Origin of the sequence: Pseudomonas sp. NKUCC02_KPG, from assembly GCF_019345465.1 — a bacterium.
In the GTDB taxonomy this organism is placed as follows: Bacteria; Pseudomonadota; Gammaproteobacteria; order Pseudomonadales; family Pseudomonadaceae; genus Aquipseudomonas.
On record NZ_JAHKRC010000004.1, the window covers coordinates 55,041 to 170,383 of the forward strand.

Sequence of the window (115,343 nt, forward strand, 5' to 3'; positions counted from 1 at the left end):
CTCCGGTGCCAATGCCCCACCCCGCCTGACCCAGGAGTGCGACAGCACCTTAAATTCCTCACTCAATGGATCGTTATACAAAACGACTCCTGCTTATTGAGGTGCTGTTATGTCCCCCGCTGCCGCCCTGGTGCAGAACCTGCGCAATCGACTCAGTAAACCCGCTGCCTACCGACTGTTCGATATCCAGCTCAAACGCCGCATCACCTTGAGCCCGTCACTGACGCGCTTTGTGTTCGGCGGCAACGATGTGGCGCTGATGCGTACCCTGGCACCGGATCAGCGGGTCAAATTGCTGTTCCCCACCGCCAACGGCGAGGCCTCCAACCTGCCCAAACGGGGAGACTGGCGAGCGACCCTGCGTGACTTGAGCCCCGAGCAGGTACCGCCCATGCGCTCTTACACCCTTCGCAACCTGCGCGTGGAGTCAGGCGAACTGGATATCGACTTTGTCCTGCATGGCGTCACCGGCCCCGCCACGCGCTGGGCAACCCAGGCCAAAGCGGGTGATCTCCTGCAAATTGCGGCCCCCAATGGCGCCTACCCGGACGACCCGGGGGGCTATGAGTGGCAACCCCCACAGGGCATGCGAAAAGTACTGCTGATCGGCGACGAAACTGCGCTCCCGGCCATCGCCGGTATCCTGGAAGAGCTGGCACATCACCCCGACACACCCCAGGTACAAGCCTTTATCGAAGTGCCCGAAGAGTCCGACTGCCATGCCCTGGTCTGTGGCCCGAATACCAAAGTCCATTGGCTGCCCCGCGCCAGTCTGGGCAAACAGCATGGTGACGGCATGATCATCGCGGCCCGCGAACTGGCCAGCCTGCCGCCCCGGCGCCTGCAAGCCAAGGCCTGTGCTGTCCTGCAAGAACTTGATCTGGACAACCAGCGGCTCTGGGAGCGGGCCAGCGCCAGGCACAACGAGTTTTATGCCTGGGTGGCCGGGGAATCGATGGCGGTGATGGCGATCAGAAAGTTTTTCGTCCATGAATGCGGCATGGACCGCAAGGCACTGACCTTGATGGGGTACTGGAAGCTGGGGCGGTCATTGGGCTAGCAATAGCGACCGCACCGCCAGGGTACAGAATGTGGGAGCACCCGGACCTGGCCACACCGGAAACATTTTCTTACAAGTCCAGCTTCGGGTTTTGCTCATCTCATTCGTCCTACATGGATAAGCAATCGCTTCTCAATGGCGATTACACACCCGCCCTGCTGCGAGTTTGCCGTTTCCCATGTCCAAAAAGTCCCGTTCCAAACTCTGGTTTCTGGTTCACAGCTGGTTGACCCTGCCTATCTGGTTCTTCGTCCTGATCGTCTGCGTGACCGGCACACTGGCCGTGGTCAGCCAGGAGATCGTATGGCTTGCCACCCCCGAGGCCCGCGCCACTCAGCCGGATGATGATGCACCGCTGCTGACTTACGAACAGGTGCTGACCGCCATTAAAAAGGCCGAACCGAACCTGGCCGTACAGTCGATCAGCCGCCCGGACGAGTCGCATTTTGCCCTGGTGGCCCGTGTGGTCTATCCCGACGGCCGCTCGCCATCGCTCTACATCAACCCGTATTCCGGAGCGATTCAGGGTGAGAGCCCCAGCTTCAACTTCCAGGCCTTTACTCGCGCCCTGCACGGCTGGTGGCTGGTGCCATTTACCAATGGCTATAGCTGGGGCTGGTACCTGGTGTCGTTCCTCGGCCTTCCGCTGCTGGGGTCGCTGATTACCGGGCTGGTGGTCTACAAAAAATTCTGGAAAGGCTTTTTCAAACCCAACCTGCGTTTTAATCACGGAGCGCGCATTTTCTGGGGCGATTTCCACCGCCTGTGCGGCATCTGGTCGATCTGGTTTATTGCCGTGATTTCCATCACCGGCCTGTGGTTCTTGATCGAAGCCTTTATGTTCGATAACCAGATTTCGATTTCAACCACTGGCAACCCGCCCGTTGTGGCGCGCCAGGATGTACCGATCATGCCGGACGGCCAGCCCGCACCGCAGATCAACCTCGACCAGGCAGTAAAAATTGCCGCCGAAAAAATCCCCGGGCTGGACGCGAGTTTTGTCAGCCTGCCAAGCAATGCCTACGGACATATCGAAGTCGGCGGCCCGGGCTGGTACCCGCTGCTGTTCCAGACCGCAGACATCAACCCGTACAACGGCGCGATCGAAGGCTCGCGAATGATTGCCGACCGGTCCGGGCTGGAGCTGGTAACCGAATCCATGCGCCCGCTGCACACCGGCGATTTTGGCGGACTGTGGGTCAAGCTGATCTGGTTCTTCTTCGGCCTGATCCTCAGCATGATGATTCTGAGCGGCCTGCTGATCTGGACCAAACGCACGGCGCTGGCCACCGCCAACGCCCTCAAGCGCAGCGAGAAATCCCAGCGTAAACCTGCCGCAACCCAGACCGTCACGGCGCACAGCCAACAGCCCGAAGAGGCCAATGTATGAGCAAGGCAGTGGCTGCACAGCCCTCGTCCACCCTTGGCCGGTTGTGGCACAAATGGCGCTTTCACATAAACATTCTGCTGCTGTTGGTGCCGCTGGGCTTTATGCCCAAGTACTTCGCCGATGCCTCGCTGTTTCGCGGGGACAGCGGCCTGGGCGAGCGTGAAATCGGCACCGTGCAGGTCGGTCCCTGGAGCCTGAAACTGGCCGAATTGCGCAACGAAGCCCCGCGCCCGGACGGCCCGGCGGGCTACATGAAGAGCTTTAACGCTGCCCTGTGCGACACCTGCATCAATCAGGTCAAGGCTGCCTATCTGCGAATCGGCAAACCTCGCAGCCTGCGGGCCGCCGGGGTGATTTTCTTCGGCACGCCATACCGCATGGGCGCCACCATGCCGATCCCGGATCGCACCAAGCCCGACGCCGAGCTATGGATCACCCTTGAGGGGTGGGACGGCTCCATGCATCAGGTCTCCATTCCCCTGAGTCAGGCCTCACCGGCAACGGTCGCCTGGCTGGCCCAACGAGGAGCCAAATAATGCATTCGCGCCTGTTTAAAAAACCTGCCCTGGCGGCAGGATTGATTGCGTTGCTCGGTGTTTGCAGCCAGGCACTGGCCCACAACCCGATGTGTGAGTGCAAGGCCGTGGAAGACGGACAGATCCGTTGTACCGGCGGGTTTTCCGACGGCAGCGGCGCACCGGGAGTGACCCTGGATGTCATCGGCTACGACGAAACCATCCTGGTGCCCGGCAAGCTGGGCGCGGATTCAACCCTGACGTTCAAGCGCCCCGATTCCGAATTTTATGTGCTGTTCGACGCAGGTCCGGGTCACATCGTCGAAATCGACCAAGCCGATATCGAGGCCCCATGAGTACTCACGTAGTGCGCCCGGCCGGTGCCGGTCATGAAACCCTGTATGTGTTGCTGCTGTGCCTGTTGATTCTGACCGTGGCCGGCTCCGTGGTGGCCTGGCGTCACGAATCCCAGGAAGTGACTTCCGTGGCCGCCCATCAACTGGATGCACGACGGGACCTGAGCGCTGCCGAACAAGGCATCTACGCCGACCTGCGGGTCACGCTGGACGAAATCCAGTTGCTGCGCGAAGCGTCCAGCGCCCTGCCCCAACCCGTCCAACTGGCCGAAGAAGGCTTTGCCCCCTTTGCCAGCGATGCCAGCTCCGTCAGCCGTGGCAACCATGTCTGGCAGCTGCTCGGTGAACAGGCCTACCTGGGCCTGAGCCCCACCCCTGAGGTGGCGGGGTCGTTCTTGATGCGAATCAGCACCCAGCCGGATATATGGCTCAACCGCAATCCCGACGCAAAAGCCCCCGCCGACTTCAGCGATGCCGCCCTTAATCAAAGTGGCTGGCAGCAAGTGATCGCGCAATTCGATGCCGGGGTCACACGCCAGCATCGGCACTGAACCCACCGCTTGACCTGAGAGAAGACTGCTCGCCATGTCGATTTCATCTGTTGTGCGTCGCCGCACCGTGCTGCTGGCCGCCCTGTTTGCCTTTTGTCTGTCACCCCAGGCATTTGCCGATGCCCCGACCCCGCTGGCCAAGCCGCTGCGCATCGGTATCACCCTGCACCCTTACTACAGCTACGTGGCCAATATCGTCGGTGACAAGGCCGAAGTGGTGCCGTTGATTCCCGCAGGCTTTAACCCCCACGCCTATGAGCCCCGCGCTGAAGACATCAAGCGCATCGGTACACTGGATGTAATCGTGCTCAATGGCGTGGGCCATGATGACTTTGCCGACCGCATGATCGAGGCCAGCGAAAAACCCGACATCCCGGTGATCGAGGCCAACCAGAATGTCCCCTTGCTGGCCGCCACCGGCAACGCAGCGCGTGGTGCGGGCAAGGTGGTCAACCCCCACACCTTTCTGTCGATCAGCGCCTCGATTGCCCAGGTCAACAACATTGCCCGTGAACTGGGCAAACTCGATCCGGCCAACGCCAGGACCTACACCGCCAATGCCCGCGCCTATGGCAAGCGCCTGCGTCAAATGCGGGCCGATGCCCTGGCCAGGTTGACCCAGGCTCCGAACGCCGACCTGCGCGTGGCCACGGTGCACGCGGCTTACGACTACCTGCTGCGCGAGTTCGGCCTGGAGGTCACTGCCGTGGTCGAGCCGGCCCACGGCATTGAGCCAAGCCCCAGCCAGTTGAAGAAAACCATCGATCAACTGCGCGAGCTGGATGTGAAGGTGATCTTCTCCGAGATGGACTTCCCGTCCACTTATGTCGAGACCATTCAGCGCGAGTCCGGGGTCAAACTGTACCCGCTCTCCCATATTTCCTATGGCGACTACAGCGCTGACAAGTACGAAAAAGAAATGACCGGCAACCTCAATACCGTGGTCAGGGCCATTCAGGAGGCCGGAGCATGACTGCCGTTGAACACTTGCCGGTAGCGGCCTGCGGGCCGGGAGTGACGTTTGATCAGGTGTCGCTGACCCTGGGTCGAACGCCCATTCTGGATCACGTCAGTTTCAGCATTCGCCCCGGCAGTGTCCATGCGCTGGTGGGGCCAAACGGCGGGGGCAAAAGCTCGCTGATCAAGACGCTGCTGGGGCAAATGCCCCATCAGGGTCGCCTGTGCCTTGACTGGCCCGGTGAACCGGGGTTGATCGGCTATGTTCCCCAGGCACTGGAGTTCGATCGCGGACTGCCCATGACCGTGGATGATTTCATGGCCGCCATGTGCCAGCGCCGCCCGGCGTTTATGGGGTTGTCGCGCAAGGTGGCTCCGGCCATCGGCGACGCGCTGGAGCGTGTGGGCATGCAGGACAAGCGCAAGCGGCGCATGGGTGCGCTGTCCGGCGGTGAACGCCAGCGCGTGTTGCTGGCACAGGGCCTGATCCCCGCACCGCAACTGCTGGTGCTGGATGAACCCATGTCGGCGCTGGACGAGGCCGGTGCCCGAGTGTTTGAGCGCTTGCTGACTGAATGGCGTCAGGCCGGAGTTACCGTGGTGTGGATCGAGCACGATCTGGCCGCCGTGAAACGACTGGCAGAACGGGTGACCGGGCTCAATCGCCAGGTCCTGTTCGACGGCCCGCCTGAACAGACCCTGAGCCCCGAACGCTTGCTCAACCTGTTTTCAACCCATCCCAAGGCTCACGGGAGCGCCCTTTCATGAGTTACGAAGCGTTCCGTCTGATGGTTCAGGGCTGGGCATCTGCAGGCTATTTGCCCGAAGTGCTGGCTTACGGTTTTGTGGTCAATGCATTGCTTGCCGGTTTGCTGATTGGCCCGGTACTCGGCGGCCTGGGCACGCTGGTGGTGGTCAAGCGTTTCGCGTTTTTTTCCGAAGCCGTGGGCCATGCCGCGCTGACCGGCGTGGCCATCGGCATCCTGCTGGGTGAGCCCTACACCGGACCTTATGGCAGCCTGTTCGGCTACTGCCTGTTGTTCGGCATCTCGCTCAATTACCTGCGCTATCGCACCGGGCTGGCACCGGATACCCTGATCGGCGTGTTCCTGTCGGTGTCATTGGCACTGGGCGCCAGCCTGCTGCTGATTCTGGCGGGCAAGATCAACGTGCATATCCTGGAAAACGTGCTGTTCGGTTCAGTGTTGACGGTCAACGGCAATGATCTGCTGGTACTGGCGATTGTCGGCGCGCTGGTGCTGGGCCTCAGCCTGCCGCTGTACAACCGCATCATGCTCGCCAGTTTCAACCCGCAACTGGCCGCTGTACGCGGGGTGGCAGTGAAGTCCCTGGACTATCTGTTTGTGATCCTGGTGACGCTGATTACCGTCGCGGCCGTTAAAGTCATTGGCGCGATTCTGGTGGGCGCCCTGCTGGTGATTCCGGCAGCGGCGGCGCGTTTGCTCAGCCAGTCGCTGAAGGGTTTTTTCTGGATTTCAGTACTGATCGCCACCGTCAGCACCCTGTGCGGCATCCTGCTGCCCATCGTGTTTGACCTGCCGATCCCGTCCGGCGCCGCAATTATTTTGATGGCCGGTATCGCCTTCGCCCTCGCCGCCATCGCCCGGGGCGTGGTGCCCAGCCTGAAAGGGAATATTGGATAAATGTTCACTCTGCGCAAACTCTCACTGGCTCTGGCCATTACCGGCCTGCTCAGCACGCCTCTGCTGGCAGCCGACACAGCGACGCAACCGGTGCGCGTCCTCGCCAGCCTGCCGATCACCTACGGGCTAGGCGAGTTGCTGCTCAAGGACAGTAACGTGACCCTGGAACGGGCCGCAGCGGCCAACCTGCCCGGGAGCCGGCAGAGTGCCTACTTCAGCGGGCGCGGCGCCCCTGCCCTGCACACGCTGGCCACACAGGCCGATGCCGTTATCGGCCTGCGCTCATTGTGGAGCGATGACCCGCTGTATCCGATGGCACGACGCAGCAATATCCGCATTGTTGAAGTTGACGCGGCGCGGCCAGTGGACGGCAGCCTGCCGGGCATAGCCGTACAGCCGGGAGCTCACAGCGATGGCCTGAACAGCCAGCCGTGGCTGACCAGCAACAACATGGGACGCATGGCGGATGTGATCGCGGCCGACCTGGTGCGGTTGGCGCCTGCTGCCAAGCCGAAGATCGAAGCCAACCTGGCGAGTCTGAAACAGCGTTTGCTCAAGCTCAGCGCCGACAGCGAGGCACAGCTGGCCAAGGCCGACAATCTGGCCGTGGTGAGCCTGTCGGATCGGCTGGACTACTTGATTGGCGGGTTGAATCTGGAACGGGTCGAAGTCGATCACAAAGGGGATGAGACCTGGACGCCCGAGTCGCTGCAAGCGCTGACCCACACCCTGAAAGACAATGATGTGGCGCTGGTGCTGGATCACCGCCAGCCTTCGGCTGCAGTCATCGCTGCAATTGCCGAGGGTGGCAGTGAACTGGTGGTGGTGACGGCAGACGGCGCCGATCCTGTGGCCGAGTTGCAGGGCAATATTGACGCCATCGTCAAGGTACTGAGCACCGATTAAGCTTCGTCACCTGACCCATTACGACGCTTTCAATGGGGCCCGCCCGTTCGTGGCAACGGCCGAAGGCTGCGCCCGTGGACGCAGCCTCATTCCTTCGCCAGCGGCTACGGCTCTTGTATCAAACCCCCTTCATCTGCTCATCAGCGTGGTAAGAGGAGCGCACCAGCGGCCCCGACGCGACGTTTTTGAAACCCATGCGCTGCCCCTCCTCTGCAAACCAGGCGAAGGTGTCCGGGTGCACGAAACGCTGCACCGGCAGGTGGCTGCGCGAGGGCTGCAGGTACTGCCCCAGCGTCAGCATGTCGACATCATGCTCGCGCATGCGCTGCATCACCTGGATCACTTCCTCGTCCGCCTCCCCCAAACCCAGCATCAAGCCGGACTTGGTCGGCACATGGGGCACCTTGTGCTTGAAGTTCTGCAGCAAGTCCAGTGACCACTCGAAATCCGATCCGGGGCGCGCCGCCTTGTACAGCCGCGGCACTGTTTCCAGATTGTGGTTGAACACATCAGGCGGCTCTTGCGCTGTGATCGCCAGTGCCACGTCCATGCGACCGCGATAGTCGGGCACCAGGGTTTCCAGCTGTACGCCCGGTGACAGCTTGCGAATTTCGCGCAGGCAGTCGACAAAGTGTCCGGCACCGCCGTCTCGCAAGTCGTCACGGTCCACCGAGGTGATGACCACGTATTTGAGTCGAAGGTCGGCGATGGCAATCGCCAGGTTCTTCGGTTCATCTGCATCCAGCGGCCTCGGGCGGCCGTGTCCCACGTCACAGAACGGGCAGCGACGGGTACAGATATCACCCATGATCATGAACGTCGCGGTACCGCCCGAGAAACACTCGCCCAGATTCGGGCAAGAAGCCTCTTCACACACGCTGTGCAGTTTGTGTTTGCGCAGCAGCGCCTTGACCCGCGCCACCTCCGGCGAGGTGGATATCGGCACGCGGATCCAGTCAGGCTTACGCGGTATATCTTCGGTCGGCAGGATCTTCACCGGGATACGGGCAACCTTGTCGGCTCCACGCAATTTGATCCCCGCCTGCAACGGTTGCGGGCGGGTGGCGACAGACAGGTGTTCACTCATGCTAGTGCTCCTCGCATCGCGGCCTCAGCCCCGGTAGTAACGCTGAGGGACGAAAGGCGTTTTAACCACCCGCATCGGCACCCACTTGCCCCGCACCACGGCGAAGACTTCGCTGTCGAGTGCAGCATGGGCGTTTTGCACATAGCCGATCGCAAGCGGACCGCCGAGGCTGGGACCAAAACCACCGCTGGTGACATGGCCGATCACCTGCTCCTGGGCATTGACGATTGGTGTGCCTTCACGCACCGGCACACGCTCCAGAGGCAACAAGCCAACGCGTTTGCTGGCCACGCCTTCGCGCTGCTGCCCGAGGATGCGCCCGGCTCCGGGGAAGCCACCGGCACGCTCGCCGTCGGTGCGCCGCACCTTTGAAATAGCCCAGCCCAGGCTGGCCTCAACCGGTGTCGTGGTGACGTCCATGTCATGGCCGTACAGGCACAGGCCCGCTTCCAGGCGCAGCGAATCCCGAGCACCCAGACCGACAGGCTTGACCTCGGGCTCGGCCAGAAGCGCACGGGCCAGCCGTATTGCCTGTTCGACCGGAACGGAAATTTCGTAGCCATCTTCGCCGGTGTAACCGGAGCGACTGACGTAACAATCGACACCGAGCAAACGCACGCTGGCAAACTGCATAAAGGTCATGGCCTGTACCTCCGGGGCCAGGCGCCCCAGCACTTGAGCAGCCTTCGGCCCCTGCAGGGCAAGCAAGGCGCGGCTGTCGAACAGCGACTCCACTTCGCAGGCAGCGCCCAGGTGCCGGATCAAATGCGCCAGGTCCTGTTGCTTGCAACCGGCGTTGACCACCAGAAACAAGTACTCCCCGGCATTGGCCACCATCAGGTCGTCGAGGATGCCACCATTCTCATCGGTGAACATGGCATAGCGCTGCATACCCACGGGCAGGTCGATGATGTCCACCGGCACCAGTGCTTCCAGGGCCCTGGCCGCACCCGCACCGTGCAGGCGGATCTGGCCCATGTGCGATACGTCGAACAGGCCCGCCTGTTCGCGGGTGTGCTGATGCTCTTTCATCACGCCCAACGGATATTGCACCGGCATTTCGTAACCGGCAAAAGGCACCAGGCGGGCGCCAAGCTCCAGGTGCAAAACGTGCAACGGGGTTTTCAGCAGTTGTTCGTCAGACATGGGTGAATCCTTGAATGAGTTGAAAAGATGTCAGCATTCGATGATGTTCACGGCCAGGCCACCGCGTGCGGTTTCCTTGTACTTGCTCTTCATGTCGGCGCCTGTCTGACGCATGGTGCGGATCACTTTGTCGAGGGAGACAAAGTGCTTGCCGTCGCCCCTCAAGGCCATGCGCGCAGCATTGATCGCCTTGACCGAGCCCATCGCGTTGCGCTCGATGCAGGGCACTTGCACCAGACCGCCAATCGGGTCGCAGGTCAGGCCCAGATTGTGTTCCATACCGATTTCGGCAGCGTTTTCCACTTGCTCCACCGTGCCGCCCAGCACCTCGCAGAGCGCCCCGGCAGCCATCGAGCAGGCAACACCCACCTCGCCCTGGCAGCCGACTTCGGCACCGGAAATCGAGGCGTTTTCCTTGTACAGAATGCCGATGGCCGCCGCCGTCAACAGAAAGCGCTGCACCCCGTTTTCATCCGCTCCCGGCACAAATCGTACGTAGTAGTGCAATACCGCAGGCACGATCCCCGCCGCGCCATTGGTGGGTGCCGTCACGACCCTGCCACCGCTGGCATTTTCTTCATTGACGGCCAGCGCGTACAGGTTGACCCAGTCGAGCACCGAGAGGCTGTCCTTGAGTGCCGCTTCCGGATTGCTGCTCAACTGGCGGTAGAGCTGCGCCGCACGGCGCCTGACCTTGAGTCCGCCAGGCATGATTCCCTCATTGCGGCATCCGGCGAGCACGCAGTCCTGCATCACTTGCCAGATATGCAGCAACCCCTCGCGAAGCTGCTGCGGGGTGTGCCAGGCCGCCTCGTTCCGGGCCATCAACGCACTGATCGAAAGACCGCTGCGGGTACATTGCTCCAGCAGTTCACGGCCCGACAAAAACGGATAGCGCAACGGGGTTCGATCAGCAACGATGCGATTGACCCCGATGGCTTGCTCATCGACCACAAAGCCGCCACCCACCGAATAATATTCACGGCTGCACATTTGCAATCCGGCCTGGTCGAACGCTCGCAGGATCATGCCGTTGGGGTGGTAAGGCAGGGGCTTGCGAATCATCGCCAGGTGCTCTTTCTCGACGAAGCGGATCGCTTTTTCACCGAGCAACGACAGACTGGCCGAACTGCGAATCGCGCTAACCCGGGCATCCGCCGTGGTGGTGTCCAGGGTATCTGGGTAATCCCCTTCCAGCCCCAGCATGACGGCCTTGTCGCTGCCATGACCCTTGCCGGTAGCACCGAGCGAGCCATACAACTCGGCACGCACACTTTCTGTCTGCTCCAGCAGCCCTTGTGCCTTGAGCCCCAGGGCAAACGCCACGGCAGCTTTCATCGGCCCTACCGTATGCGAACTGGAAGGACCGATCCCCACTTTGAACAGATCAAACACACTTAGCGACATGCTCGCCTCTACTTCGAATACACCGGAAACAAAGCGCACATCTCGCTGACCTGCCGCGCAACCCGGGCCTCGATGGCGGCATCACCCGGATGGTCGAGGATGTCGCAGATCCAGGTCGCCAGCGCACGGCACTCGGGGATCTGCAAACCACGGGTGGTCACCGCGGGTGTACCGATGCGCAAACCCGATGTCACGAACGGCGACTGCGGGTCATTGGGCACGGCGTTTTTGTTGACGGTGATATGGGCCCGGCCCAATGCGGCATCGGCGTCCTTGCCGGTGATGCCCTGGCGGATCAGGCTGACCAGAAACAGGTGGTTATCGGTGCCGTCGGAGACCACGTCATACCCGCGCTGCTTGAAGACTTCTGCCATGGCCTGAGCGTTCTTGATGACCTGGAACTGGTAATCCTTGAAGCCCGGCTCCAGCGCCTCCTTGAAGCACACGGCCTTGGCCGCGATCACATGCATCAGGGGCCCGCCCTGGCCACCCGGAAACACCGCCGAGTTGAGTTTTTTCTCCAGGTCCGCATCGGCCTTGGCCAGAATCAGTCCGCCGCGTGGGCCGCGCAGGGTCTTGTGGGTTGTGGTGGTAACCACATCGGCATACGGCAGCGGGTTGGGGTACAGACCAACGGCAACCAGACCCGCAACATGGGCCATGTCCACAAACAGATAAGCCCCGACCTTGTCGGCAATCGCACGAAAACGCGGGAAGTCCAGGGTCTTGGAGTAAGCCGAAAAACCGGCAACGATCATTTTTGGCCGATGTTCCAGGGCCAGACGCTCGACTTCGTCATAGTCGATCAGGCCATTGCCGTCGATACCGTATTGCACGGCGTTGTACAGCTTGCCCGAGGAACTGACCTTTGCACCGTGGGTCAGGTGGCCGCCGTGGGCCAGGCTCATGCCCAGAATGGTATCGCCCGCCTGCAGCAACGCCAGGTACACCGCCGAGTTGGCCTGGGAGCCCGAGTGCGGCTGCACGTTGGCATACCCGGCGCCAAACAGCTCCTTGGCGCGATCGATTGCCAACTGCTCCACCACATCGACATATTCGCAGCCACCGTAATAGCGCTTGCCCGGGTAGCCCTCGGCGTACTTGTTGGTCAGCTCGGTGCCCTGGGCCTGCATCACTTGCGGGCTGGTGTAGTTCTCGGAAGCAATGAGCTCGATATGGTCTTCCTGACGTTGCGCCTCGCGAGTGATGGCGTCGAACAGAGCTGGGTCGAAATCAGACAGGGTCAGGCTTTTATGGAACATGAGATTTTCCTTTTTATTAGAGATTCACGTTTCAGGCTCTGCCCGGATCGTAATCCGGGCAGAGCGATCAGGCGTCCTGATACAGGGCTATCGGTGGGCAGGCGCAGGCCAGGTTGCGATCGCCGTAGACGTTGTCGACACGTCCCACCGGCGGCCAGTATTTACCGTCACGCAATGACTCCAGCGGGAATACCGCCAGCTCGCGGCTGTAGGGGTGCGTCCACTTGCCAACCAGCTCTGCAGCCGTGTGCGGCGCGTTTTTGAGCGGGTTGTCATCCTTGTCCAGCGTGCCGTTGTGCACGGCGTGGATCTCTTCACGAATGCTGATCATCGCGTCGCAGAAGCGGTCCAGCTCGGCAAGGGACTCACTCTCCGTGGGCTCTACCATCAATGTGCCGGCCACCGGAAAGGACATGGTTGGCGCGTGGAAGCAGTAGTCGATCAGGCGCTTGGCAACGTCATCGACACTGATCCCGCTGGTTTCCTTGAGCGGGCGCAGGTCGAGGATGCATTCGTGGGCCACCAGGCCGTTGTCGCCGGTATAGAGCACCGGGTAGTGCTCTTCCAGACGCCGGGCGATGTAGTTGGCATTCAAAATTGCAAGCTGCGAGGCGCGCTTGAGGCCCTGCCCGCCCATCATGCGCATGTACATCCAGGTGATCGGCAAAATGCTCGCGCTGCCATAGGGCGCCGCACTCACTGCGCCCTGCTTGCGGGCCAGGGTCTGATGCCCCGGCAGGAACGGTGCCAGATGCGCCTTGACCCCGATCGGGCCAACACCGGGGCCGCCGCCGCCGTGGGGAATGCAGAAGGTTTTGTGCAGGTTGAGGTGGGACACGTCGCCACCAAACTTGCCCGGCGCACACAGGCCCACCATTGCATTCATGTTCGCGCCGTCCAGATACACCTGCCCGCCGTGCTCATGGATGATCGAGCAGATTTCGCGGATGCCTTCTTCGAACACGCCATGGGTCGAGGGATAGGTGATCATCAGTGCAGCCAGGCGATCACGGTGCTCGATGGCCTTGGCACGCAGGTCTTCAAGGTCGACGTTGCCCCGCGCATCGCAGGCCGTGACTACCACGCGCATTCCGACCATGTGTGCGGTGGCGGGGTTGGTGCCGTGGGCTGAAGATGGAATCAGGCACACATCGCGACCGGCCTCGCCACGGCTGGCGTGGTAAGCGCGAATCGCCAGCAGACCGGCGTATTCACCCTGGGAACCGGCATTGGGCTGCAACGACATGGCGTCGTAGCCTGTGGCCGCGCAAAGCATGGCTTCCAGCTCCCGGGTCAGTTGCTGATAACCCAGGGTCTGCTCGCTCGGGGCAAAGGGATGCAAGGCGCCGAACTCAGGCCAGGTGATCGGGATCATCTCGCTGGCGGCATTGAGCTTCATGGTGCAGGAGCCCAATGGAATCATGGTGCGGTCCAGCGCCAGATCCTTGTCGGCCAGCTTGCGCAGGTAACGCATCAACTCGGTTTCACTGTGGTAGCGGTTAAACACCGGGTGTTGCAGAATCGGCGTCTCACGCAACAGCGCCAGCGGCAGGCAATCACCCGTCGCTGCCGCCAGTGCGGCGAAGTCCGGCAATGCCTGACCCTGTGTTGCAAACACCGACCACAGGGCTTCGACGCTGGCCTGCTCGCAGGTTTCGTCCAGCGACAGGCCGACACGCAACGGGTCGATCCGGCGCAGGTTGATCTGCGCTGCGGTTGCAGCGTCAATCACGTCTTGAACCGATGTGGCAGGCACCACGCTGACCGTGTCGAAGAAGTGCTGCTGCTCGACCTTGTGCCCGAGCTGTTGCAGCCCTTGAACCACAATAGAGGTCAGGCGATGGACCCGTCGGGCAATGTCCGCAAGGCCCCGAGGGCCGTGGTAGACGGCGAACATGCTGGCGATATTGGCCAGAAGCACCTGTGCCGTGCAGATGTTGCTCGTGGCCTTTTCGCGGCGGATATGTTGCTCGCGGGTCTGCATGGCCAGGCGCATGGCCGGTTTGCCGTGGCGGTCGATTGAAATGCCTACCAGACGCCCCGGCATATCGCGCTTGAATCCGTCGCGGGTTGCAAAATAAGCCGCATGAGGTCCGCCAAAACCCAACGGCACACCAAAGCGCTGGGCACTGCCCAGTACCACGTCGGCACCGAATTCACCGGGCGGCGTCAGCAGGGTCAGTGCCAGCAGGTCCGCCGCCACAGCCACCAGGGCACCGGCCCCGTGGGCGCCCTGCACCAGTGCCCGGTGATCCACGATAGCCCCGGTGCTGGCGGGATATTGCAGCAGCAGGCCGAAATAACCCTCGAAATCTTCCTGCACCAACTCGCACTCATCACCCACCACCACTTCAATTCCCAGCGGCTGGGCACGAGTGCGCAGCACGTCGAGGGTTTGCGGGTGGCAGTGATGGGAGGCAAAAAAGGCCGGGGCCCGGTTTTTTGCCAGGCGTTTGCAGAAGGTCATTGCCTCGGCCGCCGCTGTCGCCTCGTCCAGCAATGAGGCATTGGCGATTTCCATGCCGGTCAGGTCGCTGACCATCGTCTGGAAGTTGAGCAAGGCTTCAAGCCGCCCCTGGGAGATCTCTGGCTGGTAAGGGGTATAGGCGGTGTACCAGGCCGGATTTTCCAGCAGGTTGCGCAAGATGGGAGGCGGTGTATGGCACGGGTAATAGCCCTGGCCGATGTGATTGCGAAACAACAGGTTTTTGCCAGCAATCGTCTTGATTGCAGCCAGCGCCCGGGCTTCGCCCTCACCGGCAGTCAGTTCGAGCACGCTGGTGTCTTTGATGCTGTGCGGCACCACGCTTTCAATCAGCGCTTCAAGAGAGTCGTGGCCAACCCGCGCAAGCATCGCGCGTATGTCATCGTCATCGGGGCCGATGTGGCGGGCAATAAACTCGTTGTCAGTGCTCAGAGGCAAATGTGCTTGGGTCATGGGGATGCTCCGGCTCAGGCGTTTTCTGCCACAAAGGCGTCGTAGGCCTGCTGGTCCAGCAGGTCGTTGAAAGCCGCCATGTTGTCGATGCGAATCCGGAAGAACCAGCCGTCGCCCATGGGCGAAGCGTTGACCTGCTCAGGGTCATCCGCCAACGCCTGGTTCACCTCCACGATCTCCCCCGTCAACGGCATGGTGATATTGCTGGCCGCTTTCACCGACTCCAGCACTGCAACCTCATGACCTGCACTGAACACCCCCAGATCGGGCAACTGCACAAACACCACATCACCCAGCGCTTGCTGGGCAAAATCGGTAATGCCGACGGTCAACTCGCCCGACGCTTCCAGACGCAGCCATTCATGTTCAGGAGTAAAACGCAGAGTGCTCATGGACTTTTCTCTTGTTATCAATGTGTCCTGGTGCAGGACGGACAGGCCACCGCAGGTACGGTGCTACTGACTGAACAAGAGCAAGTGTGATGCCAACTCAATAAAGTACTTTAAAAACAGTTACTTATATTAGTTTAAGCGTATTGCGAACGGGTCTTTGGAGCGATACCGCTCCAGCCGTGACAGGGTGATGGGGGGTTAGTCCTGCACAGGCGGGGTTCAGGCGGGAGCGGAGTGAAATCACTCCGGTGGAGCATTTTCAAACCACTGGCATATTGCCTACCATTGCCGTTGCAGTTGCCAAGGGAACGAGGCAGCTGCAACGGGATCCGCACCGTGGTCAATTGCGCGAGGTTATCCCGTATTTACGCAGCCTTTGCCCAATGGCCGTGTGCGAGGTTTGCAGGCGCGAAGCCAACTGACGGGTAGATGGGTAGGCCACGTAAAAACGTTCCAGCAAGGTTTTTTCGAAACCCTGCATTGCCGCTTCCAGGCTGACGACTTCTTCGGCATCCGCCTTCTGGCTGGTCAGTTCAGTCCCGGCCAGCTCCAGGCTGTCGCAATCAATCACATCGCCCTCGCTGGTCGCTGCAGCGCGGAAGATGACGTTTTGCAATTGGCGCACGTTGCCCGCCCAGCGATTACCCAGCAACAGCGGATGGGTCGCCGCCGCCAGCCGGCAGGGCGGCCGGTGGATCTGCTCGCACGCCTGTCGCAGGAAGTGCTCGGCCAGCAGGAGGATGTCCATGCCACGCTCACGCAACGGCGGCACCAGCAAGTTAAGGACGTTGAGCCGATAGTAGAGATCCTCGCGAAAGGTGCCCTCCCTCACCATGCGTTCCAGGTCGCGGTGGGTTGCACAGAGCACCCGCACGTTGACCCGCACCTCGCGCTCGCCACCGATGCGCCGAAAGCAGCCGTCGCTGAGGAACCGCAGCAGCTTGGCCTGCAGGTACGGTGACATCTCTCCTACCTCATCGAGAAACACCGTGCCACGGTCCGCCAACTCCAGCAGGCCCGGCTTGCCGCCACGCTGGGCGCCGGTGAAGGCACCGGCGGAGTAACCGAACAGCTCGCTCTCGGCCAGGCTCTCGGGCAGCGCTGCGCAGTTGAGGGCCAAAAACGATGCATCACGCCGGGCACTCATGGCATGACAGGCGTGAGCCACCAGTTCCTTGCCGGTGCCGGTTTCGCCCTGGATCAGCAGCGGCGCATCCAGGCTCGCCACTTTGTGCAAGCGCGACTTGAGGTCTTCAAGCACCGCAGACTTGCCCAGCAAGGCCTCCAGCCCTTCAGCCGGGTCGCGCAGCAACGACGCCAATCGCTCACCAATGCGGCTGGGCGGGTAAAGCGTCAGCAGCCCCCCCACCAGCACCTCTGTACCGCCGCTGATGGGCGTGGCATCAAGGAGCAGGTCGCAGCCCTTGAAACTCACTTCACACATGGGCAGGCGAAAGCCTTTATTGATCAGGGTACGGGCCAGATCCGGTGCAGCGAACAGATTCGACAGCGGCTCACCCGTGGGATCGCGACCGTAAAGGTCAGTCAGCCTGGGATTGGCCAGCAGCACGCAACCGTCGGGGTCTACGGCCATCACCGGATCGCTCATGGCGGCGAGCAAGGCTTCCAGCTGCAGGCTCCGACGCTCGCCCGGCAGGATGTCAACCAGCTTCACGGCCTGCACGCCTGCTACCCGCATCAGCGCATGGTCAAGCTCTTCAAGCACGCTTCGGGACAGGGTAGGTGCATCGATATAGACATTCGGCGGGCTCATTTCCACCGCGTCGAGATTGAGGTTACGCGCGCCCAGCAGCATCAGGATTTCCTGGGTGATGCCGACGCGGTCTTTGAACGTGACGTGAATTCGCATGACCAACCGCTCCCTGACAGCAAACAACGAAGGGGCGGCACCTCATGTGCCGCCCCCCGGGCAAAACCTGTGTCGTGAAAACCGCGATTACTCTGCCTGGCAGGCCAGGTTCTCGATCTCCTGTTTATTGCGCCGAACCGAGCGATAACCCAAAGCCAGCAGCACAAACCAGACGGGCACCATGTAGAGCGCCTGGCGGGTGTCGGTTTCCAGAGCCAGCAGTACCAGAATAAACACGAAGAACGTCAGGCAGACCCAAACCATGACCTTGCCACCGGGCATCTTGTATTTCGATGCGCGGTGCAGGTGATCACGTTTTTTGCGATAGGCCAGGTAGGACAGCAGGATCATGGTCCAGACAAACATGAACAGGGTGGCCGATACCGTGGTGATCAGGGTGAACGCCTCCATCAGGTTGGGCACCACATAGATCACCAGCGCCCCCGCCAGCAGGCAGATACAGGAGAAGATCAGGCCGTTGGAAGGCACCGATCGCCGGGACAGGTTCTTGAATTTGCTCGGAGCATCGCCATCCATTGCCAGGCCAAACAGCATGCGACTGGTTGAGAACACGCCGCTGTTGGCCGAAGAGGCCGCAGAGGTCAGAACCACGAAGTTGATGATGCCAGCCGCAGCAGGCAGACCGGCGAGCATGAAGAGTTCAACGAAGGGACTCTTGTTGGCCACGACATCACGCCACGGGGTAACGGCCAGGATCGCGATCAGCGCAAACACGTAGAACATGATGATGCGCAGCGGAATCGAATTGATCGCACGGGGGAGATTGCGCTCCGGATTTTTGGTTTCTGCGGCGGTGGTACCCACCAGCTCGATACCGACAAAGGCAAACACGGCAATCTGGAAACCGGCAAAGAAGCCCATCACGCCGTGGGGGAACATTCCGCCGTCATTCCACAGATTGGTCAGGGATGCGGAGTTGCCCGTCGGCGACTGGAACGCAGTGGTCACCATATAGAGCCCGGTGCAGACCAGCGCGCAAATGGCCACAATCTTGATCATGGCAAACCAGAATTCCAGCTCACCGAACATTTTCACCGTGATCAGATTCAGCGACAGCAGCAGCGCGACGCAGCCGATTGCAGGCAGCCACAGGGGGATGTCCGGGAACCAGAAGTGCGTATAGCCAGAGATCGCGATCACGTCGGCGATGCCGGTCACGATCCAACAGAACCAGTAGGTCCAACCGGTGAAGTAACCCGCCATAGGGCCCAGCAGGTCCGATGCAAAATCGATGAACGACTTGTACTTGAGGTTGGATAACAGCAACTCGCCCATGGCGCGCATCACGAAAAACAGCATGAAGCCGATGATCATGTAGACGAAGATGATCGAGGGGCCTGCGAGGCTGATGGTCTTGCCGGAGCCCATGAACAGGCCGGTACCGATGGCACCGCCGATGGCGATCAGCTGGATATGACGATTGGACAGGCTGCGCTGCAGTTCTGGTTCTTCTGTGGCAGGTCGGTGATTTTGCATGAATCATCCTCTTATTGTTCTTGTACGGGGTCCTCTCACCAGACAAACATCATGTTCACCCGGTGTGGACGAAAGGACATGAGCACGTTCTGTGCCATCCCCGTAGAAGCGGTCAAGCGGGCCGTTTATGCGCCGTGGGGGTCTGTTTATCCGGAATGGAATCACTCCACAAAAATGCCGTCTGTGGGTGGTTCAGTAGAGCGCGGGTACTGTAAACCATGGTCCAACTGAAGTTGTAACGAAATCAGTACATTGGAGCGCATTCGAACCGACATGACCATTGTGGGAACGGACTTGCTCGCGATGGCATCACTGCGGCCGACCTGCTAGACCGCGTCGCCTGCATCGCCTGCATCGCGAGCCAGCCCGCTCCCACCCCCTTAAACAGTGCTTTTCAATGGCATCCGCAATTCAACCCGCAAGCCATCGGACTGGCTGTCGAAAGTCAGTTCGCAACGGCAACGCTCGACAATCGCCTGCACGATCGCCAGGCCCAGCCCGCAACCGTTGCTGTTGCCGTTGCGCCAGAAGCGCTGGGTCATGTGTTGCAGTGTTTCGGGAGCTATGCCGGGGCCGTGGTCACGGACCACGAAGCTGACGTGCGGGCCATCCACGGCAACCGTCAACTCCACCTGAGTGTCTGGCGGGGTATGGCGCAAGGCGTTGTCCAGCAAGTTGCGCAACGCCGCGATGGCCAATACCGAAGGGACTTCAAGTGCCGTGGCCGGGAGGTCTGGCGGCAAATGCAAACGTATGTGCTCACCACCGGCACTGGCGGCATCATGGATCGCCAGGCGCGCCACTTGCTCGGCCGAACAATTGACCCCGTCATCAAACGACAGGCTGCCTTCAACCCGCGCCAGCAGCAGCAATTGCTCAAGGGTGCGGTGCAAGCGGTCGGCACCCGCTTCGGCATGGGCCAGTGACTGTTCACGAGCCTCGCCATCGGTCATGCGCGCCACTTGCAGGTGGGTTTTGATCGCGGTCAGCGGGCTGCGCAGTTCATGGGCAGCATCACCGGTCAGGCGCCGCTCCCGTTCGATGGTCTTGGCAATGCGCGCAAAGAGTTGGTTCTGGGAGTCGAGCAGCGGTTTCAGCTCACTGGGCAATGGCGTGATCTGCAGCGGTTGCAATGAATCGGCATCGCGGCGCATCAAGGCATCGCGCATCCGGTTGAGCGGCGCCAGCCCCTGGCCGATCCCCAGCCATAGCAGCAATAAACAGACCATCAGTGCCATGCCCACCGGCACCGATGCCGCCAGCAGCACCGACAGGTTCAGTGCCTCGCGCTCGACCTGGCGATCAGCCGTGGTGATGCGCAGATCTCCGCGATCCAGGGTAAAGGTGCGCCAGGCGGCGCCGTCGATGACCTGGTCATGAAAACCTGCCGCTTGCGACTGCATCGGCTGGTCCGGATTGTTGTGGCTGCGGGCCAGGATCTCGCCGCGCAACGAGCTGACCTGACAGGCCATGCCGCCTGGAACGGTCAGTTGCTCGGCACTGAAATGGGTGCCCTCGCCTTTTACCGGCAATTGCGGCAACTGCTCCAGCAACCCCGCGACCATACGCGCCGAGGCCACCAGCCGCTGATCGAGGGAAAACATCATTTGCTGACGCAGATCGCTGAGCATCCAGGCCGCTGCCAGGGCCCAGACCAGAACAAACGCCGAACCGATCGTCAGGCTCAAGCGCAGGCGCAGGCTCATCATGCCTGTGACTCTGCGCCATCGGCATGCCCCAGGCGATAGCCCAGGCCGCGTACGGTTTCAACGATACCGTTGCCCAATTTACGCCGCAGGTGATGGATATGAACGTTCAGGGCGTTGCTCTCCAGTTCGTCACCAAAGCCGTAGATGCTGTCCTTGAGTTGCTCACTGGACAGCACACGCCCCCGGTTGTGCAGCAAGGCTTGCAACAACGCCTGTTCACGACGGGACAAGTCCACCGGCTGACCCGCCAGCAAGGTCACGCGACTGCTGGGATCGTAAGTGAGGCTGCCGTGCTCGATCAGGTTGACGCTGCGCCCGGCCACCCGGCGCAGCAACGTATGCAGTCGCGCTGCGAGTTCACGCAGATCGAAGGGTTTGAGCAGGTAATCATCGGCACCGGCCTGCAGGCCGTCGACACGATCGGTCACCGAGTCACGGGCCGTCAGAATCAGCACGGGCAACTCCAGCCCCTGCTGGCGCAACTGTTGCAGTAGCTTGAGACCGTCTTCGTCGGGCAGGCCCAGGTCGAGCACCATCACATCGAACTCGGCAGCCTTCAACATGGCCCGCGCGGCACTGGCCGTGCCGACGTGCTCAACTGTCAGCCCCTGGGCAGTCAGCCCGGCCTTGATGCCGCTGGCGATCAGTTCGTCGTCTTCGCAAACCAGTACATGCATGCTGATACCCGCTTAAATGAGCCGATTAAAAGGTCATGGGATTAAGGGCCGATTATGCCGTGTACACCGCAGTGTGCATCGGTTAATGATCGGTTAATCGCAGGAACACACTGTAGCTGGACTTGAACTTGCCCAAGGCTTTACCCATGCGTTTGCTGCTGTCCTTTCTATTGATGTGTTTGGTCGGTGTGGCCCAGGCCCAGACCGCGAACAATCCGTTTGCACAGCCTGACTTTCTGCCGGTCAACAAGGCCTTTACCTTCAGTGCCGAGCCATTGCCCTCAGGCGAAACCCGCCTGCAGTGGAAAATAGCCGATACGTACTATTTGTATCAAAAGCGCTTCAAGTTCGACGGGCTGGACCCGGCAAAAACCCCGGTACTGCCTCAGGGGCTGGAACACAGCGATGAATTCTTTGGCGCCACCCAGGTGTATCGCGACAGTGTTTCGATACTGATCCCGGCAGGCGCCAGCGGTCAGGTCAAGGTCAGCTGGCAAGGCTGCGCCGATGCAGGCCTGTGCTATCCGCCACAAAGCCAGACGGTCGATCTGGGCGGCGCGCAGCCTGTGACAGCCCAAGGCCAGGCGCAAGACCAGTCACTGGCGGCAAGCTTGCAGCAGCGCTCGCTGGGCTGGAGTTTACTGCTGTTCTTCGGCCTGGGCCTGCTGCTGGCCTTCACTCCGTGCTCACTGCCGATGCTGCCGATTCTGGCCGGTCTGGTCGTGGGCAGTGGTGCCACAGCCGGACGCGGTTTTGCCGTGGCCGGCAGTTATGTGATCAGCATGGCGCTGGTGTATGCCGGACTGGGCGTGCTGGCTGCCCTGCTGGGCGCCAACTTGCAGGCCCTGCTGCAACAGCCGTGGCTGCTGGGCAGCTTTGCCGCGCTGTTCGTGGTGCTGGCGCTGCCCATGTTCGGCTTTTTTGAACTGCAATTGCCTGCCGCCCTGCGGGACCGCCTCGAAACTGCCGGGCGTGGGCGCAAGGGCGGCAGCCTGATCGGCGCAGGTATTCTCGGCGCCCTGTCCGGCTTGCTCGTTGGCCCCTGCATGACCGCCCCCCTGGCCGGTGCCTTGCTGTATATCGCGCAAAGTGGCAATGCCGTCGAAGGTGGCCTGGTGCTGTTTGTGATGGGCCTGGGAATCGGCGTACCGCTGTTGCTGCTGGTGACCGTAGGCAGCCGCTTCCTGCCCAAGCCCGGCGCCTGGATGAACCTGATGAAAGGCCTGTTTGGCTTCCTGTTCCTGGGTATGGCGCTGTTGCTGGTGCGCCCGGTACTCGATGAGTCCCTGTGGGTCGGCCTGTGGGGCGTCCTGCTGGTCATTCTGGCGTGCAGCCTGTGGCAACAGGCCCAGACATTCCTGCGGGCCAAAACGCTGTTCACTCCGTTAAGTCTGCTGGCAGGCCTGTGGGGCAGCCTGTTGCTGGTGGGTGCTGCCGGTGGCGGTACCGATCTGTGGCAACCCTTGCAGGTCTACACCGCCGGGACAGTGGCGGGCGCCAGCTCTGCAAGCACGGCCCACGACGCTTTCATCACCATCAAGGACCCCGCAGGCCTGGATCGAGAACTGGCCAGCGCCAAGGCCGATGGCCAGTGGGTCATGCTCGATTACTACGCCGACTGGTGTGTGTCGTGCAAGGTCATGGAGAAGCAGGTGTTCGGCAAACCCCAGGTCATGGATGCACTGCAAGGGGTACGCCTGTTGCGTCTTGACGTGACCGCCGATAATGTCGCCAGCCGCGAGCTGCTCAGCCGCTACCAGGTACCGGGCCCGCCCAGCTTTGTCTGGATCGGCCCCAACGGAATCGAGCGTCGCGGGCAACGCATCACTGGCGAAGTCAACGCCCAGACCTTCTTGAATAACTGGAACGCCACTCGGGAACTCCTCTAAATGCTCACCCTGACCATCGGTTCGTTTGCGCTGGCCATCAACCATTTGCTGCTGATTCTGGCCCTTGCCCTGGCGACACTGGTGGGGTGGCGGGTGGCCAAGCGCGGTGGCGAAAACCCCGAGTCAGTTCTGTTCAGCCTTTTTTTACTGGGCTTGCTGGTGGCGCGCATCGGTTTTGTCATCAGCTATTGGCGCTACTTCAAGGACGACCCGCTGCAAGTCCTGGACTTGCGCGATGGCGGTTTCTTGCTGTGGCCGGGGCTGATCGCAGTGGTGGCCGGTGCAGTCATCTGGGGCTGGCGCAGGGCCGGCCTGCGGCGGCCACTGGGCTGGGGGCTGGGCAGTGGCCTGGCGTTCTGGCTACTTGCCAGTCTCTCGTCCAGCCTTTACGAACAAGGCACGCGGCTGCCGGAGATGGTGTTGCGCAACGCCAACGGCGAGTCCGTGGAGTTGAGCAGCTATCAGGGTGGCCCTCTGGTGATCAACCTGTGGGCCACCTGGTGCCCGCCGTGCCGACGGGAAATGCCGGTCCTGCAGAACGCCCAGCTTCAGCACCAGAACGTGACGTTCCTTTTCGTCAATCAGGGCGAGAGCATGCAGAGCGTCAGTACCTTCCTTGAAACCCAGGGCCTGAACCTCAGTAACGTGCTGTTCGACAGTGGCGGCCAACTGGCACAAAAAGTCGGTTCAATGGCCCTGCCGACTACGCTGTTCTATAGCGCTGAAGGCAGGCTGCTGGGCAGTCATCTGGGCGAACTGTCCCAAGCCAGTCTGGCCCGGGCCATGGAGCCCTTAAATCTGAACAATTCAATGTCGGCCCAACAGGCCGACCCTGCAAGGAATGAGCAAAAATGTTTAACCGCAAACTGCTGACCCTGAGCATGACCGCCCTGCTGGGCGCTGCACTTTTGCAGTCCCCTGCACTGCAGGCCGAGGAACTGCCGCCAGCGATCAAGAAGATTGAAGCCAAAGGCGCAAAAATCATTGGCAGTTTCGATGCACCCGGCGGTTTGCGTGGCTATGCCGCCCAGTACCAGAACCGTGGCATGGCGCTGTACCTGACCCAGGACGGCAACGTGCTGGTGGGCAATTTGTATGATGCCCAAGGCAATGACTTGAGCCTGGCACCGCTGCAAAAACTGGTTTACGAACCTATGGCCAAGCAAGTCTGGGCCGAGATGGAAAAGAGCAACTGGATCGCCGACGGCAAAAAGGATGCACCGCGGGTTGTTTACCTGTTCAGCGACCCTAACTGCCCGTACTGCAACATGTTCTGGGAACAGGCCCGTCCGTGGGTTGACTCGGGCAAGGTGCAATTGCGCCACATCATGGTGGGTATCATCCGCGAAGACAGCCCTGCCAAATCTGCCGCCTTGCTGGCCGCCAAAAATCCCCAGCAGGCCCTGCACGACCACGAGAAAGCCGGCAAGGCCAGCACGCTCAAGCCTTTGGCCAAAATCCCGGCTGACGTTCAGGCCAAGCTGGATGCCAACGCCCAGCTGATGGAGGAGCTGGATGTGGCTGCAACCCCGGCGATTTTCTATCTGGATGAACAAGGCAACCTGCAACAGCAGCAAGGCGCACCATCGCCGGAAAAACTGGTGCAGATTCTCGGGCCCAAGTAAAAACCGCAGGCTGCGTTCTTGCCCACACAAGATCGCAGCCAGTTGCCGACACCGTCGTGAAGCATGTCTCAGCTCGCCCCCTCAGTCGCTATTAGTTCTATTTCTCAATTGACAATCATTATCATTCAGCCTAGCTTGTGAATAGCTGTGTAGGACGCTTCCCACGAAGAGCGCCTCACTCACACTTTCGCAACAGGTGATCTCCATGACGGAACAAATGTCCACAGGCAAGTGCGACTCACCCTTACTTCAAGCCTTTGTTGATAACCGACTGGTCCTGGTCAAAATCGCAGCACGCATCACCGGTTGTCGATACAGGGCCGAGGATGTTGTGCAGGATGCTTTCTTCCGTTTGCAGTCCGCGCCGCAGATCACCTCTTCATTCAAGGCACAGCTCAGCTACCTGTTCCAGATCGTGCGCAACCTTGCGATTGACCACTACCGCAAGCAGGCGCTGGAGCAAAAATACTCGGGCACCGAAGAGGAAGGCCTGAACGTGGTCATCCACGGCGCCTCCCCCGAAACCTCGCTGATCAATTTCTCGACCCTGGAACACATCGCGCTTGCACTGACCGAACTGCCGAGCCGCACGCGCTATGCGTTCGAGATGTACCGCCTGCACGGCGTGCAGCAAAAAGACATCGCCAAGGAGCTGGGCGTGTCGCCAACGCTGGTCAATTTCATGATTCGCGATGCCCTGATTCACTGCCGCGAGGTCTCGGGAACGCACCCCGATACCTACGCCCGTCGCTAACGTCGTGGCAGTTGCCTCGTTGCTTCGGTAGTTGCTGCAAAGAGTGCCGCTTGACTGACCTTCCCCTACATCTCGACCACGTCAATCTGGTAGGGAGCAAAAATGGCTCTCAACTGCCCATTGTCTCGAAGACGGCTCATCATTTGCGCGAATTGCTGACTCTTGATCGGTGCATCGAGCCGCAGCAACGCGTAGTGCCGATAGATCTGATCGACACGCTCGGACATCATGATCTGTGACTTGACCTTAGGGTCGTAGCGCTGAATGTCGATCAGGTTGGAGCGTGTCATCAATGCAATGTCTGCCCGCCCGCGCAGGACCATCAACAGGTTGCTTTCGTGGGAATAGGTCAGGGTTGCGCTGAAGGTATCGGCAAGGAATTTCGGGGTCGAATTGAACCCGGCAAAGGCGTAGTGATAGCCGCTAAAGAGCGCAAGCCGCTTGCCGCTCAACTCATCAAAATAACGTTGGGCCCGATCAGGTTGGTACCTGGCGACAAATACTTCGGCGTCTTCAAGGCCCATGTCGACGGCCGTATACGAGAACGCCTGCCAACCCCAGGCCGGGTTTTCGAACATCATCATGTCCACCCGCCCCCGCTCAAAATCACGCACGCGCCTTGGGATCGAACTGGGCACCAGGACAAAGCGGTAGTCGCTCTGTAACTGGTTGAGGGCGTTGAGCAATTGTGACAACAGACCGGTGTCGGCACCGCGCTCGGGGCGTACGGTATACGGCGGAAAATGCGCAGCTCCAACCCTGATTTCCTGGGCGGCCGAAACCGGCGTTAGCCAGATCATGGCGAGGGCCAGCAACACACAATGAGCCAACTGTATCGGCGAACACTTCAAAACCATATACATCCCGCGCCGCCCATGGCTGGAACTTATTGATCGACACACGACCTGAGATCGAGCACGCACACCATTAAACCGCCTATAGACTAGCAAGCAAGCGGTCGACTGGCCCACTACAAAATACGTCCCCGGGTCCGTGTTTTAGCTACGCTCCCACTTCAACGCCGATGCTGTTAAAGGAAGCTGCACATGCCTCACTGGCTGGTAATTGACCTGGAAGCCACAACCGATGATGGCGGCTGGCCCCTGGAAGAAATGGAAGTGATTGAAATCGGTGCCAGCGTGGTCACTCGCGCCGGCCGGGAGGTGGATCATTTTCAGCGCTTTATTCGCCCGCAACGTCGTCCCCTCTTGACGCCCTTTTGCCGTCAACTGACTCGCATCACCCAGGCCAACATTGACTCCGGGGCTCCGATGACGGTGGTGTGGGAGCAGTTCGAGCGCTGGCTCGGCCAGCATCTGCCCAAGCTTGAAGGGTGGGCCAGTTGGGGCGACTACGATCGCAAACAGCTGGAGCAGGAATGGCGCCAGAAGCAACTGGACAGTGCCCTGCTGCAATTGCCGCACATGAACCTCAAGCAGCAATTTGCCCAGGCCCGCCAGCTCAAGCGTGCACTTGGACTTAACAGCGCCCTGCAACTGGCCGGAATGCAGTTCAATGGCCAGCAGCATCGTGCCCTGGAAGATGCGCGAAATACTGCACGTTTATTGCCACTGGTACTCAAGGGCTGACGGCCACAAAAGGGCGTGACGGGATAAAACGGCTTCTGCATACTGGCCAGCCTTTTTTAGCCCATTCCGAGGAATCGCCATGTTTAAAGTCAACGAATACTTCGACGGCACCGTCAAGTCGATTGCCTTCGCACAAACCGAAGGCAAGGCCACCATTGGCGTCATGGCTGCGGGCGAATACGAGTTCGGCACGGCCGAGCGTGAAATCATGCACGTGGTCTCGGGTGAACTGAGCGTCAAGCTGCCGGGCAGCAGCGAGTATGAAACCTTCAAGAGCGGCAGCCAGTTCAACGTGCCGGCCAACAGCAAGTTCCAGCTCAAGGTTGCAGTGGACACCGCTTACCTGTGTGAGTACCGCTAAATCCCCCTTTGGCAGCAACTGTCTTGATGCTGCCATGTGGGAGCGGGCTTGCTCGCGATACAGACGACCCGGTCTGTCCGTTGAATCGCGTTGATGCCATCGCGAGCAACCCCGCTCCCACCGCTACACCCCTACGTTGAACTGCAACGCCGCCAACCGCGCATACAGCGGGTTGCTGGCGATCAACTGTGCGTGGGTGCCGATGGCAACCAGCTTGCCCTGATCCATGACCGCAATGCGGTCGGCGTTCTGCACTGTGGCCAGGCGGTGAGCAATCACCAGCGTCGTGCGGCCTTGCATCAGGCTGGGCAGTGCCTGCTGGATCAAGTGTTCGCTCTGGGCATCCAGGGCACTGGTGGCTTCGTCCAGCAACAGGATCGGGGCATCCACCAGCAGCGCCCGGGCGATAGCCAGACGCTGGCGCTGACCGCCGGACAACCCCAGACCGCCGTCGCCCAAGTGGGTTTTGTAGCCCTCGGGCATTTGCAGGATGAAGTCATGGGCATGGGCAATCCGTGCGGCGGCTTCAACTTGCCCATCGCTGGCACCCGCATTGCCGTAGCGGATGTTGTCTTCAATGGTGCCGAAAAACAGTGCCGGGGTTTGCGACACCAGGGCAAAGCAACGGCGCAGGTCTTGCGGGTCAAGTTGGGTGATCGGCTGCCCCTCAAGCAGGATCTGGCCTTGCTGGGGATCGTAAAAGCGCAGCAGCAGGTCAAACAACGTGGACTTGCCTGCCCCCGAAGGCCCCACCAACGCCAGGGTTTCCCCCGCGTTGACCGACAGGCTTAGCCCGTCAATCGCGTAGCTTTCTGGCCGTGACGGGTAGGAAAACCGCAGGTTTTCGAGTTGCAGATTACCGTCCACCCGCTCGGGTAAAACGCGCAGGTCCGTGCTCGGTGGCAAGATCAGGCTTTTTGCCTGCAGCAGCTCGGCAATTCGCTCGGCCGCACCCGCCGCCTGTTGCAGTTCGCCAATGACTTCACTCAGGGTGCCAAACGCGCTGCCCACCACCAGGCTGTAGAACACAAAGGCTGCCAGCTCGCCACCGGTGATGCGCCCCGCGATCACGTCCATGCCACCGACCCACAGCATCACCCCGACGGCGCCCAATACCAGCAAAATCACCAACGTGATCAGCCATGCCCGTTGCAGGATACGTTTGCGTGCGGTGGCAAACGCATGCTCAACGGTGCTGGCGAAGCGCTGCTGGTCTTGCTGTTGATGGTTATAGGCCTGGACCGTCTTGATCTGGCCCAGGGCCTCGGCGACATAGCTGCCGACATCGGCAATCCGGTCCTGACTCTGGCGCGACAGGCTGCGCACCCGGCGACCAAAAAACAGAATGGGCACCAGCACCAGTGGCAAGGCGACCACCACGATACTGGTGAGCTTGGGGTTGGTGACAAACAACAGCACCACGCCGCCGATCACCATGAGGCTGTTGCGCAAGAACAGGGACAGCGAAGAACCGATCACTGATTGCAACAAGGTGGTGTCGGTGGTCAGTCGTGACTGGATTTCCGAACTGCGATTGTTCTCGTAGAACCCCGGGTGCAAATCGATCAGGTGATTGAACACCTGGCGCCGAATGTCCGCGACCACCCGCTCACCGATCCACGACACCAGATAAAAACGCACAAAGGTGCCCACGGACAATCCCAGCACCAGCATCAGAAAAAAACCGATGGACTGGTTAAGCAGGTGCGGGGACTGGGTCATAAAACCCTTGTCCACCAGCAAGCGAATGCCCTGCCCCATCGACAAGGTAATACCCGCTGTCACAATCAGGGCCAACAGTGCGCCACCTGCCTGCCAACGATAGGGCGCAATGAAATGGGTGGCCAGGCGGATGGCACGACGATGACGGGACGAAAGCATGGGAGGGTATCCAGAATGAGGATCAGCGTAAAAAGCCTTACACAGCCTACAACGAAGTTCGGCTTACGCTGGTAAACCTTTCTCACTTGCTTTGATTATGACCCGCAACAACAACCCCTAGGCAGTAATGTTCTAAAGTCGGGCTGGAAGTTTCAGGATATTTCTGTTGGACTGGGCTGGTGGCCAAGTTTGTAACCGCTTGGTCATTAATCGGATCTACAGTAGCGCTACACCCTGATGAGGAGACAGGCCATGGATTTGCAACAGAACGCTCAAGCCGTACCGGTGATTCGCACCCAACCACAGCAATCCCTGGGGTGCGCGTTTATCGACGAGAATGGACAGGAGATCCTGATCACTGAAGCCATGATCCAGGACGCTTGCCACGAACTGGAGCAACGCCTGGTCAAGCCGTCTCGCAAGGACTGATCCTTGCCTGCAAGACCTTGTTCATGATCAAACTGCATTCGCGACACTGACCGGCCCTACTGCGTAGGGCCGGTTTTTTTGTGCCCTGGACTTTTAGACCGGTACCGCACCCAACGCTTTGACCAGTTGGGTCAAGGCGACTGATTCGCCCTCGATATGTACGGGCAAACCTTCGATCTCGCGGCGAATCGGGTAGTGCTTGCGCAAAGCATCAAACGCCAGCTTCTGCTCCTGGACACTGCCGATCAGGCTACGGCGAAAATCCGCATCGTCACGGCGCGGGTCGTACACGCCGCGACAGATCATGGCCATTGCCCAGCCAGGATCGGTGTTGGCACTCAGCTCGACCTTCGCCAGCCAAGGGGCAGGCAACAGATCGGCAAGTTTTACCTGCGGGGTATGGCCCAGGAAATCGCACAACGCCTGATAAATCTGTGCGGTGCCCCGCTGCTTGCCATCCAGGCTGTGACCGGCGATGTGCGGGGTCGCCAGTACGCACAAGTCAGCCAGTTCGACGTCAACTTGCGGCTCGTCCTCCCACACATCCAGTACCGCCTGGAGGTCTTCGCGCCGGGTGAGCACTGTGCGCAATGCGGCATTATCAATCACCGGGCCCCGGCTGGCGTTGATCAACCAGGTGCCCGGCTTCAGTTGCTCCAGACGCTGCTGGTCGAGCAAGTGCCAGGTCGGGTAGTCGCCCGTTTTATCCAGCGGAGTGTGCAAGCTGAGCACATCGCAATGCTCAATGATGTGTTCGAGGCTGACGTAATCGCCACCCTCGACTGCCTGTCGCACCGGATCACACACCAGCACGTTGAGGCCCAGGGCACGCAGCACATTGACCAGACGCCCGCCCACTTCACCGGCGCCAATCACGCCATAGGTGCGTTGCGTCAGATCGACACCCTCGATCTCGGCCAGGGTCAACAAACTGCCGAGCACGTAGTCGACCACGCCCCGGGCATTGCAACCGGGGGCGCTGGACCACTGAATTCCGGCTTGCTGAAAGTAGTCGAGGGCCAGGTGATCGGTGCCGATGGTGCATGTTCCGACAAACCGCACCGCGCTGCCTTCGAGCAGGTCGCGGTCGACTTTCGTCACGGAGCGCACCAGCAGGATATCGGCGTCATGCACGTCGGCACGGCTGATCTGGCGCCCCGGAAAACGGCGTATTTCACCGAAGTCAGCAAAAAATTCTTCGATCAGCGGAATATTTTCGTCAGCAACAATCAACATGGCAGGCTCCTTTCGCGGAGTGGCAGTGTAGGCGTTGTTGCGATGAATGGGCCAGCCGGGTGTGGAAGGTACTCACAGTCACGCTTACAAAGCTCCTACAACTCCATGTTTTCTGACCATTTGGTCAAGGGTACAATCGCCAGCTTTGCGCGTTAAACACTGTGGATGCACGCTTGTGAACTCTGTCACTCATACTCCCCCTTCTACCGCTGTCAGCCGCCCGGCCCGGGTTCGTACAGAAGTGCGCGCACTCCTGGCACTGGCGTTTCCGATCATCATTTCGCAAATCGCCACCACCGCAATGGGGTTTGTCGATGCGGTGATGGCCGGGCGCGTCGGCCCGCGGGATCTGGCGGCCGTGGCGCTGGGCAACTCCATCTGGGTCCCGGTGTTTTTGCTGATGTCGGGCATTTTGTTAGCCACCACACCCAAAGTGGCTCAACGTTTTGGCGCGGATGCCCACAGCGACATCGGCCCGATCGTGCGCCAGGCGCTGTGGCTGGCACTGATTACCGGCCTGTGTGCGGCCCTCATTCTGATCGGTGCCGAACCCCTGCTGCATGGGATGAAGGTCGACCCTGACTTGATCGAGCCGAGCATGGGTTATTTGTACGGGATCGCCAGTGGCATGCCCGCTGTCGGGCTGTATTGCGTATTGCGCAATTTCAGCGATGGCCTGGGCAAAACCCGACCAAGCATGGTGCTGGGGCTGAGTGCCCTGGCACTCAATATTCCGATCAACTACATCTTTATTTATGGTCACTTTGGCGTCCCCGCCATGGGCGGTGTGGGCTGTGGTTGGGCCACGGCCATTGTGATGTGGTTCATGGCCATCGGCATGGTGGTCTGCACCTGGCGAGGGGCTGTCTACCAGTCGAGCAAGGTGTACAGCCATTTTGAATGGCCACAGTGGGCGATCCTCAAGCGCTTGCTCAGCGTGGGCCTGCCAATTGGTATCGCGGTATTTGCCGAGTCGAGCATTTTTGCGGTGATTGCGCTGCTGATCGGCAGTCTCGGTGCAACCGTGGTGGCGGGCCATCAGATCGCCCTCAACTTCAGTTCGCTGGTATTCATGATTCCGTATTCGCTGGGCATGGCCATCACCGTGCGTGTTGGCCAGGCCCTGGGCCGTCAACAGCCTCGCGAAGCGCGATTTGTCGCTGGCGTGGGCATGGGCACAGCGCTGGTATGGGCGGCGATTTCCGCCAGCCTGATCCTCCTGCTGCGTGAGCAGATTGCGACCGTCTACACCGCCGACCCGCTGGTGATCGAGGTGGCAACCATGCTGCTGATGTTTGCTGCGCTGTATCAGTTTTCGGACGTGATCCAGGTCACCGCAGCCGGTGCCCTGCGGGGCTATCAAGACACGCGGGTGACGATGGTTCTGACGCTGTTCGCGTATTGGGGCATTGGTTTGCCGGTGGGCTACGCGCTGGGGCTGACCGACTGGTTTGGCGAGGCCAATGGCCCGAGCGGGCTATGGCAAGGTTTGATCGTCGGCCTGACCTGCGCCGCGCTGATGCTCGGCGTGCGGCTGGCGCGCAGTGCGAAGAAACACATTCGCCGCGCCGCATAACACGTGGTCGCTGCCGAAGGCTGCGGGAAGGACTGCGGGGCCTTCAATATAACGGGTTGCTCCGCAACCCTTCGCAGCCTTCGGCAGCGACTACGGGTCCAGCTCAATCCTGCTTCTTGCGGATCCAGTACAGGTACTTGCCCGCCTCTTCCTGTTGCCCCACCAGTTCATGGTCAAGAAACACGCAGAACTTGGGAATGTCGCGCCGGGTCGAGGGATCGGTGGCAATGACTTTCAACAAGCCACCCGGCGCCAGGTCGCGAATGTGTTGGTGCAGCATCATCACCGGCTCAGGGCAGTTAAGGCCGGTGGCGTCCAGGGTGCCGTCAACCGGCAGGTCAGTAAAACTCATCAGTTACTCCCGAATCAGCGTGATTTAGGTTTTTTAACGTCCAGTCGACGCAAATGACAGGTCACTTCTTCACGGTCGTGATACAGCTGCTTGCAGCCGATTTCGACCTGAATACCCCGCGCCTTGAAGCCATCTGCAATACGGTCCAGCAAGCGGCGCACTTCGGCATAACGCTGCTTCATCGGCAGTTTCAGGTTGACCACCGCTTCACGGCAATGACCTTCGCCGATCCACTCTTCAAGCATCGCGGCATTGCGCGCCGGCTTCTCAACGATGTCACAGACCATCCAGTCCACCGGTTGCTTGGGCTTGAAGGTAAAGCCATCGGCCATCAAGTGCTGGACCAGGCCGGTGTCCATCAGGCTTTCAGCCATCGGCCCGTTGTCGATGGCGGTCACGATCATGCCGCGATTGACCAACTGCCAGGTCCAGCCACCTGGCGCCGCGCCGAGGTCCACACCGGTCATGTCACTGTGCAAGCGCTCATCCCATTGATCACGAGGGATAAAGTGATGCCAGGCCTCTTCCAGCTTGAGTGTTGAGCGGCTCGGCGCTTCACGGGGGAACTTGAGACGCGGAATGCCCATGGGCCACATGGCTGAGTTATCGGCTTCGGCCAACCCGAGAAACACTTCGCGCCCGCTTTTAAAGGTCAGCAGCAGACGCGGCTTGTGGGCATCGTCTTCAACCAGTTTGCCGGCCTTGATCAACGCCTTGCGCAGATGGGCGTCAAACTTTTTGCAGAAGTTGGACAGCTCTTTACCGTCATTGGTGTCGACTATTTCCAGCCACAGGCTGCCGCACACCGGAAAGTCCGCCATGTGCTCAAGAATAACGCTGATCCGGTCGGTTTCCGGGAGATCGACAAAGCCGCCACGGGCCCATTGCCGCGGGAAAATCAGCTCGGCAAAACGCAGACCTTTCATCAGGCGTTCAGCGCCGCCTTCTTCGGTACACACAAATTCGGCGCAGGCAGTGCTCGGCTTGGCCTTGGCATAGCCAGACACATTGAGGCGGGCGGCGTGTTCGGCGATTTCCGAGCAGACTTCGCCTTCAAACCCGGGCCGGCAGTGCATAAAAACGGTGTTCATTGAATTACTCCTGGGCAGCTGGCAGGAATTGGCCAGCTGCGCATCCTTGATTTGGCGCAAGGACTGTCACGAAAAGGTCGGCATGATAGCCGAGTTCGGAACCTTGAACCCCCATAGACAGTCCAGTTATTAGCCAGAGCCCGGAATCAGAGCTAGGTTAGAAGCTCTGTTTGTGCCACGTGATCCGTCTAAAGGAGTCATTTCATGTCCTCCCTCGATAGCCTGAACACCCTAGCCACACTAAAAGTCGACGATAAGACTTATCACTACTTCAGCCTTGAACTCGCCGCCCGATCACTGGGCGACCTGAACAGGCTGCCCATGTCGCTCAAGGTGTTGCTGGAAAACCTGCTGCGCTGGGAGGACGGCAAAACCGTTACCGCGCCTGACCTCAAGGCGCTGGCTGCCTGGCTCAAGGAGCGGCGCAGCGACCGGGAAATCCAGTACCGCCCTGCCCGTGTGCTGATGCAAGACTTTACCGGCGTACCGGCAGTGGTCGATCTGGCCGCCATGCGCGCCGCAATGGCCAAGGCGGGTGGCGATCCGCAGCGAATCAACCCGCTGTCTCCCGTTGACCTGGTGATCGACCACTCGGTGATGGTTGACCGGTTCGCCAGCGCCAGCGCCTTTGAGCAAAACGTCGACATCGAGATGGAACGCAACGGCGAACGGTATGCGTTTTTGCGCTGGGGGCAGAATGCCTTCGATAACTTCAGCGTTGTCCCGCCCGGCACCGGAATTTGCCATCAGGTCAACCTGGAGTATCTGGGTCGTACGGTCTGGACCAAAGACGAAGACGGTCGCACGTATGCCTTCCCGGATACGCTGGTGGGTACCGATTCCCACACAACCATGATCAATGGCCTCGGCGTACTGGGCTGGGGTGTGGGCGGGATCGAAGCCGAAGCCGCCATGCTCGGCCAGCCCGTGTCGATGCTGATCCCGGAAGTGGTGGGGTTCAAGCTCAGCGGCAAACTCAAAGAAGGCATCACCGCGACGGATCTGGTGCTGACAGTTACGCAAATGCTGCGCAGCAAGGGCGTTGTCGGCAAGTTCGTCGAATTTTATGGCGATGGCCTTGCCGATCTGCCTCTGGCCGACCGTGCCACCATTGCCAACATGGCCCCGGAATATGGCGCAACCTGCGGCTTTTTCCCGGTGGATGAAATCACTCTGGACTACTTGCGTTTGTCCGGACGCCCTGCCGCCACCGTCAAACTGGTCGAGGCTTATTGCAAGGCCCAGGGTTTGTGGCGGATAGCGGGCCAGGAACCGGTTTTCACGGAAACCCTGGCACTGGACATGGGCACCGTCGAAGCCAGTCTGGCCGGGCCAAAACGCCCGCAAGACCGGGTGTCGCTGCCCGATGTCGGCCAGGCCTTCGATGAGTTTCTCAGCCTGCAATTCAAACCCACCCCTAAAGAAGTAGGCCGTCTGGAAAGCGAAGGCGGCGGCGGTGTGGCCGTGGGCAATGCTGACTTGATCGGCGAGGCGGATTACAGCGTTGATGGCCATACCTATCGCCTGAAAAACGGCGCCGTGGTGATTGCAGCCATCACCTCATGCACCAACACTTCGAACCCGAGTGTGATGATGGCTGCCGGGCTGGTGGCCAGGAAAGCCGTCGAAAAAGGCCTGAAGAGCCAGCCCTGGGTCAAGACGTCCCTGGCACCAGGCTCCAAGGTCGTGACCGATTACTACAAGGCCGCCGGCCTGACCCACTACCTCGACCAACTGGGTTTCGCCCTGGTGGGCTACGGCTGCACGACCTGCATCGGCAACTCCGGGCCATTGCCTGAGCCGATTGAAAAGGCAATTACCCAATCCGATCTGACCGTGGCCTCGGTACTGTCGGGCAACCGCAACTTTGAAGGGCGCGTCCACCCGCTGGTGAAAACCAACTGGCTGGCCTCACCGCCGCTGGTGGTGGCCTATGCCTTGGCGGGCACCGTGCGGATTGATATCAGCCGTGACCCGCTGGGCACCGGCAAAGACGGCCAACCGGTGTACCTGCGTGATATCTGGCCCAGCCAGAAAGAGATCGCCGACGCCGTGGCCCAGGTCACCACCGGTATGTTCCACAAGGAATACGCCGAAGTGTTTGCCGGTGATGCCCAGTGGCAGGCCATTGAAGTCCCCCAAGCCGCGACTTATGTCTGGCAGGCCGATTCGACCTACATCCAGCACCCGCCGTTTTTCGACAACATCAGCGGGCCGTTGCCGGTGATTGCTGACGTCAAGGCGGCGAATATCCTGGCACTGCTGGGCGATTCGGTCACCACCGACCACATCTCCCCCGCGGGCAACATCAAGGCGGACAGCCCCGCCGGACGCTATCTGCGTGAGAAAGGCGTCGAGCCACGGGATTTCAACTCCTATGGCTCACGACGCGGCAACCACGAAGTCATGATGCGCGGCACCTTTGCCAATATCCGCATTCGCAACGAAATGCTCGGGGGCGAAGAAGGCGGCAATACGATCTACATTCCCACCGGCGAGAAACTGCCGATCTACGATGCAGCCATGGCCTATCAGGCATCCGGTACACCGCTGGTGGTGATTGCCGGTCAGGAATACGGCACCGGCTCAAGCCGTGACTGGGCAGCCAAAGGCACTAACCTGCTGGGGGTCAAAGCGGTCATTGCCGAGAGCTTTGAGCGTATCCACCGCTCGAACCTGGTGGGCATGGGCGTTCTGCCATTGCAGTTCAAGCTCGACCAGAACCGCAAGAGCCTGAACCTCACAGGCAAGGAGACGCTGGATATCCTGGGGCTTACCGGCGCGCAACTACAACCACGGATGAACCTGACGCTGGTGATCACCCGCGAGGATGGCAGCCAGGATAAAGTCGAAGTGCTGTGCAGGATCGATACGCTCAACGAGGTGGAATACTTCAAAGCGGGAGGGATTTTGCACTATGTGTTGCGTCAGCTGATTGCCTCTTAGCCACACCTGAACACTGTGGGAGCGGGCTTGCCCGCATGCTCAGCCTTTTGAGTCGTTATACTGGCGCGCCCCGGACTGGATCCGGGGTGCTTTTTTAACGATTCCAAGGATTTTCATGATTGTTCTGCCATGGCCTTATCTGGCACTTCTGACCCTCGGCTACGGCCTTGCCCTGAGCTTTGGGCAATTGGGTGTTCAAACCCTTATCGCACTTGGCCTGCTGACCCTCAGCGGGCTCGCCGTTCTACAAACCAAAAATCATTACCTGCGCTATGCCGGGCACGCACTGTTTGTTCTGCTGGCTGTCGCGCTGGCCCTGCACTGGCTACCCGGTTTCCACAACGGAAAAGCCATCGGCCCCATGCGACTGACGCCTGATGCAGTGCCGTTTTCGATGTACTTCAATCTGGACAAACCACTGATTGGTTTCTGGCTGCTGTTGGTGTGCCCGTGGATCGCGCCACGCTTTGCCTGGCGCGTGTCTTTGGGCGCCACTTTAATGGGCCTGGCGCTGGCGGCGAGCATGGCGCTGGGCGGTGCGATGCTGCTGGGCATGATTGCATGGGCACCGAAATGGCCGCCCCAGGGCACTCTCTGGCTGCTGAACAACCTGCTGCTGGTAACACTGGTGGAGGAGGCGCTGTTTCGCGGCTACATCCAGGGCGGGCTGAGCCGAAAACTCAAAATGCTGCCTTATGGCCAGACTTTAGCGCTGATCGCGGCCTCGACGCTGTTTGGCCTGGCGCATGCCGCCGCTGGCTGGCAATGGATGTTGCTGGCGGGGCTGGCCGGGGTCGGCTATGGCCTGGCTTACCGCTTTGGCGGGTTGGGCGCAGCAATTGCCACCCACTTTGGGCTCAACGTGCTGCATTTCGTGTTTTTCACCTACCCGATGCTGACCCCCTGACGCGCCGGCGCCTGAAATATAAATTAAACAATTTCTTACTCATGCCGACAGCCTGTCAAAGTCTTGCGGATTGAAACGACATGCGTAACAACCAGCCCATCACTCAACGCGAACGCACATTCCCCGCGCAACAACGGTTGATCTCCACGACCGATGCCAAAGGCGTGATTTCCTATTGCAACGATGACTTTATGGAAATCAGCGGGTTTTCGCGTGAGGAGCTGATACGCGCACCGCACAATCTTGTGCGCCATCCCGACGTGCCGCCTGCCGTGTTCGAGCATATGTGGAGCACCCTGAAAAAGGGTGCGCCGTGGATGGGTATCGTCAAGAACCGCTGCAAAAATGGCGACCATTACTGGGTCAATGCGTATGTCACCCCGATCTTCGAGAACGAACGCGTGGTGGGTTACGAGTCGGTACGGATCAAACCGACCGCCGAACAGATCCGCCGTGCCGAAGGCCTGTACTCTCGCCTCAACCGGGGCAAATCGGCAGTGCCGCAGCGTGACAAGTGGCTACCGGTGCTGCAGGACTGGCTGCCCTTTATTCTGGTCAGTCAATTGAGCTTCACGATTGGTGCCCTGCTCAACTCCAGCTGGGGTTTTGCCCTGGCAGCCCTGCTGTCGATTCCGCTGGGACTGCTGGGCCTGACCTGGCAACAGCGCGGGATCAAGCGACTGCTACGCCTGGCAGAACAAACCACGTCTGACCCGCTGATTGCACAGATGTACACCGACAGCCGCGGCCCGCAAGCACGCCTGGAGATGTCCATCCTGAGCCAGGAAGCACGCCTGAAAACCTGCCTGACACGCCTGCAGGACACCGCCGAGCATCTGAGCGGGCAAGCCCGTCAATCCGACATTCTGGCCCACAAGAGCTCTGTCGGGCTGGAGCGCCAGCGGGTCGAGACTGAACAAGTGGCAACGGCGGTCAATCAGATGGCCGCGACCACACAAGAAGTGGCCAGCCACGTACAACGCACGGCTGACGCCACGCAAGAAGCCAACCGCCTGACCAGTCGCGGCCGCGATATTGCCGGTGAAACCCGCGAAGCCATTCAGCGCCTGTCAGTGGTGGTAGGCGAAACCGGTGCCACCGTCACGCAACTGGCCAAGGACAGTGACGAAATCGGCGGCGTGGTTGACGTGATCAAAGGCATTGCCGACCAGACCAACCTGCTGGCCCTGAACGCAGCCATCGAAGCGGCGCGAGCCGGTGAAATGGGCCGTGGCTTTGCCGTGGTGGCGGACGAAGTGCGCCAACTGGCGCAACGCACCAGCGCTTCCACCGGGCAAATTCACAGCCTGATTGCAAAGCTGCAACAGACCGCAGCCACTGCCGTCCAAACCATGGACGCCGGTCACCGTCAGGCTGAAGAAGGCGTGGCTCGGGTGCTGGAAGCCGACAAGGCGCTGGTGGGCATCAGCGAAGCGGTGGCCAATATCACCGACATGACTGCCCAGATCGCAGCGGCTACCGAGGAGCAAAGTGCGGTAGCTGAAGAAGTCAGCCGTAACATCAGCACCATTGCCGACCTGGCAGACCAGACCTCTGAACAGGCGCAGCATTCAGCGCTGTTGAGCGAAGAACTGAGCCAGACCGTAAACAGCCAGTACTCGCTGGTGGAACGGTTTAACCGCTGACACAAAAAAGCCAGCGAATCACTCGCTGGCTTTTCCTTTCACCCGGCATCAAAACGCGTATCGAAGACCGACGCTCCCACCCCAGGGCTGCTTGATTTTCGTACCGTTCATGTATTCGAAATCCGCATGCAATTGCAGATCCTTGGCCACTGACAGAGACAAGCCTGCACCCAACTCAGCCCGAGTGCCCTGCAGGTCATTCCTGAAGCTGTTGCCATTGACCTTGACTTCATTGTCACGGGCAAACTCGTGAGCCAGTGCCACCTTGACGTAAGGGCTCACCCATTGATTACGATGCTCGACCGTGGCCCCCACTTTACCGAGCAGTGAACGGGTCGTGGCACTGCGCGCCTGCAATCCGCTATCCAGGTTGAGAGACTTGCCCTGCACGGCGACCGCTGAAACCTGAACAAAGGGCTCGACGAACAGGCGCTCTGTCAGTTGAACCTCGCGACCGGCCTCCAGCGAAGCCCCGACACCATAATTGCGATACGTTCCTTTGGCTTTGGTTGAGTTACTCATCACGACGTCAGCGCGGTTCTGAAACTGATTGAGCTTGAGCAATCCGTCGACGTAGTAACCATCACTGCCCATCCAGGTACCGTACCCACCCACATAGAAGCTCTGGACAGTACCCGCAGAACCGCGAGCCTGCGACAGGCCGGACTTGCTGTGCCCCGCCAGCAGGCCGACCATCAGTACCCCGTCGCTACTGTCCAGCGGAGTGTCCGCGCCAAGGGAAAACCCGGCCTGGTTTTGCCTGTATCTCAGCCCATCGCTGCCCGCGACCTGATGCTTGTTACCGTAGCCGAGCATCCAGCCACCGCCCTGCCCACTGCTTCGCACCTCATTCATACGACTGCGCAAGGCGCTCATCTCGCCATACCAGACAGTTGGGGCACTATTGAACAATGCCTGGACGCTTCGGGTTGCAGGGCTCACCTCACGACCGCCGCTGACCAGAAACCAGTCGTCGCCCAGGCGCTCTATACCGTAGGAGTAAGCACCAAGGTCAACACGCTCGCCGACCACATTGAACACGGCGTCACCGCCTTCGGTGTGGACGACTTGCACAGGATCAAAGCTGGCGGGTGGCTCGATGCCGCTGTTATGAATATTCAACCGATGGCGGCCGCTGGCTTGACCGTCCACCGCAAGAAAATCAGCTCGGCGGTTGTTTATATCCAGCTTCAGCCCAAAGTCACCATTGCCCGACAACTCGCCGACGGTTAACTGGTGAAAGCCTTCAAACCCTGCGAAATTAACCGCCCCGCCGCCAAGCACCAGCGACTCGACGTTGCTGTCACCCGTAATGTTCCAGCTGACGCCCGCATCAAGTTGCAGGCTCCGGACATCGACCATTTGACCGGTAAAGCGCGTCCCGTTCTGCAAGCGGACATTGACCAGAGAGCCTTCAGGAATGGTCATGTTGCCGTGTAAAAAACTGCCATCCACTACGAGATCCAGCACACTGCCAAGCTTCACACCGAGCAACTCACCCGTGCCATTGTTGGCCGACAAGGTGGAGCCATTCCTCACCGTCACCAGGGCCTCTGATGCCCCTTCAACCTGTATTACAAGGCCATCGGTGCTGCTCAGGTACGCACCTGCAACATCGACCGTAATGCCTTGGCCTCTGATGTTAATCACCGCCCCATTTTGCGACTGGATTGAACCGCCATTGACTGCCAGGCTACCGCCACTGAGTTGCGCCCCGACAGCCCCGGCGCCATTGGCCTTGACATGAGCATTATTGAGTTCGACCCGGCCGCCGTCTTCAACCTGGATACCCGCCGAACCTTCACCAAAGGTTTCGACATGACTGTCGCTCAGCTTCACCAGACTATTGGCACCGCTGGCGAACGCACCATGGGACTCGGCTCCATACGTGGTGATCGAAGAGCCTGTGTTTAGATCAATCGAGGAGCCACCGCCCGCGAAAACCCCAGCGGATTGGTCCCCGAAAGTGCTGATTGAACTACCGCGCAAGTTTACAGAGGCTTCGGTCAGTGCCCTGACCCCAAAAGCACGATTACCCTCTGTGTTAATGACCAGGTTGGCACCCTTGAACTCGCCTCTCTGCCAGCCCCTGATCCCGATACTGTCATCCCCCCTGGTCGTAATGGAGCCCGAGCCAAGGTTGAGTTGGGCGTTACTGGCGACAAAGAGCCCAAAGGCACTTTCGCCGACAGTTACCACATCGATTTTTTCTACATCAGCCTTGGCGTAATTACCGACCAACAGTCCGGCAGAGTTTTCACCCGACGTGGTAATTGCCAGATCACCCGTGGCGTTGAGTTTGCTGTCGTAACCGTTAATAAAGGCACCGAACGAGAACCCCCCGGAGGTCCCTAGACTCATGTTGTGCGCGTTAACTGTTGCGCCGCTCTCGGCCACAAGGCCATACACGGCATCGCCTGTCGTTTCAATGTCCATATCACTGACACTGACGTGGGTGCCATTTTGAGCAACGACACGATCATCATCGGCTGCCTGTAGCTGCACACTTGAGAACAACAGTGGCTGACTGACAGCCAGCATAAGAAGGGATTGACGGGTTAGAGGAAACTGAGGCATCTGATTGAATTCTCTTGTTGTTGAGCCTTGTACGCAGCCCAACAACAATGCCGAGCCACCTTACGCAATGGCTCCACAGCATGAAAATAATCAGCAATCCGACATATAAGTCTTATCTTTAAAGCCTGTAGGAATTAACGCCATGTTTTTAACCACCGTTGACACCTTACAGTCCGAGCGCCTGCAAGGCATTGGCGTCAATGGGCACTCAACCAATGCGCAATCTTGTCTGCCGCCCCATCCAGATGCTGCTCATGGATAAACCCCGAGGCCTTTAACGGCTTGAGGTCGTGATCTCCCGACACCAGCCACAGCACTTCAATGCCAGGCGCCAGCTTGTAGGCCTCCACCGCCTCTCGATTGCCCAAGGCATCACGCTCACCTTGCACGATCAAGGCGGGCGTCTTGAGCTCAGCCAGGTGTGCCACACGGGGTTTTTCCGGTTTGCCGCTCGCGTAGAACGGATAACCCAGGCACACCAGGCCATCCGCTTGCAATTCATCCGCCAGCATACTGGCCATACGCCCGCCCATTGACTTGCCGCCAATGACCAATGGCCCAGCGACATGCCGTCGCACCTCGCTAAACACTTCACGCCAGCATTCGAGCAATTTGGCCTGCTGATTTGGAGGCCTTTTGCCACCATCGAGACGCCGTTGTGCCATGTATGGGAACTCGAAGCGCAACACGCTCACCCCGCGTGCAGCAAGGCGCTCAGCCATACCGTCCATCCAGATGCTGTCCATCGGCGCACCCGCACCGTGAGCCAGGATCAGGGTCGCGGATGAGGCTCCACAGGCGCCATTCCACAACCAGCCCCGCTGTTCCACGCACTGCAGCCATTGATCCCCGTCAATACCGACCTTGCCTGCTACACCCATGCTTGCCTCGCTTTTAGTCTGCCTATAACTCCAGGCGTGCCTTTGTATTCGCCTGAACCGTGGATGGGGAACCATGAACACTTCTACAAGTACCGCCTACAACTACAAGGTGGTCCGCCAATTTGCCATTATGACGGTGGTTTGGGGCATCGTCGGTATGGGGCTCGGCGTTTTTCTCGCCGCGCAGTTGGTCTGGCCAGAACTCAACTTCAATTTGCCTTGGACCAGTTTCGGGCGCCTGCGCCCTTTGCACACGAACGCCGTCATTTTTGCCTTCGGCGGCTGCGCCTTGTTCGCCGCCTCGTTCTACTCGGTGCAACGCACCTGCCAGGCCACGCTGTTCTCGCCCAAGATTGCGGCGTTTACCTTCTGGGGCTGGCAACTGGTGATTGTGCTCGCGGCCATCAGCCTGCCGCTGGGCTACACCAGTTCCAAGGAATACGCCGAGCTGGAATGGCCGATCGACATTTTGATCACCATCGTCTGGGTCGCATACGCCATCGTGTTCTTCGGCACGATCATGAAGCGCAAGACCAAGCACATTTACGTGGGCAACTGGTTCTTCGGCGCCTTCATCGTGACCGTGGCCATTTTGCACATCGTCAATAACCTGGAAATCCCGGTCAGCTTCACCAAGTCCTACTCGCTCTACGGTGGCGCCACTGACGCCATGGTGCAGTGGTGGTACGGGCATAACGCTGTGGGCTTTTTCCTGACCGCGGGCTTTTTGGGGATGATGTACTACTTCGTGCCAAAACAGGCCGAACGTCCGATCTACTCCTATCGCCTGTCCATCGTGCACTTCTGGGCGCTGATCACCCTGTACATCTGGGCCGGCCCTCACCACTTGCACTACACCGCGCTGCCGGACTGGGCCCAGTCGCTGGGCATGGTGATGTCGCTGATTCTGCTGGCACCGAGCTGGGGCGGCATGATCAACGGCATGATGACCCTCTCGGGCGCCTGGCATAAGTTGCGCAGCGACCCGATCCTGCGCTTCCTCGTTGTGTCACTGGCGTTCTACGGCATGTCGACCTTTGAAGGCCCGATGATGGCGATCAAGACCGTCAACGCCCTCTCCCACTACACCGACTGGACCATCGGCCACGTACACGCCGGTGCGTTGGGCTGGGTAGCGATGATCTCGATCGGCGCGCTGTATCACATGATCCCGAAAATCTTCGGTCGCCCGCAGATGTACAGCATGGGCCTGATCAACGCGCACTTCTGGCTGGCCACTATCGGCACCGTGCTCTACATCGCGTCGATGTGGGTCAACGGCATTGCTCAAGGCCTGATGTGGCGCGCAGTCAACGAAGACGGAACGCTGACCTACTCCTTCGTCGAAACCCTGGTGGCCAGCCATCCGGGCTATGTCGTACGACTGGTCGGTGGTGCGATCTTCTTCAGCGGCATGTTGCTGATGGCTTACAACACTTGGCGCACCGTGCGTAACGCCGAGCCCGCTGAAGTCGTAGCCGCCGCGCAGATGGCCTGAGGAGTTGGCAATGAAACACGAAGTCATTGAAAAAAATATCGGCCTGATGCTGTTGCTGATGATCCTGTGCGTGAGCGTGGGTGGCCTGACGCAAATCGTCCCTTTGTTCTTTGAGGACGTGACCAACACCCCGGTGGAGGGCATGAAGCCTTACACCGCGCTGCAACTGGAAGGTCGCGACATTTATATCCGCGAAGGCTGCGTGCAGTGTCACTCGCAGATGATCCGCCCGTTCCGCGCCGAGACCGAGCGTTACGGTCACTACTCGGTCGCCGGTGAAAGCGTGTGGGATCACCCGTTCCTGTGGGGCTCCAAGCGCACCGGGCCGGACCTGGCCCGTGTCGGCGGCCGTTACTCCGATGACTGGCACCGCGCGCATTTGTACAACCCGCGCAACGTAGTGCCCGAGTCGAAGATGCCAGCGTACCCGTGGCTGGTGGAGGCCCCGGTAGACAGCAGCCACACAGAAAAGAAACTTGAAGTGATGCGCACCCTGGGCGTGCCGTACACCGACGAAGACATCGCCAACGCCAAGCAGTCGGTGCAAGGCAAAACCGAAATGGACGCGTTGGTGGCCTATCTGCAAGTGCTCGGCACTGCCATCAAGAGCAAGAGGTAAGTCATGGTCTTCGAGATGAGTAGTGGAATGATTCGCGGCCTGGGCACCGTGGTGGTGGCCGTGGCGTTTATCGGTCTGGCGTTGTGGGTGTTCAGCCCGCGACGCAAATCGGAGTTTGAAGACGCGACCTTACTGCCATTCAAGGACGATCCAGAGGCGATTCAACACGTCGAGCAAGAACAAGCGTCTAGGAGTAACAAAGCATGACCACCTTCTGGAGTCTTTATATATGCGTGCTGACCATTGGCACGTTGATCGGCCTGACCTGGCTGCTGGTCAGTACGCGCAAGGGCGAAACCAAGAGCGATACCGTCGAGACCATGGGCCACAGCTTCGACGGCATCGAGGAGTATGACAACCCGCTGCCGCAATGGTGGTTCATGTTGTTCGTCGGCACGCTGGTGTTTGCGGTGGGGTACTTGATCCTTTACCCGGGCCTGGGCAACTGGAAAGGCCTGCTGCCCGGTTATGAAAATGGCTGGACCGGCGCCAATGAATGGCAGAAGGAAATGGACAAGGCGGATGCCAGGTTCGGGCCGATCTTCGCCAAATACGCTGCCATGCCGGTGGAGCAAGTCGCGCAGGATCCGGCCGCACTGAAAATGGGGGGACGCCTGTTTGCCTCCAACTGCTCGGTGTGTCACGGCTCGGACGCCAAAGGCGCTTTCGGCTTCCCGAATCTGGCCGACAACACCTGGCGCTGGGGCGGCGATGCCGACACCATCAAGGCCACCATCATGGGCGGACGTATTGCCGCGATGCCGGCCTGGGGTGAAGTATTGGGCGAAGCCGGGGTCAAGAACGTTGCCGCCTACGTGCGTCACGACCTGGCGGGCCTGCCTTTGCCGCAAGACACTTCGGTGGATCTGGCGGCGGGCAAGCAAGCCTATGACACCACTTGCGTGGCTTGCCACGGGGCAAACGGCAAGGGCATGCAGCTGATGGGGGCGCCGGACCTGACCCAACCTGCGGGCTTTATCTACGGCACCAGCCTGGCGCAATTGCAGCAAACCATTCGCCACGGTCGCCAGGGTCACATGCCTGCGCAAAACGAGTTGCTGGGCAACGACAAGGTGCAGTTACTGGCGGCATACGTGTTCAGCTTGTCACATGGTAATCAAGAGGAAAAAACAGCCGAATAATTACCAGACATTTCCTGCCGCATCATTTTGGTGCGGCAGTTCCCGCCTCAAAGCGCGACCAAGTGTCGCACCTCTTTCTAGTCCGTTATTGCTCTCCCGCCATTCAGGACTAAGCTCTTGTCTTGCGTGATCGGGATTTTCCCGGCTCTACGTCAAGTGAAATTAATCGGTAAGTTGAAGGGCACTGTTACGGGCCACACTAGTGGGTTTACAACGGCTGTCGTCCATTGCGAAGTTCGCCATGCTCTCGCCATGCCTTACCCCCACTTGAACCTGCCCGCTTCTCCCCCTTCGGTTTTGCCCTCCGCGCGGCATTTTAGAGAGGTCCGTTTGACCTTACTCCCCGCATGGAAAGGCCGCAGAATAAGCCTTGGAAAGCATTGACCGGGGTCATGCTTCGTTGCAATACCCCTACGCTTTATACATACTTGCGACCGATTTTTATCCTAATAAAACACCTAAACCGTGGAACCTTAGAATGAGCACAGCAATCAGTCCGACTGCTTATAACTATAAGGTAGTCCGCCAGTTCGCCATCATGACGGTGGTCTGGGGGATCCTTGGCATGGGGCTCGGGGTTTTCATCGCGTCACAGCTTGTGTGGCCTGAATTGAACCTTGGCCTTGAATGGACGACCTTCGGCCGTCTTCGCCCCCTGCATACCAACCTTGTGATCTTTGCCTTTGGTGGCTGTGCATTGTTTGGCACCTCTTACTACGTCGTGCAGCGCACCTGCCAAACGCGACTGATCTCCGACACGCTCGCCTCGTTTACCTTCTGGGGTTGGCAGGCAGTGATCATCGGCGCGATCATCACGTTGCCGATGGGTTACACCACGAGCAAAGAATACGCAGAGCTGGAATTGCCTTTGGCAGTCCTGCTGGCGATCGTCTGGGTGGTCTACGCCATTGTGTTCTTCGGAACCATTACCAAGCGTAAAACCAAGCATATCTATGTCGGCAACTGGTTCTACGGCGCCTTCATTCTCGTGACGGCAATGCTGCACATCGTCAACCACGCCTCCCTGCCAGTGAGCTTCTTCAAGTCTTACTCGGCATACGCCGGTGCGACAGACGCCATGATCCAGTGGTGGTATGGCCACAACGCGGTAGGTTTCTTCCTGACGACTGGCTTCCTGGGCATGATGTACTACTTCGTGCCGAAACAGGCCGAGCGCCCGATCTACTCGTATCGCCTGTCCATCGTGCACTTCTGGGCGCTGATCACCCTCTATATCTGGGCAGGTCCGCACCACTTGCACTACACCGCTCTGCCGGACTGGGCCCAGTCGCTGGGCATGGCAATGTCGATCATCCTGCTGGCTCCAAGCTGGGGCGGCATGATCAACGGCATGATGACCCTCTCTGGCGCATGGCATAAGTTGCGCACGGACCCGATCCTGCGCTTCCTCGTTGTGTCCCTGGCCTTCTACGGCATGTCGACCTTCGAAGGCCCGATGATGGCAATCAAGACCGTCAACGCGCTGTCGCACTACACCGACTGGACCATCGGCCACGTACATGCCGGTGCACTGGGCTGGGTTGCGATGATTTCGATCGGCGCCATGTACCACATGATCCCGAAAGTCTATGGCCAAAAGCAGATGTACAGCACCGGCCTGATCAACGTGCACTTCTGGCTGGCAACAATCGGTACCGTGCTTTACATCGCTTCGATGTGGGTCAACGGCATCACACAGGGCCTGATGTGGCGTGCAATCAACGACGACGGGACGCTGACCTACTCGTTCGTGGAAGCACTGCAAGCCAGTCACCCCGGCTTTATCGTTCGCGCCCTGGGCGGTGCCATTTTCGCCAGCGGCATGCTGTTCATGGCCTACAACGTGTTCCGCACCGTGCGTGCCTCGAACCCGGCAGAAGCTGAAGCGGCGAGCAAGATTGCTGTAGTTGGAGCTCACTGATGATCAAGCACGATACAATCGAGAAGAATATTGGCCTGATGGCTTTCTTCATGGTCATCGCCGTGAGCATTGGCGGCCTGACCCAAATCGTTCCGCTGTTCTTCCAGGACGTGACCAACACTCCGGTCGAGGGCATGAAGCCACGCACCGCGCTGGAACTGGAAGGCCGTGATATCTATATCGCCAACGGCTGTGTCGGCTGCCACTCGCAGATGATCCGTCCGTTCCGTGCCGAAACCGAACGTTACGGTCACTACTCGGTTGCCGGTGAAAGCGTCTGGGACCACCCGTTCCTGTGGGGCTCCAAGCGTACCGGTCCGGACCTGGCCCGCGTTGGCGGCCGCTACTCCGATGACTGGCAGCGTGCGCATTTGTACAACCCGCGCAACGTTGTGCCCGAGTCGATCATGCCGGCGTACCCGTTCCTCGTAGAGCGCAAGCTGGACGGCAAGGACACCGCGAAAAAAATGGAAGTCTTGCGCGAGCTCGGCGTTCCTTACACCGACGAAGACATCGCCGGTGCCAAGGATGCTGTGAAGGGCAAAACTGAAATGGACGCACTGGTGGCTTACCTCCAGGGCTTGGGCACCATCATCAAAAGCAAACGGTGATCTGAATGGATATCGGGATGATTCGTGGCCTGGGCACTGTCGTTGTGATGGTGGCTTTTATCGGTTTGGCCTTGTGGGTATTCAGCCCGCGACGCAAGTCAGAATTTGACGACGCTACCTTGCTGCCGTTCAAGGATGATCCCGAAGCCATCAAGCACGTCGAGCAAGAGCAAGCTTCTAGGAGTAACAAAGAATGACTACGTTCTGGAGTCTGTACGTTACAGTCCTCACTCTGGGTACCATCTTCGCCTTGACCTGGCTGTTGCTGGCCACCCGCAAGGGCCAGCGCAGCGAGCAGACCGACGAGAAAGTCGGGCATGCTTACGACGGGATCGAAGAGTACGACAACCCAATGCCTAAATGGTGGTTCATGCTGTTTGTCGGCACCGTCATTTTCGCCCTCGGATACCTCGTTCTGTACCCGGGCCTGGGTAACTGGAAAGGCCTGCTGCCGGGCTACCAGTACCTGGACACCAAAGAGCAAACCCAGTTTGCCAATGGTCAGACCGGCTGGACCGGCGTTCACGAGTGGGAAAAGGAAATGGCCAAATCGGACGCCAAATTTGGCCCGATCTTCGCCAAGTTCGCTGCGATGCCCATTGAAGAAGTCGCCAAGGATCCGCAAGCACTGAAAATGGGCGGCCGTCTGTTCGCGTCCAACTGCTCGGTGTGCCACGGCTCCGACGCCAAGGGCGCCTACGGCTTCCCGAACCTGACCGACGCCGACTGGCGCTGGGGCGGTACGCCTGCCGACATCAAGACCACCATCATGGCCGGCCGTCACGCCGTCATGCCGGGCTGGTCCGAAGTGATTGGCGAGCAAGGCGTCAGCGACGTAGCTGCCTACGTACTGACCAGTCTGGATGGCCGTAAATTGCCGGAAGGTGCGAAAGCCGACCCTGCCAAGGGCAAGGAGCTTTTCGCTACCAACTGTGCGGTGTGCCACGGTCCGGAAGGTAAAGGTAACCCGCTGATGGGTGCACCGAACCTGACTCACCCCGGGGCGTTCATCTACGGTTCGAGCTTCGCTCAACTGCAGCAGACCATCCGTTACGGCCGTCAGGGCCAGATGCCTGCACAGGCTGACCTGCAAGGAAACGACAAGGTTCACTTGCTGGCCGCCTACGTTTACAGCCTGTCCCATGGCGATGAAGCCAAGACAGACGAATAACGCAGACGTCTGAATGCAGCAAAAAATGGCCCCGCCGACGAGAGTTGGCGGGGCCATTTTGTTTCAGGATCCGGCAAGCTGTTGCAGCGCCCGCCCAAAAGGTAGTAACGTTTCTACATTGTATTTTCAGGGGAGCAGCAGCCCATGTCCATCACGACCATTTCAAGCCGCGATTTCAACCAGGACACAAGTGGTGCCAAAAAAGCAGCCCAGAATGGGCCGGTTTACATCACCGATCGTGGTCGTCCCGCCCATGTACTGCTATGCATGGAAGAGTACCAACGACTGACCGGACTGAACGCCAGCATCGTCGACCTGCTCGTCATGCCGGAGCCAGCGGTTGAATTCGAACCCGAACGCGCAATCATCACGCCGCGCCCAGTGGACTTCTAATGTTCCTGCTCGATACCAACGTCATCTCTGAACTGCGCAAACCCCAGGCCAATCCCGGCGTGGTGGCCTGGGCCAGCACTGTCCCGGCCTACAGGCTGTACATCTCGGCGATTAGCCTGCTTGAAATCGAAACCGGCATCCTTCGCCTGGAGCGGCGCGACCCTGCGCAAGCCGTACCGTTGCGCAACTGGCTGGACAACCATGTCATCCCTGCCTTTGCCGGACGCGTTCTGTCAGTGGATGGCAGCGTTGCCCGACGATGTGCCCGCCTCCACGTCCCTGACCGCAGCAATGAGAGTGATGCCCTGATCGCTGCCACGGCATTGGTTCACGACATGACCGTCGTCACCCGCAACACGAAGGATTTCGCCTTCAGCGGTGCCTCCCTGCTCAACCCTTGGGAAATCTGATTCAAGGCTGCGCGCAACTCACCCACTGCCTTAAGTCAATTGATCCATGTCATGACTTGTTACAACTCCTATACCAACTTCTTCTTTTCCGGAACGCGACCAAAGGTCGCACCCTTGAGCTAGAGTCACAGGCGTATCATTACGTTACTGCAACACCTTCTGACCGCGGTCGGCATGTACTGACCGAGGCATTTTCCACTGCCGTGGGACGCACTAATGAGCAATCAGATTCCTGTACACGACGTCACTCCGCCTGGCAAAAAAACCACTGAAAGCACCGATCTGTACGCAGCCCGGGAAAAAATCTACACCCGTGCCTTCACCGGCCTTTTCCGCAACCTGCGCATTGGTGGCGGCGCCCTCCTGTTTCTGCTGTATTTCGGCACGGTGTGGCTCAACTGGGGCGGCCACCAGGCTGTCTGGTGGAACCTTCCCGAGCGTAAATTCTTTATTTTTGGTGCCACTTTCTGGCCACAGGATTTCATCCTCCTGTCCGGACTGCTGATCGTCGCCGCCTTTGGCCTGTTTTTTATTACCGTTTACGCCGGGCGTGTGTGGTGCGGCTACACCTGCCCGCAAAGCGTCTGGACCTGGGTATTCATGTGGTGCGAAAAGGTCACCGAAGGCGACCGTAACCAACGCATCAAGCTCGACAAGGCGCCGATGAGCGCCAACAAGTTCCTGCGCAAGCTGAGCAAGCACAGCCTGTGGCTGTTGATCGGCTTTGTCACCGGCATGACCTTTGTCGGTTACTTCTCGCCGATTCGTGAACTGGTCATCGACTTCTTTACCGGCCAGGCCGATGGCTGGGCGTACTTCTGGGTCGGCTTCTTCACCCTCGCAACCTACGGAAACGCGGGCTGGCTGCGTGAGCAGGTGTGCATTTACATGTGCCCGTACGCTCGCTTCCAGAGCGTGATGTTTGATAAAGACACCCTGATCGTTTCATACGACCCCCGTCGCGGCGAACTCCGCGGGCCACGCAAAAAAGATGCGGACTACAAGGCTCAAGGCCTGGGCGATTGCATTGACTGCACCATGTGCGTGCAGGTATGCCCCACCGGGATTGATATACGGGACGGCCTGCAGATCGAGTGCATCGGCTGCGCCGCGTGTATCGACGCCTGCGACAGCATCATGGACAAAATGAACTACCCCCGCGGCCTGATCAGCTACACCACCGAACACAACCTTTCAGGCCAGAAAACCCAGAAGCTGCGCCCGCGTCTGATTGGTTACGCCCTGGTATTGCTGACCATGATGGGGTTGCTGGCAGCCGCCTTCTTTACCCGCACACTGGTCGGTTTCGACGTCAGCAAAGACCGCGTGCTCTACCGCGAAAACGCTGAAGGCCGCATCGAAAACGTCTACAGCCTCAAGATCATGAACAAGGATCAGCAAGACCATACCTACGTGCTGGACGCCACCGGCCTGCCCGACCTCAAGCTGCAAGGCAAACGCGAAATCAAGGTCGCGGCCGGCGATATCGTCAGCCTGCCGGTCGAACTGTCGATTGCCCCCGAGAAGCTGCCATCCAGTACCAACGAGGTGTTCTTCATCCTCAAGGATGCCGACAACAACGACATCAACGTTAAAGCCAAGAGCCGATTCATCGGCCCACAAATCAGATAAGAGAATTCGACATGCCCGCAGCAAAAGCCTCCAGCCCCTGGTACAAGCATATTTGGCCCTGGATCATCATTGCCATCCTCGCCTGTTCGGTGACCCTGACCCTGTCGATGGTCACCATTGCCGTGAACAACCCGGACCACCTGGTTAACGACAATTACTACGAGGCCGGCAAAGGCATCAACCGCTCCCTTGACCGTGAATTGCTGGGCCAGACCCTGCAACTCAAAGCCAGGCTGCGTCTGGACGAGATGACCGGCGAAGTGGTGCTGCTGCTGGAAGGCAACAGCAAGCCCCAGGTTCTGGAACTGAACCTGATCTCCCCGACCCAGCCCGAAAAAGACCGCAAAATCAGCCTGAGCCAGAGCGCTTCGGAGCCAGGGCGCTACATCGGCCAACTGGATGACAAGATCGAAGGTCGCCGCTTCGTCGAGTTGATGGGCGTTGAAGACGGCCATACGTGGCGCCTGTTTGAAGAAGAACTGGTCGGCCACGACAAGGACCTGCTGCTGGGCGACGAGCCGCTGCAAGGCGCTGAAGACCACAACAAGAAGTAACCTCTTCGCGATCAAGCCCGCCGCCACCGCTATGGCAGTGGACTTGATCGCGACGACGTATTTCCCGGCGACACCATATCGCGATAGACCGCCATGACCTCTCCCGTACCCTGCTATCACTGCGCCCTGCCCGTTCCGCCGGGCAGCCGGTTTACCGCCGTTGTCCTGGGCGAAGTTCGCGAGTTCTGCTGCCCGGGCTGCCAGGCGGTGGCTGAGGCCATCGTGGCGGGCGGCCTCGAAAGCTACTACCAGCACCGCAGCGAAGCGTCAGCCAACCCTGACGCCCTGCCCGTGCAACTGGTAGAAGAACTGGCACTGTATGACCGCCCCGACGTGCAAGAACCCTTTGTGCGGCACGAGGGTGAGCAGGCCCAAACCACCCTGCTGATCGAAGGCATCAGCTGCGCTGCCTGTGGCTGGCTGATTGAGAAACACCTGCGAAGCCTGCCTGCCGTGAGCGAAGCCCGGCTCAATCTGTCCAACCATCGACTGCATGTAAGCTGGGACACGGACCAACTGGAGCTGAGCGCCATCCTGAGCGAACTGCGTCATATCGGTTATGCCGCACACCCTTACCAGGCCGATCGCGCCACTGAACAACTGGCCCGCGAAAACCGCCTGGCCCTGCGCCAACTGGGTGTCGCCGGGCTGCTGTGGTTTCAGGCAATGATGGCAACGATGGCCACCTGGCCCGAATTCAATATCGACCTCAGCCCCGAGATGCACACCATCCTGCGCTGGGTTGCGCTGTTTCTGACCACCCCCATTGTGTTCTACAGCTGTGCCCCCTTCTTCAAAGGTGCCATGCGCGACCTGCGCACCCGCCATCTGACCATGGATGTGTCGGTATCCCTGGCCATCGGCGGGGCCTACATCGCCGGAATCTGGACCGCCATCACCGGCGTCGGCGAGCTGTATTTCGACGCGGTCGGCATGTTTGCCCTGTTCTTGCTGGCCGGGCGCTACCTCGAGCGCCGTGCACGCGAGCGCACTGCTGCCGCCACCGCACAACTGGTCAACCTGCTACCCGCCTCCTGCCTGCGCCTGACTGACGACGGCCAAAGCGAGCGCATCCTGCTGACCGAGCTTAAAGTCGGCGACAAGGTACTGGTCCACCCCGGCGCGATCCTTCCGGCAGACGGCAAAATTCTTGATGGCCAATCAAGCATCGATGAATCCCTGCTGACCGGCGAGTATCTGCCTCAACCCCGCTGTATCGGCGACGCCGTGACGGCGGGCACCCTGAATGTCGAAGGCGCCCTGACCATTGAAGTCATGGCCCTCGGCCAGGACACCCGCCTGTCCGCCATCGTGCGGTTGCTGGATCGCGCTCAAAGCGAAAAACCGCGCCTGGCCGAAATTGCCGACAGGGCCGCGCAATGGTTCTTGCTGTTCTCGTTGATCGCAGCGGCCGGTATCGGCTTGCTGTGGTGGCAACTGGATCCATCGCGGGCCTTCTGGATTGTCCTGGCGATGTTGGTGGCTACCTGCCCTTGCGCTCTGTCCCTCGCAACCCCCACTGCACTCACTGCCGCAACCGGCACGCTGCACAAACTGGGTCTACTGCTGACCCGCGGCCATGTGATCGAGGGACTCAACCAGATCGACACCGTGATTTTCGACAAGACCGGCACACTGACGGAAGGTCGCCTGGCGCTGCGGGCCATTCGCCCCTTGAGCGACCTGGACAGCGATCAGTGCCTGGCCCTCGCGGCAGCCCTCGAAAACCGCTCCGAACACCCCATTGCCCGCGCTTTTGGCCGTGCCCCGCAAGCCGCAGAGGAAGTCCACAGCACTCCGGGCCTGGGCCTTGAAGGACGGGTTGGGGAACAGCATTTACGCATCGGTCAGCCGGGTTTTGTCTGCGAGCTGAGCCAGTGCCAGGTCCCGACCATGCCGGATGAACCCGGGCAATGGCTATTGCTGGGTAATGCCGAGGGCGCTCTGGCCTGGTTTGTTCTGGATGACCGCCTGCGCGAGGATGCCCCCGCGTTGCTGGCCGCGTGCAAGGCACGAGGCTGGCGGACGCTGCTGCTCTCGGGAGACAGCTCGCCGATGGTCGCCAGCGTAGCCGCCGAACTGGGTATCGACGAAGCCCGGGGCGGATTGCGCCCGGACGACAAGCTGCAAATATTGCAACAGCTGCATGCGAAGGGGCGCAAGGTGCTGATGCTGGGTGACGGGGTCAACGATGTCCCGGTACTCGCCGCTGCCGATATCAGCGTGGCAATGGGGTCGGCCACGGACCTGGCCAAGACCAGTGCCGATGCAGTACTGCTCTCCAATCGCCTGGGCGCCCTGGTACAAGCCTTCAGCCTGGCAGGACGCACTCGCCGCGTGATCATCGAGAACCTGTTGTGGGCTGGCCTGTACAATGGGCTTATGCTGCCATTTGCCGCACTGGGCTGGATCACGCCGATCTGGGCCGCCATCGGCATGTCGGTCAGCTCGTTGACCGTGGTGCTCAATGCCTTGCGCCTGACGCGCACGCCTGGCGTCGCACCTGCCTGTGCCACGCCACACACCCGCCCGCTTCCGGCCTGACCGGTTGCCTGGAGCCTATATGCCAGCGCTATACGTCATGATTCCTGCGGCCTTGCTGATTGTCGCCATCGCCATCTACATCTTTTTCTGGGCCGTGGACAGCGGCCAGTACGACGATCTGGACAGCCCGGCCCACAGCATCCTGTTCGACGACCAGGACCCGCAACACACCGCAGCGGTCGAAGAAGCCAGGAACCAGCATCCGGAGTCGATCACCGACACCGACAAAAAAACGCCCCCCCATGCTTGAGTTGGCGCCACTGCTGGTCTCGGCCGTCATTTTGGGCCTGCTCGGCGGCGGGCATTGCCTGGGCATGTGTGGCGGCCTGATGGGTGCGCTGACCCTTGCCATCCCCAAAGAGCAGCGCAGCCGACGCTTCAGGTTGTTGCTGGCCTACAACCTTGGGCGAATTCTCAGCTATGCCACGGCTGGACTGCTGCTGGGGATGGCAGGCTGGGCAGTGGCCAACAGCCCCGCAGCCATGTTCATGCGCATCCTGGCCGGGCTACTGCTGATTTGCATGGGCCTGTACCTGGCTGGCTGGTGGAGCGGACTGACCCGGATTGAGAGCCTGGGGCGCGGCCTGTGGCGGCATATCCAGCCCGTGGCCACCCGCTTGTTACCCGTCTCGAGCCTGCCGCGGGCATTGCTGCTGGGTGCGCTCTGGGGCTGGCTACCCTGCGGATTGGTGTACAGCACATTGATCTGGTCAGCCAGCCAGGGCAGCGCGATCGACAGTGCATTGCTGATGCTTGCGTTTGGCCTGGGCACCTGGCCCGTACTGCTGGCCACCGGCCTGGCTGCCGAGCGGGTGACTGCATTGCTGCGTAAACGCAGCGTGCGCATGACCGGAGGGCTGCTGGTCATCCTGTTCGGCATCTGGACCCTGCCCGGCCCGCATCAGCATTGGTTGATGGGGCATTAAATCAAGCACCTTGTAGTCGCTGCCGCAGGCTGCGATGGACTGCGTAGCAGGCCTGGTTTTTGAAGGCCCTGCTGTCCTTATCGCAGCCTGCGGCAGCGACTACAGGGAATAAGCCAAATCACAGCCCTTGATGCAAATCAAGATGCAACATCGACTCACCGCCTAGACTCCTGTGCATTGCCAGCCATCCCAGGGGAATGCCCGCATGCTCGACGCCATTCGTTGGGACCCAGATTTGATCCGCCGCTACGATCTGGCGGGTCCGCGCTACACCTCGTATCCGACAGCGATGCAGTTCAACAATCAGGTCAGCCCGTTCGACCTGCTGCACGCCCTGCGCGAAAGCCGCAAGGCACTGCGCCCGCTGTCGCTGTATGTACACGTGCCGTTCTGCGCCAACATTTGCTATTACTGCGCCTGCAACAAGGTCATCACCAAAGACCGTGGCCGGGCACAGCCCTACCTGCAAAGGCTTGAGCAAGAAATCCAGATGATTGCCTGTCACCTCGACCCAAAACAAAAGGTCGAGCAACTGCACTTTGGTGGCGGCACGCCTACTTTCCTCAGTCACGACGAATTACGCCATTTGATGGCCACGCTGCGTCAGCACTTCAATCTGCTGGACGACGACTCAGGTGATTACGGCATTGAAATCGACCCGCGGGAAGCCGACTGGTCGACCATGGGCCTGTTGCGTGAACTGGGCTTCAACCGGGTCAGTATCGGCCTGCAAGACCTCGATCCAGACGTACAGCGTGCCGTCAATCGCCTGCAAAGCCTGGAAGAAACACGGGCAGTGATCGATGCAGCACGCACCCTGCAGTTTCGCTCGATCAATATCGACCTGATCTACGGTTTGCCCAAGCAAACCCCCGAGGCCTTTGCGCGAACCGTTGACGAAGTGATCAGCTTGCAGCCGGATCGCCTGTCAGTGTTCAACTATGCCCACTTGCCTGAACGTTTCATGCCTCAGCGCCGGATCAATACTAACGACCTGCCCTCGCCTGCCGCGAAACTGCAGATGCTGGAGCGCACCATCGAGCAACTGACGGGCGCCGGATATCGCTACATCGGCATGGATCACTTCGCGCTGCCGGACGATGAACTGGCAATTGCCCAGGAAGAGTCAACTCTGCAGCGCAACTTTCAGGGCTACACCACCCACGGTCATTGCGACCTGATCGGGCTTGGCGTCTCGGCCATCAGCCAGATTGGTGATCTTTATTGCCAGAACGACAGCGACCTGGCGAGCTATCAGCACACCCTGGCCAGCGACCAGCTCGCCACCCACCGTGGCCTGCTGTGCAATCAGGACGATCGCATCCGCCGGGCAGTCATCCAGCAGATCATCTGCAATTTGCACCTGCCATTCGCAGACATCGAGCAGGCGTTCAATATCGACTTCCGTGGATATTTCGCACCTCAATGGCCGACGCTCAAAACCATGGCGGCTGACGGGCTGATTGCTCTGGACGAGCGGCAATTGACCGTATTGCCTGCCGGACGGTTACTGGTGCGCTCAGTGTGCATGGTGTTCGATGCCTACCTGGAACAGCAAACCCGCCAGCGATATTCGCGGGTGATTTAAGGTCGCGAACACGACCTCTACAGCATGAGATGAATGCACCGGTGTGGTGCGGCTGGCCTAGCCTCCCGCACTGGGGTACCCTTGCATCTTATGTGTGTTTTCCTACAAGGATTTAAGAAATGCCCGAGCCAGTAAAAGTGCGCGCTCATAACCAGGCCCACTGCAAGGACTGCAGCCTGGCACCTCTCTGCCTGCCACTTTCGTTGGACCTGGAAGACATGGACGCGCTGGAAGAAATCGTCAAGCGCGGGCGTCCACTGAAAAAAGGCGAGTTTTTGTTTCGCCAAGGCGACACGTTTGGCTCGGTCTACGCCGTCCGTTCTGGCGCATTGAAAACATTCAGCCTGAGCGACAACGGTGAGGAGCAAATTACCGGCTTCCACCTGCCAAGCGAACTGGTCGGCCTTTCCGGGATGGACACGGAAACCTACCCTGTATCGGCTCAAGCGCTGGAAACCACTCCCGTGTGCGAAATCCCGTTCGAGCGCCTGGACGAACTTTCCGTGCAACTGCCCCAGCTTCGCCGCCAGCTGATGCGTGTGATGAGCCGCGAAATTCGCGACGATCAGCAAATGATGCTGTTGCTGTCGAAAAAGACGGCCGACGAACGTATCGCCACCTTTCTGGTCAACCTGTCAGCCCGCTTCCGCGCCCGTGGTTTCTCGGCCAATCAATACCGCCTGAGCATGTCGCGCAACGAAATCGGCAACTACCTGGGCCTGGCTGTAGAGACCGTGTCCCGCGTATTCACACGCCTGCAGGAAAATCAGCTGATCACGGCCGAAGGTAAAGAAGTGCATATCCTTGATCCGATCAAGTTGTGCGCCCTGGCGGGTGGTTCACTGGAAGTCTAAAACGGCTTGAAAGGTTATACTGGCGCGCTTAACGCACGCCAGGACACCTGATATGGTCTTCGACGACTTTTGCCTCAAATCCCTGATCCGCCCGGTAATTGATTTCCCCAAGCCGGGCGTCATCTTTCGCGACATCACCCCGCTCTACCAATCGCCCCGCGCCATGCGCGAAATCGCCGACCGCTTTATCGAGCGCTACGTCGAGGCTGACTTCAGCCACATCGGCGCCATGGATGCCCGCGGCTTTCTGATTGGCTCGGTACTGGCTCACCAGCTCAACAAACCGCTGATCCTGTTTCGCAAACAAGGCAAATTGCCCGCTGACGTATTGGCCGAAGGCTATCAGACGGAATATGGCGAAGCGTTTCTGGAGGTTCACGCCGACAGCTTGTGCGAAGGCGACTCGTTGCTGATCGTCGATGACTTGATCGCCACTGGCGGCACCCTGATCGCCGCGGCCAACCTGGTTCGCCGCATGGGCGCCCAGGTATTCGAAGCGGCAGCGATCATTGACCTGCCTGAGCTGGGTGGCTCGCAGCGCCTGCAGGATCTGGGTATACCGACATTCTGCCTGACCGAATTTTCGTTGACCGAGTAATACCGACACTTCACCCGTGGGAGCAGGCTGGCTCCCACAGGCGTCACCCCCCGGCAATCCCAGTCAGAGCGTAATCGGTCGACGCCCCGAGAACGAATGAGCCAGGGTGCCGCCATCGACCAGCTCAAGCTCGCCTCCCAACGGCACACCATGAGCGATACGCGAAGCGATCAGGCCTTTATTGCTGAGCAGTTGAGCAATGTAATGTGCAGTAGCTTCCCCTTCGACCGTGGGATTGGTCGCCAGGATCACTTCTGCAAAGGTGCCCTGCTCAGCAATGCGGGTCATTAATTGCGGAATGCCAATGGCCTCTGGCCCCAGGCCATCCAGCGGTGACAAGTGGCCCTTGAGCACGAAGTAACGTCCGCGATAGCCGGTCTGCTCCACGGCATACACGTCCATCGGGCCCTCGACCACACACAGCAAGGTGTCATCACGGCGCACGTCGGCACACTGGGGGCACAGATCGTCTTCGGTGAGGGTTCTGCACAGACGGCAATGCCCCACGCCTTCCATCGCCTGGGTCAAGGCCAGCGCCAGACGCGAGCCGCCGCTGCGATCACGCTCAAGCAATTGCAGAGCCATGCGCTGCGCGGTCTTTTGACCTACACCCGGCAAGGTACGCAAGGCATCGATCAGTTGGCGAATCAGGGGGCTGAAGCTCATAGGGAAAGGTCCGACAAAACAACGAGACGCGGTTTATACCCGCGGTGCGGGATGACGTCAAATGCCCGTAAAAAAGGCAAAAAAATGCCAGGCTCAGGGCCTGGCATTCAGGAGCGCTTTAGAACGGCAGCTTCATGCCCGGCGGCAGTTGCATGCCAGCGGTCACGCCAGACATTTTGTCCTGGCTGTTGGCTTCGATCTTGCGCACGGCGTCGTTGACCGCAGCGGCGAACAGATCCTCCAGCACTTCACGGTCGTCTTCGCTGACGCCTTCAAGCAGGGCCGGATCAATGCTGACACGCTTGATGTCGTGACGACCGGTCATGACCACAGTCACCATATCGCCGCCGGCCTTGCCGGTGACTTCTGCATTGGCCAGTTCTTCCTGCATCTTGGCCATTTTTTCCTGCATCTGCTGCGCCTGCTTCATCAGGCCGGCCATGCCACCTTTCATCATGGGAATCACCTCAAACGTTATTTGGACAATGCTCCCGCAATCAAAACGACTGCGGGCTGTGAGTTTTTACCCTGGCGTTACTAAGCCTGGGCCTGCGCAACATCGACAGGTTGAATCGTATCTTCCCTCACTGCCGCACCGAACTGTTCGATCATTTGCTGGATCAGCGGATCCGCATAGATCGACTCCTCTGCCAGTCGCTGACGCTCTGCACGAAAACGCGAAGCAGCCTGGGCCGGGGTTTCCTGTTCCGGCTTGACCAGTTCGATAGTCACTTTGAGCGTGCGTTGAGTGTACTGGTTCAACGCCTCGTTGAGTCGGCGCTGCTGGGTCAAGTTAAACAGCGCACTGTGAGCCGGATCCAGATGCAACAACCAGTCATCCCCGTCAACGGCGATCAAGGTGCAATTGGCGCCAATGCTGGCGGTCATGCCCGATACCGGTAATTTGGGGAACATGTTCAGCCATTCAAGGGCCAGCCCGGTGGCAGGCATGGCCGCAGGTAACGGCTCGGGCTCCGGAGATGGCTCGGCCGCATGCTCGCTGGCCAGTTCGTCAAGGTAGCTGTAGGCCGCCGAATCCATGTCCGGCTCGATATAGTCTTCGTCCAGCGGCGGCTCATCGTCGCGATCCATACCCGACAGTGCCGCATCAACCTGTTCCGGAGTCGGCTCGGGGATGGACTCCTCGCTCCACTGCGGCGCATCCGGCACAACGCTGTCTGGCGTAGGCAGGGGCATCGGCGGCAACTCGGGCGGCTCACCGACGGTGTCCAGCACCGACTCAGGCGCAGCCTCGACCTCGATCACCGGTACTGACGGCTCGTTCCAGGGCAAGTCCTTTTCTGGCACGGCAGGCGCCTTGGGAGGCTCCACAGTCGCAGGAGCGATCACGGGCTCTGCAACCTCGACAACCGGCGTGGGCGCAACAGCAGGCGCAATGACTACTGGCGCAACAGGTGTTGCAGCCGCTAGGGTTTGGGCGGAATCAACTGTGGCCTGGCTGATCCCCACTGGCTTTAGCGGCTGACTCGGCGCATTGCCGGTATCTGCCGGGCGGAAGGCCAGCATTCGCAGCATGACCATTTCAAAGCCACCACGCGGGTCTGGCGCCAGCGGCAAATCACGCCGGCCAATCAGGCCCATCTGGTAATAAAACTGGACGTCTTCGGCCGGCAGCGCCTTGGCCAGGGCCAGCACGCGATCGCGGTCGCCGTGACCATTGTCGACGCCATCGGGTAACGCCTGGGCAATGGCAACCCGGTGAAATACGTTAAGAATTTCGGACAGCACGCCATTCCAGTCCGGACCCTGCTCGGCCAGATGACGCACAGCCTCAAGCAGCGCCCGGGCATCGCCTTCGATCAAGGCGTGCAGCAAGTCAAAAACCTGGCCGTGGTCGAGGGTACCGAGCATGGCGCGCACATCGCCAGCCAGGACCTTGCCTTCACCAAATGCAATGGCCTGATCGGTCAGGCTCATGGCATCGCGCATCGAACCATCGGCTGCACGACCCAACAGCCACAGCGCGTCGTCTTCAAATGGCACGTTTTCAGCACTGAGCACGTGGGTCAAATGCTCGACCACACGCTCGGGCGTCATGTTTTTCAGGGAAAACTGCAGGCAGCGCGACAGGATCGTGGCCGGCAATTTTTGCGGATCAGTGGTCGCCAGAATGAATTTTACGTAGGGCGGCGGTTCTTCAAGGGTCTTGAGCAGCGCATTGAACGAATGGCTGGAAAGCATGTGCACTTCGTCGATCAGGTAGACCTTGAAGCGCCCACGGCTTGGTGCGTACTGCACGTTGTCGAGCAGTTCACGGGTGTCCTCCACCTTGGTACGGCTGGCGGCGTCGATTTCGATCAGGTCGACAAAACGCCCTTCATCGATTTCGCGACACACCGAGCACTCGCCGCAGGGAGTCGACGTAATACCTGTTTCACAGTTCAGGCATTTGGCGATGATCCGCGCGATGGTGGTCTTGCCGACGCCACGGGTACCGGTAAACAGGTAGGCATGGTGCAGGCGCTGACTGTCCAGGGCATTGATCAGAGCCTTGAGCACATGGGTCTGGCCGACCATTTCGCGGAACGAGCGCGGACGCCATTTACGTGCAAGAACCTGATAACTCATTGATAACCGTCGCGTCTGAAAAGCGGAAGGGGCTAATGCTAGCGGAGCAAGGGCAAAATTGCATCCGATGAGCACTTTTAACTGCTCGCAGTCTCTGCGCAACAGGTTTTACCCACACACGGCAACGCGCCGACAATTCAGCAGAAGGCCTGAAGACAGGATCACACGATTTGGATTTTGACTAAAACCCTGCAGAACTGAGGATTTTTAAAATGGAGGCAACCCCACCAGCCACACCCCGGCACACAATGTTCCCGCTGTGGCTGCTTCCTTCCGGATCTGACCAGGTTCACGGGTAATCGTTGCGGGGGGACCGATAGGGTCACCATAACAACATCCGCCTAGCAGCGAACGGCGCCATTGTACCTGTCTGAGAAAAACTTACAACCGCTGCTGCAATAATAAAAAAATGAATGGGTTCAAGTACTTGGATTCGGGTTGAAACACAGCCTCTCCCCCGGGGCCGATCGTTTTGCGGGAGCGGGCTTGCTCGCTCCCACAACACCCCATACCCAACTACTGGATCGAAATCCCCTTCCCGGCCAGAAACGCCACAAAGGCTTCTTCATCCAGCACCTTGAGCCCAAGTTCATTGGCCTTGACCAGCTTGGAGCCCGCTCCCGGACCCGCAACCACGCAATGGGTCTTGCCGGAAACCGAACCCGAGACCTTGGCCCCAAGGCTTTCCAGCTTGTCCTTGGCAATGTCCCGGCTCATCAATTCCAGCGAGCCGGTCAGCACCCAGGTCTGACCCGCCAGCGGCAAGCCTTCCACGGCCTTTTTCTCGCTTTGCCAGTGCATGCCGAAATCCCGCAGCTGCGCTTCGACTTCGAGGGCCAGACGGGCATTTTCAGGGTGATCGAAAAACTCACGCACGGCCTTGGCTTGCTTTTCAGGTAATGCCTGACGCATATCGAGCCAGTCCGCATTGATCACGCCTTCGAGCGAGCCAAACTTCTCGGCCAGCTTTTGCGCCCCGCCCGGCCCAACCGAAGGAATGTGCAGCTTGTCGATCAGACCACCCAGCGTCGCACTGGCCGCGAACTCGGCACCCAGGTCGCCCTGATCCTGCAATTCCAGACCACGCTCCAGCAATTGAGCAATCACCTGCTGGTTATGCGCATCGCTGAAGAAGCTGTGGATTTCGTGCGCCACTTCCAGCCCGACATCAGGCAAATAGGTGAGCACTTGCGGCAGGGCACGCTGTACCCGCTCCAGAGAGGCCAGGGAGCGCGCCAGCACCTTGGCAGTTTCTTCACCCACATCAGGAATACCCAGCGCGTAGATAAAGCGAGCCAATGTCGGACGCTTGCTGTCGGCGATGGCCTGCAGCAGGTTCTTGCTCGACAACTCGGCAAAGCCTTCAAGATCGACTATCTGCTCGAAAGCCAGGGTGTAAAGATCGGCAGGCGAACTCACCAGCCCCTCGTCCACCAACTGCTCGACGCTTTTTTCGCCCAGGCCTTCTATGTCCATCGCACGTCGCGAGACAAAATGAATGATCGCCTGCTTGAGCTGAGCACCGCAGGCCAGACGTCCCACACAACGATAAACCGCGCCTTCGGTGATGGTTTCACGGCCTTTGCTGCGCTTGATCAGCTGCGTGCGCTCGACATGGGAGCCACACACCGGGCAGCTTTCAGGAATATGCACCGCACGGGCATCTTCAGGACGACGCTCCAGCACAACTTGCACCACTTGGGGAATCACATCCCCTGCACGACGAATAATCACCGTGTCGCCAATCATCAGCCCCAGACGGGCCACTTCATCCATGTTGTGCAGGGTTGCATTGGATACGGTCACACCGGCCACCTTGACCGGCTTGAGGCGTGCCACGGGCGTTACCGCACCGGTGCGCCCGACCTGAAACTCCACATCCAGCAACTCGGTCAGCTCTTCCATTGCCGGGAACTTGTGGGCGATGGCCCAACGCGGCTCGCGCGCCCTGAAGCCCAACTCACGTTGTGACGCCAGGTTGTTGACCTTGAACACCACCCCGTCGATCTCGTAAGGCAGCGCAGCTCGACGCTCGCCAATATCACGGTAGTAATCCAGGCACTCGGCAATCCCGCGGGCCAGTTTCAACTCGTGACTGATGGGCATGCCCCATTGCTGCAACTGCTTGAGATTGCCGATATGGGTGTCAGAGAACTCCTCGGATACCTGCCCCAGGCCGTAGCAGCAAAATTCCAGCGGCCGGCTGGCGGTGATCTTGGAATCCAGCTGACGCAAGCTACCCGCCGCCGCATTGCGCGGATTGGCGAAGGTCTTGCCGCCAGCGGCGAGCTGAGTCTCATTGAGACGCTCAAAGCCGGCCTTGGACATAAACACTTCGCCGCGCACTTCCAACACTGCGGGCCAGCCGCTGCCATGCAGCTTTAAAGGAATATTGCGCACGGTGCGCACATTGACACTGATATCTTCACCCGTGGTGCCATCACCTCGGGTAGCGCCGCGCACCAGATTGCCATCCTGGTACAGCAAGCTCACCGCCAGCCCGTCGAGCTTTGGCTCGCAGCTGTATTCAACTTCGGCGCCACCGCCAAACAGATCCCCGGCGGGCAAATCCAGACCTTCGCTGACACGACGATCAAACTCGCGCATATCGGTTTCATCGAAAGCGTTACCCAAACTCAGCATGGGCACTTCGTGACGCACCTGAGTAAAGGCGGACAGCGCCGCACTCCCCACGCGTTGGGTCGGCGAGTCGGCGGTAACCAGCTCTGGATGTTCGGCCTCCAGGGCTTTCAACTCACGAAACAGGCGATCGTACTCGGCGTCCGGAATGCTCGGTTCGTCCAGTACATGGTAACGGTAGTTATGCTGATCCAGTTCAGCGCGCAGCTCTAGAATGCGGGTATTGGCGGCGGTCATGGGGTGTTCTCTCACAAAGCAAAAGAGCAGCCGAAGCTGCTCCTTGTAGTATTCATTCTGCATGTGCGCGGGAGCAGGCAAGCCCGCCCCTGCATGTTCAGCGTTTTTGAGTCAGGGCGCGACGCTCGAATTCAACGATGCGTTGGCGGTAGTGCTCAATGGTTTGAGCCGTCAACACACTGCGCTGATCGTCTTTGAGCTCGCCATTGAGCTCCTGGGACAGCTTGCGTGCTGCCGCAACCATCACGTCGAAAGCCTGCTTGGGATGACGCGGACCCGGCAAGCCAAGGAAGAAACTCACCGCAGGCGTGCTGAACAGATCAATATCATCCAGATCGAATACGCCCGGCTTTACCGCGTTGGCCATGGAGAACAGGACTTCGCCATTGCCGGCCATGCTTTCGTGACGGTGGAAGATATCCATTTCGCCAAACCGCAAACCGCTTTCAAGAATGTTCTGCAACAGTGCAGGACCCTTGAACCCGGCAGGGTCACGGCTGATCACGCTGATCACCAGGACTTCTTCAGCCGCCTGCTGCGGTTGCTGCTCTTTGACTTCAACAGCCGACACGCCTGGAGCCGAACGACCACGGGGCTTGGCTTCTTGCGCAAAGTCATCATCGCGGGCGCTGATGCTCGGGCCGTCATCCAGGTCAAGATTGAGGTTCAGGTCACCCTGACTCGGCTCACCGCCACGCTTGCCACGCTTGGTGCCTTTATCTCGCGCCGGCATGCTTACGGATGGCAGGTCGTGCTCGTCAAGCAGCGGCTCTTTATGATTGGGGGTATCCAGAACCCGTGAAGGACCCAGGAGCTCGGGGCTGCTTTCGTCGTCAGGGGCGTTTGAAAAGCTGCGGTCAAGACGAAATTTGAGCTTTCCCTTGCCGCCACGCATACGGCGCCAGCCATCAAAAAGAATACCGGCGATAACCACTATGCCGATGACTATCAGCCACTCGCGCAGACCGATTTCCATGTAATCCCGTGCCCCTAAAAAATGATTCTATGAAGAAGAGCCTAAAGCCCTTTAAAACGTGGCGCCAACTCTATGTTCTGACTGGCGTTTTACCCACGTACAAAATAATTAGACGTTAAATTAACACGACCAAAGATAACTTTACACCGTCTGTCGTACTGAGCTAGGCCCATATAGCCCCCGACTTGTAAGTCATATCGGTCAAATAGTTGATATTTCTCTTACAAGAAGAAAAAAATCGTCCTACATGCTTATAGCTCAAGCGTCGACCATTGCCATCGCCTCCTCGACATCTACCGCTACAAGACGTGAGCAACCAGGCTCATGCATCGTCACACCCATCAGCTGATCCGCCATCTCCATGGCGATTTTGTTGTGGGTGATGTAGATGAATTGCACTGTCTGCGACATCTCTTTCACCAACCGTGCATAGCGGCCTACGTTGGCGTCATCAAGCGGTGCATCGACCTCGTCGAGCATGCAAAACGGCGCCGGATTGAGCTTGAAAATGGCAAACACCAATGCCAATGCCGTCAGGGCCTTCTCGCCACCGGACAGCAAATGAATGGTGCTGTTCTTCTTGCCCGGCGGGCGCGCCATGATGGTCACCCCTGTATCGAGTAAATCTTCGCCCGTCAGTTCCAAATAAGCGCTGCCACCACCGAAAACTTTTGGGAAAAGCGCCTGCAATCCACCATTTATCTGATCAAAGGTGTCTTTAAAGCGGCTCCGGGTCTCTTTGTCGATTTTGCGGATTACGTTTTCCAGCGTATCGAGCGCCTCGACCAGATCGGCATCCTGGGCATCCAGATAGCGCTTGCGCTCCGATTGCTGCTGGTACTCATCGATGGCCGCCAGGTTGATCGCGCCCAAGCGCTGGATTCGCCCCGCAATGCGCTCCAACTCTTCTTCGGCCTGCTGCTCATTGACCTCGCTGTTCAGGGTGGCAAGCACCCCATGCAAATCATAGCCGTCTGCCAGTAACTGATCCTGCAACGCCGTACGCCGCACGCTCAGGGCTTGCCACTCCATGCGCTGCTGCTCCAGCTGGCCACGAATCAGCTGCGATTGTTGCTCAGCCTGATTTCGGCGCTTTTCAGCATCCCGCAATTCGCGATCTGCATCTTCAAGTGCGGTCTGGGCAATCTTGAGTTCTTCATCCACGCTCAAGCGCTTGTCGAGCAACTCTTCGAGTTTCAGACGCAACTCTTCAAGCGGCGCTTCGCCCTCCTCCAGATTGAGGCTGAGCTGCTCGCGCTTTTCAGCCAGGCGCTCGGCCTGCAGCTCCAGTCGCTCAAGGGCCTGGCGAGTCGAATCGTGCTGCGCTTTCAGCGAGCCCAGACGAACCGCCAACTGATGCGCGTGATCCTTGTGCTGCCGGGCATCCTGCCGCACCCGATCAAGACGCTCGCGCAGGCTGTCGCGCTGGGCCAGCAGCAGCTCGCGCTGCTCAGTGTCGGTGGCCATCGCATCCAGTGCATCCTGCAAGAGCAGGCGCGCCTCGCCCACCTGCTCATGTTCAAGTGCGCGCTGCTCACCCAGCTCGGCCAGCTCTTCATCCAGACGACGACGGCGCAGGGTCAATTGTTCGACCTTGGCTTTGCTGGCGGACAGCCTGGCCTTGATCTCGCCCTGCTGACGCGCCTCGTCCTGCATGCGACGACGAACCTGCTCGCGCGCGTCTTCCTGGGTGAGTTGCTGCTCTCTCAGACGCTGGAGCTGTTCTTCCAGAGTCACAAGCGTCGCTTCGCGCTCTTCGCGCTCAAGCCCCAGACGCTGGATTTCCTGCCCACGCGCCAAGACACCACTTTCGGCCTCACTGGCACGGCGCACCCGCAAAAAGTTGCGTCCAACCCAGTAGCCGTCACGGCTGATCAGGCTTTGGCCGTCAACCAATTGCGCACGCAATGCCAGGGCCTGCTCAAGGGTCTCGACCGGTTTTACCTGCCCCAACCAGGGCGCCAGATCAAAGTCGGCCTCGACCTTTTCCAGCAAACTGCCCGCCAAATGAGAGGCCTGGGCCCTGCCACTGAACAAGCGCAAATCACCCTGGGCAAAACCGGCCAGATCCAGCCGTGCGAAGTCGTCGACCAACACGGCCTGCAAATCGGCACCCAGCACGGTTTCGACCGCCAGCTCCCACCCTGCTTCAACCCGCAAGCCCTCGGCCAGGCGCGGCTGTTCAGCCAGTTGTTGCTGACGCAGCCATTCACCTGCGCCAGTGCCCGGATCAAGCGCTGCCTGTTGCAGGGCTTCAAGGGAAGCCAGGCGACCGTTGAGTCGCTGCAGCTCGCCCTGAGCCTGCTGTTGATTCTGTGTCGCCTGGTGCAAGTCGTGGCGCACTTGCTCCAGACGCTCGACCAGTTGTTCTTCGCTGGCGTGTAATGTTTCCTGGGACAACTCGCTGATGGCCAGTTGCTCACTTAACTCAAGGATCGCCGCATCTTCAGGGTCTGCCGCCAGCAAGGCCCGCTCTTCAGCCAACCGGCGCTGACGCTCGGCCACACGCTCCATGCTGGTTTCCAGCTGCTGGATGCGAGCCTGCAAGACTTCGGACTGGCGCTGGGGCTCGGCTGAGCGCTGATTGAAGCTGTCCCACTGCTCCTGCCAACCGTGCATGGTGTGCTCGGACACCTCCAGCGCAGCAGCGGCCTCTTCGGCGGCAGCGCTGGTCAGCTCTTGCTCGGGCTCCAGCATGTGCAGCTCTTCACCCAGGGTCGCAAGCATCGTGCGGTCGTGACCCAAATGGGATTCGGTTTCCAGGCGCGAGCGCTCGGCTTCGCGCAGGTCATCCTGCAATTGGCGCAAACGCTGCTGCCCATGCTGAATGCTCTGCTCGACACGGGCGATGTCCCCCCCTACCGAATAGAAGCGCCCTTGCACCAGATTGAAGCGCTCTGACAGATCGTGGTGCCCGTCACGCAGGCGTTCGATGCTGGCATCCGCATTGCGTTGCTCGGCCACCAGGGCTTCAAAGCTGACTTCCTGATTGCCGATGATCGCTTCGCGCTGCCCCACCTGCTCGTTCAGCGCCTGCCAACGCAAGGCCGACAGCTGTGCCTTGAGCTGACGCTCCTCGGCTTTGTACTCCTGATACTTTTCAGCCGCCTGGGCCTGACGATGCAGGCGCTCAAGCTGACGACCCAACTCGTCTCGCAGGTCGGTCAGACGGGCGAGGTTTTCGTGGGTGCGGCGAATACGGTTTTCGGTCTCGCGGCGACGCTCCTTGTACTTGGAGATGCCGGCCGCTTCCTCGATGAAGTTGCGCAGATCTTCAGGCTTGGACTCGATCAGCTTGGAGATCATGCCCTGCTCGATAATCGAGTAGCTGCGCGGCCCCAGGCCCGTTCCGAGGAAGATGTCGGTGATGTCACGACGACGGCACTTGGTGCCGTTGAGGTAATAGGTCGTCTGGCTGTCACGGGTGACTTTGCGCCGAATGGAAATTTCGGCGTAGGCCGCATACTCACCCAGCAGCGTGCCGTCGGAGTTGTCAAAAACCAGCTCGATGCTGGCCTGACTCACCGGTTTGCGAGTGGTGGAACCGTTGAAGATGACATCCGTCATCGACTCGCCACGCAGGTTCTTGGCCGAACTTTCGCCCATGACCCAGCGTACGGCATCGATGATGTTCGACTTTCCGCAGCCGTTGGGACCTACAACCGCAGCCATGTTGCTGGGAAAGGTCACCGTTGTCGGATCAACGAAAGACTTGAAGCCCGCCAGCTTGATACACGTCAGGCGCACGCTCAGGCATCCGTCAAGGCAGACAGCACCAGGGCACAACTGCGCTGGGCATAGTTGCTCAGCACCACGCGAATTTGCACAAGGTCGCGAGCCAGTACGGCTTCGAGCAACTGCGCAAACAACGCCAGATACTCACTCATCTCAGCCTTGCGTTGATCCAGCGCCAGGTAATAGGCGCGGCTCATGGCCGGGTGCAGGTTCTCGACGGTTTCCTGCAAGTAGGGATTGTCGGCAAACGGGTACGCCGCACGCATCACATTGAAGCTGTCTTCAACGAAGCTGCTGATGTCCTGGCGCTCGTAGCTGGCAATCAGGCGTTGCTGGATTTGCAGAAACGGCCCCAGATCGGCCTGCACGGCCCAGCGCTGGGCAACGGCATTGCCGAGCAGGATGTACATCTCGCTCATCAGGGTGCACAGGCTCTGCACATTGTGTGCGGTGAGCTCGGTCACATGGGCGCCACGTCTCGGAAGGATGGCGATGAGATGTCGGCGCTCAAGGATCAACAACGCTTCGCGCACAGAGCCGCGGCTGACATTGAGCGCCAGCGTCACTTTCTGTTCTTGAATGCGTTCCCCAGGCTTTAGCTCGCCGCGAATGATGCGTTCGGCGAGGTGGTGAGCGATTTGCTCGGCGAGGCTGTCCGGCGCCTTGAACGTCATGTTTTACCTTCAAAATCTTTGATCAGTGCAGGCGGCGCAGTGTAACGCACTTGGTGCGTGCTCGCGCAGAGCATCAGGGGCCGAATATGGCACGAAATAAGCAAATAAATCCCGTGGATTCAAATCACAGGGATGACCGATCTCTATTTCTTGACCCGCAGGTCAGCTTTAGCTAAATTCAGTACATCCCGCGTTACAACAATAATGATTATGCGAGGCCTTCCGTGATCCAGTTCCTACTTAACCAGACGCTGCGCACCGAGCACACGCTGGACCCGAATTTAACCGTGCTCAATTATTTGCGTGAACACCTGCACAAATCCGGCACCAAGGAAGGTTGCGCGAGCGGCGACTGTGGCGCCTGTACAGTGGTGGTAGGCGAACTGCACACGAATGACCAGGGCCTTGAGCGTGTGCGCTATCGCAGTCTCAATTCGTGCCTGACCTTTGTGTCGGCGTTGCACGGCAAGCAACTGATCAGCATCGAAGACTTGAAGCACAAAGGCCAACTGCACAGCGTGCAGCGGGCAATGGTCGACTGCCACGGTTCACAGTGCGGTTTCTGCACGCCGGGTTTTGTGATGTCCCTGTTCGCCCTGCAAAAAAACAACACGGGCCAGCCTGATAGCCATCAGGCCCACGAAGCACTGGCGGGCAACCTGTGCCGCTGCACCGGTTACCGGCCGATCCTGGCCGCCGCCGAACAAGCCTGCGGCGCACAACAGCATGACCAGTTTGATGCGTATCAAGACGAAACCATCACCCTTCTCAAGTCCATTTCCCCTACACAGACCGGGGAACTGAACAGCGGTGACAAACGCTGCCTGCTGCCCTTGACCATCAGTGATCTGGCCGAGCTGTATGAGTCCCAACCCCAGGCACGCCTGCTGGCTGGAGGCACCGATCTGGCCCTGGAAGTCACGCAGTTCCATCGTCCGCTGCCGGTCATGATTTACGTCGGCAACGTGGCCGAAATGAAGCTCATCGAGCGCTTCGATGATCGCCTTGAAATAGGCGCGGCCGTTTCGCTGACAGACGCTTACGGCACGCTCAAGGCCGAGTACCCGGACTTCGGCGAACTGCTGCAGCGCTTCGCCTCGCTGCAAATCCGCAACCAGGGAACCCTGGGAGGCAATATCGGCAATGCCTCGCCGATTGGTGACTCACCGCCGCTGCTGATCGCTCTGGGCGCGCAGCTGGTACTGCGCAAGGGCCAAAGCCGACGCACCCTGGCGATCGAGGACTACTTCATCGACTACCGGGTAACCGCGCGCCAGGAAGGGGAATTTATCGAAAAAATCATTATTCCCCGTGCTGACGCCAGCCATTCATTTCGTGCCTACAAGATCTCTAAGCGTCTGGACGATGACATCAGCGCCGTATGCGCGGCATTCAACCTGCGTATCGACAACGGCGTGGTGAGCGGGGCTCGCGTGGCTTTCGGAGGCATGGCCGCCATCTCCAAACGCGCCAACGCCTGCGAAGCTGCACTGCTCGGCGCAGACTGGAACTCGATCACCATTGAACGCGCCTGCACGGCATTGGCAACAGATTTCACCCCGTTGTCAGACTTTCGCGCCAGCAAGGAATACCGCCTGCTGAGTGCCCAGAACCTGCTGCGCAAGTACTTCATCGAACTGCAGGCTCCACAGCTTGAGACGCGGGTAACAGCTTATGTCTAACCATCACAAGATCGAGCCAACCCAGGCCGAATTGACGGCCCTGTTCCAACAGGACCTGAAAACGGGTGCAGGTCGCAGCGTCAAGCATGACAGCGCCGAAAAGCACGTCTCGGGTGAGGCGCAGTACATCGATGACCGGCTCGAATTCCCCAACCAGCTGCATCTCTACGCACGCCTGTCAGACCGGGCTCACGCCAAAATCATCCGCGTCGACACTGCGCCCTGCTACGCCTTTGAAGGTGTGCGTCTGGTCATTACCCACGAGGACATTCCCGGCCTCAAGGACATCGGCCCGCTGCTGCCTGGCGACCCGTTGCTGGCCATTGACAAGGTGGAATATGTAGGCCAGGCAGTCCTGGCGGTGGCCGCCCATGACCTGGACACCGCACGCAAAGCGGCAATGGCCGCCATTATCGAATACGAAGACCTGGAGCCAGTGCTTGATGTGGTCCAGGCGCTACGCAACAAGCACTTTGTGCTCGACACCCACACCCATGAACGCGGCGACTCAAGCGGCGCGCTGGCGGGGGCCGACAATCGCCTGCAGGGCAGTTTGCATATCGGCGGACAGGAACACTTCTATCTCGAAACACAGATCTCATCGGTAATGCCCACCGAAGACGGCGGGATGATCGTGTACTGCTCAACGCAAAACCCCACCGAAGTGCAAAAGCTGGTGGCTGAAGTACTGGATGTTTCGATGAACAAAATCGTCGTCGACATGCGGCGCATGGGCGGCGGCTTTGGCGGCAAGGAGACGCAGGCTGCAGGCCCTGCGTGCATGTGTGCAGTGGTGGCGCGCCTGACCGGGCAGCCGACCAAAATGCGCCTGCCACGGGTCGAGGACATGCTGATGACCGGCAAGCGCCACCCGTTTTATATCGAGTACGACGTCGGCTTTGACGCCCGTGGTCGGCTGCAGGGCATCAAGCTGGATCTGGCGGGCAACTGCGGCTGCTCACCGGACCTGTCCAACTCCATCGTCGACCGCGCCATGTTCCACGCCGATAACGCTTACTACCTGGGCGATGCCACGATCAATGGCTATCGCTGCAAGACCAATACCGCGTCAAACACCGCCTACCGCGGGTTTGGCGGCCCGCAAGGCATGGTCGCGATCGAAGAAGTCATGGACCGCATTGCCCGCCATTTGGGCCTGGATCCCCTGGCCGTGCGCAAGGCCAACTACTACGGCAAAACCGAGCGCAATGTGACTCACTACTACCAGACCGTGGAGCACAACCTGCTGGAAGAAATGACCGCCGACCTGGAAGCCAGCAGCCACTACGCCGAACGCCGGGAGTTAATCAAGGCGTTCAACGCCAATAGCCCCATCCTTAAGAAAGGTTTGGCACTGACTCCGGTCAAGTTCGGAATATCCTTTACCGCCAGCTTTCTCAATCAGGCAGGAGCACTGGTTCACATCTACACCGATGGCAGCATCCATCTCAACCACGGCGGCACCGAGATGGGCCAGGGGTTGAACACCAAGGTCGCGCAAGTGGTGGCCGAAGTGTTTCAGGTGGATATCAGCCGGGTGCAGATCACTGCCACCAACACGGACAAGGTCCCGAATACCTCGCCTACAGCGGCTTCAAGCGGGGCGGACCTCAATGGCAAGGCCGCACAAAATGCAGCCGAGACCATCAAGCTAAGGCTGGTGGAGTTTGCCGCCGGCAAGTATCAGGTCGAGCAACAGGAGGTGATTTTCCACAATGGCCAGGTGCGCGTTGGCGAACAGGTCATCAGCTTTGAAACCCTGATCCAGCAGGCCTATTTCGGCCAGGTGTCGCTGTCGAGTACGGGCTTCTACAAAACGCCAAAGATTTTCTATGACCGCACTCAGGCACGGGGACGGCCGTTTTACTACTTTGCCTTTGGTGCCGCCTGCGCCGAAGTGATCGTTGACACCCTCACCGGCGAATACAAAATGTTGCGCACGGACATCCTGCACGACGTTGGCGCTTCGCTGAACCCGGCCATCGACATCGGCCAGGTGGAAGGCGGCTATATTCAGGGCGCCGGGTGGCTGACCATGGAGGAACTGGTGTGGAACGCCAAAGGCAAATTGATGACCAATGGCCCGGCCAGCTACAAGATACCTGCCGTGGCGGATATGCCACTGGACCTGCGCGTCACGCTGGTAGAAAACCGAAAAAACCCGGAAGACACCGTATTCCACTCCAAAGCAGTCGGCGAGCCGCCGTTCATGCTCGGTATCGCGGCCTGGTGTGCGATCAAGGACGCCGTGGCGAGCTTGGCCGACTATCGAGTACAACCTGCCATTGACGCCCCGGCTACCCCGGAACGGGTCCTGTGGGGCTGTGAGCAGATGCGCAAGGTTTTGTCGGGAGATCAGCATGAATAACTGGATCAGCGCCCTGGCCGAGTTGCAGCAGCAGGGAGAGCCCTGCGTGCTGGTCACCATCATTGAGGAGCAAGGCTCGACACCCCGCAATGCCGGTTCAAAGATGGTGATCTGCGCGCACCAGACATTCGACACCATTGGCGGCGGTCATCTGGAATACAAGGCGATGGAGATTGCCCGCCAGATGCTTGGCAGCGGCAAGCAAGACACCCATCTGCAACGCTTCAGCCTGGGCGCCAGCCTGGGCCAGTGTTGCGGAGGAGTGACCGTGTTGCTGTTCGAACCCATGGGCCAGGTACAGGCACACATCGCCGTATTTGGCGCAGGTCATGTGGCCCGGGCACTGGTGCCCCTGCTCGCCAGCCTGCCCTGCCGGGTGCGCTGGATTGACTCTCGGGAGCAGGAGTTCCCGGCGCTCATCCCCCAAGGCGTAGAAAAAATCGTCACCGACGAGCCCGTCGACGAGATTCAAGCACTCCCAGCGGGTTGCTACTGCATCGTCATGACGCATAATCACGCCCTGGATCTGGAACTCAGCGCCGCCCTGCTCAAACGCAACGACTTTACCTACTTCGGCTTGATTGGCTCTAAAACCAAACGCGTGAAGTTCGAACACCGCCTGCGTGACCGGGGTATCAGCGCATCACATTTGCAGCGCATGCGCTGCCCGATGGGATTGAGCGAAGTCAAAGGCAAACTGCCTGTCGAAATCGCAATTTCCATCGCAGGCGAAATCATCGCCACCTACAACACCCACTTCGGCCAGCACACCGCCTGTGCCGACAGCGCGTCATCCGAATCCATTAAACAATTGCTGCCGTCTTCACGACGCAGCCATGCCACACACTGAGAATTATCATGACCTGTAAAGCCTACCGCGCCGCCATTTTGCACAGCATTGCCGACCCCGCCGACGTCGGGATCGAGGCCTCCTATGAATACTTCGAAGACGGTCTGCTGGTGGTGGAAAACGGGCAGATCAAAGCGGTCGGGCCAGCCAGCGAACTGCTCACGGCTCTGGCTGGCGACATTGAAGTCACCGAGTACAAGGATGCCCTGATCACACCGGGCTTTATCGATACGCACATCCACTTTCCGCAGACCGGGATGATTGGTGCCTACGGCGAGCAATTGCTCGACTGGCTCAACACCTACACCTTCCCGTGCGAAAACCAGTTCGCCGACAAGGCACATGCTGACGAAGTTGCCGATATTTTCCTCAAGGAACTGCTGCGCAATGGCACCACCACGGCGCTGGTGTTTGGCAGTGTGCATCCGCAATCGGTCGATGCCTTGTTTGAAGCGGCACAGCGACTGGACCTGCGCCTGATCGCCGGCAAAGTGATGATGGACCGCAACGCCCCCGAATACCTGACCGACACCGCCGAAACCAGCTACATCGAAAGCAAGGCGCTGATCGAACGCTGGCATGGGAAAGGCCGCCTGCATTACGCCGTCACCCCGCGTTTTGCACCGACCAGCACCCCGGAGCAATTAACCCTGGCCGGCCAGTTGCTGGGGGAATACCCGGATGTGTATCTGCATACCCATATCAGCGAGAACCTTCAGGAAATCGAGTGGGTCAAGTCGCTCTTCCCTGAGCGCAAAGGCTATCTGGATGTGTATGACCACTACCAACTGCTGGGGGAGCGCTCGGTGTTTGCCCACGGCGTGCATCTATGTGATGAGGAATGTGCTCGCCTGGCCGAAACAGGCTCTGCGGTGGCTTTCTGCCCGACTTCCAATCTGTTTCTGGGCAGCGGCCTGTTCAACCTGCCGATGGCCGAGAAACACAAACTCAATGTGGGCCTGGGAACGGATGTTGGCGCGGGTACCAGCTTCTCGTTGCTCAACACATTGAACGAAGCCTACAAGGTCATGCAGTTGCAGGGCGCTCGTCTGGATCCGTTCAAATCGTTGTATCTGGCCACTCTGGGTGGCGCGCGGGCACTGCGCCTGGAAGACCGGATCGGCAACCTGCAACCGGGTAGCGATGCCGACTTCGTGGTACTGGACTACAACTCAACGCCGCTGATGAGCTATCGCCTGAAGCAATCAAAAAACATCGCTGAAACGTTGTTTGTATTGATGACCCTGGGCGACGACCGCACGGTGCAACAGACCTATGCAGCAGGCAATCTGGTGCATCAGCGCTGAATGAATGGCTACCTTGGCCTGCACACGGTTGCAGGTCATAGAGAGTCAAACCCCTGTAGCAGCTGCTACGGGATTTGACTCGCCTTGCAGACAAGTAGCCACACGATTGCAACGAATCTTAGAGCTTGGCAGCAGGCCGGGGGCCTTTGCTCTTGGTTTGCAGCAAGTGCGAAAACACCGCGTGCAGGTCATCCGAGGCGCTTTCTTCGTCAAGGTTGAGCTTGCTGTCGATGTGATCCATGTGGTGCATCATCAGGTGCACGGCCTGGGAAGCATCACGGGCTTCAATGGCATCGATCAACTGCATGTGTTCGTCGTAGGAGCAATGTGAGCGGTTGCCACTCTCATACTGGGCAATGATCAACGAGGTTTGCGATACGAGGCTGCGCTGAAAGCTGATCAGCGGCGCATTTTTAGCCGCTTCTGCCAACTTCAAGTGGAACTCGCCTGACAGCCGGATACCCGCGCCACGATCGCCTCGCGAAAAGCTGTCGCGCTCGTCCTGCACCATTTTGCGCAGTTGCGACAAGTCTTCGGCAGTAGCGTGGACCACCGCCAATTCAGTAATGGCCTTTTCAACCAGTCGACGCGCCAGAAACACCTGCCGCGCTTCTTCTACGCTCGGGCTCGCTACCACTGCACCACGATTGGGACGCAGCAGCACAACCCCTTCATGGGCCAGGCGCGACAATGCACGACGAATAATGGTGCGGCTCACCCCGAAGATTTCGCCCAATGCCTCTTCACTCAACTTTGTGCCAGGCGCCAGACGCTGTTCGAGGATCGCCTCAAAAATATGCGCATAGACGATATCGTCCTGGGTTCCACTGCGGCCGGCCTTGCCAGCGCGGGATTGTTTCTTGAGAGGCTGCAACTGTTCGTTCATGGTTACTCGTGTGGGGAAGCGGCGGCGGATGAAGTTACGCTAATACGTAAACGGGCGTCGCTGACTGGTAATTAATGCAAAAAGCAAGACTCATTGTACACAAGCCAGAGTGCCAGTACGACTGTACGGTCATATACGACCCCGTCTGTATCGCAATGAAATGTGACATTTGCGTTTAGGCTTGCGCCTTGCTCTAACTCTTATCAAGAACAAGGAATGCCGCTCCATGACGGACGCCACTCAGCCACGCTTGCACCCTCTGGCAGACACCTCTCCCTCGGCTGTAGTCGCAGGGTTTATCGCCATGATGACTGGCTACACCAGTTCCCTGGTCCTCATGTTTCAAGCAGGTCAGGCAGCGGGACTCACCAGCGGGCAGATCTCGTCATGGATTTGGGCGCTGTCGATCGGCATGGCCATTTGCAGCATAGGCTTGTCTTTGCGCTACCGCACACCGATTACCATCGCCTGGTCAACGCCGGGGGCTGCGCTGCTGATCACCAGCCTGGGCGGTGTCAGCTACCACGAAGCCATCGGCGCCTACATCACTTGTGCGGTGCTGGTGATCATCTGCGGCATGACCGGCAGCTTTGAACGCCTGGTCAAACGTATCCCCTCGTCTCTGGCTGCGGCCTTGCTGGCAGGAATCCTGTTCAAGATCGGCAGCGAAATTTTCGTCGCTGCCCAGCACCGTACCGGCCTGGTCATTGGCATGTTTTTCACTTACCTGATCGTCAAACGCCTGTCACCCCGCTATGCGGTACTGGCGGCCCTGGTGATTGGCACTCTGATTTCGGGTTTGCTCGGGCTACTGGACTTCAGCGGTTTCGCCCTCGAAGTGGCTGTGCCGGTATGGACCACACCTTCATTCTCGCTGGCCGCAACCATCAGCATCGGTATTCCCCTGTTTGTCGTCGCCATGACGTCGCAAAACATGCCGGGCATCGCCGTGCTGCGGGCCGACGGTTACAGCGTGCCCGCTTCGCCGCTGATCACCACCACCGGCGTGGCTTCACTGCTGCTTGCCCCTTTTGGCTCCCACGGGATCAACCTGGCTGCGATCAGTGCCGCTATCTGCACCGGCCCCCATGCCCACGAAGACCCTAAAAAGCGCTACACCGCGGCCATGTGGTGCGGAATTTTCTATGGCATTGCCGGCGTTTTTGGCGCCACCCTTGCCGCGCTGTTTGCAGCCTTGCCCAAAGAGTTGGTGTTGTCCATTGCTGCACTGGCCCTGTTCGGCTCGATCATCAATGGCTTGACCATTGCCATGAGTGAATCCAGAGAGCGCGAGGCGGCCCTGGTGACCTTCATGGTCACAGCATCGGGCATGAGCCTGTTCTCGATCGGCTCGGCCTTTTGGGGAATCGTCGCGGGTGTACTGACCCTGATAATCCTGAACGTTAAATCACGCTGACTGATCAGATCGCCAGTGCCCCACCATCGACAGCCAACGCATGGCCGGTGGTAAACGCCGCGCCGTCCGAGCACAGGTACAAGACGGCGCTGGCGACCTCCTCAACCTTGCCGATGCGCCCCACAGGGTGAATCGCGGCAGCAAACTCGGCCTTGCGCGGATCGGCTTCATAGGCTCGCCGGAACATATCGGTATCAATCACTGCCGGGCACACCGCGTTCACCCGAATATGCTTTTTCGCATATTCGATGGCTGCTGATTTCGTCAGCCCGATCACCGCATGTTTGGACGCCGAGTAGATGCTCATCTTCGGCGCAGCCCCCAACCCCGCTACCGATGCCGTGTTGACGATTGCCCCACCGCCCTGAGCCAGCATCAATGGCAGCTGATATTTCATGCATAACCAGACACCTTTGACGTTCACTCCCATGATCGCGTCGAATTCGTCCAGCGTGCCATCCGCCAGGCGACCATGCTCGATCTCGATCCCCGCATTGTTGAAGGCATAATCCAGCCGACCGTAGGCGCTGATGACCAGCTCCATCAACTGCCTGACTTGCGCCTCCACGGTGACATCACACCTTACGAAAACAGCACTGCCACCCGCAGCCTCTATCTGTTCGACCGTGTATTCGCCCCCTGCCACATCCAGATCGGCCACCACCACTTTCAAGCCTTCGCCCGCAAATGCCAGAGCCGCGGCTCGGCCGATACCTGCTCCAGCGCCTGTAACCACTGCCACTTGCCCGGCAAACGTCATGCCCATTGTTGTTGTCCTCTGAGGGGTACGCCTGCACCGTGAACGGTTCTGGTGCAGTCATCGACTTATTTATCCGAGTGATACAGGCCTGCATATAACCATCACCACAACTGATAAAAACCTATTCGTGGTCCGGGATTCACTTGCCCTGAGGCTCAAGAAGGTCTATCAACAGACATCATTTTCCAAGGGGTTATTGCAATGACTGACCAGACAAATCGCCAATTCCTGCTCGCCAAACGTCCAGTCGGTGCAGCGACCCGCGATACATTCACTTTTCAGGAAGTTACGGTCGTACAACCTAAAGAAGGACAGATCCTTGTCAGGAACGAGTATCTGTCCCTCGACCCGGCGATGCGCGGCTGGATGAACGAAGGCAAGTCCTATATCCCGCCAGTGGCTCTGGGTGAAGTCATGCGCGCACTGGGTGTAGGCAAAGTCATCGCCTCCGCCCACCCCGGCTTTGCCGTCGGTGATTACGTCAATGGCGCCTTGGGGGTTCAGGATTACTTCGTGGGTGAGCCGCGCGGGTTCTACAAAGTAGACCCCGGACTTGCGCCACTGCCTGTGTACTTGTCCGCCTTGGGCATGACCGGCATGACCGCCTACTTCGCCCTGCTCGAAGTAGGTACCCCCAAGGCGGGCGACACAGTGGTGATTTCTGGCGCAGCAGGCGCAGTGGGCAGCATTGCCGGTCAAATCGCCAAGCTTAAAGGCTGCCGCGTAGTGGGCATTGCTGGTGGGAAAGAAAAGTGCGCGTTGCTGACCCAGGAATTGGGCTTTGACGGCGCGATCGACTACAAAAATGAGGATGTTGTCGCGGGGCTTAAACGAGAATGCCCTAAGGGCGTTGATGTATTTTTCGACAACGTCGGCGGCGATATTCTCGACGCAGTGCTTAGCCGCCTGAACTTCAAGGCTCGTGTCATCATTTGCGGTGCAATTAGCCAGTACAACAACAAGGAGGCCGTGAAAGGCCCTTCCAACTACTTGTCACTGCTGGTCAATCGTGCACGCATGGAAGGCTTTGTAGTGATGGACTATGCCGATCGCTACGTAGCTGCCGGACAGGAAATGGCGGGGTGGCTGGCCAAAGGCCAACTAACAAGCAAAGAACATATTGTCGAAGGGCTGGAAAGCTTTCCGGAAAGCCTGATGAAACTGTTTAGCGGGGAGAACTTCGGCAAGCTAGTTTTGAAGCTCTGAAGCGACATGTTGCTGCGGGAGTTGGCTTGCCAACTCCCGCACACTACTTTAAGCCAGTTCCGCGACCACTGCAGCCAGCGCTTTGGCTGGATCTGCCGCCTGGCTGATTGGACGGCCGATCACCAAGTAATCAGAGCCGGCATCCAGTGCCTGGCGCGGGGTCAGAATACGGCGCTGATCATCCTGAACACTGCCGGCAGGACGGATCCCCGGCGTCACCAGCTGCAGAGTCGGGTGCGCGGCCTTCAGCGCTTGCGCCTCAAGGGCAGAACATACCAGGCCATCCATACCGGCCTTCTCGGCAAGGGCTGCAAGTCGCAACACCTGCTCTTGAGGTTCAATATCCAGGCCTATACCGGCGAGGTCTTCGCGCTCCATGCTGGTCAGTACAGTTACGCCAATCAGCAACGGCTGTGGACCGGTACGTTTGTCGAGCACTTCACGACAAGCAGCCATCATGCGCAAACCGCCAGAACAGTGCACGTTAACCATCCATACGCCCATTTCAGCAGCAGCTTTGACCGCCATTGCGGTGGTGTTGGGAATGTCGTGAAACTTGAGATCCAGGAATACCTCGAAACCCTTGTCACGCAGAGTGCCGACAATTTCCGAAGCGCAGCTGGTGAACAGCTCTTTGCCTACCTTGACGCGGCACAACTTGGGGTCCAACTGATCAGCCAGCTTCAGTGCGGCGTCACGCGTTGGGAAATCCAGGGCGACGATAATAGGAGTCTGACAGTCGGACATTAGCGGGTTCTCAGGCTGGTCGAAATCGGCGCGCATTGTAGCGGAACCAGCCGCCAACCGGCACCCGATGATCGTAAATTCATGATTTTAGTCATTACCGGGGTAATAACGCGCGCTACCGTATAAGCGGCCTACAATGGAACTAGTAGACTCCTACAGACATAAACAGTAATGCACTGCGCAATCCCTGCCCAGTGAAGTTCGAACCAAGGAGAACGCGATGCCGTGGTATGCCTGGTTAATACTTATTGTCGCCATCGGTGCCATCGTGGGTGGTCTGATGACCCTGCGTGACACTGCCAACAAAGTGGAACTCACCGATGAGCAACGTAAGCGCGTAGCCGAACGCAACGCAGAAATGGACGCCAAAGAATCCAAGGACCGGTAAACACCTGATTTGGTCAGGAGCTGAATCACAAGGAACGGGTTCCAAAGGCAAAAAGCTACACACCCTTACATGAACATCCAATGCATCGCCTTTGAGCTCAACGCTATGATGGTCCATTGCATAAAGAGACATGTGTCATGCGCTACTCACAAGATCATAAAGCCCAAACCCATCAGCGCATCGTTAAGGAAGCATCAGGCCTGTTCCGTCGAGACGGCATTGGTGCGACGGGCCTGCAGCCACTGATGAAATCCCTGGGCCTCACCCACGGCGGTTTTTATGCTCACTTCTCATCCAAAAACGACCTGGTAGAAAAAGCATTGCAGCACGCCGCTGGACAGGTTGACGGAATTTGCGCCGAACTGTTCAGCCAGCCACAACCTCTGCACGCATTCATTGATGCATATTTGTCCGAGTGGCACCTGACCTCCCCCCACGAGGGTTGCCCGTTACCAACCATGTCAGCAGAAATGGCACAACAGGGGCAGGCTAGCTCGACCACAGACTACGTGATCGATGCAAGGCTCAAACAGATCCAGGCCACACTGCAAGGGCCAGATGCCGAAGACCAAAGCATTGTCATTTTCGCGACTCTGGTCGGAGCACTGGTTCTAGCACGCGGGGCTGAGAGCACGGCGTTAAAGGACAAGATCCTCGACATAACGCCTAGCGCCTTGAAGCAATCAACACCACACACCTGAATACGTGCGCCACGAATAAAAAAAAAGCCAGTCAATGACTGGCTTTCTTCGCTTAACTGCCCGGGTTACTTGACCGCAACCTTATCCCGATTCTTTTCAAAGATGGCTTTGCCTATCCCTTTGACCTCAAGCAACTCATCGGCTGACGTGAAGTCACCGTTAGCCTCGCGGTAAGCCACGATCGCCTTGGCTTTAACAGCACCAACACCTGAGAGTTCACGTTGAAGCGTCGCCTCATCCGCGGTGTTGAGATTGATCGTCACCACTTGCGCATCTGATGCAACTTGCGCAGCGACAACCGGCTCAGTTGCCTCTACCGACGGGGCAGCATGAATCACGCTCGAAAAACCCACCATCAAAGCCAAAAAAATCGAAGAGATAAAAGCGATACGCATAAGTGACACTCCATTACATCGTTAAGTGGAATACAGCTCTCCTGAGCTGTATTCCAAACGTAGGCGATGGAGGTCGAGTGTCAAAAATCAGTGCATTGCAGAGTATGTAGTCAGGAAAACTCGCTGCGACGCTGCTGATGGATCCAGTCCACGATTTCACCCTCGGGCGCATAACCACTGACGGTCTCACGCAACAACTGGCGTACCCGGACATAGTCATCCATATCAACAGCATCAAGCAGTTGAGACAAACGCTCTTTCAACTCATCCCAAGGCAACATGTCCTCGTTCGCGCACATGATCATTGGATGACGAGTTGCGACTACGTTGTCACCAATCAGTAACTCTTCGTAAAGCTTTTCGCCAGGACGCAAGCCAGTGAACTCAATTTCTATGTCGCCATGCAGGTTTTTATCAGAGCGAACACTCAAACCGGAGAGGTGAATCATCTTTTCGGCCAACTCGACAATGCGCACAGGCTCGCCCATGTCCAGGACAAAGACATCGCCACCTTGCCCCATCGAGCCGGCCTGAATGACCAACTGCGCGGCCTCAGGGATAGTCATGAAATAGCGGGTAATCTTGGGGTGGGTCACTGTCAGCGGACCACCGGCCTTTATCTGCTTATGGAAAAGCGGAATCACAGACCCGGAAGAGCCAAGTACATTACCGAAACGAACCATAGTGAACCGGGTCTTGTTAACCCGTGACACATTAGCGGCATCGTCAAATAGCACAGGCGCAATCTCGCGACTGAGTGCCTGCAACGTCATTTCGGCCAAGCGCTTGGTGCTACCCATCACATTCGTCGGTCGCACAGCCTTGTCAGTTGAAATCAGTACAAAGTTCGCGACACCAGACTGCAGAGCCGCCTGGGCGGTATTGAGCGTACCCATGACATTATTGAGTACACCTTCGGCGATATTGTGCTCAACCATGGGCACATGCTTATAAGCCGCTGCGTGATAGACCGTATCGACATGCCAGGTCTTCATCACATCCAGTAATTTATGGGGGTTACGCACCGAACCCAAAATCGGTAGCACCTTCACCGAAAGGGACTCGCGACCAACCCGCTGCTCCAGCTCGCCATAAATACTGTAAAGATTAAATTCGCTATGCTCGTACAGCAACAAAGTAGTCGGTCTAAGAGCCAGAATCTGGCGACATAACTCCGAGCCGATGGAACCACCTGCCCCCGTCACCAGGACACACTGACCTTTAATGCAGTGTTCCAGCAGCTCACCCTGGGCCGGAACCGGATCACGCCCCAGCAAATCGGCTATGTCGACTTCCTGAATGTCATCAACCTTGACCCGGCCACTGGCCAGATCCATAAAGCCAGGAACACTGCGAACATGGAGCGGAAAGCCCTCAAGCAAACTCAGGATCTCACGACGCCGACCGCGGGACGATGAAGGAACCGCCAACAGCACTTCCTGGGCTCCCGTACGATCAATCATCAGCTGAATGTGCTTGGGTTTGAATACCTGCAAGCCGGAGATGATGCGATCAGCAATCCCCTCATCATCATCTATGAACGCCACAGGCCGCATGGCCCGCCCCATTCTCAAGGCAGCAACCAGCTGATTACCTGCTGCACCGGCACCGTAAATGGCTACGCGCGTCAGGCCATCATCACGACTGGCGAAAGGCACATGTTGAGCAGCCGAGAACCAGTCACCCAAAAAGTACTGACGCATAGCCAGGCGCAAACCACCGAGCATTACCAGGCTCAGCCACCAGTAGTTGAATATGATCGAGCGTGGGACGACATTGGCGGGAGTGCTATACCAGTACATCACCACGGCCAAAACCAGGGAAGAAAGGCTAACGGCCTTGATAATTGCGATCAACGCATCGTTGCCGAAATATCGCATCACGGCGCGATACATGCCGAAGCGAATAAAAAAGGGGATGGCAACTATTGGGGCTGCTGCAAATAGCCAAAAGTGCAATCTGAAGAGGTTGATCATGTCGTCGATGCCTAGGCGCACCACGAACGCCAACCAAAGTGCAGCCCAGACCAGCACAACATCAGTCGCAACCTGTATTAACCTTTTTTGCCGCCGAGGAAGTTGGAGTAACCATTGGCGAAGCATTTCAATGTCCTTTTCAAAAGTAGCGAGCAACACGTTCAATGCTCAAGCGTTTCATACCCAAAAACTCAAACAGTTGATTTTTCTGTGTCCCAGCATGGAAGTGTAGAAAGCGCGCACGGCTTAATTCTCACGCTGACCTGCTTTGAAGCGCAAAGCCACGAGAGTAAGCGGCGCGTAGGCTATCAACAAGCCGGCAAAACCATCCACTTTGCCTAAAGTAACGAGGGCTGCAATCGGTAACAACCAAACCAGATTTATAGCCGTTACTGACCAACTGACTACAGAATGACTACGATACTGTCGAGAGGCAAACTGATAAGCATGGCTGCGGTGAGCTTCATACACCTTGTCACCTTTGAAAAGCCGGACTAGCAAGGTACACGTCGCGTCGACGATAAATACTCCAAGTAAAATCAGCCATCCCCAGAACAGTACCGGGTTGACCCACGCAGCTTGTAAAGACAGGAAACCTAACGTAATACCTAAGAAACCACTGCCTGCGTCCCCCATGAAAATACGAGCAGGGGGGAAGTTCCAATACAGAAAACCCGCAGCTGCGAGCGCCAGTGTAATCGGCCCCCATACGAAGCTGGAGTGTGCGCAGAGAACGTAGAGTAGTGCTCCCCCTAAACACACAAAAATTGCCTGCATACTGGCAAGCCCGTCGATGCCATCCATAAAGTTATACAGATTCAGCATCCAGACAAGATAGACACATCCCAACAAGTAGCCTGCCCAACCGAAATCGACGGCAATACCGAAAAAATAAATTTCCGGTAACCCCTTGAGCAGATACATACCCAGGATCGCAGCCGTAAAATGCCCCAACAAACGCCACCGCGCGGGTATGTGGCCATGATCGTCAAGAAAGCCGACTACTGCCACCAAAGCACCCGGAATGACGATCCCCCAAGTGACGTTCCATGCTACTAATCCCGTCAAGGCTAGAAAGAGCGCACCAAGGAGATATGAAAAGACAATAGCTACACCTCCACCTCTTGGTGTGGGTAGCACATGAGAACTTCGAGCATTGGGAATATCAATCAAGCTATTTAACAGCGCATACCGTCGTAACCCGGCAGTACCTATCAGAGAGCTCAGCAAAACCAATGGTAAAAACCAGTACAGATTCAACATTAGTGACGTCCCAGGAATTCTTTGGCGGTTCTGTTCAAGGCATCATCTATAGAGACCGGTGGTGACCAACCGAGAAGTGTCTGGGCTTTCTGAATATCAACTTGCAAAGAGCCGCATAGCCTTTGTGACAACGAACGACGACCCGCAATAATTGCGCAGGCGGTCAATAACCTGGCAGGTATTGGAAGCAAGCGACTTTGGACACCAAGCGCTAAGGCCGTCTTCTTCAGCAGCTCTGTCGTCGACAGATCAACACCATCGCTGGCCAGAAAAGTCTCACCCGCCGCTTTCGGGTGGTTAAGGCAAACAGTAATCAAACTGACAAGGTTATCAATAGAGACTAGGCTGCGTTTGTTATGAATGGCCCCAAAAGGTAGGGGAACACCTTTCTTAAGCCAGCCCATCATATTTCGAAAGTTTGCTTTGACTCCCGGGCCATACACCAAAGTAGGCCGTATGATTACGACTTCCATCCCGGTTTCAACTGAAATACGTCGCAGAGATTCCTCCGCCTCGTGCTTGGAAACACCGTAGGGGTCAACCGGCGCAGGTACATCATCAGCGACAAAAGGGCGACGGCCGTCTGTACACTCACCATTAACTTTGACGGAGCTGATGAAAACAAAACGCCTGACTCCTGCATCTGCAGCCTGCTGGGCCAAGCGAACAGTACCAGCGACATTAACTTTTCGGAATTCGGCTAACGCATCCGCTGCAACTTCATTCATCACGTGAACCCGTGCGGCAGCATGTACGACTACCGCACAACCCATTAAAGCTTCGCGCCAGTCAGTTGTAGACGATAACTCTGAAATACAAAAAGTGTGTTTCTCGTGAGATAAACTCGGTACTTTCGATCGCACCACTGAAATGGATACATAACGTAGATCATTATCCAGGGTCTTGACCAGTGCAGAGCCTACAAAGCCCGTAGCTCCAGTGATCAGAACACGCAGAGGGGCGGGACTGGTATCAATAGTCAATTAAAAAACCTCTTGTATTCTTTCATCAACAGTTCAGAACTTGTTTTTGATCCAAAATCGCGAATTGCACGATCTTGTGCAGCAACGCCCATGGTAGAAAGCAGGTTGAGGTCATTCAACGCACAAAGAATACCCTCTTTAAGGGATTCCGAATCTCTCACAGGAACTAAAATTCCTGTTTTGCCATTTACTATAGCATCTGACAAACCATAAATATCACTGCCTATGGCCGGTGTCCCCATCGCCGCCGCTTCAATTACTACAGTCCCGAAGCCTTCACGATAGCTGGGCAAACAAAGCAAGTCTGCAAGAGCCATGTACTTTTCCGGTTCGCTGGAAAAACCGACCGTTCTGATATTGTCACGGACTAAAGCTTCATCGATTTGATTAACGACATTTTCTCCAACAGACTCAAAGGGCCCAACGAGGACAAGAAATACATTACGATTATCTTTAACTATATCACTGAATGCCGAGAGCAGTTCACCAATACCCTTATCAGGCGTAATGCGCCCAACAAACAACAATATTTTTCCAGCATCGGGGATATTTAAATCATCTCTAAGAACACGCAACTCATCAACGCTATACCGGCATGGATCGAACCGTTCAAGATCAATACCCGCCAAGGAGCCCGCGCCAATGACCGATATTTTATCAGCGCTGACTATTCCGCTAGATATCAAAAAATCTCTCTGACTTGCACTGTCTGCATAGCAATGTGTGTTCAAGCGAGCAATGATCTTGTCACAGAACATCAACACGGATCGTTTGATCCCGGTTGTGGTCACCCACGGTTGCCCGGTAAAGGTATGGAGTCTCACAGGTATTTTTGCGAAATAACCGGCTATTGCACTAAGCAACCCAGCTTTTGGCGTTGTCGAATGAACAATATCAAATTTTAATTTTTTGAAAACACGATTCAACGCAATCAGACTGATAAAATCTTTGGATGGGCTGATCGCTCGCTCAATGTTAACCGGGACATAGGTGAAATTTTTATTTGACGCCAACTTATCGCTCATTTCATCACGACTGGCAATAACGGTCACCCGCATACCTGACGAACTCAACGCCTCTATCTGTGCTTTCAATTGAGTCAGTACAAAAAATGGAACCGTTGACACACGAGCAATATTTAACTTGTCAATCTGCACCTTTACTCTCCCTCTTTTAACTCGAAAACGACAGCTATCTCGAACGTTAGTGCGCTACTATATCGGCCTGCTTTTTTCTATCTGATGCATAAAAATATAGCGTAAATGCAAATATTGACATTACCTGCAGACCTTTAAAGTTCACTATAAAAAAAATACAACAGAGCGCGAAAGCAAACGCTTTAACATCATAACTCCCAGGGTAACTACGAGAGCAGATGACGCCTAAAAGTGCGAAAATATTCAATGCTACAAAAACAAAAACCGACCCTACCCCAGAATAAAACAACAGCCTTAAATATCCAACATCCGTCCCCATATAGAACATGAGTTTCGACGAACTCGAATCAAAATACTTACCTACTCCAAACATATAGACTTTGAGACTATCTGGAAGGAAGTACATGTTTGCCAACGCGTTAACGCTGTCACTATGAAATGTCCCTCTGTTCAAAAAATTCCTGAAAATCTCTGTAGACTCATAAATCGGCCCACTGCTGACAAGCATACTCAACAGAAGCATAGTCAGTATCGATACAAACAAACAGAATTTAACTAAGACTCCACGCTTTAATACACCCAATATTGCATATGGCACAATAGCACTCCGAGCCACGGCCATTGACACAGGCAGCATGAATACAAGCAGTAATGTCTTCGTAGACGAGGCCTTGGCAATAAGCAGGTAGTAAAAAGCGGCGATGATCAGTGTCAGCGCTCCATCAACATGGTACAACCCAAACCCCAGTGCTCTCAGGCCATATATATGCTGAAACACATCGGCTGATCGCGGGGATATGAACCCGAGGAGAAATTGGTAAAAATCTAAATTCACCATCGAGACACATATAACCAGAATCTGAACCAGCAACCATATGAGTAGCGATGAATTATTATCTTTTACAACTGAATAAACCAAGTGTCCAAAGAATAAATTCAACAGTATTTTAAATGATACAACCAAGTGAAAAAATACGTCCTGCGTTGTGCCATCTCCCATTACAAAGGCTGCCAACCCTCCAAAAAACCAACAGCCAAATAAGCCTATGAAAAACAGAAAGAATTTAAAGTGTTTTTCCTGGAGTCGTATAAATCTACGCAGATAAAATGGCACGAGAAATAATGCCATAGGAAACTCCGTCGCGTATATGCGCGGAAATCCTATAACCATAAGGAGTGCGGCAGCAGGAAAAAGAGCCGAGCGAAATTTCTCGAGCCAACCACACTCCACCAAGCTGAGCTTAGTAACCATTATTATCGGATGCTTTTCTTAGGACCAATTTCTCTTCGAACCTTAAAAGTCTCAATGAAAATTGATGGCCGAAAACATAAAATATTTCTTAACAGAAACTGTAATCCACTTGCAGGGAGGACTCGTACGGACTTGTACATTGCGAGAGCAGTAATAAGAAAATTCGCATACAAGTCCAGCCGCAAATCTTTGTTATTGTTAAAGTATCCGTATAAATCAGCCAAATAGAGATTATAAGCTTTGATTTTACCATTGCGACTTGAAAGATAGGACGAACTGCTAGGATTACACCTGTACTTCATATAAGACTTATTCAGGAACGCTCCCTTCCCACCCTGCATCAAAGAATCCATAGCAAAAAACCACTCCATCACTTCATGATCGATTTTGGCTTTACGAGAAGATCGTCTGTATGCATAGGAACCATGTACAGCAATAGTTCCCCAACGAGCCAACTCTGAGCGACTAAAGTAAATCAACTCATCGGAAGAATCATTAGGAAATATTGTTTCCGACTGATACTGCTCATCATCAGAAAAATATATAGCTTTGTGCATTACTATATTGACGTCTGGGCACTCGACAAAAACGTCGAACTGACGCTGCAACTTCCCTGGCAGCATTATATCGTCACCGTCAAAGTGAAATACAAATTCTCCCCTAGCCATATTATGTAGTCCGTGATAGTTGGCAGCGGCCCCAACATTTTTATCTCTTAGGAAGAGATTAACTCTAGGATCAGCAAGGTGATCATAAGATTCCAATATTTCCCGGGTACCGTCGTTTGAGCAGTCATCCGATACAATCAACTCATAATCAAAGCTTACTTCCTGGGACAATATGCTATCTAAGCACTGGACTATGTAGTTTTTTTGATTATAACAAGACACCACCACACTGACTAACTTCACTTTTTGACACCCACATAAAAATTTAAATACACAAAAAAACCTATCATCGACACAACAAAATAAATCATGTTCATAATGACATGTGCCATGAGCACACCCTTCAAAGCTAAGCCCTGAGTCAACAACAAGCTGCTTACACTCATAAAAAGCAGGCCTTGCGCCACCTCTCCAAACAAGTATAATTTTAAAGAGGACTTTGCAATAACTATAAAACCCACCACATAAGAGGAAACTCTAAAAAAGTCTCCGACAAGTTGATATACAATCAACTCCTCAAGCTCAGTAAAGTCGCTTGATAACAGCAGAGGAATAAATGTCGCACGAAACACATAAAGTACGAAGGCCCCACCTGCAAATACTGCCATGACCAACGCAATGAACCGAACGACTGCGGACGATATTTCTTTTTTCTCCTCAAGCCTTACGATAATAGGCATAAAGTAAACAGCTAGAAATACCGTAAAAAAACCTATATACGCACTGGATAACTTAATAGAACCCTGCCAGATTCCGGCTGCGTCTAAACCCGCACTGCTGATTAATTGAGCTCGAACAATTATCTCAACTAAAGGTACGCTGATAGCGCCGACACACGCCATTAGTGTATAAACAGATAGCCGCCCCGCATTGCGACGCAATGAATTGAGCACAAGTGTCCTGTTAAAAAAAATTGATCTCCTATAAAAATAATAGGCGGGCAATGCATATGACAAATAAAACAACACTATTGATAACGCAGCCCCCGCAAACTGAAAGTTTGAAACCAGTATCCACGCAGCAGGCAGGACCAGTAAATTACCACTGATCTGGATTAGTGCATAGCTTCTGGTGTCCATCAGACCATTCGCAACTCCTGTAACCAGATTTGTAAAGCCAAACCCCATCTGAGCCAAACCAAGCACAACAATTAACCAATACAAGGATGAATCAGCGAATATATAAAATGCTATTTTTTCAGATAAAATACATCCTGCAAGCGCGATAACCAAACTAAATAAAAAAGAATAAACCTTAACAGAAGAGATAAATATTAACAGCTCTTTCTTATTATCTCTAAGTGCAGCAACATATTTAATTACGCCATTTACAACCCCTCCACCTGCGACCAATGAAAGAATAGTAACCACACTCATAAAGTTACCAATCTGCCCCATGCCTTCAGGGCCTAAATAAACCGCTATCAGCTTTAGAAGTAGAAAGCCCCCGCCGATTTTTGATAACTGCGCAGCTGTTGTAAGCACAGCGCCGTGAAATATACTCCGTCCGGAAATGCTCGCCACCCGATCAACCCTTTAGACAAGAAGTTTCACGTATAGCAGATCGAACACAATCTATAACACGCTGTATTTCTTCAGCCCTCATACCAAACCAGACCGGAAGCCTGACCAACCTTTCACTCTCTTTTGTTGTATACGTATCAACGCCATTGAATCGACCTAATTTCTTACCCGCTGGTGACGAATGCAGAGGAATATAATGAAATACCGCACCTATTTTCGCCTCACTTAAAAAACGAAGCACGGCCGTTCGTATAGTTATGCTTGGCAACTTGAAATAAAACATATGCGCGTTACCTGTACAAGACTCAGGTATAAATGGTAACTCAATGAAATCAGGTGCTAGATCTTTCAATCCTTCGAAATAAGCAACCCAGATTGTATTTCTGGCAGCATTAATCTCGTCCACACGCTCAAGCTGGCCGTATAAATATGCTGCTTGGAGCTCACCTGGCAAGTAACTGCTACCTATATCTACCCAAGTATATTTATCAATCATGCCCCGAAAGAACTGACTTCTGTTCGTTCCTTTCTCTCTAATGACTTCAGCACGACTGACAAACTGTGTATCATTTATGATCAACAGACCACCTTCGCCGCCACTGGTATAGTTTTTAGTCTCATGAAAGCTAAACGCTGCCATATGCCCAATTGAACCAAGCGGCCTTCCCTTGTATGCAGAAAGCATGCCTTGCGCAGCATCTTCCACAACAAAAATATTTTTCCTTTTCGCTATATCCATTATTGTGTCCATCTCGCAGGAGATACCCGCATAATGCACAACAACTATTGCGACCGTTTTATCTGTGACGGCAGCCTCAACCAATTCTTCATTTACATTCATTGTATCAGGACGAACATCAACAAAAACTATCTTCGCCCCTCTCAAAACAAACGCATTTGCCGTGCTCACGAATGTAAAACTCGGCATAATTACCTCATCCCCCTCTTTTATATCTAACAGTATCGCAGCCATCTCTAAAGCCTGCGTACAAGAGGGCGTCAGCAATGCTTTAGGACATGCAAGAAACTGCTCGAACCACGCCTGGCACTTTAGAGTGAAATCACCATCGCCTGACATTTTTGAACTGCGCATAGCAGCTATTACATACTTATCTTCATTGCCGGTGTAGGGAGGTTTATTAAATGGAATCATGATATCTACTTATCCCGAATTTTTGTCAAATGCCAAGAAGAATTTCATGCGCACTATCTCGCCCGGCAGCTCCCTGAGAACACAACAACTTCTTAATATAAACCGCTTATTCAGGATCACCCAATTCTACTCAGATCGGACACCCTGATATATTCAGCCTCAAGGGCCAATAGATCTTTTTTTCTTTCTTTAATTCTTCTAGCCGGGTTACCTAGATAAATACCCCACTCGGTTGTATTTTTATTAACTAGTGTCATAGCACCAACCGAGCACCCCTCTGCGACCCTGACACCAGGGAATATCATGGAGCCGGCACCAATAATAACGTGCCTACCAATATAAACAGCCGATTTTTTTTCGTTTTTAAACGCTGCAGGAACTGTTGGGTTTGTGAGCGTAGCGCCAGAATAGTCGTCGGACTGACTAAAAACCTTAACGCCGTACGCAAGACCAGAAAAGTCATCCATAGTAATACCCGGCTCACCACCCGCCACCAAACAAAAAGGGGCAATATGGACATTCTTTCCAATTTTAACGTTGCCAGATACTACACAAAAATCATCGATACGAGAGTTATCGCCAACTTCAATGTCTTTTAAATTGTAGAGACTGGCTTTATCGCTAATCTTTACGTTCAGCCCCAACTTTTTAAACCCTAATGTCTGAAGCTCTTCTGAAGAGTAATATGCCAAAATTACCTAACCCCCATTAATGATCACATACCAGACAAGCACAGAATGCAAGATGAAGACACCTGGCAGTCATACTTCAGGCAACATACATGCATTCAGCTCATTATATTCGAAGCATAATTGTAGTTCTGCACTAGCACAAATCCTGAACTTCAACGCAGGTCCGCATTCAAGAGCAAAGGTGCAGACAGATCTTTATCATTGACTAGATAGCTCTTCATCTTAGGCCACTTAATGGCAATACTTTTATCTTGCCAGAAGATACTTCTTTCGCAGCTTTTATTGTAAAAGCTAGTGGTTTTATAACTGAATAACGTTTCATCTTCCAGCGCTAGAAAGCCATGAGCAAATCCCGCCGGAATCCAGAGCATTTTTTTGTTAAGAGCGCTCAATTCAGTACCAAACCACGAACCAAATGTAGATGAACCGATCCGGATATCAACTGCCACATCAAAAACCGCACCGTGAGTGACACTCACGAGCTTACCTTGTGCAAATGGCTCAAGTTGATAGTGCAACCCTCGAAGCACTCCCTTTTTAGAGCACGACTGGTTATCTTGAACAAAAGGGCTTGGAATTGACTGCCCTAAACTATGTAAGCCTTCTTCAAATCGCTGTTGATTGAAGCTTTCCATGAACCAACCACGTTCGTCTTCATAAACAACCGGTTCAATAATCACTACCCCAGGGAGTTCTGCAGAAGAAAATTTCATGGCGCAACTCTTTCAAATGACAATAACTTGGCGAGGTATTGCCCATATCCTGTCTTTTTTAACTTTTCAGCCTGCGCACCCAAGGTTTCAGGTGTAATCCAGCCACTGTTATAAGCAATCTCCTCCAGGCAAGCCACTTTCAAACCCTGACGCTGCTCGATGGTGTGCACAAAATGACTGGCCTCCAGCAGAGACTCATGAGTACCGGTATCCAGCCATGCAAAACCACGTCCCAGTATTTCAACCGTCAGCGTGTTTTGCTCAAGATAAGCGCGATTGACATCGGTGATTTCAAGCTCACCTCGCGAAGATGGCTTGATATTTTTTGCAATTTCAACAACCTGATTGTCGTAGAAATATAACCCCGTCACGGCGTAGTTTGATTTTGGCTTCGCAGGCTTTTCTTCAATGCTTAACGCACGGCCGGTGCCATCAAACTCAACGACACCAAAACGCTCCGGGTCCGACACATGGTAACCAAATACCGTGGCGCCCTTTTCTTGGGACATGGCCGCACGCAGGTTCCCAGAAAAATTCTGACCATAAAAAATATTGTCACCGAGGATCAGGCAGACCGGGTCTTTACCAATAAACTCTTCACCAATGATAAAGGCTTGCGCCAATCCATCGGGACTCGGCTGTTCCGCGTAGCTCAACTCAATACCGTACTGACTACCGTCACCCAGCAATTTCTTGAAGCACGGCAAGTCTTCGGGTGTTGAGATAATCAGAATTTCTTGCATGCCCGCCAGCATCAGTACTGACAGCGGATAGAAGATCATTGGTTTGTCGTAGATCGGCAGCATCTGCTTTGACACACCCAACGTAAGTGGATGCAGGCGCGTACCTGAACCGCCAGCGAGGATGATGCCTTTACGTTTGAGGGAGTTCATGGTTAAAGCACTTCCTTAACTTGTAGGGTGCATCGCCTGTAACTTGGACAGGCGATGACTGAATTCTGTCTGAAACAAACACGCTACCGCCCCAGGATTCACCGTCAATTTCCTGAGAACGCGCTTTGTTGTCTTTGCCCCGGCTGTGGCCAGGGTTTTACTCAATGATTGCTAATACTCGCCAACGGCAAACTGATTTGTTGCTGCCGGTTCATTAAATTGATAAGCAAAATAACTCGCTCTTCGCCGTCCATAGTCATGAATATGGACTCAATACCTGCAAAGCCTTGATCAAGGATGGTGACTTTTTCACCGGGCTTGAACGCGGTGATGATGTGACTGTCTGCACGGTCTTGTAATTGAGTTACTAACTCATGACTGACTGCCAGGGGACGGCCGCCAAAGGCCACAACCCGTGCTACGCCGCGTGTAGATCGCAACGGAGCCCAGTTGGCACCTTGAGGCATGTGGATAAAAAGATAGCCAGGAAAGAGGGACTCCTGGACGTGTTGCATCTGGCCGCGCAGCAGTCGCTCGCGGCGGCAGGCCGGACGTGAGCACTTATAGCCCTGGCGCAGAAGGTTCTCCTCTGCCCGCTCGTCCTGTCTTGGCTTGCATTGCACCAGATACCAGTCGCCGGATCGGGATGCAGCCGGGTCCTGGGTTGCTGCGCTGCTTGTCATGTGCATGGGTGATTCATTAATAGGTTCTTCCGTGTTTACCATCGTGCAGCGCATGTGCCAATGGCAGCAGTTGAGTTCTCATTATCGCTACGAGCGTTGAATCGCAGCAGGGCCATTAGCCCGAAATCTATCTATTGTGCGGTCTGTCCAGACCCGGTAACTCTTTAGCTAATATCTGTTTTGCTCGTCACTCACAATCCACCAAACTTACTTGCTCAGGTCATGCCCCTACTCCCGAAACGAAGTTGAGCACACTTTTCTGGTTCCCATGGGCAGAGCAATCGTCCAAAACATGCACGCCTGGGCGAATGATACAGCGCTCCCCCTCCATTTCAACAAAACCACCTCACAGGTCGTATTTTTGTATCACGGCGACAGGTATTCCATATGCCCAGAAGCCTGGATAGAGCACATTGTTACCCAGCATGGCCCTGAGGGAATTGACTATGCGACCACTGGCGCACAACCAGACGAGCGCATGGCAACCTGTGCTTACGCCCTTCTAGAAGGAGAGCTAGCACGATCCAGAAGACAAGCCCACGGACACAGGGAGCCCAGAATGCCCGTCGATTCCAGGGCAATGTGCGCAAATTGAGCCTCAAGGGATTTATCCTCACCGATACAAGCTGCTGCTAATTTAAAGACAGCTATGGCCACCCATATGCAATGTATGACACCAATCATATGAATTGGCTGGAGGACCAGGAAGGAGAAGCACCTTGCACACCGACCGTTAAGCCCGATCGATATATCGGCTTACTCAGAATTTCAGATGGGAATACCGTAGATACTTGTCTGAAAATAGGGAACCGGCCGTTATACAGCCACAACATGCAGAACTACAGTCGTAACGTTTATCCTGAATAAAATACAACTTTGACAAGATGAGCAGCATCACCTAATCAGACGATACCCTAATGAAACATAAGCACTGCAGATTGAAACCGAAGGAAGCCTCAGAACAAAAATGAAAAATCGAACAGCAAAAACCCTGAACAGACTCGAAATTATCGATTTTTAACATCCGACGTAAATATCAATGAGCGCACGAGTACGCGCCAAGTACTGAGAGTCGAGCACTCTGCCAGATCCACTAAACAATGCAAGCTAGCAACTTGTAGGAAATATCCCAAATTACAAGCCCCGCCAGATTGCGGCGCTTACATTTCGGATATCAGTCGACGTACAAAAGCCTCTCACACTATCCATATGAGAGACCTAGAAAGGCAGCCTTAAGACTCGACCAACAGCTTGCGCTTCAATCTGGCAGCTTTGCGCTTGTAGGCCACAAAACCCATTGCAGGCCCGATAGCCATACCAACCAGTAAAGCACCGATAAAGAACAGTGATTGCGGAAGTTGCGCAGTGTGCCAACCCAAAAATACCAGTGCTGTGGGCTGCTGGTTTTCGAGGATAAAAATCACGATCCCGAAAATGACAATCAGGGCAAACACGACTAACACTGCACGTTTGACGCTACGCATCGGCAACTCCTGTTCCACGAAGGATTAAATGTCGTCTTCCTCATCTTCATTTACTCGATCCCGTAGCTCTTTGCCCGGCTTGAAATGAGGAACAAATTTTCCATCCAGACTGACTGACTGACCGGTCTTGGGATTGCGGCCAACTCGAGGGGCTCGGTAATGCAACGAGAAGCTGCCAAAACCACGGATCTCAATCCGATCACCGGTCGCCAGGCATTGGGACATTTGTTCAAGCATAGTCTTGATGGCCAACTCTACATCCTTGGATGAGAGCAGCCCTTGATGGGTGACAATTCGTTCGATCAACTCCGACTTCGTCATATTTTTCCCTTCTTTTTCAAGCAGCTAGATCAGCGCTTCAAAGGTTTTAGCATGATCGATAGATTTTGAACAGCCCAAGGATTGACTTATCTTTGCAAAGTTTGTCGCCCCCTCCAAACTTCCATCAGGCCAAGTAATAACCATAGCCCACGGCAGCCACCTCCCAAGCCTTCACACAGCTCGCTCGACATAAACCCCCGCCCTTCCCTAGCCAAATCATAAGCGACCTGCAAACACGCCTACACAAGAACTCATGGACGGAAGCCATCCTGGCCATCAAATCTCAGACACAAAAAAGGGCGACCTAAGTCGCCCTTTTTTATGGTCAATCAGAACTTAGTTCTGTTTTTCCATTTGTGCACGCAGCAGGTCGCCCAAAGTGGTCGGACCAGCAGCGATCTCAGAGGTAGCTGGCTTGTCGCGCAGGCTCTGGATTGCTTCCTTCTCGTCTTCAACGTCTTTCGACTTGATGGACAGTTGGATTACGCGGCTTTTGCGATCAACGCTGATGATCTTGGCTTCTACTTCTTCGCCTTCTTTCAGAACGTTACGTGCATCTTCGATGCGGTCACGGCTGATTTCGGATGCTTTCAGAGTAGCTTCGATATCGTTGGCCAGAGTGATGATGGCGCCTTTAGCGTCAACTTCTTTCACGATGCCCTTAACGATTGCGCCTTTGTCGTTCTCTTGTACGTACTCGGAGAACGGATCGCTTTCCAGCTGCTTGATACCCAGGGAGATACGCTCACGCTCTGGATCAACAGACAGGATAACGGTGTCAAGCTCGTCGCCTTTCTTGAAGCGACGTACGGCTTCTTCGCCAACTTCGTTCCAGGAAATGTCGGACAGGTGAACCAGGCCGTCGATGCCGCCGTCCAGACCAATGAAGATACCGAAATCGGTGATCGACTTGATGGTGCCGGAGATTTTATCGCCCTTGTTGAACTGGCCAGAGAAATCTTCCCATGGGTTAGATTTGCACTGCTTGATGCCCAGGGAGATACGACGACGCTCTTCGTCGATGTCCAGAACCATAACTTCCACTTCGTCGCCGACTTGTACGACTTTCGAAGGGTGGATGTTTTTGTTGGTCCAGTCCATTTCGGAAACGTGTACCAGACCTTCAACGCCTTCTTCCAGCTCAGCGAAGCAGCCGTAGTCGGTCAGGTTGGTTACACGAGCGGTAACGCGAGTGCTTTCTGGGTAACGGGCTTTGATAGCAACCCATGGATCTTCGCCCAGTTGCTTCAGGCCCAGGGAAACACGATTGCGTTCGCGATCGTACTTCAGAACCTTGACATCGATCTCGTCGCCAACGTTGACGATTTCGGAAGGATGCTTGATACGCTTCCAAGCCATGTCGGTAATGTGCAGCAGGCCATCGACGCCACCCAGATCGACGAATGCGCCGTAATCGGTGAGGTTTTTGACGATACCTTTGACTTGCTGGCCTTCTTGCAGGGATTCCAGCAGAGCTTCACGCTCAGCCGAGTTCTCTGCTTCAAGAACGCTGCGACGCGAAACAACAACGTTGTTGCGCTTCTGGTCAAGTTTGATGACCTTGAATTCCAGCTCTTTGCCTTCCAGGTGCGTGGTGTCGCGCACTGGACGAACGTCAACCAGAGAACCTGGCAGGAACGCACGGATGCCGTTAACGTCGACAGTGAAGCCGCCTTTAACCTTACCGTTGATAACGCCCTTGACCACTTCTTCTGCTGCGAAGGCTGCTTCCAGAACGATCCAGCATTCAGCGCGCTTGGCTTTTTCACGGGACAGTTTGGTTTCGCCAAAGCCGTCTTCGACCGCGTCCAGCGCAACGTGAACTTCATCACCGATGTTGATGTTCAGTTCGCCAGCGTCGTTGTGGAACTGCTCCAGCGGGATGAGGCCTTCCGACTTCAAACCAGCGTGAACGGTAACCCAACCAGCTTGGTAATCGATATCAACGATGATAGCGGTGATGATCGAGCCAGCCTGAAGATTCAGGGTTTTTAGGCTTTCTTCAAAGAGTTCTGCAAAGCTTTCGCTCATTTTAATTCCTGTTGATCAAGGGCGAAGGAATACGCCCATCTGCCACATTCCAGACAATGTGGGTTACGTTTATATAAAAGAAGGCATGCAGGACTATTTCTGGTCTCCTGCACGCTTTCTTGGTCATCAGGCAATATCGCGAAGTGCGATTTCACTCATGATGCGTTCCAGCACCTGTTCGATGGATAACTCCGTAGAGTCCAGCTGTATGGCATCAGCCGCCGGTTTAAGCGGGGCTATTGCACGCTGCGTATCACGCTCATCGCGGGCACGAATCTCATCTAGCAGACCCGAGAGACTAACATCATCGCCCTTTGCCTTCAACTGCAAGTAACGGCGACGGGCCCTCTCTTCAGCGCTGGCCGTCAGAAAAACCTTCAACGGGGCATCAGGAAATACCACCGTACCCATGTCACGACCATCGGCAACCAGGCCTGGCAACTCCTGAAATGCACGCTGACGCTGCAACAAAGCATCACGAACAGCCGGCAAAGCCGCGACTTTGGAGGCTCCAGCTGCCACAGCCTCACTGCGGATAGCGTGAGTCACTTCGTCGCCTTCGAGAATGATGCGAGCGGGCTTGCCGTCGGTCGCCCCGACGAACTGCACATCAAGATGTGCAGCCAGCTTCTCCAGCAGCGCCTCGTTATCGAGGGCAACACCGTGATTGCCCGCAGCAAAAGCCAGCAAGCGGTACAGGGCACCGGAGTCCAGCAAATTCCACCCCAGGCGCTTGGCCAGGATCCCGGCAACGGTACCTTTACCGGAACCACTAGGGCCATCGATGGTAATAACCGGTGCCGAAATCACGAGCTCACCTCTTGAGCTACACGCATGCCCACCTGCTTGCACAGCGCAAGGAAGTTCGGGAACGAGGTTGCCACGTTGGCGCAATCGTGAATACGGATTGGAGCGGTTGCACGCAACGAAGCCACGCTGAAGGCCATCGCAATACGATGATCGCCATGCCCATGAACTTCACCTCCACCGATAGTACCGCCATCAATGATGATGCCATCTGGTGTCGGCTCGCACTTCACACCCAGCGCCAGCAAACCGTCCGCCATCACTTGAATCCGGTCGGACTCCTTGACGCGCAACTCTTCTGCCCCACGCAGGATCGTACGACCTTCGGCAACAGCCGCCGCCACGAACAGTACCGGGAACTCATCAATCGCCAGCGGCACCAGCTCTTCAGGAATCTCGATTCCCTTCAGCTTCGCGGCACGTACACGCAGATCAGCTACCGGCTCGCCGCCCACTTCACGCTGATTCTCAAGGGTGATATCCGCACCCATAAGACGCAAAATGTCGATTACGCCAGTACGGGTAGGATTGATCCCCACATGCTCCAGCAGCAGATCAGAGCCTTCTGCGATAGAAGCGGCAACCAGGAAGAACGCTGACGAAGAAATATCGCCAGGGACTTCAATATGCGTCGCAGTCAGCTTGTGACCCGACTCAACCGAAGCTGTAGGGCCATTAACAGTTACGGGGTAGCCGAAACCCTGCAGCATGCGCTCGGTGTGATCGCGAGTCGGAGCTGGCTCGGTGACCGACGTCTTGCCTTCTGCATACAAGCCCGCCAGTAACAGGCAAGACTTAACCTGAGCACTGGCCATCGGCAAGGTGTAGTTCATGCCTTTAAGAGCGTGGCCACCGCGAATGGTCATCGGCGGACGACCTTCTGCAGCGGTCTCGATCACGGCGCCCATTTCGCGCAATGGATTAGCCACACGATTCATCGGACGCTTGGTCAGCGAAGCGTCGCCGGTCAGGGTGGTATCGAAGGTTTGTGCGGCCAGCAGGCCAGACAAAAGACGCATCGAAGTACCCGAGTTACCCAGATAAATTGGGCCAGGCGGAGCTTTCAAGCCATGCAGGCCAACACCATGAATGGTCACACGACCATGGTGAGGACCCTCGATGACCACACCCATGTCACGGAATGCCTGCAACGTTGCCAGGGCATCTTCACCCTCAAGGAAACCTTCCACCTCGGTCGTGCCTTCGGCCAGTGAGCCGAGCATGATCGAGCGGTGAGAAATGGATTTGTCGCCTGGTACGCGGATCCGGCCAGTAACTTGACCACCAGGATTTGCCAAAAAAATCAGATCGTTGGAATTCATAGCGTCCACATATGCCCGGCGGGCCAGGATTTTACTGAAATGCTCGCGGGCAACCCGGGCGCGCGTAAAGACGCCCAGCAATTGATGCCCATCCCCTGCATCGACCGCGTCGCGCAAAGCGTCGAGATCACTGCGAAATGTATCCAATGTGCGCAGCACTGCCTCGCGATTCGCGAGAAAAATGTCATGCCACATTACCGGGTCGCTACCCGCGATTCTTGTGAAATCACGAAAGCCACCCGCTGCGTAACGGAAGATATCCAGATTCTCGTTGCGCTTGGCAAGAGAGTCCACCAGCCCGAAAGCCAGCAGATGAGGCAAATGGCTGGTTGCAGCCAAAACCTCGTCATGACGCTCGACCTGCATATGCTCGACGTCCGCACCCAAGGCGCGCCACATGCCATCGACCAGGTCCAGAGCGTCAGCATCGGTTTGCGCCACTGGCGTCAAAATAACTTTGTGACGCTCAAACAGGCTGGCGTTCGAGGCCTCGACACCGCTCTGTTCAGAACCGGCAATCGGGTGACCCGGAACGAAACGTGCGGGCATACCGCCAAAGGCATGGGCTGCAGCGCGCACGACATTGCCTTTGGCACTGCCAACATCAGTGATCACCGCCTGTCCAAGATCCATACCCGCCAAAAGGCCAAGCATTTTCTCCATGGCCAGAATCGGCACTGCCAACTGAATCACATCAGCGCCCGCACAAGCGGTTGCCAGATCAGCCTCGCAGCGGTCGACCACCCCCAACTCCACAGCCATTGCACAAGACTTGGGGTCGAGATCAACACCAACCACTTCGCCGCACAGCCCGCTCTCGCGCATACCTTTGGCGAAAGAGCCGCCAATCAGCCCCAAGCCGACAACAACCAAACGACCCAGAACAGGCTTTACCGATTGCACAGACATTACATCAACCACGAGCAAGCACCTTGGCCAGCGCCTCAAGCAAACGGATATTTTCCGCAGGCAAACCAATAGTGATACGCAAATGGTTCGGCATTCCGTAGCTAGCAACCGGACGCACGATCACGCCCTCCCGCAGCAGTCCCTGATAAACGGGAGCCGCCTCCCGACCGAGGTCCAGAGCAATGAAGTTGCCTTTGGATGGAATCCAGCTCAGGCCAAGTTCGCGAAAACCGTCCTGCAACTGCTGCATGCCGGCCTCGTTAAGACGCCGGCTCTGGTTCAGGTAATCAGTATCTTTAAGGGCCGCACAAGCGGCTGCCAAGGCCAGGCTGTTGACGTTGAATGGCTGACGCACGCGATTCAGCACATCTGCAACGATTGCAGTCGACAGGCCATAGCCCACCCGCAAAGCGGCCAGGCCGTAAGCCTTGGAGAACGTGCGCGAAACCAGCAAATTGGGATACGCCGACAAAAACTCAAGACCGTCTGGCAGATCACCACCTTGGGCGTACTCGATATAGGCTTCGTCCAGCACCACGAGCACGTGCTCGGGAACATCCTGCAAGAACTCGTTCAGCGCATCGACGCCAAACCAGGTTCCGGTCGGGTTATTCGGGTTGGCAATGAAAACCACACGGGTATTGCTGTCGATAGCGTCAAGCATGGCAGGCAAGTCATGCCCCCAATCCTTGGCGGGCACTACTCGTGCCTGCGCACCTACCGCCTGGGTAACGATCGGATATACGGCAAACGCGTGCTCGCTGAACACGGCATTCAGGCCAGGCGCCAGATAAGCACGCGCAACCAGCTCAAGAACATCGTTTGAGCCGTTACCCAGCGTCACCTGATCAATCTGCACCGCACACTGCTCAGCCAACAGGCTTTTGAGGGCGAAGCCGTTGCCGTCCGGATAGCGCGTCAGCTCGGCCAGCTCAGCACGGATGGCCTCCAGTGCCTTGGGGCTCGCACCCAAAGGATTTTCATTGCTGGCCAGCTTCACAATTGTGGCTGGATCCAGATCCAGCTCACGGGCCAGCTCGTCCACAGGCTTGCCCGGGACATAAGGCGAAAGTTGTTGCACGCCCGGCTGTGCCAGGGCGAGGAAATCACCGCTCATGTCTTATCGCCTCAAAGAACCGCTTTCGGGTAAGAACCCAACACTTTAAGCGCTACGGCTTCTTGACTGATTTGCTCCAGAACACTCTTGACCAGAGGGTCGCGGTGATGGCCAGCAAAGTCGATGAAAAACACATAAGTCCATTTACCGCTACGCGAAGGACGTGTCTCGATACGCGTCAGATCGATCCCGTTTTCATGAAACGGAACCAACAATTCATGCAGCGCACCAGGACGGTTGCTCATCGAGACGATGATTGAAGTCTTGTCATCCCCGGTAGGCGGGACTTCCTGGCTACCAATCATCAAGAACCGCGTGGAGTTATCCGGACGATCTTCGATTTTCTCAGCCAGTCGGGTCAAGCCGTAAAGGCCCGCAGCCATATCGCCGGCAATGGCAGCAGAATTCCACTCACCCTTGACCCGCTTCGCGGCTTCGGCATTGCTCGACACTGCAATACGCTCGACATTCGGGTAATGCGCATCCAGCCACTTGCGGCACTGGGCCAACGACTGCGCATGGGAATAGATACGGCTGATGCTGTCAGTCTTGGTGTTTTCGCCAACCAGCAGATGATGGTGGATGCGCAGCTCGACTTCGCCACAAATCACCATGTCATGCTCAAGGAAGCTGTCGAGCGTGTGGTTGACTGCGCCTTCGGTGGAGTTTTCCACCGGCACCACACCAAAATTCACTGCACCCGCTGCAACTTCACGGAACACTTCATCAATAGCGGCCATTGGCTTGCTGATGACCGCATGGCCAAAGTGCTTCATGGCGGCTGCCTGGGTAAAAGTACCTTCCGGACCGAGATAAGCCACTTTCAGTGGCTGCTCCAGGGCCAGGCAAGAAGACATGATTTCGCGGAACAGTCGCGCCATCTCTTCGTTGCCCAATGGGCCTTTGTTGCGCTCCATGACACGCTTGAGCACCTGAGCCTCACGCTCAGGCCGGTAAAATACCGGCACTTCGCCTTCAGCCAACGAAGCCATTTTGACTCGCGCCACTTCCTGAGCGCAGCGCGCGCGCTCGCTGATCAGCTCCAGAACTTTTTCGTCCAGACTGTCGATGCGCAGTCGCAGCGCCTTGAGTTCTTGTTCGGACATTAGCCGTGTTCCTTTTCGAACTCTGCCATGTAAGCCACCAATGCGTTAACTGCATTGATGTCCACAGCGTTATAGATCGAAGCACGCATGCCACCTACCGAGCGATGCCCTTTGAGGTTCAGCAGCCCGCGCGCTTCGGCACCCGCCAGGAAAGGCTTGTCGAGGCGGTCGTCAGCCAGGCGGAACGGTACGTTCATCCAGGAGCGGTCAGAGATATTGATCGGGTTGCTGTACAGTCCGCTGGCATCGATGAAATCGTACAAGGTACGTTTTTTCACTTCATTGAGCTTGCCGATAGCCTCGACACCACCCTGCTCTTTCAGCCACTCGAACACCAGGCCGGACAAGTACCAGGCCAGCGTCGGCGGCGTGTTGTACATCGAGCCGTTGTCAGCCGCGACCTTGTAATCAAGCATGGTCGGGCAGATCGAGCGCGCACGACCCAACAGGTCCTCACGAACGATGTTGACCACAATTCCGCTCGGACCGATGTTTTTCTGGGCGCCTGCGTAGATCATGCCGAAACGGGAAACATCAACCGGACGCGACAGAATGTCCGAGGACATGTCTGCGACCAGAGGCACATCGCCAGTTTCCGGAATCCAGTCGAACTCCAGGCCGCCAATGGTTTCGTTTGGCGCGTAGTGAACGTAGGCCGCGTCTTTCGACAGGTTCCACTCGTTCTGGCCTGGAATCGCAAAGTAATCGTAAGGCTTGGCGCTGGCTGCCACATTGATGTGACCGAAGCGCGAACCTTCTTCAATGGCCTTTTGAGACCAGATACCGGTATCGATGTAATCCGCCTTGCCATTTTCAGGCAGCAGATTCAACGGGATCTGTGCAAATTGCTGGCTTGCGCCGCCTTGCAGAAACAGGACTTTGTAGTTCGAGGGAATAGACAGCAGGTCACGCAAATCCTGCTCAGCCTTGGTTGCAATGGATACGAACTCATCGCTGCGATGGCTCATCTCCATGACCGAGAGGCCCTTGCCATGCCAGTCGAGCAACTCGGACTGGGCACGCAACAGGACAGCTTCAGGTAGCGCAGCAGGACCTGCGCAGAAGTTATAGGCTCGTTTGCTCACTTCCACTCTCACTCTGATTTGGTGGTCACGCAATAAATCAACACTCGACACTGTGTTACTTGTAGAAGCGGGCTTGCTCGCGATACGGGCAGTCATGTCTATCTGACATACCGCGCTGATGCCATCGCGAGCAAGCCCGCTCCCACAGTGTCGCAAACTTTCATGCCGGACATACAACAAGGGGGCGAATTCTCATCCGCCCCCTGTGTGTCCGCTTATTCTTGCGGTTCTTCGTCAGCGCCAGCCTCTAGCGGCTGCTCGTCGTCAACGCCATCATGGATGGCCTCACCGTCGAACTCTGCACCGCCTTCACCCTCACCTTCAAGCTCTTCACCTTCAACTTCCGAAGGTTCCTGAACCCGCTCAAGCCCTACCAGCGTTTCGTCGCTGGCCAGCTTGATCAAGGTGACGCCCTGGGTGTTACGACCCAGGCTCGATACTTCATCAACCCGCGTGCGCACCAGGGTGCCCTGATCCGAAATCAACATGATTTCTTCACCGTCCTGCACCTGAACCGCACCGACCAGACGGCCATTACGCTCGTTGCTGACCATGGCAATAACGCCCTGACCGCCACGCTTGTACTCAGGGAACTCGCTGATTGCCGTGCGCTTGCCATAACCACGCGCCGAAGCGGTGAGGATCTGGCTGCCTTCTTCAGGGATCAGCATCGAAATCAGCTTCTGACCTTCTGGCAGACGCATGCCGCGTACGCCGCGGGCTGTACGACCCATTGCACGGACATCGGACTCTTTGAAGCGAGTGACCTTGCCACCATCGGAGAACAGCATGACTTCGCGCTCGCCATCGGTGATCGCGGCGCTGATCAGCACGTCGCCTTCGTCCAGCTCCAGCGCGATCAAGCCTACGCTGCGCTGACGGCTGAAGGATTCCAGCGGGGTCTTCTTCACGGTACCGTTAGCGGTTGCCATGAAGATGAAGTGACCTTCGGTGTAGTCCTCGACCGGCAACATGGTGGTGATGTATTCACCCTCACCCAGCGGCAGCAGGTTGACCAGCGGACGACCACGGGCAGCGCGGGATGCTTCGGGAATCTCATAAGTCTTGAGCCAGTACACCTTGCCTTTGCTGGAGAACAGCAGCAGCGTGGTGTGACTGTTAGCAACCAGCAGGTGAGCGATGTAGTCCTCATCCTTAACGCCAGTAGCCGATTTACCTTTACCGCCACGACGCTGGGCCTGGTACGCAGCCAACGGCTGAGTCTTGGCATAGCCACCATGGGAAATGGTTACAACACGCTCTTCTTCCGGAATCATGTCGCCCAGTGTCAGGTCAAGACGGTGATCCAGGATTTCAGTACGGCGCACGTCACCGTATTCAGCACGAATGACTTCCAGTTCCTCACGGATCACTTCCATCAAGCGCTCGGCGCTGTTCAGGATGCGGATCAGCTCACCAATCTGGTTGAGGATCTCCTGGTACTCGGCCAGCAGCTTCTCGTGCTCAAGGCCGGTCAGACGGTGCAAGCGCAACTCAAGAATGGCCTGAGCCTGCTCTGGCGACAGGAAGTACTTGCCTTCGCGCAGACCGTATTGCGGGTCGAGGTTGTCGGGACGGCACGAATCGGCACCGGCACGTTCAACCATCGCCACCACCGCACTCGACTCCCAAGGCGTGCTGATGAGCGCTTCCTTGGCTTCAGACGGGGTTGGCGAAGCCTTGATCAACGCGATGACCGGGTCGATGTTGGACAGGGCAACCGCCTGGCCTTCAAGGATGTGACCACGTTCACGGGCTTTGCGCAGTTCGAAAACAGTACGGCGGGTAACCACTTCACGACGGTGACGGACGAAGGCTTCCAGCAGATCCTTAAGGTTAAGGATGCGTGGACGGCCGTCGATCAGCGCAACGATGTTGATACCGAAAACACTTTGCAGCTGGGTCTGGGCGTAAAGGTTATTCAGGATAACCTCCGGCACTTCACCGCGGCGCAGCTCGATCACGACGCGCATACCGTCTTTATCTGACTCGTCGCGCAGCTCGGTGATGCCTTCGAGCTTCTTCTCTTTAACCAGCTCGGCGATCTTCTCGATCAAACGCGCCTTGTTCAGCTGGTAAGGAAGCTCAGTGATCACGATCTGCTGGCGACCACCGACCTTGTCGATGTCTTCGATCATCGAGCGGGCGCGCATGTAAATGCGACCACGACCGGTGCGGTAGGCTTCGATGATGCCGGCGCGACCGTTGATGATCGCAGCCGTCGGGAAGTCCGGGCCAGGGATGAACTGCATCAGTTCATCGATGCTCAGCTCCGGGTTATCGATCAGCGCCAGGCAACCGTCGATGACTTCGCCCAGGTTGTGCGGCGGGATATTGGTGGCCATGCCCACAGCGATACCGCTGGAACCGTTGACCAACAAGTTGGGAATTCGTGTCGGCATGACAGCCGGGATCATTTCCGTGCCGTCGTAGTTCGGCACCCAATCCACGGTCTCTTTGTGCAAGTCGGCCAGCAGCTCGTGGGCCAACTTGGTCATGCGCACTTCGGTGTATCGCATCGCAGCGGCATTATCGCCGTCGACCGAACCGAAGTTGCCCTGACCGTCTACCAGCAGGTAGCGCAGGGAGAATGGCTGAGCCATTCGAACGATGGTGTCGTAAACGGCGGTATCACCATGCGGGTGATACTTACCGATCACGTCACCGACCACACGGGCAGATTTCTTGTACGGCTTGTTCCAGTCGTTGTTCAGTTCGCTCATCGCAAACAGCACACGCCGGTGCACGGGCTTCAAGCCATCGCGTGCATCAGGCAGTGCCCGCCCGACAATTACGCTCATCGCGTAGTCGAGGTAGGACTGTTTCAGCTCGTCTTCGATATTGACCGGGAGGATTTCTTTGGCCAGTTCGCCCATGAGAAGCCTGATTCCTTTTTCGGGTGAAACTTCGCCACATCCATTCGGGACGAACGAAGCTCGCCGCCGCTGGCCACGTGCCACGCAACGACTTACGACAAATCAACAAGTTATGTCACGGATTTGCGCAGTAAGGGCAACCCTTGCGGGCGACCCTGGAAACCGCCGAATGTTATCACAATCGCCGCCACGCACCTATCCCTCAGATGCGCATGGAGCGTAGTAATTGCGACGCTTGTCGGCGTGAAGGGGCTCAGAGGGACTCTGAAGGCGATTAGAAGGCCGTAGCCGCTGCCGAAGGCTGCGAAGGGTTGCGTAGCAACCCGTTAATTTGGAGCCCCCGCGATTCTCTTTATAACAACCCTCGCAGCCGCCTTCACGGCCTTCGGCAGCGACGACAGAATTGCGTTTCAGTGCAATCGCTTGCGACACATCAACTGGGCCAACTTGGCGGCATCCGGACGCTCAACCACGCCCTTCTCGGTCACGAGTACATCAATCAGGTCGGCAGGCGTCACGTCAAAGACCGGATTGAACGCCTGCACATCGGCACCGACCCGCTTGCCACCCACCTCCAGCACCTCGCTACCGTCACGCTCCTCAATAGGAATGTCATCACCCGTGGCCAGATCCATGTCGATCGTCGAGCTGGGGGCCACGACCATAAAGCGCACACCATGGTGCATGGCATTGACCGCCAGCTGGTAAGTGCCGATCTTGTTCGCCACATCACCATTGGCCGCGATCCGGTCAGCCCCCACGATCACCCAGGTCAAACCCTTGGTTTTCATGATGTGCGCCGCTGCGGCATCCACATTGAGCACCACCGGGATGCCTTCATTGGCCAGCTCCCACGCCGTGAGGCGCGAGCCCTGCAGCCAGGGCCGGGTCTCATCGACGTACACCTGCTCGATCATGCCCTCCAGCCAGGCAGCCCGGATCACCCCCAGCGCCGTACCAAAACCGCCCGTGGCCAACGCACCGGTATTGCAGTGGGTCAGTACGGCCTGCGCATTGCCCTGGTGGCGGCGGATCACATCGACTCCCAACTGCGCCATCGTCAGGTTGGCATCACGGTCACTTTCATGAATGGCGACAGCTTCGGCTTCCAGCACCTGCAAGACATCTGTACGGGTTTTGGCGCGGGCCAGCCTGTCACGCATCCGATTCAATGCCCAAAACAGATTCCCCGCCGTAGGACGCGAGTCTGCCAGCAGGGTGAAGTCCTCCTCCAACGCCACCAACCAGTCGCCACCCCCGGCCTTGCGCGCCCGGGCAGCCAGCACTACACCATAGGCCGCTGCAATACCAATCACCGGGGCACCACGCACGACCATATCGCGAATCGCTTGAGCAACTCCCTCGACGCGGGTGTACGCCAGCCAGTTCTCTTCAAGGGGCAAGCTGCGTTGATCCAGCAGATACAGGGCGTCGTCCCGCCAATCGATGGCCTTAACCTTTTCCGCAGCCAACAGTCGATCGCGCATGCCTTTCCCCATCACCCGGTAACAAAGCCGCCGATTATAGCGAGCCCACCCATAAGACGCTCGGGTATACTTCGCCTCCTTTTAAACGCACTGGAAACTGTTTTCGATGCCGACTCCGACCCTGCCCCTGGACTTATTGCTGCTACCCACCTGGCTGGTGCCTGTAGAACCTGCCGGTGTCGTACTTAAGGAGCACGGCGTAGGCATTCGGGACGGACGCATAGTTTTCATAGGTCCCCGCCAGCAGGCCCTTAAGCTCACGGCCACCGAAACCCGCGAGCTGCCTGACATGCTGCTCAGCCCCGGGCTGATCAATGCCCACGGCCACGCCGCGATGACACTGTTCCGCGGCATGGCGGATGACCTGCCACTGATGACCTGGCTGGAACAGCATATCTGGCCCGCAGAGGCCAAATGGGTTGATGAAGACTTCGTGCGCGACGGCACCAACCTTGCGATCGCCGAGCAACTCAAAGGCGGTATCACCTGCTTCAGCGACATGTACTTTTTCCCGAAAGTTGCCAGTGAGTGCGTACACAAGAGCGGGATTCGTGCGCAAATCGCCATTCCGATTCTCGACTTCCCGATCCCCGGCGCCAGCAACACAGACGAGGCCCTGCGCCAGGCCGTCGAGCTGTTCGCTGACCTGAAGTTCCACCCGCGGATCAAAATTGCTTTTGGCCCCCACGCGCCCTACACCGTCGGCGACGAAAACCTGGAAAAAATCCGGGTCATCGCCGATGAACTGGACGCAGCCATTCACATGCACGTACACGAAACCGCCTTTGAAGTGCATCAGGCCGTCGAGCAGCATGCCGAGCGCCCCGTCGCCCGCCTCGCACGCCTGGGCTTGCTGGGCCCGCGCTTCCAGGCCGTACACATGACCCAGATCAGCGATGACGACCTGGCAATGCTGGTAGAAAGCAACTCCAGCGTGATTCATTGCCCGGAGTCCAACCTGAAACTGGCCAGCGGCTTCTGCCCGGTGGAGCGCTTGTGGCAAGCGGGTGTCAATGTGGCGATCGGCACCGACGGCGCCGCCAGCAACAATGACCTCGACCTGCTCGGCGAAACCCGCACTGCAGCCCTGCTGGCCAAAGCCGTCGCAGGCTCGGCCACCGCGCTGGACGCACACCGCGCACTGCGCATGGCAACGCTCAACGGCGCACGCGCCCTGGGCATTGAAAACGACACTGGCTCCATAGAAGTCGGAAAAGCCGCTGACATGGTTGCATTTGACCTCAGCGGACTGGCCCAACAACCGGTCTACGACCCCGTCTCACAGCTGATCTACGCCACAGGCCGAGAGTGTGTGAAACATCTGTGGGTTGCAGGCAAACAGCTACTGGACGACCGGCGCCTGACCCGACTGGACGAGCAACAGCTCAGCGCAACAGCCAGGTCCTGGGGTGAGCGCATAAGCGGCCATACTCATTGATTCAGTACCTTCGGGCCTGGGCCCGGAGCTTTACCAGATTATTAGGCTTTAGAGGATTTACCCATGAGCAACGTTGACCACGCCGAGATCGCTAAATTCGAAGCGCTAGCCCATCGCTGGTGGGACCGTGAAAGCGAGTTCAAGCCGCTGCACGACATCAACCCGCTGCGCGTCAACTGGATTGACGAGCGCGTGCAACTGGCCGGCAAAAAAGTCCTCGACGTCGGTTGCGGCGGCGGCATTCTCAGCGAGTCCATGGCTCAGCGCGGTGCAACCGTGATGGGTATCGACATGGGCGAGGCCCCACTGGCTGTTGCGCAACTGCATCAGCTTGAGTCCGGCGTGAGTGTTGAATACCGCCAGATCACCGCCGAAGACCTGGCCATCGAAATGCCCGAGCAGTTCGATGTGGTCACTTGCCTTGAAATGCTGGAGCACGTACCTGATCCGGCCTCAGTGATTCGCGCCTGCTACCGCATGGTCAAACCCGGCGGCCAAGTGTTTTTCTCGACCATCAACCGCAATCCGAAGTCCTATCTGTTCGCGATCATCGGCGCTGAATACATCATGAAGCTGATCCCCCGCGGGACCCACGACTTCAAGAAGTTCATCCGCCCCTCCGAACTGGGTGCCTGGAGCCGCCAGGCCGGACTGAGCGTCAAGGACATCATCGGCCTGACCTACAACCCGCTGACCAAACACTACAAGCTGGCGGCCGACGTTGACGTCAACTACATGATCCAGACCCTTCGCGAGGAGTAACACATGCGTTTAAGAGCAGTTCTTTTTGACATGGACGGCACCCTGCTCGACACCGCGCCGGACTTTATCGCGATCTGTCAGGCCATGCGGGCTGATCGCGATTTGCCCCCTATCGCAGACAAGCTGATACGCGACGAAATTTCCGGGGGGGCGCGCGCCATGGTGGCGGCCACCTTCGGCATGGACCCGCAGGCGCCAGGCTTCGAAGACTTGCGCCAGGAGTTCCTTGAGCGCTACCAGCGCGATTGCGCAGTGCATACCAAGCTGTTTGATGGCATGGAAGAGTTGCTGGCCGATATCGAAAAAGCGCACCTGGTGTGGGGCGTCGTCACCAACAAGCCCGTACGTTTTGCGCAGCCGATCATGGAGCGACTGGGCCTGGCACAGCGGTCGGCCCTGCTGATCTGCCCGGATCATGTCACCCACAGCAAGCCCGATCCCGAGCCGCTTATCCTGGCCTGCAAAATGCTCGACCTCGACCCGGCCAGCGTGCTGTTTGTGGGTGACGACCTGCGCGACATCGAGTCCGGACGGGACGCCGGAACCAAAACTGCCGCCGTGCGCTTTGGTTATATCCACCCTGACGACAATCCCGACCACTGGGGTGCCGACGTGGTGGTCGACCACCCGGGCGAGTTGCGCAAAGTGCTGGATAACGCGATGTGCAGCTGCTGACAAGCGCCAGCTGACGATCCTAGATTTTTGTTGAGGTTTGATATGTTTGATTATTCCGCCCGCCCCAACCTGCTTCAGGACCGGGTCATTCTGGTCACCGGTGCTGGACGTGGCATCGGTGCTGCGGCTGCCAAGACCTATGCCGCTCACGGCGCAACCGTCCTGCTGCTGGGCAAGACCGAGGCCAACCTGAGCCAGGTTTACGACGAAATCGAAGCCGCGGGTCATCCTGTACCGGTCGTCATCCCGTTCAATCTCGAAACCGCCCAGCCCCATCAATACGATGAGCTGGTCGCCATGATCGAAAACGAGTTCGGCCATCTTGACGGGCTGCTGCACAACGCTTCGATCATTGGCCCGCGCACGCCGCTGGAGCAGTTGTCCGGTGAGAACTTCATGCGCGTGATGCACATCAACGTCAACGCCATGTTCATGCTCACCAGCACCCTGCTGCCACTGCTCAAGCTTTCCCAGGACGCCTCGGTGATCTTCACCTCCAGCAGCGTGGGCCGCAAAGGCCGTGCTTACTGGGGCGCTTATGGTGTATCGAAGTTCGCTACCGAAGGCTTGATGCAAACCCTGGCCGACGAAGTCGAGAGCGTCGCCCCGGTGCGCTCCAACAGCATCAACCCTGGCGCGACCCGCACCAGCATGCGCGCGCTGGCATATCCGGGCGAAAACCCTGAAAACAATCCTGAACCGCACGCGATCATGCCGGTTTATCTCTACCTGATGGGCCCGGACAGTACCGGAATCAACGGTCAGGCTTTCGACGCGCAGTAACAACGCCTCAAACAAAAACCGCAGCCTGCATGTGAATGCAGCCTGCGGTTTTTTTACCCGTGAAATCTGGCACTGGGCATTCAGCTCTCAACCAACTCACGACGTCCACGCACAGCAATCGCATTGTCGAGCTGCAAGCAACTTTGCAAAAACAGGTATATGTAGTCGTAACTCTTGCAAATCGCCTTGCGCAGATCGTCAATCAACTCCTGACCAGGGTTCATGCCTGCCAGCGTACATATGATTTCAAGCGCTTCCCAAGGATGCTCATCATCATACTGGGCATGCATCTTCAGCCATTTCATCGCGCGTTTGCGCCCCTCGAGCGGAAACGACTCTTCGTAGATATTCTTTGAACACACGACGGCCGCCCAC

General features: G+C 57.3%; 102 protein-coding genes and 1 other RNA gene (2 of these 103 cut by a window edge). 51 read left to right on the forward strand and 52 right to left on the reverse strand.

Features of this window, described 5'->3' with window-relative positions; genetic code table 11:
* The 10 genes from KO536_RS06580 to KO536_RS06625 all read left to right on the forward strand — a co-directional run.
* Positions 1-29, forward strand: partial view of a 2-hydroxyacid dehydrogenase gene (locus KO536_RS06580; RefSeq protein ID WP_219261500.1) — the end only. Its footprint begins 922 nt before the window's first position; only the last 29 of its 951 coding nucleotides appear in the window; the start codon falls outside the window, past its left edge; its stop codon occupies positions 27-29.
* An 80-nt stretch (positions 30-109) separates the two neighbouring features.
* On the forward strand, positions 110-1,060 hold the full coding sequence (locus tag KO536_RS06585; protein ID WP_219261501.1) for a siderophore-interacting protein: 951 nt from the start codon (positions 110-112) through the stop codon (positions 1,058-1,060).
* A gap of 178 nt (positions 1,061-1,238) precedes the next feature.
* Complete coding sequence (locus tag KO536_RS06590) at positions 1,239-2,450, forward strand: PepSY domain-containing protein (protein ID WP_133077196.1); 1,212 nt, start codon at positions 1,239-1,241, stop codon at positions 2,448-2,450.
* Complete coding sequence (locus KO536_RS06595; protein ID WP_219261502.1) at positions 2,447-2,986, forward strand: thiamine pyrophosphate-binding protein; 540 nt, start codon at positions 2,447-2,449, stop codon at positions 2,984-2,986. The genes KO536_RS06590 and KO536_RS06595 overlap by 4 nt, the downstream gene beginning before the upstream one ends.
* Positions 2,986-3,321 (forward strand): hypothetical protein, encoded by a 336-nt coding sequence (locus KO536_RS06600; protein WP_133077194.1) that lies wholly within the window; start codon positions 2,986-2,988, stop codon positions 3,319-3,321. The genes KO536_RS06595 and KO536_RS06600 overlap by 1 nt, the downstream gene beginning before the upstream one ends.
* Complete coding sequence (locus KO536_RS06605) at positions 3,318-3,872, forward strand: DUF6162 family protein (RefSeq protein WP_133077193.1); 555 nt, start codon at positions 3,318-3,320, stop codon at positions 3,870-3,872. Before KO536_RS06600 ends, KO536_RS06605 begins: the two co-directional genes overlap by 4 nt.
* 34 nt (positions 3,873-3,906) lie before the next feature.
* Positions 3,907-4,845, forward strand: a complete 939-nt coding sequence (locus KO536_RS06610) for a metal ABC transporter substrate-binding protein (RefSeq protein ID WP_133077192.1) — start codon at positions 3,907-3,909, stop codon at positions 4,843-4,845.
* A complete protein-coding gene (locus tag KO536_RS06615) occupies positions 4,842-5,597 on the forward strand; it encodes a metal ABC transporter ATP-binding protein (RefSeq protein WP_133077191.1) in 756 nt (251 codons plus the stop codon). The genes KO536_RS06610 and KO536_RS06615 overlap by 4 nt, the downstream gene beginning before the upstream one ends.
* Positions 5,594-6,493 (forward strand): metal ABC transporter permease, encoded by a 900-nt coding sequence (locus tag KO536_RS06620; protein ID WP_219261503.1) that lies wholly within the window; start codon positions 5,594-5,596, stop codon positions 6,491-6,493. Before KO536_RS06615 ends, KO536_RS06620 begins: the two co-directional genes overlap by 4 nt.
* Positions 6,494-7,399 carry a metal ABC transporter solute-binding protein, Zn/Mn family gene (locus tag KO536_RS06625; protein ID WP_219261504.1) on the forward strand — a complete coding sequence of 302 codons (906 nt, stop codon included), beginning with the start codon at positions 6,494-6,496 and terminating at the stop codon, positions 7,397-7,399.
* Positions 7,400-7,517: 118 nt separating this feature from the next.
* Here the strand turns inward: KO536_RS06625 and lipA are convergent, their stop codons facing one another.
* The 10 genes from lipA to KO536_RS06675 form a co-directional block, all read right to left on the reverse strand.
* Entirely contained in the window at positions 7,518-8,486 is a 969-nt protein-coding gene (gene lipA, locus KO536_RS06630; RefSeq protein WP_219261505.1) for a lipoyl synthase, read from the reverse strand.
* Positions 8,487-8,510: 24 nt separating this feature from the next.
* The gene (gene gcvT / locus KO536_RS06635; RefSeq protein WP_219261506.1) at positions 8,511-9,632 is read right to left on the reverse strand and encodes a glycine cleavage system aminomethyltransferase GcvT; all 1,122 of its coding nucleotides are present in this window, start codon (positions 9,630-9,632) and stop codon (positions 8,511-8,513) included.
* Positions 9,633-9,662: 30 nt separating this feature from the next.
* On the reverse strand, positions 9,663-11,039 hold the full coding sequence (locus KO536_RS06640) for an L-serine ammonia-lyase (RefSeq protein ID WP_219261507.1): 1,377 nt from the start codon (positions 11,037-11,039) through the stop codon (positions 9,663-9,665).
* Between the two features lie 8 nt (positions 11,040-11,047).
* Positions 11,048-12,301 carry a serine hydroxymethyltransferase gene (glyA, locus tag KO536_RS06645; protein ID WP_133077185.1) on the reverse strand — a complete coding sequence of 418 codons (1,254 nt, stop codon included), beginning with the start codon at positions 12,299-12,301 and terminating at the stop codon, positions 11,048-11,050.
* Positions 12,302-12,368: 67 nt separating this feature from the next.
* The gene (gene gcvP / locus KO536_RS06650; RefSeq protein ID WP_219261508.1) at positions 12,369-15,239 is read right to left on the reverse strand and encodes an aminomethyl-transferring glycine dehydrogenase; all 2,871 of its coding nucleotides are present in this window, start codon (positions 15,237-15,239) and stop codon (positions 12,369-12,371) included.
* A 14-nt stretch (positions 15,240-15,253) separates the two neighbouring features.
* Positions 15,254-15,631: a glycine cleavage system protein GcvH gene (gene gcvH / locus KO536_RS06655; RefSeq protein ID WP_133077183.1), complete on the reverse strand. Its 378-nt coding sequence runs from the start codon at positions 15,629-15,631 to the stop codon at positions 15,254-15,256.
* Between the two features lie 340 nt (positions 15,632-15,971).
* Positions 15,972-17,501: a sigma-54-dependent transcriptional regulator gene (locus KO536_RS06660; RefSeq protein ID WP_133077182.1), complete on the reverse strand. Its 1,530-nt coding sequence runs from the start codon at positions 17,499-17,501 to the stop codon at positions 15,972-15,974.
* Between the two features lie 87 nt (positions 17,502-17,588).
* Positions 17,589-18,998, reverse strand: a complete 1,410-nt coding sequence (gene cycA, locus KO536_RS06665; RefSeq protein ID WP_133077181.1) for a D-serine/D-alanine/glycine transporter — start codon at positions 18,996-18,998, stop codon at positions 17,589-17,591.
* Between the two features lie 380 nt (positions 18,999-19,378).
* Complete coding sequence (locus KO536_RS06670; protein ID WP_219261509.1) at positions 19,379-20,707, reverse strand: ATP-binding protein; 1,329 nt, start codon at positions 20,705-20,707, stop codon at positions 19,379-19,381.
* Positions 20,704-21,384, reverse strand: coding sequence for a response regulator (locus tag KO536_RS06675; RefSeq protein ID WP_133077180.1), 681 nt, complete (start codon positions 21,382-21,384; stop codon positions 20,704-20,706). Before KO536_RS06675 ends, KO536_RS06670 begins: the two co-directional genes overlap by 4 nt.
* A 146-nt stretch (positions 21,385-21,530) precedes the next feature.
* Between KO536_RS06675 and dsbD the strand changes: the two genes are divergently transcribed.
* From dsbD to KO536_RS06695, 4 genes are all read left to right on the forward strand, one after another.
* Positions 21,531-23,273: a protein-disulfide reductase DsbD gene (gene dsbD / locus KO536_RS06680; RefSeq protein WP_219261510.1), complete on the forward strand. Its 1,743-nt coding sequence runs from the start codon at positions 21,531-21,533 to the stop codon at positions 23,271-23,273.
* Positions 23,274-24,146, forward strand: coding sequence for a TlpA disulfide reductase family protein (locus KO536_RS06685; protein ID WP_133077178.1), 873 nt, complete (start codon positions 23,274-23,276; stop codon positions 24,144-24,146).
* The gene (dsbG, locus tag KO536_RS06690) at positions 24,125-24,898 is read left to right on the forward strand and encodes a thiol:disulfide interchange protein DsbG (protein WP_133077177.1); all 774 of its coding nucleotides are present in this window, start codon (positions 24,125-24,127) and stop codon (positions 24,896-24,898) included. Before KO536_RS06685 ends, dsbG begins: the two co-directional genes overlap by 22 nt.
* 205 nt (positions 24,899-25,103) lie before the next feature.
* The gene (locus KO536_RS06695) at positions 25,104-25,652 is read left to right on the forward strand and encodes an RNA polymerase factor sigma-70 (protein ID WP_133077176.1); all 549 of its coding nucleotides are present in this window, start codon (positions 25,104-25,106) and stop codon (positions 25,650-25,652) included.
* A gap of 65 nt (positions 25,653-25,717) precedes the next feature.
* On the opposite strand, the gene KO536_RS06700 is transcribed toward KO536_RS06695, so the two are convergent.
* Entirely contained in the window at positions 25,718-26,509 is a 792-nt protein-coding gene (locus tag KO536_RS06700) for an ABC transporter substrate-binding protein (RefSeq protein ID WP_219261511.1), read from the reverse strand.
* Positions 26,510-26,698: 189 nt separating this feature from the next.
* On the opposite strand from KO536_RS06700, the gene KO536_RS06705 reads away from it, so the two are divergent.
* The gene (locus KO536_RS06705; protein WP_133077174.1) at positions 26,699-27,241 is read left to right on the forward strand and encodes an exonuclease domain-containing protein; all 543 of its coding nucleotides are present in this window, start codon (positions 26,699-26,701) and stop codon (positions 27,239-27,241) included.
* Between the two features lie 79 nt (positions 27,242-27,320).
* Complete coding sequence (locus tag KO536_RS06710) at positions 27,321-27,602, forward strand: pyrimidine/purine nucleoside phosphorylase (RefSeq protein WP_133077173.1); 282 nt, start codon at positions 27,321-27,323, stop codon at positions 27,600-27,602.
* Positions 27,603-27,725: 123 nt separating this feature from the next.
* On the opposite strand, the gene KO536_RS06715 is transcribed toward KO536_RS06710, so the two are convergent.
* The gene (locus tag KO536_RS06715) at positions 27,726-29,483 is read right to left on the reverse strand and encodes an ABC transporter transmembrane domain-containing protein (protein WP_133077172.1); all 1,758 of its coding nucleotides are present in this window, start codon (positions 29,481-29,483) and stop codon (positions 27,726-27,728) included.
* A gap of 252 nt (positions 29,484-29,735) precedes the next feature.
* Here KO536_RS06715 and KO536_RS06720 point away from each other — a divergent pair, with 252 nt between their 5' ends.
* The gene (locus tag KO536_RS06720; protein ID WP_219261512.1) at positions 29,736-29,912 is read left to right on the forward strand and encodes a PA1571 family protein; all 177 of its coding nucleotides are present in this window, start codon (positions 29,736-29,738) and stop codon (positions 29,910-29,912) included.
* A 93-nt stretch (positions 29,913-30,005) separates the two neighbouring features.
* On the opposite strand, the gene pdxB is transcribed toward KO536_RS06720, so the two are convergent.
* Positions 30,006-31,148: a 4-phosphoerythronate dehydrogenase PdxB gene (gene pdxB, locus KO536_RS06725; protein WP_219261513.1), complete on the reverse strand. Its 1,143-nt coding sequence runs from the start codon at positions 31,146-31,148 to the stop codon at positions 30,006-30,008.
* A gap of 175 nt (positions 31,149-31,323) precedes the next feature.
* Between pdxB and KO536_RS06730 the strand changes: the two genes are divergently transcribed.
* On the forward strand, positions 31,324-32,724 hold the full coding sequence (locus tag KO536_RS06730; RefSeq protein ID WP_133077170.1) for an MATE family efflux transporter: 1,401 nt from the start codon (positions 31,324-31,326) through the stop codon (positions 32,722-32,724).
* A gap of 103 nt (positions 32,725-32,827) precedes the next feature.
* Here the strand turns inward: KO536_RS06730 and tusA are convergent, their stop codons facing one another.
* Entirely contained in the window at positions 32,828-33,076 is a 249-nt protein-coding gene (gene tusA / locus KO536_RS06735) for a sulfurtransferase TusA (RefSeq protein ID WP_019826659.1), read from the reverse strand.
* 14 nt (positions 33,077-33,090) lie between these two features.
* Positions 33,091-34,167, reverse strand: coding sequence for a 23S rRNA (cytidine(2498)-2'-O)-methyltransferase RlmM (rlmM, locus tag KO536_RS06740; protein WP_133077169.1), 1,077 nt, complete (start codon positions 34,165-34,167; stop codon positions 33,091-33,093).
* 204 nt (positions 34,168-34,371) lie between these two features.
* Here rlmM and acnA point away from each other — a divergent pair, with 204 nt between their 5' ends.
* The 3 genes from acnA (at position 34,372) to KO536_RS06755 (ending at position 39,666) form a co-directional block, all read left to right on the forward strand.
* Complete coding sequence (gene acnA / locus KO536_RS06745; RefSeq protein WP_219261514.1) at positions 34,372-37,113, forward strand: aconitate hydratase AcnA; 2,742 nt, start codon at positions 34,372-34,374, stop codon at positions 37,111-37,113.
* A 115-nt stretch (positions 37,114-37,228) separates the two neighbouring features.
* Positions 37,229-38,020 (forward strand): CPBP family intramembrane glutamic endopeptidase, encoded by a 792-nt coding sequence (locus KO536_RS06750; RefSeq protein ID WP_219261515.1) that lies wholly within the window; start codon positions 37,229-37,231, stop codon positions 38,018-38,020.
* An 80-nt stretch (positions 38,021-38,100) separates the two neighbouring features.
* Positions 38,101-39,666, forward strand: coding sequence for a PAS domain-containing methyl-accepting chemotaxis protein (locus KO536_RS06755; RefSeq protein ID WP_133077166.1), 1,566 nt, complete (start codon positions 38,101-38,103; stop codon positions 39,664-39,666).
* Between the two features lie 48 nt (positions 39,667-39,714).
* On the opposite strand, the gene KO536_RS06760 is transcribed toward KO536_RS06755, so the two are convergent.
* Together KO536_RS06760 and KO536_RS06765 are read right to left on the reverse strand one after the other, a co-directional pair.
* Positions 39,715-42,027 (reverse strand): autotransporter outer membrane beta-barrel domain-containing protein, encoded by a 2,313-nt coding sequence (locus tag KO536_RS06760; RefSeq protein ID WP_219261516.1) that lies wholly within the window; start codon positions 42,025-42,027, stop codon positions 39,715-39,717.
* Positions 42,028-42,440: 413 nt separating this feature from the next.
* Positions 42,441-43,124 carry an alpha/beta family hydrolase gene (locus KO536_RS06765; RefSeq protein WP_219261517.1) on the reverse strand — a complete coding sequence of 228 codons (684 nt, stop codon included), beginning with the start codon at positions 43,122-43,124 and terminating at the stop codon, positions 42,441-42,443.
* Positions 43,125-43,197: 73 nt separating this feature from the next.
* Here KO536_RS06765 and ccoN (KO536_RS06770) point away from each other — a divergent pair, with 73 nt between their 5' ends.
* From ccoN (KO536_RS06770) to KO536_RS06855, 18 genes are all read left to right on the forward strand, one after another.
* On the forward strand, positions 43,198-44,622 hold the full coding sequence (gene ccoN / locus KO536_RS06770) for a cytochrome-c oxidase, cbb3-type subunit I (RefSeq protein ID WP_133077163.1): 1,425 nt from the start codon (positions 43,198-43,200) through the stop codon (positions 44,620-44,622).
* A gap of 10 nt (positions 44,623-44,632) precedes the next feature.
* Positions 44,633-45,241: a cytochrome-c oxidase, cbb3-type subunit II gene (gene ccoO, locus KO536_RS06775; protein WP_133077162.1), complete on the forward strand. Its 609-nt coding sequence runs from the start codon at positions 44,633-44,635 to the stop codon at positions 45,239-45,241.
* A 15-nt stretch (positions 45,242-45,256) separates the two neighbouring features.
* Positions 45,257-45,448 (forward strand): cbb3-type cytochrome c oxidase subunit 3, encoded by a 192-nt coding sequence (locus KO536_RS06780; protein ID WP_019826673.1) that lies wholly within the window; start codon positions 45,257-45,259, stop codon positions 45,446-45,448.
* A complete protein-coding gene (gene ccoP / locus KO536_RS06785) occupies positions 45,445-46,383 on the forward strand; it encodes a cytochrome-c oxidase, cbb3-type subunit III (RefSeq protein ID WP_219261518.1) in 939 nt (312 codons plus the stop codon). Before KO536_RS06780 ends, ccoP (KO536_RS06785) begins: the two co-directional genes overlap by 4 nt.
* A 478-nt stretch (positions 46,384-46,861) precedes the next feature.
* Positions 46,862-48,304 carry a cytochrome-c oxidase, cbb3-type subunit I gene (ccoN, locus tag KO536_RS06790; protein WP_133077160.1) on the forward strand — a complete coding sequence of 481 codons (1,443 nt, stop codon included), beginning with the start codon at positions 46,862-46,864 and terminating at the stop codon, positions 48,302-48,304.
* Positions 48,305-48,306: 2 nt separating this feature from the next.
* On the forward strand, positions 48,307-48,915 hold the full coding sequence (ccoO, locus tag KO536_RS06795; RefSeq protein WP_374105696.1) for a cytochrome-c oxidase, cbb3-type subunit II: 609 nt from the start codon (positions 48,307-48,309) through the stop codon (positions 48,913-48,915).
* A 5-nt stretch (positions 48,916-48,920) separates the two neighbouring features.
* Positions 48,921-49,112 carry a CcoQ/FixQ family Cbb3-type cytochrome c oxidase assembly chaperone gene (locus tag KO536_RS06800; protein ID WP_003447209.1) on the forward strand — a complete coding sequence of 64 codons (192 nt, stop codon included), beginning with the start codon at positions 48,921-48,923 and terminating at the stop codon, positions 49,110-49,112.
* On the forward strand, positions 49,109-50,086 hold the full coding sequence (ccoP, locus tag KO536_RS06805; RefSeq protein WP_133077158.1) for a cytochrome-c oxidase, cbb3-type subunit III: 978 nt from the start codon (positions 49,109-49,111) through the stop codon (positions 50,084-50,086). Before KO536_RS06800 ends, ccoP (KO536_RS06805) begins: the two co-directional genes overlap by 4 nt.
* A gap of 144 nt (positions 50,087-50,230) precedes the next feature.
* Positions 50,231-50,479 (forward strand): type II toxin-antitoxin system Phd/YefM family antitoxin, encoded by a 249-nt coding sequence (locus KO536_RS06810; protein ID WP_219261519.1) that lies wholly within the window; start codon positions 50,231-50,233, stop codon positions 50,477-50,479.
* Positions 50,479-50,889, forward strand: coding sequence for a type II toxin-antitoxin system VapC family toxin (locus KO536_RS06815; RefSeq protein ID WP_219261520.1), 411 nt, complete (start codon positions 50,479-50,481; stop codon positions 50,887-50,889). The genes KO536_RS06810 and KO536_RS06815 overlap by 1 nt, the downstream gene beginning before the upstream one ends.
* A 216-nt stretch (positions 50,890-51,105) precedes the next feature.
* Positions 51,106-52,521 (forward strand): cytochrome c oxidase accessory protein CcoG, encoded by a 1,416-nt coding sequence (gene ccoG / locus KO536_RS06820; protein ID WP_133077155.1) that lies wholly within the window; start codon positions 51,106-51,108, stop codon positions 52,519-52,521.
* An 11-nt stretch (positions 52,522-52,532) separates the two neighbouring features.
* Complete coding sequence (locus tag KO536_RS06825; protein ID WP_133077154.1) at positions 52,533-53,075, forward strand: FixH family protein; 543 nt, start codon at positions 52,533-52,535, stop codon at positions 53,073-53,075.
* A 93-nt stretch (positions 53,076-53,168) separates the two neighbouring features.
* Complete coding sequence (locus KO536_RS06830) at positions 53,169-55,619, forward strand: heavy metal translocating P-type ATPase (RefSeq protein ID WP_219261521.1); 2,451 nt, start codon at positions 53,169-53,171, stop codon at positions 55,617-55,619.
* A 19-nt stretch (positions 55,620-55,638) separates the two neighbouring features.
* Positions 55,639-55,869: a cbb3-type cytochrome oxidase assembly protein CcoS gene (gene ccoS, locus KO536_RS06835; protein ID WP_133077152.1), complete on the forward strand. Its 231-nt coding sequence runs from the start codon at positions 55,639-55,641 to the stop codon at positions 55,867-55,869.
* Positions 55,862-56,545: a sulfite exporter TauE/SafE family protein gene (locus KO536_RS06840; protein ID WP_133077151.1), complete on the forward strand. Its 684-nt coding sequence runs from the start codon at positions 55,862-55,864 to the stop codon at positions 56,543-56,545. The genes ccoS and KO536_RS06840 overlap by 8 nt, the downstream gene beginning before the upstream one ends.
* Before the next feature lie 205 nt (positions 56,546-56,750).
* Positions 56,751-58,133 carry an oxygen-independent coproporphyrinogen III oxidase gene (hemN, locus tag KO536_RS06845; protein WP_133077150.1) on the forward strand — a complete coding sequence of 461 codons (1,383 nt, stop codon included), beginning with the start codon at positions 56,751-56,753 and terminating at the stop codon, positions 58,131-58,133.
* A gap of 119 nt (positions 58,134-58,252) precedes the next feature.
* Positions 58,253-58,987, forward strand: a complete 735-nt coding sequence (fnr, locus tag KO536_RS06850) for a fumarate/nitrate reduction transcriptional regulator Fnr (protein WP_133077149.1) — start codon at positions 58,253-58,255, stop codon at positions 58,985-58,987.
* A gap of 52 nt (positions 58,988-59,039) precedes the next feature.
* The gene (locus KO536_RS06855; protein WP_133077148.1) at positions 59,040-59,585 is read left to right on the forward strand and encodes an adenine phosphoribosyltransferase; all 546 of its coding nucleotides are present in this window, start codon (positions 59,040-59,042) and stop codon (positions 59,583-59,585) included.
* Positions 59,586-59,648: 63 nt separating this feature from the next.
* Here the strand turns inward: KO536_RS06855 and recR are convergent, their stop codons facing one another.
* The 8 genes from recR to KO536_RS06895 form a co-directional block, all read right to left on the reverse strand.
* Positions 59,649-60,251, reverse strand: coding sequence for a recombination mediator RecR (gene recR / locus KO536_RS06860; RefSeq protein ID WP_133077147.1), 603 nt, complete (start codon positions 60,249-60,251; stop codon positions 59,649-59,651).
* 118 nt (positions 60,252-60,369) lie between these two features.
* Positions 60,370-60,708, reverse strand: a complete 339-nt coding sequence (locus KO536_RS06865) for a YbaB/EbfC family nucleoid-associated protein (RefSeq protein WP_019826710.1) — start codon at positions 60,706-60,708, stop codon at positions 60,370-60,372.
* An 80-nt stretch (positions 60,709-60,788) separates the two neighbouring features.
* Entirely contained in the window at positions 60,789-62,840 is a 2,052-nt protein-coding gene (dnaX, locus tag KO536_RS06870) for a DNA polymerase III subunit gamma/tau (RefSeq protein ID WP_219261522.1), read from the reverse strand.
* A 222-nt stretch (positions 62,841-63,062) separates the two neighbouring features.
* An RNA gene (gene ffs, locus KO536_RS06875) (signal recognition particle sRNA small type) lies at positions 63,063-63,159 on the reverse strand.
* Positions 63,160-63,356: 197 nt separating this feature from the next.
* On the reverse strand, positions 63,357-65,717 hold the full coding sequence (gene ligA, locus KO536_RS06880; RefSeq protein WP_133077134.1) for an NAD-dependent DNA ligase LigA: 2,361 nt from the start codon (positions 65,715-65,717) through the stop codon (positions 63,357-63,359).
* Between the two features lie 97 nt (positions 65,718-65,814).
* On the reverse strand, positions 65,815-66,693 hold the full coding sequence (gene zipA / locus KO536_RS06885; RefSeq protein WP_219261523.1) for a cell division protein ZipA: 879 nt from the start codon (positions 66,691-66,693) through the stop codon (positions 65,815-65,817).
* Positions 66,694-66,951: 258 nt separating this feature from the next.
* Positions 66,952-70,440 carry a chromosome segregation protein SMC gene (gene smc, locus KO536_RS06890; RefSeq protein WP_219261524.1) on the reverse strand — a complete coding sequence of 1,163 codons (3,489 nt, stop codon included), beginning with the start codon at positions 70,438-70,440 and terminating at the stop codon, positions 66,952-66,954.
* Between the two features lie 2 nt (positions 70,441-70,442).
* Positions 70,443-71,102: a GntR family transcriptional regulator gene (locus KO536_RS06895; protein WP_133077131.1), complete on the reverse strand. Its 660-nt coding sequence runs from the start codon at positions 71,100-71,102 to the stop codon at positions 70,443-70,445.
* A 224-nt stretch (positions 71,103-71,326) separates the two neighbouring features.
* On the opposite strand from KO536_RS06895, the gene xdhA reads away from it, so the two are divergent.
* The 4 genes from xdhA to guaD are packed head-to-tail and all read left to right on the forward strand — an operon-like array spanning position 71,327 to position 77,309.
* On the forward strand, positions 71,327-72,784 hold the full coding sequence (xdhA, locus tag KO536_RS06900) for a xanthine dehydrogenase small subunit (protein ID WP_219261525.1): 1,458 nt from the start codon (positions 71,327-71,329) through the stop codon (positions 72,782-72,784).
* Positions 72,777-75,152 (forward strand): xanthine dehydrogenase molybdopterin binding subunit, encoded by a 2,376-nt coding sequence (xdhB, locus tag KO536_RS06905; RefSeq protein ID WP_219261526.1) that lies wholly within the window; start codon positions 72,777-72,779, stop codon positions 75,150-75,152. The genes xdhA and xdhB overlap by 8 nt, the downstream gene beginning before the upstream one ends.
* On the forward strand, positions 75,145-76,002 hold the full coding sequence (gene xdhC / locus KO536_RS06910) for a xanthine dehydrogenase accessory protein XdhC (RefSeq protein ID WP_219261527.1): 858 nt from the start codon (positions 75,145-75,147) through the stop codon (positions 76,000-76,002). The genes xdhB and xdhC overlap by 8 nt, the downstream gene beginning before the upstream one ends.
* An 8-nt stretch (positions 76,003-76,010) precedes the next feature.
* Positions 76,011-77,309 (forward strand): guanine deaminase, encoded by a 1,299-nt coding sequence (gene guaD / locus KO536_RS06915; RefSeq protein ID WP_219261528.1) that lies wholly within the window; start codon positions 76,011-76,013, stop codon positions 77,307-77,309.
* A 118-nt stretch (positions 77,310-77,427) separates the two neighbouring features.
* Here guaD and KO536_RS06920 read toward each other — a convergent pair whose 3' ends face one another.
* A complete protein-coding gene (locus tag KO536_RS06920; RefSeq protein ID WP_219261529.1) occupies positions 77,428-78,195 on the reverse strand; it encodes a GntR family transcriptional regulator in 768 nt (255 codons plus the stop codon).
* A gap of 226 nt (positions 78,196-78,421) precedes the next feature.
* Between KO536_RS06920 and KO536_RS06925 the strand changes: the two genes are divergently transcribed.
* Positions 78,422-79,612, forward strand: a complete 1,191-nt coding sequence (locus KO536_RS06925; RefSeq protein ID WP_133077125.1) for a benzoate/H(+) symporter BenE family transporter — start codon at positions 78,422-78,424, stop codon at positions 79,610-79,612.
* A gap of 4 nt (positions 79,613-79,616) precedes the next feature.
* On the opposite strand, the gene KO536_RS06930 is transcribed toward KO536_RS06925, so the two are convergent.
* Positions 79,617-80,378, reverse strand: a complete 762-nt coding sequence (locus KO536_RS06930) for an SDR family oxidoreductase (protein WP_133077124.1) — start codon at positions 80,376-80,378, stop codon at positions 79,617-79,619.
* A 195-nt stretch (positions 80,379-80,573) separates the two neighbouring features.
* Between KO536_RS06930 and KO536_RS06935 the strand changes: the two genes are divergently transcribed.
* Positions 80,574-81,578, forward strand: a complete 1,005-nt coding sequence (locus tag KO536_RS06935) for an NADP-dependent oxidoreductase (RefSeq protein ID WP_133077123.1) — start codon at positions 80,574-80,576, stop codon at positions 81,576-81,578.
* A 48-nt stretch (positions 81,579-81,626) separates the two neighbouring features.
* Here the strand turns inward: KO536_RS06935 and pyrF are convergent, their stop codons facing one another.
* Positions 81,627-82,325 carry an orotidine-5'-phosphate decarboxylase gene (gene pyrF / locus KO536_RS06940; protein WP_219261608.1) on the reverse strand — a complete coding sequence of 233 codons (699 nt, stop codon included), beginning with the start codon at positions 82,323-82,325 and terminating at the stop codon, positions 81,627-81,629.
* A gap of 220 nt (positions 82,326-82,545) precedes the next feature.
* On the opposite strand from pyrF, the gene KO536_RS06945 reads away from it, so the two are divergent.
* Entirely contained in the window at positions 82,546-82,713 is a 168-nt protein-coding gene (locus tag KO536_RS06945) for a DUF2897 family protein (RefSeq protein WP_019826736.1), read from the forward strand.
* Positions 82,714-82,850: 137 nt separating this feature from the next.
* Entirely contained in the window at positions 82,851-83,414 is a 564-nt protein-coding gene (locus tag KO536_RS06950) for a TetR/AcrR family transcriptional regulator (protein WP_219261530.1), read from the forward strand.
* Between the two features lie 65 nt (positions 83,415-83,479).
* On the opposite strand, the gene KO536_RS06955 is transcribed toward KO536_RS06950, so the two are convergent.
* The 23 genes from KO536_RS06955 to mtnA form a co-directional block, all read right to left on the reverse strand.
* Positions 83,480-83,809, reverse strand: a complete 330-nt coding sequence (locus KO536_RS06955) for a helix-hairpin-helix domain-containing protein (protein WP_133077120.1) — start codon at positions 83,807-83,809, stop codon at positions 83,480-83,482.
* Positions 83,810-83,919: 110 nt separating this feature from the next.
* Complete coding sequence (locus KO536_RS06960; protein ID WP_219261609.1) at positions 83,920-85,911, reverse strand: nucleoside-diphosphate sugar epimerase/dehydratase; 1,992 nt, start codon at positions 85,909-85,911, stop codon at positions 83,920-83,922.
* Between the two features lie 120 nt (positions 85,912-86,031).
* Positions 86,032-87,048 (reverse strand): glycosyltransferase family 4 protein, encoded by a 1,017-nt coding sequence (locus KO536_RS06965; RefSeq protein ID WP_219261531.1) that lies wholly within the window; start codon positions 87,046-87,048, stop codon positions 86,032-86,034.
* The gene (locus KO536_RS06970) at positions 87,048-88,031 is read right to left on the reverse strand and encodes an NAD-dependent epimerase/dehydratase family protein (RefSeq protein ID WP_219261532.1); all 984 of its coding nucleotides are present in this window, start codon (positions 88,029-88,031) and stop codon (positions 87,048-87,050) included. Before KO536_RS06970 ends, KO536_RS06965 begins: the two co-directional genes overlap by 1 nt.
* A complete protein-coding gene (locus KO536_RS06975) occupies positions 88,028-89,188 on the reverse strand; it encodes a glycosyltransferase family 4 protein (protein ID WP_219261533.1) in 1,161 nt (386 codons plus the stop codon). The genes KO536_RS06970 and KO536_RS06975 overlap by 4 nt, the downstream gene beginning before the upstream one ends.
* Positions 89,189-89,234: 46 nt before the next feature.
* On the reverse strand, positions 89,235-90,317 hold the full coding sequence (locus tag KO536_RS06980) for a hypothetical protein (RefSeq protein WP_219261534.1): 1,083 nt from the start codon (positions 90,315-90,317) through the stop codon (positions 89,235-89,237).
* A gap of 125 nt (positions 90,318-90,442) precedes the next feature.
* On the reverse strand, positions 90,443-91,351 hold the full coding sequence (locus KO536_RS06985; RefSeq protein WP_219261535.1) for a glycosyltransferase: 909 nt from the start codon (positions 91,349-91,351) through the stop codon (positions 90,443-90,445).
* Entirely contained in the window at positions 91,348-92,631 is a 1,284-nt protein-coding gene (locus KO536_RS06990; protein WP_219261536.1) for an O-antigen translocase, read from the reverse strand. The genes KO536_RS06985 and KO536_RS06990 overlap by 4 nt, the downstream gene beginning before the upstream one ends.
* 4 nt (positions 92,632-92,635) lie before the next feature.
* Complete coding sequence (gene rffA, locus KO536_RS06995) at positions 92,636-93,784, reverse strand: dTDP-4-amino-4,6-dideoxygalactose transaminase (RefSeq protein WP_219261537.1); 1,149 nt, start codon at positions 93,782-93,784, stop codon at positions 92,636-92,638.
* A 116-nt stretch (positions 93,785-93,900) separates the two neighbouring features.
* Positions 93,901-94,476, reverse strand: coding sequence for an acyltransferase (locus tag KO536_RS07000; RefSeq protein WP_219261538.1), 576 nt, complete (start codon positions 94,474-94,476; stop codon positions 93,901-93,903).
* 152 nt (positions 94,477-94,628) lie between these two features.
* A complete protein-coding gene (gene rfbC / locus KO536_RS07005) occupies positions 94,629-95,189 on the reverse strand; it encodes a dTDP-4-dehydrorhamnose 3,5-epimerase (RefSeq protein WP_219261539.1) in 561 nt (186 codons plus the stop codon).
* Positions 95,186-96,082 (reverse strand): glucose-1-phosphate thymidylyltransferase RfbA, encoded by an 897-nt coding sequence (gene rfbA / locus KO536_RS07010; RefSeq protein ID WP_219261540.1) that lies wholly within the window; start codon positions 96,080-96,082, stop codon positions 95,186-95,188. Before rfbA ends, rfbC begins: the two co-directional genes overlap by 4 nt.
* A 161-nt stretch (positions 96,083-96,243) precedes the next feature.
* Positions 96,244-96,771: a transcription/translation regulatory transformer protein RfaH gene (gene rfaH, locus KO536_RS07015; protein WP_133077107.1), complete on the reverse strand. Its 528-nt coding sequence runs from the start codon at positions 96,769-96,771 to the stop codon at positions 96,244-96,246.
* Between the two features lie 1,226 nt (positions 96,772-97,997).
* On the reverse strand, positions 97,998-98,249 hold the full coding sequence (locus KO536_RS07020; protein WP_219261541.1) for a LapA family protein: 252 nt from the start codon (positions 98,247-98,249) through the stop codon (positions 97,998-98,000).
* A 24-nt stretch (positions 98,250-98,273) separates the two neighbouring features.
* A complete protein-coding gene (ihfB, locus tag KO536_RS07025; protein ID WP_003447108.1) occupies positions 98,274-98,570 on the reverse strand; it encodes an integration host factor subunit beta in 297 nt (98 codons plus the stop codon).
* Between the two features lie 336 nt (positions 98,571-98,906).
* Positions 98,907-100,601: a 30S ribosomal protein S1 gene (gene rpsA, locus KO536_RS07030; RefSeq protein WP_019826775.1), complete on the reverse strand. Its 1,695-nt coding sequence runs from the start codon at positions 100,599-100,601 to the stop codon at positions 98,907-98,909.
* A 126-nt stretch (positions 100,602-100,727) separates the two neighbouring features.
* Positions 100,728-101,411, reverse strand: a complete 684-nt coding sequence (gene cmk / locus KO536_RS07035) for a (d)CMP kinase (protein WP_374105694.1) — start codon at positions 101,409-101,411, stop codon at positions 100,728-100,730.
* Complete coding sequence (locus tag KO536_RS07040) at positions 101,408-103,639, reverse strand: bifunctional prephenate dehydrogenase/3-phosphoshikimate 1-carboxyvinyltransferase (protein WP_219261543.1); 2,232 nt, start codon at positions 103,637-103,639, stop codon at positions 101,408-101,410. Before KO536_RS07040 ends, cmk begins: the two co-directional genes overlap by 4 nt.
* 4 nt (positions 103,640-103,643) lie before the next feature.
* Positions 103,644-104,756 (reverse strand): histidinol-phosphate transaminase, encoded by a 1,113-nt coding sequence (hisC, locus tag KO536_RS07045; RefSeq protein ID WP_219261544.1) that lies wholly within the window; start codon positions 104,754-104,756, stop codon positions 103,644-103,646.
* Between the two features lie 11 nt (positions 104,757-104,767).
* Positions 104,768-105,862: a prephenate dehydratase gene (gene pheA / locus KO536_RS07050; protein ID WP_016780245.1), complete on the reverse strand. Its 1,095-nt coding sequence runs from the start codon at positions 105,860-105,862 to the stop codon at positions 104,768-104,770.
* Positions 105,862-106,947, reverse strand: a complete 1,086-nt coding sequence (gene serC, locus KO536_RS07055) for a 3-phosphoserine/phosphohydroxythreonine transaminase (protein WP_219261545.1) — start codon at positions 106,945-106,947, stop codon at positions 105,862-105,864. Before serC ends, pheA begins: the two co-directional genes overlap by 1 nt.
* Positions 106,948-107,162: 215 nt before the next feature.
* Positions 107,163-109,823 carry a DNA gyrase subunit A gene (gyrA, locus tag KO536_RS07060; protein WP_133077102.1) on the reverse strand — a complete coding sequence of 887 codons (2,661 nt, stop codon included), beginning with the start codon at positions 109,821-109,823 and terminating at the stop codon, positions 107,163-107,165.
* A 410-nt stretch (positions 109,824-110,233) separates the two neighbouring features.
* A complete protein-coding gene (mtnA, locus tag KO536_RS07065; protein WP_219261546.1) occupies positions 110,234-111,310 on the reverse strand; it encodes an S-methyl-5-thioribose-1-phosphate isomerase in 1,077 nt (358 codons plus the stop codon).
* Between the two features lie 106 nt (positions 111,311-111,416).
* Between mtnA and KO536_RS07070 the strand changes: the two genes are divergently transcribed.
* The 4 genes from KO536_RS07070 (at position 111,417) to KO536_RS07085 (ending at position 114,968) form a co-directional block, all read left to right on the forward strand.
* Positions 111,417-112,748 (forward strand): TRZ/ATZ family hydrolase, encoded by a 1,332-nt coding sequence (locus KO536_RS07070; protein WP_219261547.1) that lies wholly within the window; start codon positions 111,417-111,419, stop codon positions 112,746-112,748.
* Positions 112,749-112,811: 63 nt separating this feature from the next.
* Positions 112,812-113,510: a bifunctional 2-polyprenyl-6-hydroxyphenol methylase/3-demethylubiquinol 3-O-methyltransferase UbiG gene (gene ubiG / locus KO536_RS07075; RefSeq protein WP_133077099.1), complete on the forward strand. Its 699-nt coding sequence runs from the start codon at positions 112,812-112,814 to the stop codon at positions 113,508-113,510.
* 3 nt (positions 113,511-113,513) lie between these two features.
* Positions 113,514-114,185 carry an N-acetylmuramic acid 6-phosphate phosphatase MupP gene (gene mupP / locus KO536_RS07080; RefSeq protein ID WP_219261548.1) on the forward strand — a complete coding sequence of 224 codons (672 nt, stop codon included), beginning with the start codon at positions 113,514-113,516 and terminating at the stop codon, positions 114,183-114,185.
* 42 nt (positions 114,186-114,227) lie between these two features.
* Positions 114,228-114,968: a YciK family oxidoreductase gene (locus KO536_RS07085; protein ID WP_219261549.1), complete on the forward strand. Its 741-nt coding sequence runs from the start codon at positions 114,228-114,230 to the stop codon at positions 114,966-114,968.
* An 80-nt stretch (positions 114,969-115,048) separates the two neighbouring features.
* On the opposite strand, the gene KO536_RS07090 is transcribed toward KO536_RS07085, so the two are convergent.
* Positions 115,049-115,343: the final stretch of an iron-containing redox enzyme family protein gene (locus KO536_RS07090; protein WP_219261550.1), read on the reverse strand. The gene runs 491 nt beyond the window's last position; only the last 295 of its 786 coding nucleotides appear in the window; its start codon lies off the right edge, out of view; it ends in the stop codon at positions 115,049-115,051.

What these genes read in the sequence shown, in the direction of transcription:
- KO536_RS06585 (WP_219261501.1), top strand. Translation starts at nt 110, where the DNA reads ATGTCCCCCGCTGCCGCCCTGGTGCAGAACCTGCGCAATCGACTCAGT.
- KO536_RS06590 (WP_133077196.1), top strand. Translation starts at nt 1,239, where the DNA reads ATGTCCAAAAAGTCCCGTTCCAAACTCTGGTTTCTGGTTCACAGCTGG.
- KO536_RS06595 (WP_219261502.1), top strand. Translation starts at nt 2,447, where the DNA reads ATGAGCAAGGCAGTGGCTGCACAGCCCTCGTCCACCCTTGGCCGGTTG.
- KO536_RS06600 (WP_133077194.1), top strand. Translation starts at nt 2,986, where the DNA reads ATGCATTCGCGCCTGTTTAAAAAACCTGCCCTGGCGGCAGGATTGATT.
- KO536_RS06605 (WP_133077193.1), top strand. Translation starts at nt 3,318, where the DNA reads ATGAGTACTCACGTAGTGCGCCCGGCCGGTGCCGGTCATGAAACCCTG.
- KO536_RS06610 (WP_133077192.1), top strand. Translation starts at nt 3,907, where the DNA reads ATGTCGATTTCATCTGTTGTGCGTCGCCGCACCGTGCTGCTGGCCGCC.
- KO536_RS06615 (WP_133077191.1), top strand. Translation starts at nt 4,842, where the DNA reads ATGACTGCCGTTGAACACTTGCCGGTAGCGGCCTGCGGGCCGGGAGTG.
- KO536_RS06620 (WP_219261503.1), top strand. Translation starts at nt 5,594, where the DNA reads ATGAGTTACGAAGCGTTCCGTCTGATGGTTCAGGGCTGGGCATCTGCA.
- KO536_RS06625 (WP_219261504.1), top strand. Translation starts at nt 6,494, where the DNA reads ATGTTCACTCTGCGCAAACTCTCACTGGCTCTGGCCATTACCGGCCTG.
- lipA (WP_219261505.1), bottom strand. Translation starts at nt 8,486, where the DNA reads ATGAGTGAACACCTGTCTGTCGCCACCCGCCCGCAACCGTTGCAGGCG.
- gcvT (WP_219261506.1), bottom strand. Translation starts at nt 9,632, where the DNA reads ATGTCTGACGAACAACTGCTGAAAACCCCGTTGCACGTTTTGCACCTG.
- KO536_RS06640 (WP_219261507.1), bottom strand. Translation starts at nt 11,039, where the DNA reads ATGTCGCTAAGTGTGTTTGATCTGTTCAAAGTGGGGATCGGTCCTTCC.
- glyA (WP_133077185.1), bottom strand. Translation starts at nt 12,301, where the DNA reads ATGTTCCATAAAAGCCTGACCCTGTCTGATTTCGACCCAGCTCTGTTC.
- gcvP (WP_219261508.1), bottom strand. Translation starts at nt 15,239, where the DNA reads ATGACCCAAGCACATTTGCCTCTGAGCACTGACAACGAGTTTATTGCC.
- gcvH (WP_133077183.1), bottom strand. Translation starts at nt 15,631, where the DNA reads ATGAGCACTCTGCGTTTTACTCCTGAACATGAATGGCTGCGTCTGGAA.
- KO536_RS06660 (WP_133077182.1), bottom strand. Translation starts at nt 17,501, where the DNA reads ATGCGAATTCACGTCACGTTCAAAGACCGCGTCGGCATCACCCAGGAA.
- cycA (WP_133077181.1), bottom strand. Translation starts at nt 18,998, where the DNA reads ATGCAAAATCACCGACCTGCCACAGAAGAACCAGAACTGCAGCGCAGC.
- KO536_RS06670 (WP_219261509.1), bottom strand. Translation starts at nt 20,707, where the DNA reads ATGATGAGCCTGCGCCTGCGCTTGAGCCTGACGATCGGTTCGGCGTTT.
- KO536_RS06675 (WP_133077180.1), bottom strand. Translation starts at nt 21,384, where the DNA reads ATGCATGTACTGGTTTGCGAAGACGACGAACTGATCGCCAGCGGCATC.
- dsbD (WP_219261510.1), top strand. Translation starts at nt 21,531, where the DNA reads ATGCGTTTGCTGCTGTCCTTTCTATTGATGTGTTTGGTCGGTGTGGCC.
- KO536_RS06685 (WP_133077178.1), top strand. Translation starts at nt 23,274, where the DNA reads ATGCTCACCCTGACCATCGGTTCGTTTGCGCTGGCCATCAACCATTTG.
- dsbG (WP_133077177.1), top strand. Translation starts at nt 24,125, where the DNA reads ATGTTTAACCGCAAACTGCTGACCCTGAGCATGACCGCCCTGCTGGGC.
- KO536_RS06695 (WP_133077176.1), top strand. Translation starts at nt 25,104, where the DNA reads ATGACGGAACAAATGTCCACAGGCAAGTGCGACTCACCCTTACTTCAA.
- KO536_RS06700 (WP_219261511.1), bottom strand. Translation starts at nt 26,509, where the DNA reads ATGGTTTTGAAGTGTTCGCCGATACAGTTGGCTCATTGTGTGTTGCTG.
- KO536_RS06705 (WP_133077174.1), top strand. Translation starts at nt 26,699, where the DNA reads ATGCCTCACTGGCTGGTAATTGACCTGGAAGCCACAACCGATGATGGC.
- KO536_RS06710 (WP_133077173.1), top strand. Translation starts at nt 27,321, where the DNA reads ATGTTTAAAGTCAACGAATACTTCGACGGCACCGTCAAGTCGATTGCC.
- KO536_RS06715 (WP_133077172.1), bottom strand. Translation starts at nt 29,483, where the DNA reads ATGCTTTCGTCCCGTCATCGTCGTGCCATCCGCCTGGCCACCCATTTC.
- KO536_RS06720 (WP_219261512.1), top strand. Translation starts at nt 29,736, where the DNA reads ATGGATTTGCAACAGAACGCTCAAGCCGTACCGGTGATTCGCACCCAA.
- pdxB (WP_219261513.1), bottom strand. Translation starts at nt 31,148, where the DNA reads ATGTTGATTGTTGCTGACGAAAATATTCCGCTGATCGAAGAATTTTTT.
- tusA (WP_019826659.1), bottom strand. Translation starts at nt 33,076, where the DNA reads ATGAGTTTTACTGACCTGCCGGTTGACGGCACCCTGGACGCCACCGGC.
- rlmM (WP_133077169.1), bottom strand. Translation starts at nt 34,167, where the DNA reads ATGAACACCGTTTTTATGCACTGCCGGCCCGGGTTTGAAGGCGAAGTC.
- acnA (WP_219261514.1), top strand. Translation starts at nt 34,372, where the DNA reads ATGTCCTCCCTCGATAGCCTGAACACCCTAGCCACACTAAAAGTCGAC.
- KO536_RS06750 (WP_219261515.1), top strand. Translation starts at nt 37,229, where the DNA reads ATGATTGTTCTGCCATGGCCTTATCTGGCACTTCTGACCCTCGGCTAC.
- KO536_RS06755 (WP_133077166.1), top strand. Translation starts at nt 38,101, where the DNA reads ATGCGTAACAACCAGCCCATCACTCAACGCGAACGCACATTCCCCGCG.
- KO536_RS06760 (WP_219261516.1), bottom strand. Translation starts at nt 42,027, where the DNA reads ATGAGTCTAGGGACCTCCGGGGGGTTCTCGTTCGGTGCCTTTATTAAC.
- KO536_RS06765 (WP_219261517.1), bottom strand. Translation starts at nt 43,124, where the DNA reads ATGGGTGTAGCAGGCAAGGTCGGTATTGACGGGGATCAATGGCTGCAG.
- ccoN (WP_133077163.1), top strand. Translation starts at nt 43,198, where the DNA reads ATGAACACTTCTACAAGTACCGCCTACAACTACAAGGTGGTCCGCCAA.
- ccoO (WP_133077162.1), top strand. Translation starts at nt 44,633, where the DNA reads ATGAAACACGAAGTCATTGAAAAAAATATCGGCCTGATGCTGTTGCTG.
- KO536_RS06780 (WP_019826673.1), top strand. Translation starts at nt 45,257, where the DNA reads ATGAGTAGTGGAATGATTCGCGGCCTGGGCACCGTGGTGGTGGCCGTG.
- ccoP (WP_219261518.1), top strand. Translation starts at nt 45,445, where the DNA reads ATGACCACCTTCTGGAGTCTTTATATATGCGTGCTGACCATTGGCACG.
- ccoN (WP_133077160.1), top strand. Translation starts at nt 46,862, where the DNA reads ATGAGCACAGCAATCAGTCCGACTGCTTATAACTATAAGGTAGTCCGC.
- KO536_RS06800 (WP_003447209.1), top strand. Translation starts at nt 48,921, where the DNA reads ATGGATATCGGGATGATTCGTGGCCTGGGCACTGTCGTTGTGATGGTG.
- ccoP (WP_133077158.1), top strand. Translation starts at nt 49,109, where the DNA reads ATGACTACGTTCTGGAGTCTGTACGTTACAGTCCTCACTCTGGGTACC.
- KO536_RS06810 (WP_219261519.1), top strand. Translation starts at nt 50,231, where the DNA reads ATGTCCATCACGACCATTTCAAGCCGCGATTTCAACCAGGACACAAGT.
- KO536_RS06815 (WP_219261520.1), top strand. Translation starts at nt 50,479, where the DNA reads ATGTTCCTGCTCGATACCAACGTCATCTCTGAACTGCGCAAACCCCAG.
- ccoG (WP_133077155.1), top strand. Translation starts at nt 51,106, where the DNA reads ATGAGCAATCAGATTCCTGTACACGACGTCACTCCGCCTGGCAAAAAA.
- KO536_RS06825 (WP_133077154.1), top strand. Translation starts at nt 52,533, where the DNA reads ATGCCCGCAGCAAAAGCCTCCAGCCCCTGGTACAAGCATATTTGGCCC.
- KO536_RS06830 (WP_219261521.1), top strand. Translation starts at nt 53,169, where the DNA reads ATGACCTCTCCCGTACCCTGCTATCACTGCGCCCTGCCCGTTCCGCCG.
- ccoS (WP_133077152.1), top strand. Translation starts at nt 55,639, where the DNA reads ATGCCAGCGCTATACGTCATGATTCCTGCGGCCTTGCTGATTGTCGCC.
- KO536_RS06840 (WP_133077151.1), top strand. Translation starts at nt 55,862, where the DNA reads ATGCTTGAGTTGGCGCCACTGCTGGTCTCGGCCGTCATTTTGGGCCTG.
- hemN (WP_133077150.1), top strand. Translation starts at nt 56,751, where the DNA reads ATGCTCGACGCCATTCGTTGGGACCCAGATTTGATCCGCCGCTACGAT.
- fnr (WP_133077149.1), top strand. Translation starts at nt 58,253, where the DNA reads ATGCCCGAGCCAGTAAAAGTGCGCGCTCATAACCAGGCCCACTGCAAG.
- KO536_RS06855 (WP_133077148.1), top strand. Translation starts at nt 59,040, where the DNA reads ATGGTCTTCGACGACTTTTGCCTCAAATCCCTGATCCGCCCGGTAATT.
- recR (WP_133077147.1), bottom strand. Translation starts at nt 60,251, where the DNA reads ATGAGCTTCAGCCCCCTGATTCGCCAACTGATCGATGCCTTGCGTACC.
- KO536_RS06865 (WP_019826710.1), bottom strand. Translation starts at nt 60,708, where the DNA reads ATGATGAAAGGTGGCATGGCCGGCCTGATGAAGCAGGCGCAGCAGATG.
- dnaX (WP_219261522.1), bottom strand. Translation starts at nt 62,840, where the DNA reads ATGAGTTATCAGGTTCTTGCACGTAAATGGCGTCCGCGCTCGTTCCGC.
- ligA (WP_133077134.1), bottom strand. Translation starts at nt 65,717, where the DNA reads ATGACCGCCGCCAATACCCGCATTCTAGAGCTGCGCGCTGAACTGGAT.
- zipA (WP_219261523.1), bottom strand. Translation starts at nt 66,693, where the DNA reads ATGGAAATCGGTCTGCGCGAGTGGCTGATAGTCATCGGCATAGTGGTT.
- KO536_RS06895 (WP_133077131.1), bottom strand. Translation starts at nt 71,102, where the DNA reads ATGACGTTCAAGGCGCCGGACAGCCTCGCCGAGCAAATCGCTCACCAC.
- xdhB (WP_219261526.1), top strand. Translation starts at nt 72,777, where the DNA reads ATGTCTAACCATCACAAGATCGAGCCAACCCAGGCCGAATTGACGGCC.
- xdhC (WP_219261527.1), top strand. Translation starts at nt 75,145, where the DNA reads ATGAATAACTGGATCAGCGCCCTGGCCGAGTTGCAGCAGCAGGGAGAG.
- guaD (WP_219261528.1), top strand. Translation starts at nt 76,011, where the DNA reads ATGACCTGTAAAGCCTACCGCGCCGCCATTTTGCACAGCATTGCCGAC.
- KO536_RS06920 (WP_219261529.1), bottom strand. Translation starts at nt 78,195, where the DNA reads ATGAACGAACAGTTGCAGCCTCTCAAGAAACAATCCCGCGCTGGCAAG.
- KO536_RS06925 (WP_133077125.1), top strand. Translation starts at nt 78,422, where the DNA reads ATGACGGACGCCACTCAGCCACGCTTGCACCCTCTGGCAGACACCTCT.
- KO536_RS06930 (WP_133077124.1), bottom strand. Translation starts at nt 80,378, where the DNA reads ATGGGCATGACGTTTGCCGGGCAAGTGGCAGTGGTTACAGGCGCTGGA.
- KO536_RS06935 (WP_133077123.1), top strand. Translation starts at nt 80,574, where the DNA reads ATGACTGACCAGACAAATCGCCAATTCCTGCTCGCCAAACGTCCAGTC.
- pyrF (WP_219261608.1), bottom strand. Translation starts at nt 82,325, where the DNA reads ATGTCCGACTGTCAGACTCCTATTATCGTCGCCCTGGATTTCCCAACG.
- KO536_RS06945 (WP_019826736.1), top strand. Translation starts at nt 82,546, where the DNA reads ATGCCGTGGTATGCCTGGTTAATACTTATTGTCGCCATCGGTGCCATC.
- KO536_RS06950 (WP_219261530.1), top strand. Translation starts at nt 82,851, where the DNA reads ATGCGCTACTCACAAGATCATAAAGCCCAAACCCATCAGCGCATCGTT.
- KO536_RS06955 (WP_133077120.1), bottom strand. Translation starts at nt 83,809, where the DNA reads ATGCGTATCGCTTTTATCTCTTCGATTTTTTTGGCTTTGATGGTGGGT.
- KO536_RS06960 (WP_219261609.1), bottom strand. Translation starts at nt 85,911, where the DNA reads ATGCTTCGCCAATGGTTACTCCAACTTCCTCGGCGGCAAAAAAGGTTA.
- KO536_RS06965 (WP_219261531.1), bottom strand. Translation starts at nt 87,048, where the DNA reads ATGTTGAATCTGTACTGGTTTTTACCATTGGTTTTGCTGAGCTCTCTG.
- KO536_RS06980 (WP_219261534.1), bottom strand. Translation starts at nt 90,317, where the DNA reads ATGGCATTATTTCTCGTGCCATTTTATCTGCGTAGATTTATACGACTC.
- rffA (WP_219261537.1), bottom strand. Translation starts at nt 93,784, where the DNA reads ATGATTCCATTTAATAAACCTCCCTACACCGGCAATGAAGATAAGTAT.
- rfbC (WP_219261539.1), bottom strand. Translation starts at nt 95,189, where the DNA reads ATGAAATTTTCTTCTGCAGAACTCCCTGGGGTAGTGATTATTGAACCG.
- rfbA (WP_219261540.1), bottom strand. Translation starts at nt 96,082, where the DNA reads ATGAACTCCCTCAAACGTAAAGGCATCATCCTCGCTGGCGGTTCAGGT.
- rfaH (WP_133077107.1), bottom strand. Translation starts at nt 96,771, where the DNA reads ATGCACATGACAAGCAGCGCAGCAACCCAGGACCCGGCTGCATCCCGA.
- KO536_RS07020 (WP_219261541.1), bottom strand. Translation starts at nt 98,249, where the DNA reads ATGCGTAGCGTCAAACGTGCAGTGTTAGTCGTGTTTGCCCTGATTGTC.
- ihfB (WP_003447108.1), bottom strand. Translation starts at nt 98,570, where the DNA reads ATGACGAAGTCGGAGTTGATCGAACGAATTGTCACCCATCAAGGGCTG.
- rpsA (WP_019826775.1), bottom strand. Translation starts at nt 100,601, where the DNA reads ATGAGCGAAAGCTTTGCAGAACTCTTTGAAGAAAGCCTAAAAACCCTG.
- KO536_RS07040 (WP_219261543.1), bottom strand. Translation starts at nt 103,639, where the DNA reads ATGTCTGTGCAATCGGTAAAGCCTGTTCTGGGTCGTTTGGTTGTTGTC.
- hisC (WP_219261544.1), bottom strand. Translation starts at nt 104,756, where the DNA reads ATGAGCGGTGATTTCCTCGCCCTGGCACAGCCGGGCGTGCAACAACTT.
- pheA (WP_016780245.1), bottom strand. Translation starts at nt 105,862, where the DNA reads ATGTCCGAACAAGAACTCAAGGCGCTGCGACTGCGCATCGACAGTCTG.
- gyrA (WP_133077102.1), bottom strand. Translation starts at nt 109,823, where the DNA reads ATGGGCGAACTGGCCAAAGAAATCCTCCCGGTCAATATCGAAGACGAG.
- mtnA (WP_219261546.1), bottom strand. Translation starts at nt 111,310, where the DNA reads ATGCGCGATCGACTGTTGGCTGCGGAAAAGGTTAAGGCCATCGATTGG.
- KO536_RS07070 (WP_219261547.1), top strand. Translation starts at nt 111,417, where the DNA reads ATGCCGACTCCGACCCTGCCCCTGGACTTATTGCTGCTACCCACCTGG.
- ubiG (WP_133077099.1), top strand. Translation starts at nt 112,812, where the DNA reads ATGAGCAACGTTGACCACGCCGAGATCGCTAAATTCGAAGCGCTAGCC.
- mupP (WP_219261548.1), top strand. Translation starts at nt 113,514, where the DNA reads ATGCGTTTAAGAGCAGTTCTTTTTGACATGGACGGCACCCTGCTCGAC.
- KO536_RS07085 (WP_219261549.1), top strand. Translation starts at nt 114,228, where the DNA reads ATGTTTGATTATTCCGCCCGCCCCAACCTGCTTCAGGACCGGGTCATT.